This is a genomic window from Acidovorax sp. 93, from assembly GCF_003633835.1.
In the GTDB taxonomy this organism is placed as follows: domain Bacteria; phylum Pseudomonadota; class Gammaproteobacteria; order Burkholderiales; family Burkholderiaceae_C; genus Acidovorax; species Acidovorax facilis.
Genome location: NZ_RBIT01000001.1, coordinates 4002990 through 4114815, shown reverse-complemented (window position 1 = coordinate 4114815; position 111826 = coordinate 4002990). Strand labels below are relative to the sequence as shown.

Here is a 111826-nt window from a genome sequence, read left to right as displayed (position 1 = left end):
CCACCCGCCCTGCACGCTGCAGCACGGCCAGAAGCTGCGGGGCGGGGTGGAGATGCACCTGAACCAGCTGGGCTTCAAGCTGCGCGCGGCGCGCAACGATGCCCACCTGTGCTGCGGCTCGGCGGGGACCTACTCCGTGCTCAACCCCGAGCTGTCGTACCAGCTGCGCGACCGCAAGCTCGGCGTGCTCGGCGAGGCCTTTGGCGACCAGCCACCGGACATGATCCTGTCGGCCAACATCGGCTGCATCACGCACCTGCAAAGTGGCACGGGCACACCCGTGCGGCACTGGGTGGAGGTGCTGGACGAGGCGCTGCGCGCAGGCTGACCCTCCCTGCCCTGCTACACAGGCACAGGCACAGGGTAATTCAGGCCTCTGTCAGAGGCTGTTTTGCGCCCGCCGACCCAACGCTGGCATGATCGAGGGTTTGTCGCCCCCATTTTTGCCCCGGAACTGCACCGCCATGACCGACTCCGTGTCCGCACAAGAACAACCCCACACAGCCCCTGTCGAACCCTTGGCAGCGCCTGTGGCAGCCGCGCCCACGGAGGCTGGGGCTCCCCCCCTGCGTACAGGGGGCTCGCGCCGTGGTGGCCGCAACCGCCGCAATGCTGACGGGCGCCAGGCGCCCCGGAGCGCGGAGGGAGCAGAGGGCGCCACCGTGCCAGCTGGCGCCCCGGGCCCGCGTGCGCCCCAGCGTGTTCACCCCGCGCTGGAACAACTGGCGGGGCTCTATCCCCATCTGTTTGGCGCCGTGTTCCGCCCGCTCAAGCGCGGCATCTTCCAGGACCTGCTGGCTGCGCACCCCGAGCTGTTTGAGCGCGAGGCGCTCAAGGTGGCGCTGGGCATCCACACCCGCTCCACACGGTATCTGCAAAGCGTGGCGGCGGGCGACAAGCGCCACGACCTGCAAGGCCAGCCTGTGGAAGACATGGCGCCCGAGCATGTGCACCACGCGCTCCTGGAGGTCTACCGCCGCAAGAAGGCCCGCGCCACCGAAGACCTGCTGCCCAAGCTGCGCAACCGCATGATCGCCGCGTTCGAGGCCTCGGGCCTCACGCGCGAGGCGTATACCGAGCTGGTGCAGAGCCGCGACGACGCTGCCAACGCCATCCTCGAAGAAGCCTTTGCCGAATGGGCAGCCCGCAATGCCAAGGACGAAGCCCTGCTGCGCGCCTTTGAAGCCAGCGGCCAGATGCTGGAGGCCTTTGCCGACATGTACGGCATGGTGCCTCGCACTGCGGCCCAGCAGGTCGAACGCGCGCGCCGCTTGGCCGCCGCGCGGGCCCAGGCCACCGTGGCTGCGGCGCCTGCGGGCCAAAGCAGCTAAGGCCAGCGCGGCCCGGGCCGACGGGGCCTAGAATCTCCCCGCGACCCGGTTCATGGGTTGCCGTAAGCGTCTAGAACGTGTTTGCGGTCTTTTCGGGGCCGCGCAAGTGCCTTGCCGGGATGGGCTGCCAGGCGCGGTGCGCAGTGGATAGCCCGGCTATCCACAAGCGCCGCAACGCCGCAGACCGCCCGGCAAGGCACTTGCCCGAAGGGTTGGGGCGAAATCGGGCGATTGGATGCCCCGGCTGCTTGCATGGGCATGGGCATCCGAAGCAGCCACTCATCCCGATTGCGCCCCAACGCGGCCCCGAAAAGATCGCAAACACGTTCTTGCGTCCATCAACGTGCCAACCAACACCGGCCCTGCCGGGGTTGTGGTCCCTGGCCTGCATCTGCTGCAGGGTGGGGGCGGCACCTTGCTTGACCGGTCTGCTTTCTGGAATTTCAATGAACCAACCTTCCTCGCTCCCGCCGTCGTCCCGCCAGACCTTCCTCGGGCTGCGCAGATTGCCCGCACGCTCGGCGGCCTGGGTCATGCCACTGCTGCTGTCGCTGCTCATGACCTTCATCGTGTCCCTGATCAGCACCGTGCGCGTGGCGGGCTTCTCGCTGGACCTCCCGCGCCTGTGGCTTAGTGCCTGGGCGCTGTCCTGGGTAGTGGCCTTCCCCACGCTGTTGCTGGTGCTGCCTGTGGTGCGCCGCATCACGGCGGCTATCGTCGAGCAGCCGCGCTGACCGATCGCGTGGCGGGCGATGGGCACCCTCACGCCGCCCATGTGCTGAGCCCACCCGGAGTCACCAGCGTGCGTGCACGCTACTGACATCAGGTTGTCAGTAGCGTGCACGCACCATGCCTCTCCTGCACGGCGCCCAGCGGCCCGCGCGTCAATTCCATCCATTGAAGACCAGAGAGGACCCGCCATGACAAACACCCCCGCAATCATCAAGATTCCTGCATTCAGCGTGGCCGGCATCGCCGTGCGCACCCGCAACAGCGAAGAGATGAACCCCGCTATCGCGCGCCTCGGAGGCCTGTGGAACCGTTTCTTCAGCCAGAGCCGGGAGCGCAAACTGCCCAGCCGGGGCGACGATGGACGCATCTTCGGCGTGTACAGCGGCTACGAGTCGAACGAGCACGGCGCCTTTGATGTGACCGCCGGTGTGGCCGTGGCCGACCCCGATGGGGCCCAGGCCGTACCCGGCGCCAGCCGCGTTGACATTCAGGCTGGCGACTACCTGGTCTTTACCGGCCAGGGCGATATGCCCCAAATGGTGATCGACACCTGGGTGCGCATCTGGCATTACTTTGCCGAGAACCCACAGGTGCAACGCCGCTTTGGAACCGACTTCGAGGCCTATGAGGGCCCGGACCAGGTGGCCATCCATATCGGAGTGCTGCTTCAAAATTGATAGCTTGTAGCGCTTGATGGATAAGCGCTAGGGCCTTAGAACTCTGAAAAAATAAACCACCATGCGCCGCGCCGACCGCCTGTTTCAGATCGTCCAGCTCATCCGGGGGCGGCGCTTGTCCACGGCCGCCTTCCTTGCCGAGCGGCTCGAAGTCTCGCAGCGCACCATCTACCGCGACGTGGCGGACCTCCAGCACCAGGGAGTGCCCATTGAGGGCGAAGCCGGTGTGGGCTACCGCCTGGGCGCGGGTTTCGAACTACCGCCGCTGATGTTCAGCCAGGGCGAGGCCAACGCCCTGGTGGCCGCCGCGCGCCTGGCCCAGGCCTGGCTCGACGCCGGGCTGGCGCGCGAGGTCGAAGGGGCGCTGGGCAAGATCCTGTCGGTGCTGCCCCCCGCTGCCCGCGTGGCGGCCGAGGCGCAGGCGCTGTATGCGCCATCGGTGGGGCTGGACCCCCGCGTGCAGGCCACCCTGCAGGCCCTGCGCGAGGCGGTGCACAGTCGCCACGTGGTGCAGATCAACTACGCCGACGTACGCGGCCGCCCCAGCCTGCGCCGCCTGCGCCCACTGGGTTGCTTCTACTGGGGCAAGGTCTGGACGCTGTCGGCCTGGTGCGAGCTGCGCAATGACTTCCGGGGTTTTCGCATCGACCGCATCGTGGATCTGGTGGTGCTCGACGAACAGTTCCGCCAGGAGCCCGGCAAGACCCTGGCCGACATGCTGCGCAAGGTGGAGGCGGAGATGGCCGCCTGCCCGCCAGAATGGGGGGCTGCGCAGACGCCGGGGCTCAATGCGTGAAGTGAAGCACCCCCTGAGTCGCTTCGCGCCTTCCCCCTCTCTCTCCTCGCTGCGCGAGTCGGGAGGGGGACGCCCCCAGCGCGGCGGGGCGGCCCTTGCGCGGGGGCACTGGCCTTGGCCGCGCCAGTTTTATGCGTGGAGGGTGGCGCGCAGAACAATGAATAACTGACATCGATTCGCGTTTGATCGCCGCAAGCCGTCCACGCTCAGCGTGAAGGGTTGTGTTTTGTGAACGCAGTCGGGTATGGGGCTTGAACAGCTCCCGAGGTATTTAGCCCGCGCGGGGTGCCAGCCCGTCCCGGTAGCGCCGACTGCAGGGCACGCTGCTGCCGTCCTTCATCACCAGGCGCGCGTCGCCGCTGTCCAGCGGTTCGATCACGGCGATGGCGTCCAGGTTGACCGCGTAGCTGCGGTGCACGCGCACGAAGCGTGACGGGTCCAGCTGGGTGAGGAAGTCGGTGAGCGTGGAGCGCAGCAGGTAGTCGTGCCCATTCACATGCAGGCCCACGTAGTTGGCCTGGGCCTGCAGCCAGGCGATGTCGCCTGCGGCGATCAGGAACTCGCGGCGCAGCTTGCGCACCAGGAAGCGTTCGGGGCGTTGTGCGGGCGGGGCGTGCGGGGTTTCGGGCGTTGATGCCGGGGCTTGCGCGGCGGGCGTTTCGGGCACGTCCTGCACTTGTGAAGCGGGCGGTTCGGGGGTATCCAGCACGCGCGCCTCGCCCTGCAGGCGCAGCAGCAAGAAGCGGTAGCTGACCAGCGCGCACACCGTGAGCGCGTAGCTGCGCACGTCTTTCAGGTATTCATACCCCCACTGCGCCCACCAGCTTGGCGGCTGGTAGCGCTCGCCCAGGGTCGCATAGCCCGCATGGCGCAGCGCCCACATGCCCGCCAGGTGCACGGTGCAGTAGGCCACGCTGGCCAGCACGTGCCAGGGCAGATGGCGCCGCAGCGTGCCCCAGCGCAGCACAAAGCGCCGCTCGAACGCCACCACGGCCGGGATCAGCGCCGCCACCACCAGCGCGCTCGTCAGCTCCCACAGCAGCGGCTCCCACGCGGCCACGGTCCGCCCGGCGCTGCGCAGTTCGATCCGGGTCACCACCGTGTTGAAGGTCGCCTGCACCAGCAGCACCACGGCCCAGAAGCTGACTTCCGCACGGCGCCGCAGGGCGCGGTCGTGGGGGTAGCGGTCGATCCAGGCGGGCGCGGGGGCGGTCATGGGTGGCAAGTGTAGGCAGGGCCGTGCGCCGCCGGGCGGGAGTTTCCCCGGGGCGGTTTCTTTTCGTCCCTCCTGCCCGCCGCTGGTCCCAGGGGCACCCCGGCCCGTCCCTCGGCGGTGCCGTGAGAAGGGGCGGGGCCGCAGCATCAGGCCCTGTGTCCACCCTGTCTGCGTTGTGCCATGTCTACACCCTCTTGTGCCCCCGTCCGCCGCCATGACATCGACGCGCTGCGGGCGCTGGCCTTTGCCCTGGTCATCCTGTACCACGTGGCCATGTATTACGTGGCTGACTGGCACTGGCACCTCAAAAGCCCGTACGTGGCGGAATGGCTGCAGGCGCCCATGCGCGCGCTCAACCTCTGGCGCATGGATCTGGTGTTCCTGGTCTCGGGCCTGGCCTTCGGGCTGGTCCGGCGGGGGCAGTCGGTGGCGGGGCTGGTGCGGCTGCGCAGCTTGCGCCTGCTGGTGCCGCTGGCCTTTGGCATGGCCGTCATCGTGCCCTACCAGCCCTACGCGCAGGGGGTGGCGAACGGGCTCATCGCGCCGGGCTTGGGGGCCTTTCTGCTGCGCTACTACAGCGGCAGCACCTGGCCGACGGGCGCATTTGACGGCTGGCACGCGGGCGTCACCTGGAACCACCTGTGGTACCTGGCCTACCTGTGGACCTACACCGTGGTGCTGGCGCTGCTGCTGCCCCTGGCCGAATCCGCCGCCGGGCAGCGCCTGCGCCGAGCCTTCACCGGGCTGCGGGGCGCTGCACTGATGGTGATGCCCGTGCTGCCGCTGGCGCTGTATTCGGTGCTGCTGTGGCCGCATTTGCCGCCCACGCACGACCTGGTCCATGACGGGTGGCTGCACGCCGTGTACTTCACGGTGTTTGTCTACGGCTACTGGATCGGGCTGGATACCGGTCTGTGGGCGGAACTCGTGCGGCTGCGCTGGCGCACCCTCGCCCTGGCGCTCGTGTTGCTGGCTTGTTACCTGGGGCTGCTGGCCGTGGCCCAGCAGCACGGCGTTCGCGCCGCGCGCTGGCCCCTGCGCGTGCTGGCAGACGTGTACCTGTGGGCGGCCCTGCTTACTATCCTGGGCTGGGCCCACCACCGCCTCAATCGGCCCTGGCCCTGGCTGCGCTGGGCCAGTGAGTCGGTCTACCCCTGGTACCTGCTGCACCAGACGGCCATCATCGTGCTGGTGGTGTGGCTGGCGCCTGCGCAGCTGGGGCCGGTGGTGGAGCCGCTGGCCCTGGTGGCCGGGACGGTGGGGCTTTGCTGGGGGCTGACGGCGGTGGTACGGCGTGTGCGGTGGCTGCGGCCGCTGTTCGGGTTGCCGGGCCAGGGCGAAAAGCCGTTGGTCAAACGGGCCCCAGCAAGTCTGGGATAGGACGCGCTACCACGACCGCTGGTGCGATGAACACCCTACATCGGCGGCTGCATCGGGATCAGGCGGCCAGCGCTGCCTCGATATCCCCCGCCAGCTTCTTCGGCGCATCCTGCGGCGCGTAGCGGCGGATCACCCGGCCGTCCTTGCCGACCAGGAACTTGGTGAAATTCCACTTGATGGCCTTGCTGCCCAGCAGCCCCGGGGCCTCGGCGGCCAGCCACTGGTACAGGGGCGAGGCATTGGCGCCGTTCACGTCGATCTTGGCCATCATCGGAAAGCTCACGCCGTAGTTGAGCTGGCAGAAGCTGGCGATCTCGTCGTTGCTGCCGGGGTCCTGGCTGCCGAACTGGTTGCAGGGAAAACCCAGCACGACGAGGCCTTTGTCTGCGTACTCCTTGTGCAATTCTTCCAGCCCGCCGAACTGGGGCGTGAAGCCGCAGGCGCTGGCGGTGTTCACGATGAGCAGCACCTTGTCCTTGTATTGCGACAAGGGCACGGTTTTGCCGTTCATCTGCTGGGCTTCAAAGTCGTAGATGCTGGTGGGCATGCGGAACCTCCGGGGTTGGGATGACGGGCCATGGTAGCCCCTGCCGCCCATCTGCGTGCGGCGCGTGGCCTGCTCAGTGGGCCGTGGCGCCGGGGCGGCGAAACTGCAGCGCCGCGAGCAAGGATGCCAGCAGGATCAGCGCCCCACCCAGCACGGTCCGCGTGCTCAGGGTGGAGGCGCCCAGCAGGGCCGACGACACGCTGGCAAACATCACCTCCGAGAGCATCACCAGCGCCGTGGTGCCCGCCGCAAGGCGCGCGGCGCCGAACTGCAGCGCCCAGTTGCCCAGCATGAGCACCCCCGCCAGCAGCAGGCCGGTGACGACCCAGGTGGTGTTGGGGGCAGGGAAGGGCTCCACCACCCCCACTTGCAGCCCGATGCAGGCCACCACCAGCGCCATGAGCATGCAGCCGCCGAACATGGTGACCATGCGCGCAGGCCCCGGCACGGCGTGCAGGCGGCGCAGCGTGACGTTGGTGAGCGCGAACATGAAGCCGCCCAGCAAGGCCAGGCCATCGGCCAGCGACAGGTTCTGCAGCAGGCGCGTGGCGGGTGCGCCCTCGGGCAGCAGCACCAGCACCACGCCTGCAAAGGCCAGCGCCAGGCGCAGCAGTGCCGAGGGCGTGGGGCGCTCGCCCAGAATGCGCCAGGCCAGCAGCACGGCCCAGGCGGGCATCAGGTAGAACAGTAGGATCACGCGCACCACGTCGCCAATGGTCACGGCCCAGTTGAAAGCCACGTTGTTCAGCCCCGATGCCAGCGCCAGCAGCCACAGCTGCGGGTGCGCCCGCACCTGCGCCAGGATCCCCGGCCGCCAGGCCAGCAGCGCCACCAGCACCACGGCGTACATCGACGCCGTGGCCCACAGCGGATGCAGCCCCGCCTGGTGCATGCGCTGAAACGGCCACCACGCCAGGCCCCAGACGAAAGCGTTGAACAGCAGGGCGGCAAAGGGCAGGGGAGATTGCATTGAGAGTAAAAATAGGCTCTAGCGCTTTATGGATAAGCGCTGGAAGCTATAAATTATGTAGCAATTTGCGCCAAGTCACACAGCGCTCAAAACGGGCACGCCCCAAGGCCAGTGCACCCGTGGAACTGGCTCTGCCAGGCCAGCGGGTGCGTCCCCCTCAGGGGGAAGGCGCCGAAGGCGACTCAGGGGGGATTCAGTGGTGCGTATCGTGCCGCGCAATGTCCAGCAAGTGGTTCACTTCGTCGCGGTAGTTGATGCAGTTGCGCTGGTGCCAGCGGCGGATGATCCACATGATTCCGGCCACCACGAGGCCAAAGGTGATGATCGCGCCAAACACCGACAGCCCCAGCTTGAGCGACAGGCTGTAGAACGCGCCCAGGCCCAGGATGCAGGCCTGTTCGTTGAAGTTCTGCACAGCAATCGACCGGCCCGCGCCCATCAGGTTGTGGCCCCGGTGCTGCAGCAGCGCGTTCATGGGCACCACCAGGTAGCCGCCCAGGCCGCCCAGCAGGATGAGGAAGGGGATCGCCAGCCAGATGTTGCTGATGAACACCATGAGGATCAGCAACAGTCCCATGCCAATACCCAGCGGGATCACCTTGGTGGCCATGTCCAGGCGCATGCGCATGGACGCCACCACCGCGCCGACGGCCGTGCCGATGGCCACCACACCGGTGAGGGCCGAGGCCTGCGTGGTGTTGTAGCCCAGTGCCACAGCCGCCCAGGCCAGCACGATGAACTTGAGGTTGCCGCCTGCGCCCCAGAACAGGGTGGTGGTGGCCAGCGAGATCTGGCCGAGCTTGTCGCGCCACAGGCGGCCGTTGCAGGCCCAGAAGTCGGGCAGCAGATTGAGTGCGTTGGCCAGCACGCTGCGCGAAGGGTCGGCGCGCAGGGGGCGCATCTCCACCCCGGTGTGCGGGATGCGGGTGTTGAACCAGGCCGCCAGCGCATACACCGCAATCAGTGCGGCGATGGCGGATTCGGCGGGCGTGTCCACGCCGGTGTCGATCATGGGGATGTCGATGCCCAGCAGCATGTGCGACAGGTGCTGCCCCACCAGCTGGCCGCCAAACAGCACGCCGAGGATGATGGACGCAATGGTGAGCCCCTCGATCCAGCCATTGGCCTTGACCAGTTGCGAGGCCGGTAGCAACTCGGTGAGGATGCCGTATTTGGCGGGCGAGTAAGCCGCCGCACCCAGCCCCACCACCGCATAAGCCATCAGCGGGTGCGAGCCAAACAGCATCATGAGGCAGCCCACCACCTTGATGGCGTTGCTGACAAACATGACCTTGCCTTTGGGCAGGGCGTCGGCAAAGGCGCCGACAAAAGGCGCCAGCACCACATAGAAGAGCGCAAACATGGGCACCAGGGCGGCGCGCTGCCACTCGGGGGCACCTTCTGTACGCAGAAGCTCCACGGCGGCCACGAAAAGTGCGTTGTCGGCCAGCGAGCTGAAAAACTGCGCCGACATGATGGTGTAAAAACCGCGCTTCATCGAATGGCTGGTGGCAGCATCAGTTCGGCTGATGCCCTGTTAAATGTGGGGACCCTGGCAAGTGACGGACGGTTATATCACGCGGATAAACGGCCACGGTGCCAGAATCCGGTGCTTCCCACCCGGTCAAACCCCATGCCCCGTCCCATTGCCGCCACCATCCACACCGCCGCCCTGCACCACAACCTGGAGCGTGTCCGACAGGCGGCCCCTGATGCCAAGGTCTGGGCCGTGGTCAAGGCCAATGCCTACGGGCACGGCATTGAGCGCGCGTACGAAGGCCTGCGCGGCGCCGACGGCTTCGCGCTGCTGGACCTGGCCGAGGCCGAGCGCGTGCGCCACCTGGGCTGGCGCGGGCCCATCCTGCTGCTCGAAGGCGTGTTCGAGCCGCGCGACCTGGAGCTGTGTTCGCGTCTGGGCCTGTGGCACGCAGTGCATTGCGACGAGCAGATCGACATGCTGGCCGCCCACAAGACGCAGGTGCCGCACCGTGTGTTCCTCAAGATGAACTCGGGCATGAACCGCCTGGGCTTTGCGCCCCAGCGCTTTCGCGCTGCCTGGGCGCGCCTCAATGCGCTGCCGCAGGTGGACGAGATTTCGTTCATGACCCACTTCAGCGACGCCGATGGCCCCCGGGGCGTGGCGCACCAGCTGGCCGTGTTCAACACCGCAGCGCAAGACCTGCCGGGTGAGCGCACGCTGAGCAACAGCGCCGCCACCCTGCGCCATGCGGCGGACGCACGCGTGCGTGCCGACTGGGTGCGGGCCGGCATCGCGCTGTATGGCAGCGCCCCCGACTACCCGGAGCACACCGCCACCCACTGGGGCATGCGCCCCACCATGACCCTCGCCACCCGCCTCATCGCTACGCAGCAGCTGCAGGCGGGCGACACCGTGGGCTATGGCTCGCGCTTCACGGCCGAGGGGCCGCTCTTGATTGGCGTGGCGGCCTGCGGCTATGCCGACGGCTATCCGCGCCACTGCGACACCGGCACACCCGTGCTGGTCAACGGCATCCGTACGCGGCTGGTGGGGCGGGTGAGCATGGACATGATCACGGTGGATCTCACGCCGCTGCAGCAGGCGGGCGTGGCCGCAGGGTTTGGCAGCGAGGTCACGCTGTGGGGCCAGGCCAGCAACGGCACGGTGCTGGGTGTGGACGAGGTGGCCGCCGCTGCGGGCACTGTGAGCTGGGAGCTGCTGACGGCGCTGGCCCAGCGGGTGCCGGTGTCGGTGGACGGCAACGCCTGATTCATCGACAAGTTCACGCACGGCCGTATGCAGGGCTGCAGCGGCGCGGCAAACTGGTGTGAAATGGCGCGGTTCTGGCCGAACATGCGGCCGGCGACCACCCACTTTTCACCGCAGGCGTTCCCTCCATGGCCACTTCCCGCAGCGACCGCAGCAGCAACAGCAAGAAGAAAACCTCCACTTGGCGCTCCGTTCGCATGCCGCACCACGGCACGGTGGCGCGCACCCTGCAGCAGCGCTACAGCCTGCGCTGGCATGGGCTGCTGATCGGCAGCTTCACGCTGCTGCTGATGTGGTGCACCTCCCATGTGCAGATGCTGCTCGGGGTGGAGTCGCTGGCGCTGCGGTATTTCGTGACCCTCTCGGTCGGCTACCTGGGCTACCTGCTGGTGCTGCGGGCCTGGGCGGCGCGGCTGGTACGGTCGGACCGGGACAAAGGGGGCGATGGCAGCAGCCTGGACGTGCCCGATGTGTCCTGGCCCAGCGGGTCGTCCGGCGGCGGCAGTGGCCAGGTGCCGCTGCCGCGCACCGGCGGCGGTGATTTTGGCGGCGGCGGCGCATCCGGTGACTTTGGCGGTGCGTGGACGCAGGGCCTGTCCAGCGGGGGCTCGGGCAGCGATTCCAGCGCGCTGGGCGACCTGGCCAGCGGCGCCGCCGACGCCATTGGCAGTGCCGACGAAGGCGCGGTGGTGGTGGTGCCCGTGGTGGCGATTTTTCTCATCGGCGCGGCGATCATCTTTGGCGCGGGCTCGCTGGCCATGCTGTTCTTTGGCTGGGACGTGCTGCTCACGGTGGCGGTAGAGATCGCCTTCTCGGTGGCCACCGCCCGTGCCGCTGTGGGCGTGGAGCGCGAGGGCTGGCTCACGGCTGCCGTGCGCCTGACCTGGAAGCCGCTGCTGGGCGCGCTGGTCTGCGCCGTGGTGCTGGGCGCCACCATCGACCATTTCATGCCCGGCGTGCAGTCGCTGCCCCAGGCCGTGCGGGTGATCCAGGGGCAGTAATGGAAAAGATGGAATGCTACTAAATTGAGAGCTATAAATGTAGATCCATCAAGCGCTAGGCCCCGGTTTTCACCATTTTTTCCCTCTTGGAGCGGGGGCGGGCCTCATGCGCCTCCCTTCCCGTCGCTAGCTGCGGCAGTCCCGGCCGCCCTGGCAGCCGGTGTCGATGGCGTCCAGGTTGCTGCGCACCTGTGCCAGCAGGGCGAGCAGCTGGGCCTGCGTGGCGTCGTCACACCCCTTGAGCAGCGACGCCGCCAGCCCCCGGCGGGCGTCGCGCAGCGCCTGGTGCAGGGCCGCACCCTGGGCGCTCAGGCGCAGGCAGCGGCTGCGCTTGTCCTCAGCATTCGGTGCGCTCTCCAGCCAGCCCTTGTCCTGCAGCATCCCCACCATGCGGGCCACCTGTGCCTTGTCGGCACCGCTGTGCGCCACCAGTTCGCGCTGCGTGGTGCCAGGGTGGCGCCCCACGAACATCAGCGCCCGCACTTCGTTGTGCGTCAGGTCGGGGTGGATGGCGGCCATCGTGCGCACCATGTGCGCCCGGTAGACATGCAGCAGGTCGTGCATGGCTTCAAAGACATCGGCGGGTGCGTGGGTGGTCATGGCGATATGTGGTTGACAAAATCAACCAATGCGAAGATCATTGGTTGACTAAATCAACATTTTAAGCCATGAACGCACCTCTGCCTACCGCCACTCCCCCGGTTGACTCCGCACACCTTGCCGTCGAACGCGTCCGCCACCCATTGCAAGCCCGCCACCTCCAGGTGGTGCGGCGCACCGCCGTCAGCCCCGGTTTCGTGCGGCTCACCCTGGCCGGGCCCGAACTGGCCGGGTTTGTGAGCGCGGGGTTTGACGACCATCTCAAGCTCATCCTGCCCCAGCCGGGCCAGGAGCGCCCCACGCTGCCGTCCCTGCAGGACGGGCGCCCGGTTTTCCCCGATCCGCGCCCCGTGCTGCGCGACTACACCCCTGCACGTTATGACGCCGCCACGGGCGAGCTGGACATCGAAGTCGCCCTGCACGACGCAGGCCCCGCCACTGACTGGGCCGCCAGTGCCGCCGTCGGCCAGTGGGTGGGCATTGCCGGGCCGCGCGGCAGCATGGTGGTACCCACCGGGTTTGACTGGCACTGGCTGCTGGGCGACGAAACCGCGCTGCCCGCCATCGCCCGCCGCCTGGCCGAGCTGCCCGCCCACACCCAGGCCACGGTGCGCATCCAGGTGCGCAACCCAGCCGACCAGCGCGTGCTGGCCAGTGCGGCACAGCTCGACCTGCAATGGGTGAGCGCGCTGCCCGCCGCCGTGGAAGCGCTGGCCCTGCCAACCGGCGCCGGGTTTGTCTGGGCAGCCGGCGAACACAGCGAGATGGCCGCCGTGCGCCGCGCCATGCTCGCCAAGCCGGGTGTGGATGCCAAGCGCATGCGCATCTCTGCCTACTGGAAGCGCGGCGCCGCCGACCACCACGAAGACTTAGTCCAGTGAACCTGAGAAATCGGCGGTACGTGAGTACCTAGCCGCCCCGCATGCTAGGCGGCGGGCGCAGCCGGGTTGTATACCCGGCGAGCATGGCAACGACGCATGCGGGGCGGCTAGGCACTCACCCAAAGGGCCGGGGCCCCACGAGTCGCAGTGCAGCGTTGCAGTCCTTGTCAAGGCGGCCAGCCTTGACTGCGGCCTGCGCCCAGCCCCGCACCCCTTGGAGCACCGGCGTACCGTCGATTTTTCAGATTCACTGGACTACTCAGCGCAGCAGGGTAAGCCCCGCCGCCCGCTGCACTGCTTCGGTCATGTGGTGCAGCGCCTGCACGTTCAGGCGCCAGGATTGCCAGTACAGCGGCACGTCCACCGGCTTGCCCGGAAGCAACTCGACCAGCGTGCCGGCCTCCAGGTCGTGCTGCACCATCGGGTCGGGCGTCATGCCCCAGCCCAGCCCGGCCCGGGTGGCCATGACAAACGCGTTTGCCTCGGGCAGCCAGTGCACGGGCGGCGTGAGTTTGCGGCGCGTGATGCGCCCCACAAACCGGGCCTGCAGCGCATCCTTGCGGTTGAACACCAGCATGGGCGCCGTAGCCAGCGCAGCAGCGGTCACCCCCTGGGAAAAGTAGCGCTGCATGAACGCGGGGCTGGCCAGCGCCCGGTAGCGCAGCGTGCCCAGCGGGAGCACCTTGCAGCCCTGCACGGGTTGCGGGTCGGCCGTCACGGCGGCCATCACGCGGCCTTCGCGCAGCAGGTTGGCTGAATGGTCCTGGTCCTCCACATGGATGTCGAAGGTGATGCTCTGGCCCTCGGCTGCCTGGGCCATGGCGTGCGGGAACCAGGTGGCCAGCGAGTCGGCATTGACGCCAATGGCCAGGCGCGTGGACGTGTGCTGCCCACCGCCAATGGTGGCCAGCGCGTCGGTCTCGCTCAGTGCCACTTCGCGTGCATGCCGGTACAGCGCCTGCCCGGCTTCGGTGGGTGTGCAGGGCGTGGCGCGGCGCACCAGCACCTGGCCCACGCGTTCTTCGAGCAGCTTCACACGCTGCGAAACCGCCGAGCGGGTGACGTGCAGCACGGCGGCGGCCCGCTCGAAGCTGCCCTCGTCGATCACGGTGGCAAAGGCGTTGAGCTGGGCAGAGTCGAGGCGCATGGTGCGTTAGCCATTTTGACGGATCGTTAAAAAGTATAGCTGGCGTGACGAGAATGCGATCCCCACAATCCACGCCCATGAGCACCACTGCCTTTCTTCACGGATTCACTTCGACAGCCCTTCTGATCATGGCCATTGGCGCACAAAACGCCTTTGTGCTGCGCCAGGGCCTGCGGCGCGAGCATGTGATGCCGGTGGTGCTGGTGTGCGCGCTGTCCGATGCGGTGCTGTTGCAGGCGGGCGTGTGGGGCATGGGCGGGGTGCTGCTGGCGCGGCCCGAGTGGGCGCAGTTCATGCGCTGGGCGGGCGCGCTCTTCCTGGCCGCCTACGCCGTGCAGGCCGCCAGCCGGGCCTTCAAGCCTGCCCAGCTGGTGGTGTCCGCCAACGGGCCGGGCGCCAGCCTGCGCACTACCGTGCTCACGGTGCTGGCGCTGACCTGGCTGAACCCGCATGTGTACCTGGACACCGTGCTGCTGCTGGGCACCATGGCCACCCCGTACCCCACCTGGGGCCGTGCCACCTTTGCCGCCGGGGGCTCGCTGGCCAGCGCCTTGTGGTTCCTGACCCTCGGGTTTGGCTCGCGCTGGCTGGCGCCTTTGTTCGCATCGCCCGGTGCGTGGCGGGTGCTGGACGCTGGCACGGCCGTCACGATGATGGGTTTGGCCATGGTGATGGTTCTAAGCTAACAAATACAAGTTCGTTACACGGAGAAGCGACTTGCGCCATAGTGGAGGACTGACTGATCTGGAGTGATTCCCCCATGCGTTTCAAGACCCTCTTGCTCGCGGCCGCGCTGGCCACGGCGCTTCCGATGGCTGTGCAGGCCAAGACCTTCCGCTGGTCCCGCTCGGTGGATATTTCCACCTGGGACATCCACACCCAGAACGTGGGCGTGAACAACACCATGCACGGCGCGGTGTACGACACGCTGGTCGAATACAACAGCAAGACCTTCAAGCCCGAGCCGTCGCTCGCCACCGAGTGGAAGCTGGTCAAGCCCACGCAGCTGCGCCTGACATTGCGCAAGGGCGTGAAGTTCAGCGACGGCAGCGAGTTCACGGCCGACGACGCCAAGTTCTCGCTGGAACGGGCCAAGGCCAAGACCTCCAACTTCGCCGTCTACACCCAGGGCATTGACCGCGTGGAAAAGGTTGATGCCTACACCATCGACATCCACTCCGACCTGCCCAACCCGGTGCTGGTGAACCAGCTGACCGAGCTGCGCATCATGAGCCGCGCCTGGGCCGAAAAGAACAAGTCGGTCGAGCCCAAGGACATCAAGACCAAGGATGAAACGTACGCCCACCGCAATGCGCTGGGCACCGGCCCGTACCAGCTCAAGCAGTGGGCACCCGACCAGCGCGTGGTGCTGGAGCCCAACCCGAACTGGTGGGGCAAGGGCAAGTACCCCACCAACCTGACCGAGATCGTCTACACCCCCATCAAGGCCGACGCCACGCGCACGGCGGCGCTGCTGTCGGGTGAGGTGGATTTTGTGATCGACCCCAGCCTGCAAGACCTGGCGCGCATCAAGCAGACGCCCACCCTGCAGGTGCTCGAAGGGCCGGAGTACCGCACCATCTTCCTGGGCCTGGACCAGTTCCGTGACGAGCTGCCCGGCTCGGATGTGAAGGGCAAGAACCCGCTGAAAGACCTGCGCGTGCGCAAGGCGCTGTACCAGGCGATCGACATCCAGTCCATCCAGCGCGTGGTGCTGCGCGGCCTGGCCCAGCCCACGGGCACGCTGATCGCCAACCAGGTCAACGGCTGGACCAAGAAGGCCGATGTGCGCTACCCCTTCGACCCCAAGGCCGCGCAAAAGCTGCTGGCCGATGCGGGCTACCCCAACGGGTTTGAGGTGGACTTTGCCTGCAGCGCGGGCCGCTACATCAACGACGAGCAGCTGTGCCAGGCCATCACGTCACATTGGGCCAAGGTGGGAGTCAAGGCCAAGCTGCGCTCGCTGCCGTTTGCCACCTACTTCCCGATGATCCAGCGCAACGAAGCCAGCATCTACCTGCTGGGCTGGGGCGTGCCCACGTTTGACGCGTTCTACAGCCTGCAGTCGCTGGTGCGCTCGCCCGGTGCTGGTGGGGATGGCAACTTCAACCTGGGCCGGTTCTCCGACCCGCAAATGGACGCGCTGATCGAGCGTGTGAAGAAGGAAACGGACACCGCCACGCGCAACGGCCTGATCGAGCAGGCGCTGATCAAGGAGCATGAACTGGTGTCGCACATCCCGCTGTACAACCAGGTGATCCCGTGGGCGGGGACGAAGAAGGTGGAGATCATCCACCGGGCGGACAACCGGATTGATTGGCGGTATTTGAAGGTGAATTGAGAGTGACAACCCCCTGAGGCGCTTCGCGCCTTCCCCCTTCTCTCGAATTGCTGTGCAATTCGTGAAGGGGACGCCGCCAGCGCGGCGGGGCGGCCCTTGCGCGGCGGCCCTGGCCTGGGCCGCGCCAGTCTCAAAAGCCGCGCACTCTAGCGGCGGTGATGTTTGGTGCCTGGGAAATTCAGGCCAGCGCGCGCTGCACTGCCGGGCGCTCCAGCATGCGCTGGGTGTGTGCAAACACCTTCGGGAACGAGGCGATGTCCACGCCGTCGCTTTTTAGCCAGGTGCCAATGGTGAACAGGTAACCGTCTGCCACGGTGTACTGCTCGCCCATGACCCAGGGGCCCTGGTCCGCTTTGGGCAGATAGTGGCTTTCGATAAGGTTGAAGCACTCGGTCATGTTCTGCGGCACCTTTCGCTGCATCGCCGCCTGGGCTTCGGGCTCATCGGCCCAGCGGCTGGCGCGGGGGCGGTGGGCGTGGGCGATATGCACGGTGGAGGCGAGGTAGCTGTGGAACTCCTGCATGCGTGCAAAGCCATGGGCATCGGTGGGGGCCAGGCGTGCCTCGGGAAAGCTCTGCGCCACGTAGGCCAGCAGTGCGGCTGTTTCGGTCAAGGTGCCGTGCGGCGTGACCAGCGCAGGCACACGGCCCTTGGGGTTGACGGCCAGGTACTCGGGCGTGCGTTGCTGGGCAGCGGCAAAGTCCACCCGCACCAGCTGGTGCGGGGCGCTGGCCTCTTCCAAGGCAATGCGAACGGCCTGCGCGCAGGTGCCGGGGGTGTAATAGAGCGTGAGAGTGGTCATAGGTAGTTTGCTATATATGTGATAGCTTTTGGAGCTTTACAGATAAGCGCTGGAGGCTACTTGGTTTTGAAATTTCTCAGTACAGTCCCCGCGTGCGAGCCATCAGCCGCGTGAGGCCCAGCAGTGCGTCGGTGTGGGGCGTGGGCGTGCCGGTGATCTGCCCCAGCTCGCGCACCGCGCCCACCAGGGCGTCGATCTCCATGGGCTTGTTCGCTTCCACATCCTGCAGCATCGAGGTCTTGAACGCGCCCAGCTTGCGCGTGACGGCGTGGCGGTCCTCGGGCTGCTGGTCAATCGGCAGGCCCAGCTTGTCGCCGATGGCCTTGGCTTCCAGCATCACGGCGCTCACAAAACCGCGCACCAGCTCGTCGTCCAGGATGCGGTCGGTAGTGGCGCCGGTGAGCGCGCTGATGGGGTTCATCGTGAGGTTGCCCCACAGCTTGAACCAGATGTCCTTCTGGATGCAGCTGCTCACCTCCACATCGATGCCACCGCGCTGCAGCGTGTCGGCCAGCGCTTGCAGGCGCGCGCTCTGGCTGCCGTCCGGCTCGCCCACGATGAGGCGGTTGCCAAAGTGTTGTTTGACGAAGCCCGGAGCCTCCAGCGAGCAGCTGGTGTGCACCACGCTGCCCACCACGTTGCGCGCCGGGATGGCCTGGGCAATCACGCCCCCCGCGTCCACGGATTCGAGGGCACGCCCCTGCGCGGCGCCGCCGAAGCCGTCGAGAAACCACCACGGCACGCCGTTCATGGCGGTGAGCACGACGGTGTCGGGCCCGAGCAAGGGCGCCATGGCGCGCGCCACGTCGGGCAGGCCCGGGGCCTTGACGGCGACCACGACCAGGTCTTGCACGCCCAGCGCTGTCGGGTCGCTGTGGGCCGTGACGGGCACCTGCGCCAGCGTGCCGTCCGCGCGCCGCATGCGCAGCCCTTCGGCCTGCAGGGCGCGCAGCGTGTCGCCGCGCGCCACCATGCTGACCGGGTGGCCCGCTTGCGCCAGGGCCACGCCCAGCCAACCTCCGATGGCGCCAGCGCCGTAAATACAAACTTTCATGGTGGTCGTGCCTTTGTCTTCCGGTGAGTGTCGTGGTGAATCGGTGTGTGGTGTCTTGTGGGCTTCAGTAGCCCGCAGGGCGTGCTGGTGTGCCCCCAGCGTCGGCGCGAAAGCGCGCCAGCAGATTCTGCGCAGCGCTGGCCAGCAGCATGGTGTCCACGCCAACGGCCACAAACAGTGCGCCCGCCGCCAGCCACTGGCGCGCCTGGGATTCGGTGGTGGCCAGAATGCCTGGCGCCTTGCCCGCACGCAGGATGCGGGTGATGCCGTCGTGGATGGCTGCCTGGACGTCAGGGTGCCCTGGGTTGCCGGGGTGGCCCATGGAAGCCGACAGGTCGGCCGGGCCGATGAACACGCCGTCCACGCCGGGCGTGGCGGCAATGGCATCGAGGTGGGCCATGGCTTCGACCGTCTCGGCCTGCACCAGCAGGCAGATTTGCTGGTTGGCCTCGTGCACATACTGGGGGTAGGCCTGCCAGCGCGACGAGCGGGCCAGCGCGCTGCCCATGCCGCGCACGCCCTCGGGCGCGTAGCGCGTGGCGCGCACCAGCTGCTGGGCCTGCTCCGGCGTATCGACCATGGGCACGAGCAGGGTCTGTGCGCCAATGTCCAGATACTGCTTGATCAGTGCCGTGTCACCCACCGGCACCCGGGCGATGGGGTGGGGCGCCTGCACGCCTGGCGGCAGGGCGCTGGTGGCGCTGGCGATGGCCTGCAGCTGGTGCAGGATGGAGCGCAGGTCGTTGGGCGCATGTTCGCCATCGACCAGCAGCCAGTCGTAGCCGGTGCCCGCTAGGATTTCGGCGCTGTAGGCATCGGCCAGCCCGAGCCACAGGCCGATCTGCGCCTGGCCCTGGGCCATGGCCTGTTTGAAGCGGTTGGTGGGTGTCTGCAATCTGAACTCCGTGCGGCAGTGCCAAGCCCGCCATCGTACGGGCTGTTGCTATTCCAGTGGGCATGGCCGCTATAGTCGGCTGCCCCCACTTCGGGGCAGCCTCAACGACACCTGCCATGGCCAAAGAAAAAACCACGTTCACCTGCACCGAATGCGGCGGTACCAGCCCGCGCTGGCTGGGCAAATGCCCGGCCTGCGGTGCCTGGAACACGCTGATTGAGCAGGTGGCCGAGGCCGGGCCGGGCAAGAACCGCTACAGCGGCTCGCAATTTGCCGGTTTGAACCAGGCCCAGGCCGTGATGCCGCTGTCGGCCATCGAGGCCAGCGATGTGGAGCGCACACCGAGCGGCATCGACGAGCTGGACCGGGTGCTGGGCGGCGGCATTGTCGAAGGTGGTGTGGTACTGATCGGTGGCGACCCGGGCATCGGAAAATCCACCCTGCTGTTGCAGGCGCTGGATGCGCTTCAGCGCGCAGGGCTGCCCACCTTGTATGTGACGGGTGAGGAAAGCGGTGCCCAGGTGGCCCTGCGCTCGCGCCGCCTGGGGCTGGACCACAGCCAGGTCAACGTGCTGGCCGAGATCCAGCTCGAGAAGATCCTGGCGACCATCGAGTCCATGCAGCCTGCGGTGGCCGTGATCGACTCGATCCAGACCGTGTACTCCGACCAGCTCACGTCCGCGCCCGGCTCCGTGGCGCAGGTGCGCGAATGTGCGGCGCACCTCACGCGTTGTGCCAAGGCCTCGGGCGTGGCCATCGTGCTGGTGGGCCATGTGACCAAGGAAGGTGCGCTGGCTGGGCCGCGCGTGCTGGAGCACATGGTGGACACGGTGCTGTACTTCGAAGGCGACACGCACAGCCAGTTCCGCCTGGTGCGGGCCATCAAGAACCGCTTCGGCGCGGTCAACGAAATCGGCGTGTTTGCGATGACCGAGAAGGGCCTCAAGGGCGTGAGCAACCCCAGCGCCATCTTTTTGAGCCAGCATTCCGAGCCTGTGCCCGGCAGCTGCGTGATGGTGACGCTGGAGGGCACACGCCCGCTGCTGGTGGAGATCCAGGCCCTGGTGGACAGCGGTGGCCCCAGCCCGCGGCGTCTGTCCGTGGGCCTGGACAAGGACCGGCTGGCCATGCTGCTCGCCGTGCTGCACCGCCACGCGGGGGTTGCGTGCATGGACCAGGACGTGTTCGTGAATGCCGTGGGCGGCGTGCGCATCAGCGAGCCAGCGGCCGACCTGGCGGTGATGCTGTCCATCACCTCCAGCCTGCGCGGCAAGGCGCTGCCGCGCGGCTTTCTGGCGTTTGGCGAGGTGGGGCTGGCGGGCGAGGTGCGGCCCGCGCCCCGCGGCCAGGAGCGCCTGAAGGAAGCTGCCAAGCTCGGTTTCAGTGTGGCCGTGGTGCCCAAGGCCAATGCGCCCAAGAAACCCATTGAGGGGCTGACCATCCACGCGGTGGAGCGGGTGGAAGAGGCCATGAACGTGGTGCGGGGCTTGTAAGCAATGCCCACAGCCACACACGGTTGAGGCCGTAAGACAATCCCAGCCTATGAATCTGCGCAATATCCTGGTGCCCCTGGGGGCGGTGGCCCTGGTCGGGTTTGGTTTTACAGCCTACGGCTGGGCCGGTGTGGCGGCCGTGGTGGGCGGGCTGGTCATGTGGGCCCTGCTGCATTTCACGCGGCTGGTGAATGTGATGAAGAAGGCCGCCAAGCGCCCCATCGGCTATGTGGGCAGTGCGGTCATGCTCAATGCCCGGCTGGCTGAGGGCGTGAACCTGATGCATGTGGTGGCCATGACGCAGGCGCTGGGGGAACTGCTGTCGCCCGAGGGCGCTGACCCCGAGGTGTACCGCTGGACAGACGGCACCCAGTCGCATGTGACCTGCGAGTTTCGCCATGGCAAATTGGTGAAATGGATGCTGGTGCGGCCGGAGGGCGAAGCGGCCGCCACTCCCCCCCAAGGCTGACCGCTGCCCAGGCCCTTGCCCTTGGCGGGGCACCATTTGCTGCACTGCACCCTGGTGCCCCGGTTCCTGGCCCGCTGCGGCCCCGTAAAATCCCGGTTTTGCGACCCACAGCAACCAAAGGATTCCCATGAGCCCCGTAGTTCCCTCGATGGCCGACCGTGACGGCAAGATCTGGATGGACGGCCAGATGGTCGATTGGCGCGACGCCAAGATCCATGTGCTGACCCACACCCTGCACTACGGCTGCGGCGCCTTCGAAGGCGTGCGCGCGTACAACACCGCCAACGGCACGGCGATCTTCCGCCTGGAAGAGCACACCGACCGCCTCTTCAACAGCGCCAAGATCCTGCGCATGAAGATCCCGTTCACCAAGGAAGAAGTGAACGAAGCCCAGAAGGCTGTGGTGCGTGAAAACAAGCTCGAATCCTGCTATCTGCGTCCATTGACCTGGATCGGCTCGCAAAAGCTGGGTGTTTCGCCCAAGGGCAACCAGATCCACCTCATGGTGGCCGCCTGGGCCTGGGGCGCCTACCTGGGCGAAGAAGGCATGAAGCGCGGCATCCGCGTCAAGACCAGCAGCTACACCCGCCACCACGTCAACATCACCATGACGCAGGCCAAGGCGGTGAGCAACTACACCAATTCCATCCTCGCCAACATGGAAGCGCTGGACGACGGCTACGACGAAGCACTGCTGCTCGACAGCTCGGGTTTTGTGTCCGAAGGTGCGGGTGAAAACATCTTTGTCATCAAGAACGGCGTGATCTACACGCCCGACCTGTCGGCCGGTGCCCTCAACGGCATCACCCGCAACACCGTGTTCCACATCGCCAAGGACCTGGGCCTGGAGATCGTGCAAAAGCGCATCACGCGCGACGAGGTGTACATCGCCGACGAAGCGTTCTTCACCGGCACGGCGGCTGAAGTGACCCCCATCCGCGAACTCGACCGGATCGAGCTGGGCAGCGGATCACGCGGCCCGATCACCGAAAAAATCCAGAGCGCCTTCTTTGACATCGTCAACGGCCGCAACTCCAACTACGCCCACTGGCTCGCGAAAGTCTGAACACCATGTCCCAAGCCGCCATCGAACTCCTGGCCAAGGACCTCAATGCCCAGGGTGGGGTTTTCTGCCCCAGCCCCAAGGCCGATATGAAAATCTGGAACAGCCACCCCAAGGTGTACCTGGACGTGGCCCGCACCGGCGAGGCCAAGTGCCCGTACTGTGGCACGGTGTACCGCCTGAAGGCGGGCGAGCACGTACACGCTGGCCACTGATTGATGCCCGTGGGAACCGGCGGCGCATCGGCGCCGCCCACGTTGACCGTGGCGGTGCTAACCCACAACGAGGCGCACCGTATTGCGGCCTGCCTGAAAAGCGCCGCGTTCGCCGACCAGCTGCTGGTGGTGGACAGCGGCAGCACGGACAACACCGTGGCCATCGCCCAAAGCCTGGGCGCCGAAGTCCACAGCTATCCCGACTGGCAGGGCTTTGCCGTGCAGCGCAACCGGCTGCTGGCGCATTCGCGCGGCGACTATGTGTTTTTCCTCGACGCTGACGAGGTGATGACACCCGCGTTTGCGCAGGAACTGCAGGCCATCGTCCGTTCGGGCGAGCAGGCCGTGTGGACCATCCGCTGGCGCATGGTGGCCTATGGGCACGAGCTCAAGTATTTCCGGTCGCAGTCGCAGATCGAGCGCCTGTTTGTGCGTGCGCTGGTGAAGGAATACACCGGGGTGGTGCACGAGCAGGCCCAGCTCCATGCCCTGCCCGGTGGCGCAGCGGTGCCGCGTCGCCTCATCAAGGCGCGGCTGCTGCACTACTCACGCACCACGGTGCGCGGCAGCCTGGAGAAGCTTACCCAGTACGTGATGCTCGGTGCCGCCAAGCGGGCGGAGGCGGGCAAACGCGGCGGGGTCTTGCGGGGCCTGGCGTCGGGCGGGTCGATGTTCTTGCGTCTGTATGTGTTCCGGCTGGGATTTTTGTGTGGCGGCGCGGGCTTTCTGTACTGCCTGTTTGTGGCGCTGGAGGGCTTTTTCCGGTACGCCGCCCTGCACTACGACCGCGACAGCCTGACGGGGCGGGTGATTCGCTGATGACGTCTCCGCAGGATACCCACCGCTGGTTTTCCCGTTGCGCCAGCATTGGCGCGTTCATGGTCCCGGGGCTGGCGCTGTGGCTGCCCTCGGGCTATTCCTACGGCGCCGTGCTGCTGCTGCTGGCCACGCTGGCCAGCGCGCACCTGTGGTGGCGCCGCCCTGCGCCGCGTGCCGCCTGGTGGCTGACGGCGGCTTTTTCGTGCATGGCTGCGCTGTGGATGCTGGATGTGGGCGCCACCTGGGGCTGGGGCAGCATGGATCGGCCGGTCAAATACCTCCTGGCCTTGCCCTGCATCTTTTTCCTGATGACGTTCGAGCCCCGTGCCGCCTGGCTGTGGATGGGGGTGGCGGTCGGCGCAGTGGGCAGCGGGCTGGTGGCGCTGTACCAGACCTTCGTGATGGAGCTCCCGCGTGCCAATGGATTTACCAACGCCATCCAGTACGGCAACCTGAGCATGCTGCTGGCCGTGATGAGCGGCCTGCTGCTCGTCGTGCAATGGAAGCGCTGGTGCCTGTGGCAGCGGTTGCTGCTGGCCAGCGCCATCGGGCTGGGTGCCGCCGGCTCGGTGCTCTCCCAGTCGCGCGGCGGCTGGCTGGCGCTGGTGCTGTTGCTGCCCGTGTGTGCCTGGCTGCTGGTGCGCACCACCGGGCAGCGGCGCGTGTACTGGGGCCTGTGTGCGCTGGCGCTGGCGGCGGCTGCGCTGTCGCAGGTGCCTGCGGTGGAGCAGCGGGTGGACGAGGCGCGCCAGGAAGTGCAGGTCTACAAGGACCACGGTGACGGCCGCAGCTCGGTTGGCCAGCGGCTGGCGCATTGGCGCCTGGCGTGGCAGATGGGCTGGGACCGGCCCTTCACCGGCTGGGGCCGGGCCGGGTACACCGACGAGAAGGCCCGGCGCGTGGCCGCCGGGCTGGCGCATCCCGTGGTGCTCGAATTTGGGCACGCGCACAACGAAATCCTGGACCTGTTTGCCAAACGCGGGCTGCCTGGCGTGCTGTTGCTCATGGCGTTCTACGGCATTCCGCTCGCGATGTTCTGGCCCACGGCGCGGCGCATTCGCGACGGTGCCGGCAAGATGGACAAGGAGTCGCTCTCGCTGTGCCTGGTGGGTGTGATGGTGCCCCTGTCGTACATCGGGTTTGGGCTCACGCAAGTGTTTCTGGCTCACAACAGCGGCAACATGTTCTACCTCTTCATGTGCCCCCTGGTGCTGGCGGCCCTGCACGAGCGGCGCACGCGCATGGGCTGCCCAAGACCGCTTTAGATGAAGCACCCCCTGAGTCGCTTCGCGCCTTCCCCCTCTCTCGCTGCGCGGGAGGGGGACGCCACCCGTGGCCTGGCAAAGCCAGTTCCACGGTGGCACTGGCTTGGGCCGCGCCAGTTTCATGGTCTGCGGGTGTCGCGTAGCGCCATGGAAAACTGAGACGAAAGATTTCCCTATGCACATCCTGCTCATCAACAACTCCCCCATCCCTGTCTACGGCTACGGCGGTACCGAGCGTGTGATCTGGGATCTGGGCAAGACGCTGGTGCAGCTCGGTCACCGCGTGAGCTATCTGGTGCCCGACGGGTCCAGCTGCGACTTCGGCCATGTGCTGCCCATCCGCCCCGACGCACCTTGGGAGGGCCAGATCCCGGCCGATGTGGACATTGCGCATTTCCAGTTCAACCCCCGCACCGAGCTGAGCCGGCCCTATCTGGTCACCGAGCACGGCAACGCGCGCAAGCCCAAGCCGCTGCCGCTGAACACCGTGTTCCTCTCGCGTGACCACGCCGCGCGTTACGGTTCCACCGAGTTTGTCTACAACGGACTCGATTGGAGCGGCTATGGCCCTGTGGACTTTGACCGCCCACGGCCCCACTACCACTTTCTGGGCAAGGCGGCCTGGGGCGTGAAGAACGTGCGCGGCGCGATCAAGGTGGCCAAGATGGCTGGCGTGGAGCTGGACGTGCTGGGCGGAGACCGCATCAACTTCAAGCGCGGCTTTCGCTGGACGCTGTCGCGCAAGATCCACTTTCACGGCATGGTGGGCGGCACGCAGAAGACCAGCCTGCTCAATGCCTCGCGCGGGCTGATCTTTCCGGTGCGCTGGCACGAGCCCTTTGGCCTGGCCGTGATCGAAAGCCTGTACTTCGGCTGCCCGGTGTTTTCCACGCCCTACGGCGCATTGCCCGAGCTGGTGCCGGTGCACTGCGGCGTGCTGTCGGCCGAAGCCTCCGTGCTGGCCGAGGCGGTGCGCAACAACCGCTTTGACGCCCGCGCCTGTCACCAGCATGTGGTCGATCACTTCGGCGCCGAGCGCATGGCCCGCAACTACCTGCGCATGTACGAGCGCGTGCTGGCGGGTGAGAAGATCAACGCCCAGCCGCCTGTCATCCAGGGGCCTGCGCGCGAACTGCCCTGGAGGCAGTGAATCACCCCCTGAGACGCTGCGCGCCTTCCCCCTCTCTCTACGCGCTTCGCGCTATGGGAGGGGGACGCCACCGGTGGCCCGGCGAAGCCGGTTCCACGGTGGCACTGGCTTTTGCGGCGCGCCGGTACCGAAGGGCGTGAGCATCGCGGGCTGGTTGCTTGGCGGTGCAGGACCGTCTACCAGCGTGCAGATATCGTCCTACCCGTGCCCGCTCGGACTGGGCCGGTCGAAGCCAGGGCGCGTTCCGCGCGGCGGAGGCGTGTGAAAAACTGATCGAATTGGCCGCTAGCGCTTATTCATCAAGCGCAATATGCTATTTAATCAATAGCAAAATCACCTCTACCCCGCGCCCTGCGCTCCCACGGCTGCCAGCGCAGCCCGCCATTCCGCTTCCAGCACGGCCACGAGCGCCGCCGCTGGCATGGGGCGCACCGCCGCCACGCCCTGGCCGGCCCACAGTGAGAGGTAGTCCGCCCGCCCCGCCTCGGCAGACGCCCGGCGCAGCGCGCCGGTGAGGGCGTTCTGCACCGGGTAGGCTGGCACATCGGCCTCGTGCGCGTGCAGCCGCTGCAGCATCGTGTTGACGATGCCACGCGCCGGGCGGCCCGAGAAGACGCGGGTGGTGCGCGTGTCCGTGCCGGTGGCGTGGGCCAGCGCATCACGGTAGGCCGGGCCGATGCCCGACTCGTCGCAGGCCAGGAAGGCCGTGCCCATCTGCACCGCCTCGGCGCCCAGGGCCTGGGCCGCGGCGATGCCTCGCCCGTCCATGATCCCGCCGGCCGCGATCACCGCCACGCCCCGGGGGCGCAGCGCATCCACGCACTGCGGGATGAGGGCCATGGTGCCCACCATGGACGCCGCAAAGTCGGCCTGCGAGGGGCCCTTGGCGGCAGGGGCCTTTTCTGCGGGCGCAAGGCCCTCGGCCTGCAGACGGCCCGTGGGCAAAAAAGTGCCCCGGTGGCCGCCCGCCTCCATGCCCGATGCGACCACCGCGTCCACGCCCACATCGGCCCAGGCCACGGCCTCGGCCACGGATGTGGCCGTGCCGATGACGGTGCAGCCCGCGCTGTGCAGCCGCTCGACCTGCGCGGCGTTCAGGATGCCAAAGGTAAAACTCGCCACGGCCGGGCGCGCTTCGACCAGGGCGTCGAACTGGGCCGCAAAGTCCTCGCACCAGCGCGCGGGCTCGGCGGGCGTGAGGCCGAACTCCGCATACAGCGGCGCCAGACGGGCCACGGCCTTTTCCACCGTGGCCGCATCGGGCGCGGGCGTTTCCTGCACGAAGAGATTGAGCCCGAAGGGCCGGTCGGTGCGCCGCCGCACCTCGGCCGCCGCCTCGGCCATGGCTGCGGGGGAGCGCATGCCGCAGCCCAGGGTGCCCAGCCCGCCCGCTGCGGACACGGAGGCAGCCAGCGCCGGGGTGTCGGAACCCGTCATGGGCCCCTGGATGATGGGCAGACGCAGGGAGAGGGCGGTGCGCAGGCTGCGGTGGGGCATGGTGGCGTTCCGTTCGCTAAAAAAGGGAAGAAGAGAAGGGTTGTCAGTCGCGCAGCACTTGCTGCAGCGCATCCAGCGCCGCGGACCGGTAGCCGTGGCGCGACACCAGCAGCGTCTGCAGGGTGGTCAGGGGGTGCTGGGCCAGCAGCGCGGCGTGGGGCGAGAGCTGGAGCACCGAGCGTGGCACGATGCCCACGCTGCCACCCCCCGCCACGCTGGCCAGGATGGCGTGGTACGAGCCCAGTTCCAGCGTCTGCATGGGCGGGGTGCGGGTTGCGAACCAGTCCTGCGCCACCCCCCGGTAGGTGCAGCCAGGCTCGAACACCGCCAGCGTGCCGGGCACCACATCCTGCGGGCCGGACACGGGCGGATGCCCCGTGGGCAGCACCAGGATCAGTTCCTCGGCGAACACGGGGCTGGCATCCAGCGCAGGGTCGGGCGACTGCCCTGGCGGCCAGGCCACCAGCACGGCGTCGAGCGCATGGGCGCGCAGCCGCTCCAGCAGTTCGCGCGTGGGGGCGGTCGACAGCTCCAGCGCCACCCCGGGCCACTGGCGGTGCAGTTGCGCCAGCGGGGCGGGCAGGCGGCTGGCGGCGGTGCTTTCCATCGAGCCCAGGCGCAGGCGTCCCGTGGGCTGGCCTGGCCGCACGGCCTGCCGAGCCTCCTCGGCCAGCGCCAGCAGCCGGTCAGCGTAGCCCCGCAGCACTTCGCCCTCGGGCGTGAGCGCCATGCGCTTGCCCTCGCGCAGGAACAGCGGGGTGCCCAGGTCGGCCTCCAGCTGGCGCACCCGCGTGGTCACATTGGACTGCACGCGCTGCAGCCGCTCGGCCGCGCGCGTGACGCTACCCTCTGCCGCCACGGTGCGGAAGATGTCGAGGGCGGCCAGATCGAGTGGGGGGGATGCTTTATCCATCTTGAAAAAGTATGAATGTCAAAAATTCAATCTCTTGCTAAGATCATAAGACCCCGCATCCGACGCCGCAACTCCCCCACCGTCCCACCCTCCCACAGCGCAACCGCCCCCATGCCGTGACCCAGGCCACTTCTTCTTCCACGCTTGCAGCCACCCGCCGTGGCGACACCGGCTCCTCCGCGCTCCAGGTCGCACTGGCGGGCATGGCCGCGCTGGCTGCCGCCATGGGCATCGGCCGCTTTGCCTTCACACCGCTGTTGCCCATGATGCTGCACGACGGCGTGGTGGACATCGCCACCGGCAGCTGGCTGGCCACGGCCAACTACGCGGGCTACCTGGGGGGTGCGCTGCTGTACATGGCCTTGCCCTGGCTGGGTCGGCGCCTGGGCGCGGTGCCCGGCAACGCGGCCCTGGTACGGGGCGGGCTGGTGGCCACGGTGCTGCTCACAGCCGCGCTGGCCCTGCCATGGCCCGTGCTGTGGCCGCTGATGCGGTTGCTGGCCGGTGTGGCCAGCGCCATGGTGTTCCTGGGCACGGCCAACTGGTGCATGGGCCGGCTGGCCCACCTGGGGCATCCGGCCCTGGGCGGGTTGATCTTTTGCGGTCCGGGCCTGGGCATCGTCGCCACCGGCCTGCCCACCAGCGCCATGGTGGCAGCGGGCTGGAGCGCCGCCACGGGCTGGGCGGTGTTCGCCGTGCTTGCCGCCTTGCTGTGCGCGCTGGTGTGGCCGGTGGTGCGGGGCAGCGAAGCCTCCTCGGTGGGGCCAAGCGCCGCAAGCATGGCGGCCACGGCGCCACCTCCGCCCGCGCCGAACCCGGCAGCCGAGCGCGCCCTGCTGGCGCTGGCCTATGGCCTGGCCGGCCTGGGCTACATCGTCACGGCCACCTTCCTGCCCGTGATCGCGCGGGCCGCGCTGCCTGCGGGCTCGGCCTGGCCCGACCTGTTCTGGCCCATCTTCGGCGCGGGTGTGGCGCTGGGGGCGCTGCTGTCCACGCGCATTCACCCTGCGCGGGACCGGCGCCTGCTGCTGGCGGGGGCCTACCTGTTGCAGGCGGCGGCCATCGGCCTGGGCCTGCTCTGGCCCGGCCCGGCAGGCTTTGCATTCGGTAGCCTGCTGCTGGGCCTGCCCTTCACGGCCATCACGTTCTTTGCGTTGCAGGAGGCGCGACACCAGTGGCCCCAGGCGGGCGCAGGCTTCACCGGCCTGATGACCGCGCTTTACGGCATCGGCCAGATCGCGGGGCCGCCCATGGCGGCGGTGCTCCTGGCGCGCGCGGGCTCGCAGGCGCAGGGGTTTGACTGGGCGCTGGGTGTGGCGGGGGCTGCGCTGGGGTTGGGGGCGGCGCTTTACGGCTTTATGGCGTGGCACTGGCGGGAAGTGCATCAAAAAAAGTAGCTGCTAGCGCTTGCTGTATAAGGCTTGGCTGCCCATCTGACCCAAAAATACCGTGAAGCGCCTCGACCTGACCCTGGCCGCGCAGCCTTTGGCGCAAACCCTTTCCACGTTGGCGGGCCGCGTCCCCGCGCGGCAGGCGCAGGCCCTGGCGCTGCTGGCTGACCATCAACGCTGGGACGCCCTGCTCGCGCTAGCCCGGCTGTGGGGGCGGCCGGGTGCCAGTGAACTGCTTCGGCCCAAGGGGTTCACTCCGTTTCTGTACCGCGCCAGCGCCTGCGCCGCCGCGTCCGTGGCAACGCTCGATGGCCTTCGCCGCCTGGGCGGCCTTCCAGGCAGCGACGCCCAGGTGGCCGCGCAGGCCCGCGAGTTGGCCGAGTGGGAGCGCGGCAAGTGGCCTGCTGCGCCCTCCACTTTGCATGCCTGGCTCAATGAAGGGTTGCGCTGGGCGGTGTCCGGCGGCGATGTGGCGCGTGTGGAGTGGTGGGTGGCAGTGGGGGCTGACCTGCACCACCACGATGCCAAAGGCGACAACGCCATCCAACGGGCCCGCACACCGCAAATGCTGGACTGGCTGCTGGTTCAGGGCGTGTCCACGGATGGGACATGCCGCCACGGGGGCCGCGTCGCCTGCAGCCTGGTGCGCTGGGGCCGTTATGAGGCGCTGCGCTGCCTGCAAACGCATGGCCTGGACATGGAAAAGCTGGATTGGCCGCCGTTGCACCGGTTGGTGGCGCTGGGCACGGCGCAGGAGGTGGGCTCTGCGCTGCAGGGGCCGGATGGTGCGGCTCTGCGCATGCAGCTTGAAGTCCGCGACGGCTGGAACCGCACGCCCGCCATCCACGCGGCGGCACAAGGTGCGGTGGACAAGCTCGCACTGCTGCGCGACGCAGGCGCCGACTTGCAGGTGAAGTGGCGCGATTTACCGCTGCTTCAGTGGATCATCGACTCCCGCCAGCCCGATGCGCTGCGCTGGTGGCTGGCCCAGCCGGGAGCGGATGTGGAAACGCCGCTGGGCGGCCTACGCGACACTCCCTTGCTCGCTGCGGTCGAGAACGACGACCTGCCCATGGCCAGTGCGCTGCTGCAAGCTGGCGCCGACCCTCAACGTTACAACGACAACAACGGCTGTCCCATCAACAGCGCCCGCAGTCGCGCCATGCTGGAGCTGCTGGTCGCCCACGGCGGCCAGATCCAGCACCTGGGCCGCGATGGCACGCGCCTCTGGCTGGGCCAGCCGCTGTGGGACGAGCGCGAGCCAGGCTGGCTCGTCACCTGCACGCCCGAAGAGTTCAAGCAGCACCACACGCCCCGCCCAGGGCGGCACAACGGCGAGGACGTCACCACCGCCTTTCACCTTGCCATGCTGGAGTCGGGTGAAAGCGCATATGGCGCGGGCGAGGCGTTCGGATTGAACCGCAGCTTCAGCGATACACCCTGGCAGCACATCTGGAACGCCGACCGCTTCGGCCAAAGCCTGACCGGCCTGCCCGATGGTCGCTGGGTGCAGATCGGCGGAGAGCATGAGGACGGCTACGACCCCGACTTCTTCATCTACGCGGATGTGATCGTCCACACCCCGCCCAGCGAGCCGGGTGGCGCCTGGGACCGGCGCGTGTTCGCCTACCCGGAGGATGTGTTCCCGCCCACCGACTCCCACACCGCCACCCCGGTGGATGGCCGCATCATCGTCATCGGCTGCCTGGGCTACCCCGCGCAGCGCCGTCCTGGCGAGACGCCTGTCTACGCATTGGATGCGCACACCTTTCAGATGCAGAGGCTCGATGTCACGGGCACCGGGCCGGGCTGGCTGCACAAGCACCAGGCGCAGCGGGTGGCGCCGGGCGTGGTGGAGGTGTGGGGTGGAGAGCGCTGCACTGGCGCCAACCAATGGCAGGCCGTGCCGGGGCGTTGGCGGCTCGACCTGGCGCAGCTTCAATGGCAGGCCGTTGCTGGATCGTAAAAATTCAGGTCGATTTGGTTGCTAGCGCTTATCTGTAAGCCGCTAGCAGCTATTATTTTTGTAGCGGTAGCCGCAGCACAAAGCAGGCCCCAGGGGCGCCATCCGGCCGATCCTCGCAATGCACTGTGCCGTTGTGCCGCCCAGCAATTGACCGCACCAGCGCCAGCCCCAGGCCCACGCCGCCTGCGCGTTCGCTGGCGCCGGGCAGGCGGTAGAAGGGCTCGAAGATGCGTTCACGGTGGGTCACGGGCACGCCCGGACCCCGGTCGCACACGCGCACCTCGGCGTGACCCTGGCGGCGTTCGACCACCAGGGTGATCTCGCCGGTGCTGTAGCGCCGGGCGTTTTCCAACAGGTTGCGGATGGCGCGGCGCAGAAGCTTTGGGATGCCGCGCACATCCACGGAGTCCGAACTCACGTCCAGATCGGCGTCCACGCGTGCACACTCTTCGGCGGCCAGACCGATCAGATCCACCAGCTCCACGGTACCCACATCGGCTTCGCGTGCATCCAGGCGACTGGCCAGCAGGATCTCGTCCACCAGCTGGTCCAGCTCGGCAATGTTGCGCAGGATTTCCTCACGGAACGCGGGCGAGGGCTGCTGACCGCCCATCAGCTCCAGCCCCATGCGGATGCGGGTGAGCGGAGAGCGCAGCTCGTGCGAGGCGTTGGCCAGCAGCGACTTGTGCGATTTGACCAGCGTTTCGACGCGCGCAGCGGCGGCGTTGAACTGGCGCGCGAGGTCGGCCACTTCGTCCTGCCCTTGCTCGGGCACACGCACCGACAGGTCGCCCTCGCCAAACTTTTGCACACTGCGTTGCAGGGCTTCGAGCCGCAGCGTGAGGCGCCGGATGATGGGGTACACACCCACGGCCACGGCCAGGCCCACGATGCCCAGCAGCCACAAAAAGCCGAACGGTGGCCGGGTCCAGAACGCGGCGTCGCCCTGGTTCGGACCTCCGGGTCGGCCGCCCCGATCGCCGCGTGGCTGGCGAGGCGCCATCTGCAGCAGAAAGACCTGCCCGGTGTCCGATTGGATCTGGAATTCAATGCCTTCGCCCGGCTCGCTGGGCTGGCGCGTGGCCAGGCCCTTGAGCACCTGCGTGCCGTTGGGATCGCGCAGCACCATCTCGCGCGAGGGCGGCACGAACGGCTGGGCGTTCTGCGCCTTTTGTTCCTCGGCCATGCGCCAGGCCCAGCCCACGGTCAGCGTCAGCACCGCGATGCCGCCGACCACGGCCAGCCAGATGCGCAGGTACAGACGGCGGGAGAAGGGGGTGGAAAGGGACATTCAGCAAAAGTGGAGGTGCGCGCCGCAGCGGGGCCGCGCCCTACCGGTCAGTCTTGTTGTTTCGCAAAAACGTAGCCCACGCCACGCACCGTGAGGATGCGGCGCGGGTTCTTGGCGTCGGCCTCGATGGCGGCACGGATGCGGCCCATGTGCACGTCGATGGAGCGGTCAAACGCCTCCAGCTCGCGGCCGCGCACGGCCTCCATGATCTGGTCGCGCGTGAGCACCCGGCCCGCGCGCTCGGCCAGCGCCACGAGCAGGTCGAACTGGTAGGAGGTGAGGTCGGCCAGCTCGCCTGCCACGGTCACGGTGCGGGCGTCGCGGTCGATCTCCAGCGTGCCAAAACGCAGGACCTGCGTGGCCGCCGTTGCATTGCCGCCATCGGTGCGGCGGCGCAGGATGGCGCGGATGCGGGCCAGCAGCTCGCGCGGCTCAAACGGCTTGGGCAGGTAATCGTCGGCACCCAGCTCCAGGCCGATGATGCGGTCCATGGGGTCGCCCTTGGCGGTGAGCATGAGCACCGGCACCTGGGCCGCATGGCCTTGCAACGAGCGGATGCGCCGGCACACTTCCAGGCCGTCCATGTCGGGCAGCATGAGGTCCAGGATCACGAGGTCGGGCAGCGGCCCGGCGTCGGGCCCCTGCAGCTGCGCCAGGCCACTCTTGCCGTCCGCGCGGTGCGTGACCTGCAGGCCCGACTGGCCCAGGTACTCGCCCACCATCTGTGCGAGGCGGGCGTCGTCTTCGATCATCAGCAGTTGGGAACTCATGGGGGCAGTGTAGTAGCGGGTGGCTTCATGGTCGCCAAGGGCTGTCTCGGTGCGTTGTCGGCCATGTAAACCTCCCGTAAAGCCACCAAGCCCGTGCAGCCGTACGACCGCGGCCAGACTTGCCCTGCCGCGCGGTCCCGCCCGGGCCGCTTGTGTTGCACGCATGCCATGCGCAGGAGGCGCAGCTTCTTCTTGTGCGGGCACTGCTTTGCCCCTACGCTCGGAGCATGAATTCCCCCTTCCTTACGCCGGGATGCCACGGCGCCAGCCCGCCGTCCGCATGACGCTCCCGGAGCCTCGCCTTGCCCCGTCCGGGCGCGACGTCTCCGTGGCGATCGTGGAGGACGATCCGCGCACGCGGCGGCGGTTCGAGCACGCGCTGGCGCGGGCCGACCGCCTGTGGCTGGCCTACTCTGCGGGCACGGTGGGCGAGATGGTGGCTTGGCTGCGCGACAACCGTGTGGACGTGCTCCTCGTGGACCTCGGGTTGCCCGACGGCTCCGGCCTTCAGGTCATCAGCCATTGCCGCAAGCTTTCGCCCGGAACCGAGATCATGGTCATCAGCATGTTCGGTGACGAGGCCAACATGATGCGCGCTTTCGAAGCCGGCGCACGCGGCTACCTCCTCAAGGACGGGACCGAAGACGATCTCGCCGACCACGTCCTGAGCCTGAATGCCGGCGGATCGCCCATGACCCCCATCATCGCGCGCCAGTTGCTGACACGTCTGTCGCCCGCGCCAGCGACGACCAGTGCGCTTCCCGTCGATGCGACCTTGACGGCGCGGGAGCGGGATATCCTCGCCAAGCTTGCGCGCGGCTACACCTACGCCGAAACCGCAGAGATCCTGGGCATCTCGCCTTCCACGGTCCAATCGCATGTCAAGAACATCTACAGCAAGCTGGCGGTTCATTCAAAGACGGAGGCGATTCACGAGGCGCGGCAGCTGGGGCTTCTGTAGCAGGCTACCGGGCATGCCGCGGGAGGCACCGCTGCGCGTGCTCTGGATTGCGGTGCTGTGGGTGCTTCTCGGCGGCACGGTGCATGCCCAACCGGAGGTAGGGACGATTGCGCAGGCCCATGCGTACCTCGAACCCGATGGCGCCGAACCCTGGTCGGGGCTGGTGGCGCTTCCACATCTCTGGGACAAGGCCTACCCCGGCAAGTCCGGGCGCGCGCGCTACCTGCTGGCGCTTCCTCCCGTGCCGTCCGATGGGGTCCTCAGGGGGGTCTATTTTCCCCGGGTGGGCAATCAGGTCGAAGTCTTCGTCGGCGGCGATCTGATTGCACACCGCGGCGTGCTGGGCGACGGCCGCACCGATGCGACCAAGGCGCCGCTGTGGGTGCCCGTGCCTGCGCGCCTGTTGTCCCAAAGCGTCCCCACCGTGTTGGAGGTTCGTGTAGCCGTGCAAGCGGTGCGCTGGGGTGGACTGGCCGCACCGCGCTTCGGGCCTGAGGCCGTGCTTCAGCCGCAGTACCGCGAGCGCTATGTCTGGCGGCAGTGGGGCGCAGTGGCCGTGGTGTTTGCACTGGCCCTCACGGGCGTGATTGCCGCAGGGCTGTGGCACCTCAACCGGGAGCCGGTGTACGGCTATTTCGCGCTGTGCGCGCCGTTTGGGATGCTGCGCTTCGGCGACCGTCTGTGGAGCACCTCGCCCCTGGGATGGCCGGTGTGGGGCGGCATCGTGGCGCTCTCGCTGGCGGTGCACGTCCTGCTGCTGGTGCGCTTCTCGCTGGCTTTGATCGGCCGCGACGGGCCTGGGGCCCGGCGGGCGTTCTGGGTGCTGCTGCTCGCTGAAACCCTCCTGGTGTCAGCAGCTTTTGGCCTGTTCCAGCCCGAGTACTGGACCGCCGCCCTGGGATTGCTGTTCGTGCCTGCGGTTGGGGCCTATGTCATCGCTGCACGGGAAGCGATCGTGGCCCGCAAGCCCGAGGCCATCGCCTTCTGTATTGCCAGCTTCGTTCCCATAGGCGCAGGCCTGTACGACTTCCTGGAGATCCGCATCGCGACAGAAAGCGTGGGCCGCTCTTCGTACCTTCCGCTGGCGACCATGCTCTTCGTGCTCCTGATGGGCTGGCTCATCCTGGATCGTTATGCCCGCCAGGTGCGTGCTTACCAGGCCCTGAGCAACTCCCTGGACGAGAAGGTGCGCCAGCGCGAGCGTGAGCTGGAGGTCAGCTACGCGCTCCTGCAGCAGGAGCATGAACAGCACGCGGCCCTGCAGGAGCGCCAGCGCATCATGCGCGACATCCACGACGGCGTGGGATCGCAACTGGTGGGGCTGCTCAGCCTCATTGGCAAAGGCCGGTCCAGCCGGGCCGCGCTGCGTGAGCATGCCCACGCGGCGCTCGATGAACTGCGCATGGCCGTGGACGCCATGCAGCCGGTGGACGGTGACCTGGCCACGGTGCTGGCCACGCTGCGCTACCGGCTACAACCGCGGCTGGCCGCCTCGGGCATCTCGGTCGATTGGCAGGTGGACGAAGAACTGCCCACGCTGGACAGCCTCACGCCGCACAGGGTGCTTCAGATCCAGCGCATCCTGCTGGAGGCATTCACCAACGTGCTGCGGCATGCGCAGGCCACCCGCGTACGGGTCAGCGCGCGCCAGCAGCCGGGGCCGGTACGCCAGCCCGATGATGAGTCGCCGTGTCTGGTGCTGGAGATCGCCGACAACGGCATCGGCATGCCCGGCCCGGCTGCAGCCGGGGGCCAGGGCCTGGCCAACATGCGCGCACGCGCGCAGGCTATCGGCGCGAAGCTGGATGTCACGTCTGTGCCGGGCCAGGGGACGTGTGTGCGGATTACGTTGCTGGGGGAGCCTGCACCCGCGATGCCAGCCACACCAGCACCAGCACCGGCAGCCCCAGCAGCGCCGTCGATGTGAAGAACTGCGCATAGCCAAACGCATTCACGTAATCGCCCGAGAAACCCGCCACGAATTTCGGCAGCAGCAACATCATCGAGCTGAACAGTGCGTACTGCGTGGCCGAGTAACTCACGTTCGTCAGGCTCGACAGATAGGCAATGAATGCGGCCGACGCAATGCCGCTGGCCAGGTTGTCGGCCGACACCACGGCAATCAGCGCCGTCACGTCGTGTCCGTGGCCCGCCAGCCAAGCGAACAGCAGGTTGCTGGCCGCGCTCAGGATGGCGCCCAGCATCAGGATGCGCATCACGCCAAACCGCATCGACAACACGCCGCCCACAAAGGCGCCGGCCAGCGTCATGATCACGCCGTAGATCTTGGTCACGGCGGCGACCTCGTCCTTGGTGAAGCCCATGTCCACATAAAACGGGTTGGCCATGATGCCCATCACCACATCGCTGATGCGGTACACGGCGATGAGCGCCAGGATCAGCGCCGCGTGCCAGCCATAGCGGCGCAGAAAATCGGCAAAAGGCTCCACCATGGCGCTCTGGATCCACTCCGCCGCGTTGCGCGCAGGGGGCAGTTGCACCGGCGCGGGCTCGCGTGAGAACAGCACGGTGACCACGCCCACGGCCATCGAGGCCGCCATCACCAGGTACGCCACTTGCCACGCGCTGTTCTGGTAGGCCGCAACGCCTTGTGCGATGGCCTGGCCCACGGCGGGCGCCACCTCGGAGCGCGCTGCAATCCACAACACGCCCGCTCCGGCCCAGATCATGGCCAGGCGGTAGCCCGTCTGGTACGACGCTGCCAGCGCCGCCTGGTGGTTGGCGTCGGCGGATTCGATGCGAAACGCATCGAGCGCGATGTCCTGCGTGGCCGAGCCAAATGCCACGGCCAACGCGCACCACACGATGGGCCCCAGGGTCTGGCGCGGGTCGGCCAACGCCATGCCGATGAGCCCGCCCACGATCAGCGCCTGCGACAGCAGCAGCCAGCTGCGCCTGCGCCCCAGCGCGTTTGTGAGCAGCGGAATCGGCAGCCGGTCTACCAGTGGCGCCCACACCCACTTGAAGCCGTAGGCCAGGCCCACCCAGCTCAGATACCCGATGGTGCTGCGGTCAATACCCGCCTCGCGCAGGCGAAAGCTCAGCGTGCCCAGCACCAGCAGCAGTGGCAGCCCGGCCGAGAACCCGAGCGTGAGCATGCGCAGGCTGGCGGGCTCCAGGTACACGCGCAGGGTCTGCAGCCAGGGCGTGCGGTGCGGCTTTTCCGGGGTGAGGTTGGGGGCGGATGAAGTGGAGGTGTCTGACATGGGCGCGCGGAGGTTTTGTCTATCATCGCCGACACACCCTTGTAGCCAGCCTGCCGGCCTCCATCTGCGCGGCAGACTCTGGTGTGTTGTGTGCCAGCTCTGCTCATTATTCCTTCTGGGATCGCCTTGTATGTGTCTTTTCTGCCCCGCTCCCTCTGTTGCGCCCTCGTCCCCGTGGTCGGCGCGCCGCGCCTTCCTGCTGGCGGCAGGCGCCAGCGCTGCGGCGCCAGTGCTCGCGCAGGTCGAGGTGGGCTCGGCATCCAGCCTGCGCAAGCTGGTGCCCGCTGAAACGCTGGAAAACTCCGCCGCCCAGCAGTACCAGCAGATGCTGCAGCAGGCCAAGGCCAAGCGCGCGCTGGCACCCAGCGACCACCCGCAGCTGCAGCGCCTGCACGCCATCGCCAAGCGGCTGATTCCGCACACCATGCCGTGGAACGACCGCGCCAAACAATGGCGCTGGGAGGTCAACCTCATCGGCAGTTCGCAGATCAACGCCTTCTGCATGCCCGGCGGCAAGATTGCGTTCTACACCGGCATCCTGGACCAGCTCAAGCTCACCGACGATGAGACCGCCATGATCATGGGCCACGAAATGGCCCACGCCCTGCGTGAACACGCGCGCGAGCGCATCGCCAAGACGCAGGGCACCAACCTGGCACTGCGCCTGGGCTCGCAGCTGCTGGGGCTTGGCGACCTGGGCCAGGCGGCGGCGGGGCTGGGTGGGCAGCTGCTCACGCTGCAGTTCAGCCGCTCGGACGAGACGGATGCCGACCTTGTGGGGCTGGAGCTGGCCGCCCGCGCAGGCTACCAGCCCTCGGCCGCCGTAAGCCTGTGGCAGAAGATGGGCAACGCCAGCGGCAGCAAGCAGGGCGGGCTGGCGTTTTTGTCCACACACCCTTCAGGCCCCGCGCGCATCCGTGAGCTGGAGGTGAATGTGCCCAAAGTGCAGGGCCTGTACGAGGCGGCGCGGCGCAACGGGTAGTCGTGGACGGCGGGTGGGTGGCAGAGGCGCGCCATCGAAAGGTGCCTGGGAATCCTGATGCTACCGTTTTAATAGCTGTTAGCGCTTGATGAGTAAGCGATAGAGGCCAATTTGACTAAGAATTTGGCTGCCGTGGAGCTATGCCACGCTCACCCGGTTGCGGCCCGCGTTCTTGCTTTGGTACAGCGCCTTGTCGGCGCGTGCAATGGCAGCTTGCAGGTCTTCGGCGCTGTGCACCTGGGCCACGCCAAACGACATGGTCAGCGCAATGGGCGCCTGGCCCACGTCCAGTGGCGTTTGCTCGATGGCGGTGCGGATGCGTTCGGCGGTGGCGCTGGCGGCGTCCAGCGGGCTGGCGGGCATCAGCGCCAAAAACTCCTCGCCGCCCCAACGCGCCAGCACGTCCCCTTCGCGCAGGTTGGCGGCCAGCACTTTGGCCATGGCCACCAGTACCTCGTCACCCACGGCGTGGCCGTATTGGTCGTTGATCCGTTTGAATAAGTCCACATCACACAGCAGCAGGGTGACTGGCGCGCCGTCGCGCTGGCTGCGCGCCAGCGCGTTGGTAGACAGGGCTTCGAAGTGGCTGCGGTTGGCTAGGCCGGTCAGCGGGTCGAGCGTGGCCTGCTTGCGCAAGCGGGCCTCCGCGATCAGGATCGTGCGGCGGTAAAAGGCCGACAGCGCGGCCGACATGGCGAACACTAGACAGATGTGTACCCAGTTCACGATGTTGACGCTGCGGGCGGGCAGGGGGTCGAGCGGACCCAGGTGGCTGCTCAGTGCATGCAGGCCCAGGTAGTACGCCAGCAACGCCAGCACCATCGGTGCGGCATACCCCCGCGTATTGGCAATCACGATGGCAGGAATGAACATCAGCAGGTAGTAGTGAAACCCGCTGTCCCAGCCGATGAGCAGCGAACCCAATGCCGAATGCCCCACCACCTCCAGCCAGATCAGCAACAGCCCGGCCACGTTGTAGCGTTTCTGTATGAGCCGGTATGCGCCCAGGTACATGCCGATGCTGATCACGTTGATGGCCGCCAGGGGCTGCGAGCCCAACCACAGAAACAGCGCGATGTAGCCGACATCGATGGCCGCAGCGGTCAGCGCCACCCGCTGCACCATGGCCCAGTAAGCCTTGCCCGCCAGGCTGGAGCCGCGCTGCGGTGCTAGGGGAGGGCGTGGCTTGAAGGTGGGGTTCATGGCGCGAAAGCGGGGCGGGGCGGATGGAGCCTGGGCAAGGGTGCCACAAGCTGCTTACAACACGATACATCGTAAGCATGCAGACCATCGGCGGTCCGCAGAACTGGCCGCTTTTGCAACGCATATCCGCCCCGGGCGGGCGCCTGGGTGGGGCGGGGCGACCTCCTAAAAGGAGAAAGTAGTAGTCAGATTGGCCGCTAGCGCTTGTCCATCAAGCGCTGGCAGCTATCAAAAATATACTAACGAGGCGATGTGCAGCGAAGCGCTGCGGGAATTTTCTGAGGCTCTTCAGGCACGTCTCAGGTCCCGCCCACGTAGGGATTGCTCTGGCGCTCACGCCCGAAAGTGCTCTCGGGCCCATGCCCCGGGATGAACACCGTCTGGTTGCCCATGGGCCACAAGCGCTGGGTGATGCTGTCGATGAGCTGCTGGTGGTTGCCCTGCGGGAAATCCGTGCGGCCCATGCTGCCCGCAAACAGCACATCGCCCACAAACGCCCGGTCGATCTGCGGCGCGTGGAACACCACATGCCCTGGCGTGTGTCCGGGGCAGTGGCGCACGTTCAGGGTCTCGTTGCCGATCTGCACCGTGTCGCCATCGTGCAGCCAGCGCGTGGGCGTGAAGTGCTGCGCGGGCGGAAACCCAAACATCGCACTTTGCTGCGGCAGGCCGTCAATCCAGAACTGGTCGCCCGGGTGGGGGCCAATGATGGGCAGCGAAAGCCGCTCTGCCAGCTCGCCCGTGCCGCCCGCGTGGTCGATGTGGGCGTGGGTGAGCCAGATCTGTTCGAGCGTGAGGCCTAGGCGCTGGATCTCTGCCAGCAGCACCTCCAGGTCGCCGCCGGGGTCGATCACGGCGGCTTTGTGGGTGGCGTCGCACCAGACGAGGGAGCAGTTTTGCTGGAACGCGGTGACGGGGATGGTGAGGTAGTGGAGCATGGTGGGTGAGGTGGTGGTGTGTATTTTTGCAGGCCTGGCGCACGGCGGCCGGGAGAGGCTCAAGCCTGTGCCAGCCGATCGACGAGGAAATCCACCAGCACGCGCACGCGCAGCGGCATGTGCCGGTTGGCGGGGTACAGCAGCGAAAACGGGCGGGAGGCACCGGCATGGGCGGGCAGCACCTCCTGCAAGGCGCCGCCGTGCAGATCGGCTTCCACAATGAAACGGTAGGTCTGCAGCAGCCCTGCGCCTGCACGCGCCAGGGTCACGGGGCCCAGGATGTCGTCGGCGCAGCGCAGGTGGCCTTGGGTGGGCACCTCCACATCGCGCCCGGCGGCGTCGCGCAGTATCCATGGCACCGCCTGGCCGCTGCTGGGCAGCACAAACTGGATGCATTCGTGCGCCGCCAGGTCGGCGATGGCATGCGGCGTGCCGCAACGCGCCAGGTACGCCGGGGCGGCGACCACCACCAGGGCGGCGTCCTCCAGCTTGCGCGCCACCAGCCCCGAGTCGATGGGGGCTCGACCGCGCACGGCCAGGTCAAAGCCTTCTTCGGTGAAGTCCACGTTGCGGTTGCTCAACTGCAGCTCCAGCTCCACGTCGGGGTAGGCCTGCGCAAATGCGGGCAGGAGGGGCAGGATGCGGCAGTGCCCGTAGGAGGTGGGCAGGCTGAAGCGCACGAGGCCTGCCGGGCTTTGCTGTTGGCCCGACAGCTCGCGTTCTGCCTCGGCCAGCTGGCCCAGCGCCTGGCGGCATTGCTCGTAGTAGCGCTTGCCTGCGTCGGTCAGCCGCACCTGGCGCGTGGTGCGCTGGAACAGCCGCACGCCCAGGCGCGCCTCCATGCGCGCCACCGATCGGCTCACGGCCGCCGCCGTCAGCCCGGCCGCCTGGGCGGCGGCCGTGAAGCTTTGCCACTGCGCGGTCAGGCAGAACAGTTCGATGCTGCCCAGCTTCAGGTCGTCAAATTGGCGCGCCATGTTCTGTTTATTACTTCATGTAATCAGTGAAATTCCTGAAGCCTAGTTTATTGCTGTTTGCATCCTCAATACCATCGCTTCATCTTTCCACCACCCTCCAAAGGCAACCCCATGAAGCTGTACTTTTCTCCCGCCGCCTGCTCCCTGTCGCCCCACATCCTGTTGCGCGAATGTGGCCTCACTTTCGAATTGGAGAAGGTCGATACCGAGCGTCACCGCACGGCAGACGGGCGCGATTTTTATGCCATCAACCCCAAAGGTCAGGTGCCCGTGCTGGAGCTGGCGGACGGCTCCCGCCTCACCGAAGGCCCGGTCATTGCGCAGTACATCGCCGACCAGGCCCAGGCCACGCAGCTCATGCCCGCAGCCGGTACGCTGGCGCGCTACCGGGTGATGGAGTGGCAGAACTACGTGAGCACCGAGCTGCACAAGTCCTTCACGCCCTTGTTCCACGCCGGGCTGGACGACAACGCCAGGGCCACGCTGGCCGCTCTGCTGCGCAAGAAGATGGACTGGCTGGACGCGCAGCTGCAGCACGGCCCCTACCTGACGGGCGAGCACTTCACGGCGGCCGATGCCTACCTTTTTGTGGTGCTGGGCTGGGCCAAGTTCGTGAAGCTGGATATCAGCGACCTGGCCCATCTGCAGGCTTTCCTGCGCCGTGTGGCCGCGCGCCCCGCCGTGCAGGCCGCGATGCGGGCCGAAGGGTTGCTGGGCTGAGAGGCCATTGCTTCATCCCAAGGAAAATAGCCATGCCTTACATCAACATCAAAGTGACCCGTGAAGGCGTCAGCAGTGCGCAAAAAGCGGCGCTGATCCAAGGCGCAACCGATTTGCTGGTGCGCGTTCTGAACAAGGAGCCCGCCACCACCTTTGTGGTAATCGACGAGGTCGAGACCGACAACTGGGGCGTGGCGGGTGAAACGGTGACCGTGCGCCGCCAGCGCGCTCGCGCCGCCGCCGACGGGAGCGCGCCATGAGTGACCCGCGCTTTGACGCAGTCGCCGCCGTGCTGCAGGAATATTTCGACGGCCTGTGCCACAGCGATACACAGCGCCTGCGCCGCGTGTTCCACCCGCAGGCGGTCTATGCCTGCGCCACGGCCGAGCCTGCGGTGATCCTGCGCATGGAGGAATATTTCCCCATCGTGGACCAGCGCCCCTCGCCCGCCAGCCGGGGCGAGACGGTGCAGGAGCGCATTCTGTCCATCGAGTTTGCCGGGCCGGTGACGGCCCTGGCCAAGGTGGAATGCGCCATCCTGCCCAAGCACTTCACCGACCTGCTGACCCTGATCCATGTGGACGGGCGCTGGCAGATCATTGCCAAGGTGTTTCACTACGAGCTGGATCGCTGAGGCGGCGGTGCGCGCAAGCCGGTGGGCGAGTTCTTCCTTTCGGAAGGACTCATTGATTGATAGCTGCTAACGCTTGCCAGATAAGTGCTAGAGCCCAATTTGGCTAAAAAACCGGCGGCAGGCATCACCTGCGGTGGGCCCGCCTCAGAGGTTGGTCGCCGCGACCACTTCCGACATGTCGGTCAACCCCTGCAGCACCTTCTCGATGCCGTCCTGGCGCAGGGTCAGCATGCCGGCGGCCAGTGCCGAATGGCGGATGTCCGAGGCGGGGGCGCGGTGGCGGATGTGCTGGCGAATGGTCTCGTCGCTCATCATCAGCTCATGGATGCCCAGCCGGCCGTGGTAGCCATGGCCGTCGCACTTCGTGCAGCCCACATGGCGCCACAGGCGCAGCTCGCCCTGTGCGCCGCCGTGCTGTTGGCGCCAGCGCGCCACCTGTGCCTCGCGGGCCTCGGGGGAGTTGTTGGTGCCGCTGTCCAGGTACTGCGATGCCAGGCCCAGCAGCGTGTCGTGGTCGGCCACACGCGGCTCGCGGCAGGCTGTGCACAGACGGCGCACCAGGCGCTGGGCCAGGATGGCGAGCAGCGAATCGGAGAAGTTGAACGGGTCCAGGCCAATCTCCAGCAGCCGCGCAATGCTCTCGGGCGCCGAGTTGGTGTGCAGGGTGGACAGCACCAGGTGCCCCGTCAGCGAGGCCTCGATGGCGATGCGCGCGGTTTCCTCGTCGCGCATCTCGCCGATCATGATCACGTCGGGGTCGGCCCGCAAAAAAGTGCGCATGGCGGCGGCAAAGGTCCAGCCGATGCGCGGGTTCACCTGCACCTGGCGCAGGCCCTCCTGCGTGATCTCGATGGGGTCTTCGGCCGTCCAGATCTTGCGGCCTGCGGTGTTGATGTCGCGCACCACCGAATGCAGCGTGGTCGTCTTGCCGCAGCCCGTAGGGCCGCACACCAGCACCAGGCCATAACTTTTTTGCACCACGGAGCGCAGCGCCAGCAGGTTGGGCTGGCTCAGGCCGATGTTCTCCAGCGGCAGGGGCTTGGCACCCGCCAGCAGGCGCAGCACCACGTCTTCCAGCCCGCGCGAGGTGGGCACGGTAACCACACGCAGCTCCACCGGTGGGCCTCCGAAGCGCGCGAAGTCGATCTTGCCGTCCTGGGGCTTGCGGTGCTCGGAGATGTCCATGCCCGCCATGATCTTGATGCGCGCCACCATCGCAAAGCGGTAGCGCGCGGGCAGCTCCAGGTAGGGCGTGAGGTCGCCGTCGATGCGCAGGCGGATGCGCACGTTCTGCGGCGCGGGCTCGGTCTCGATGTGGATGTCGGACGCGCGGTGGTGAATGGCTTCGTCGATCACCGAGTTGATGAGCCGCACCAGGGTGTTGTCCGACTCGCTGATCACGTCGGCCTGCTCGGAGTCTGCGTCCGGGACGGTGCTGCCCAGGTTGGCGGCCAGCTCGCGCGAGGTGGCGCGGGCAGCGGTGGTGGCGTCGGCGCCGCCAGACTGGGTGCGGTAGGCGCGGTGGATGGCGGGCATCAGCGTGCCTGGCGCGGCCTGCAGCGGAATGAGCCGCCGCTGCGTGAGAAACCGCAGCTCGTCCAGCAGCACGCGATCGAGCGGGTCGGCCATCAGCAGCACCAGCGCGTCATCGCGGGCAATCAGCGGCAATACCGATTCACGCTCTGCCATCGCCCGCGGCACCAGGGCCAGGGCCGCCGCATCGGGCGTGATGTCACCGGGGTGCACGGTGTAGTCGCCCAGCCACGCGGCAATGACCTGGCGCAACTGCTCCTGGGTCAAGATACCGTCATCCACCAGGATCTGCCCGATCAGCCGGTTCTGCCCGGCGCTGCGCTCCTGCTGCTGGGCCTGCAGGCCGTCTTGCAGGGCCGACGGGGACAACATGCCGGCGTGGATCAGCGCTTCACCCAGGTGCCGTGCCTTGCCGACGGTGGGATGGGGGGCGGAGAGCTGTTTCCACAAGGATTCCGCATTGGGCGGGCGGAAACCGTGGGCGGGGAGGGCGGTGGAAACAGCGGTGTCGTTCATCGAGGGTCAGGAGCGGGCATCGTTAAAGGCTGAAGTCATAGTCCACCGTGATGGGAGCGTGGTCTGAGAACTTTTCACCTTTGTAGATGGATTCAGCACGTGCCAGCGCCGCGAGCGCGGGGGTGGCCAGGTGGTAATCCAGCCGCCAACCCACGTTGTTGGCATACGCCTGCCCCCGGTTGCTCCACCATGTGTAGGCGGTGTCTGTGGCGGTAGGTTGTAACTGACGGTAAACGTCTATGATGCCGCCGCCTTCATCAGTTGTGTGCAACAGTTTTGTCATCCAGGCCCGTTCTTCGGGTAAAAAACCACTGTTTTTCTGGTTGCTGCGCCAGTTTTTCAGGTCGATTTGCTGGTGCGCAATGTTGATGTCGCCGCACAGAATGAAGTCACGTTCGCGCTTGACTTTCATCAGGTGGGGATGGATCTCGGCCAGGAACCGGAACTTCGCCTGCTGGCGTTCTTCGCCCGAGGAACCACTCGGAAAGTAAGCGCTGATGATCGACAGCTTGCGGGCCGGTGTGTCAAAACGCAGCTCCACATATCGACCTTCTGTATCGAACTCTGCTGACCCATAGCCAATGACTACATCAGAGGGTTCGTGCCGGGTATAGATGCCCACGCCGGAATAGCCCTTTTTTTGGGCATAGTGGAAGTGGCCCTGCAGGCCCGCCATGCGCTCGAACCGGTTGGCCATGTCGGCCGCCTGGGCCTTCACTTCCTGCACACAAATACAATCCGGCCGCGTGGCTGCCACCCAGCTTTCCACGCCTTTGCTGGTGGCCGAGCGGATGCCATTGAGATTGAGGCTGGTTAACTTGAACAAGGAATTCCCCATGGTGGATGTTGGCGCGCAAACCTCTGAACAGGGCCAGCTGGCGCAGGATTTTGTACGTTTTGCCGTCGAATCGGGCGTGCTGCGGTTTGGCGAATTCAAGACCAAGGCGGGGCGCCTGAGCCCGTATTTCTTCAACGCAGGGCTGTTCGACGATGGCCGCAAGATCGGGCGGCTCGCGGAATTCTATGCAAAAGCCCTGCTGGCCAGCGGCATCGAATTCGACATGGTGTTTGGCCCTGCCTACAAGGGCATTCCGCTGGCCGCTACCGTGGCCGTGGAGCTGGCGCGCCTGGGCCGCAACGTGCCCTTTGCCTACAACCGCAAGGAGGCCAAGGACCACGGCGAGGGCGGCACGCTGGTGGGCGCACCCCTCAAAGGCCGGGTGCTGATCGTGGACGACGTGATGTCGGCTGGCACCGCCGCCCGCGAGTCCATCGCCATCATCCGCGCTGCGGGTGCCACGCCGCATGCGGTTGCAATTGCGCTGGACCGCCAGGAAAAAGCCACGGAGAATGGCCAGGACGTGGACCACAGCGCCGTGCAGTACGTGCGCGAGCAACTGGGCATGCAGGTGTGTGCCATTGCCCGGTTGGCAGACTTATTGCTGTATCTCTCCCAAAACGGGGAAGAGGGGATGCGCTCGCATCACGAAAAGGTGCTGGCCTATCGCCAGCGGTACGGTGTTAACGAAGGGTAGACCATTTGAGCAAGTCGGCGTGGATCATGGGCGGGGTGATGCTGCTCACCTTGGGCGCAGAGCTGGCCTCGGCACAGTCCCAGGGTGCGACGGGCGGTATTTACACGTGCGTGGACCGCAACGGCCGTCGGCTGACGGCCGACCGGCCCATCCCGGAATGCCTGGACCGCGAGCAGCGCGAACTCAGCCCTTCGGGCATCACGCGCCGCCAGATTGGCCCCTCGCTCACCGAGCTGGAGCGCGCAGCCCAGGATGCCCAGAACCGCAAGGATGCCGAAGAGCGCGCCCGTGTGGTGGAAGAGCGCCGCCGCGAACGCGTGCTGGTGGCTCGCTACCCCGACAAGGCCGCCCACGATGTGGAGCGCGCTGCGGCCATCCAGATGGTGGATGACGTGACGGCCACCGCAGAAAAGCGAACGCTGGAGCTGAAGGCGGAGCGCAAGAAGCTCGATGTGGAGATGGAGTTCTACAAGAAGGACCCCAACAAGGCCCCCATGACGCTGCGCCGCAAGATCGCTGAGATTGACGACAGCCTGGCCGAGCAGCAGCGCTTCATCGCGGGGCAAGACCAGGAAAAGCGCCGCGTGCATGCGCGGTTTGACACCGAGCTGGCGCAGTTGCGCAAGCTGTGGGATGCGCAGCGTGTGCCCCCCTCCGCAGCGTCTGCTGTTGCGGCGCCCGCTGCCAGCGCGGTGCCTGCGGGCGGCAGCCGATAACCCACCAAGGTAGGGTCGCAGCGGACCAGAGAACGCGCCGCATCGCTGCCTCGGATGGACAGCATAAAAGCAAAGGGGCCGAAAGGCCCCTTTGCTTTTGCGGCAGCTTCAACAGCCTTGCGCTCAGTCCGCCAGTTTGGCGCGCAGCAGTTCGTTGACCTGCGTCGGATTGGCCTTGCCCTTGCTGGCTTTCATGATCTGGCCGACCAGCGCGTTGAAGGCCTTGTCCTTGCCCGCGCGGAACTGCGCCACGTTGTCGGGGTTGGCGGCAATCACTTCGTCGATGATCTTCTCCAGCGCGCCGGAGTCGTTCATCTGCTTGAGTCCCTTGGATTCGATGACGGCATCCACGTCGTTCGACTCTCCGGTCCACAGCGCATCAAACACCTGCTTGGCGGCGTTGTTGGAGATCGTGCCGTCGGCAATGCGGCCGATCAATGCGGCCAGCTGAGTTGCCGTGACAGGGGCCTGCTCGATACCGGTCTCCGCCATGTTCATGCGGCGCGACACCTCTCCCATGATCCAGTTGCTGGCCAGCTTGGGCTGGCTGCAGGCTTTGGCGGCCGCTTCAAAGTACGCCGCCATGGCCTTGCTCTGCGTGAGCGTGGTGGCGTCGTACTCGGGCAGGCCATAGTCCGCCACAAAACGTGCGGCCATGGTACGAGGCAATTCGGCCATTTGCGCCCGTTCCTCCTGCACCCACTGCTCTGAAATGTGTAGTGGAGGCAGGTCGGGGTCTGGGAAGTAGCGGTAGTCCGCCGCGTCTTCCTTGGTCCGCATCGCGCGCGTTTCGCCCGTGTCCGGGTCGAACAGCACGGTGGCCTGCTGGATCGCGTGGCCGTCCTCGATCTGCTCGATCTGCCAGCGGATTTCGTAGTCGATGGCCTGCTGCATGAACTTGAACGAGTTCAGGTTCTTGATCTCGCGTCGCGTGCCCAATTCGGCGCCGGGCTTGCGCACCGACACGTTGGCGTCGCAGCGGAAGCTGCCTTCCTGCATGTTGCCGTCGCAGATGCCGATCCAGGTGACGATCTTGTGCAGCTCCTTCGCGTAGGCCACGGCCTCTTCGGACGAGCGCATGTCGGGCTCCGTCACGATCTCCAGGAGCGGTGTGCCCGCGCGGTTCAGGTCGATACCACTCTGGCCGATGAAGTCTTCATGCAAGGACTTGCCTGCGTCTTCTTCGAGGTGGGCGCGCACCAGGCGCACGGTCTTTTTCTCATCGCCCAGAAAGAATTCCACCTCACCGCCTTGCACCACCGGAATCTCGAACTGGCTGATCTGGTAGCCCTTGGGCAGGTCGGGGTAGAAGTAATTCTTGCGCGCAAAAATGCTCACTGGCGCAATGTGGGAGCCCAGAGCCAGTCCCAATTTGATAGCGCAGGCTACGGCCTCGCGGTTCATCACGGGCAGGGTGCCCGGCAGGGCCAGGTCCACCGCGCAGGCTTGCGTGTTGGGCTCGGCGCCAAAGGCGGTGGGCGCGCGGCTGAAAATTTTGCTCTGGGTTGCGAGCTGGGTGTGGGTTTCGAAGCCGATGACAACTTCGTAGCCATGGATCAGTTTGGCGGTCATGTCAGAAGCCCTCCGGACGGCGGAGGTGGAAGTCGGTGGCTTGCTGCAGGCGATGCGCAGCGTTCAGAAGGCGGGCTTCCTGGAAGTAGTTGCCCAGCAACTGCAGGCCCACTGGCATGCCGCCCTCGCCAAAACCGGCGGGCACGCTCATGCCGGGCAGGCCAGCCAGCGAGCCGGGCAGGGTGAAGATGTCGGCCAGGTAGTCGGCCAGCGGGTCGTTGCCGTGGTCGCCCAGCTTCCAGGCCACCGTGGGGGCCACGGGGCCGGCGATCAGGTCGCAGTCCTTGAAGGCATTCTGGAAGTCGTCGGCGATCATGCGGCGGATCTTCTGTGCCTGCAGGTAATAGGCGTCGTAGTAGCCGTGCGAGAGCACATAGGCGCCGATCATGATGCGGCGCTTGACCTCGTCGCCAAAACCTTCGGCGCGGGTCTTCTTGTACATGTCCACCAGATCGGTGTAGTCCTTGGCGCGGTGGCCGAACTTCACGCCGTCAAAGCGAGAGAGGTTGGACGACGCCTCGGCCGGGGCAATGATGTAGTAGACCGGGATGGACAGCTGCGTGCGCGGCAGGCTGATGGGTACGAGCTTGGCGCCGAGCTTCTCGTATTCCTTCAGGGCACCATCTACGGCGGCGCGCACATCGGGCGCCAGGCCTTCTCCAAAGAACTCGGCGGGGATGCCGATGCGCAGGCCGTCGATGCTGTCGTTGAGCTTGGCGCTGAAGTTTTCTGCAGGCACATCGAGCGACGTGGAGTCGCGGTCCGGGTCGGGGCCGCACATGGCGGACAGCAGCAGCGCGCAGTCTTCGGCCGAGCGGGCCATGGGGCCGGCCTGGTCGAGGCTGGAGGCAAACGCGATCATGCCGTAGCGGCTGGCGCGCCCATAGGTGGGCTTGATGCCGGTAATGCCGCAGAACGAGGCGGGCTGGCGGATGGAGCCGCCGGTGTCGGTGCCGGTGACGGCCGGGGCCAGGCGTGCGGCCACGGCCACGGCGCTGCCGCCGGACGAGCCGCCCGGGATGCGGTCGGTGGCCCAGGGGTTGCGCACGGGGGCGGGGGCGTCAAAGCCCACGGGGGCGACGGCCGAGTTTTCGTTGGCCGAGCCCATGGCGAACTCATCGCAGTTGAGCTTGCCCAGCGTCACGGCGCCAGCATTGGCCAGCTTGGTGACCACGGTGGCGTCAAAGGGCGACTGGTAGCCCGCGAGCATCTTGGAGCCGGCGGTGCTGGGGAAATCCTTGGTGACAAAGATGTCCTTGTGCGCAATCGGCACGCCCGCCAGCGGGCCGGCGGTGCCTGCGGCGATGGCTGCGTCTTGCGCGCGGGCCTGGGCCAGGGTGATGTCCGGGTTCACGGCCACGTAGGCGCCCAGGTTCTGGTGGGCCTGTGCGCGGGCGAGGAAATGCTGGGCGGCCTCGACGGCCGAGACGCGGCGCTCGCGCAGCTCGGTGGCCAGCTGGGCCACGCCCAGGTCATGCAATGCGGTGGAAGTCATGCGGCGGGGCTCTTACTCGATCACTTTGGGCACGAGGAACAGGCCTCGTTCGACAGCGGGGGCGCTTTGCTGGTTGGCTTCGCGCTGGTTGGGCTCGCTGGCCAGGTCTTCGCGCAGGCGCAGCTGCACGTCCTGGATGGCGGCCACGGGGTGGGCCAGGGGCGTGACGCCCGAGGTATCCACAGCCCGCATCTGTTCCACGATGTCAAAGAAACCATTGAGCTGCGTGAGCATGCGCTCACTTTCGGAAGGTGTCAGCTCAAGCCGCGCCAAGTTGGCAATGCGGCCGATGTCCTGGGGGGTCAGTGCCATAGGGAGGAGAATCTAGAGAAACCAGAAGTAAAGCTGTGATCCGGTGCTCGCCGGAGGGAGTTATTCACAGGGGATGGGGTATTATCCCGGCTTTGCCGCAAAGCTCCCGGAATGGGAGTCAATTGCGTGAAAAAAGCCAATAAACACCCCTGAAATACCTGGCGATGGCAGGCCGACGTGCATGCCGTGCCCGAGAGGACTTTTGAATGTTCGGAGCTTTCCGTCGGTACTTCTCCACCGACCTTGCCATTGACCTTGGCACAGCCAACACCCTCATCTTCGCCCGCGACAAAGGTATCGTTCTGGACGAACCTTCCGTCGTCGCCATCCGCCACGAAGGTGGCCCCCACGGCAAGAAAGTCATCCAGGCAGTAGGTCGTGAAGCCAAGGCCATGTTGGGCAAGGTGCCCGGCAACATCGAAGCCATCCGGCCCATGAAGGATGGCGTGATCGCCGACTTCGTGATCACCGAGCAGATGATCAAGCAGTTCATCAAGATGGTGCACCCGCGCACGCTGTTCACCCCCAGTCCGCGCATCATCATCTGTGTGCCCTGCGGCTCCACCCAGGTCGAGCGCCGCGCCATCAAGGACGCGGCCGAGGCTGCGGGCGCCACGGCGGTGTACCTGATCGAAGAACCCATGGCTGCTGGCATCGGCGCTGGTCTGCCCGTCTCGGAAGCCTCGGGCTCCATGGTCGTGGACATCGGTGGCGGCACCACCGAAGTGGGCGTGATCTCGCTGGGCGGCATGGTCTACAAGGGCAGCGTCCGCGTGGGCGGTGACAAGTTTGACGAGGCCATCATCAGCTACATCCGCCGCAACTACGGCATGTTGATTGGCGAGCCCACCGCCGAAGCCATCAAGAAGAACATCGGCTCGGCTTTCCCGGGCTCCGAAGTGCGCGAGATGGAAGTCAAGGGCCGCAACCTCAGCGAGGGCGTGCCACGCAGCTTCACCATTTCGTCCAACGAAGTGCTGGAAGCCCTGACCGACCCGCTCAACCAGATCGTCTCGGCCGTGAAGAACGCGCTGGAACAAACCCCCCCTGAGCTGGGCGCCGACATTGCCGACCGGGGCATGATGCTGACCGGCGGTGGCGCTCTGCTGCGCGACCTGGACCGCCTGCTGGCCGAGGAAACCGGCCTGCCCGTGCTGGTGGCCGAAGACCCGCTGACCTGCGTGGTGCGCGGCTGCGGCATCGCCCTGGAGCGCATGGACCGTCTGGGCAGCATTTTCACGAGCGAGTAAGCCAGCGGGCCTGTATGCTGCAGGCACTTTTTTCGCTCTGAATTGCATGACTGCACCTGCTCCAATGCTTGTTTCTGAGCACCCGCCCGTGGATGTGTCTCCGCGGTGCCGACCCTGACCGCTGCGCACCATGCCCCTGGGTACTCTGGAGCGCAGCGCTCCCCCTTTCTTCAAACAGGGCCCTTCGGCCCTGTCGCGTTTGGCCGTGTTCAGCGCGCTGGCGCTGTTCCTCATGGTGGCCGATGCACGCTTTCAGATCACCGGCCCCTTCCGTCAGGCCGTGGCCACGGTGCTGTACCCCGTGCAGTGGCTCATGCTGCAGCCCGTGGAATTCGCCAGCCACGGGCGCAGCTATTTCCAGTCGCTGCAAACCGCGCAGGATGACCTGGATGCCGCCCGCAAGAAAATGACCGTGATGGGCCAGCGGGCCAACCAGGCAGATCAGCTGGCGATGGAAAACCAGCGGCTGCGCAAACTGCTGGAGCTGCGCGACCGGCTGCAGACACCCGCCCAGGCGGCCGAGGTGATCTACGACACGGCCGACCCCTACACGCGCCGCGTGGTGCTGGACCGGGGCCAGATGGGTGGCGTGGAACTGGGCGCCCCCGTGATGGATGAAGCCGGTGTGCTGGGTCAGGTCACCCGCGTGTTCCCGCTGGTCAGCGAAGTCACCTTGCTGGTAGACCGCGATCAGGCGATTCCGGTGCTGAACATCCGTACCGGTGTGCGCGGCGTGGCCTATGGCGACCCGGTGGCGGGCCATGGCGGTGGCATGGAGCTGCGCTTCATGCCCGCCAATGCAGACATTCGCGAGGACGACCTGCTGACCACCAGCGGTGTGGACGGTCTGTACCCGCCCGGCCTGCCTGTGGCGCGCGTGGTGCGGGTGGAGCGCCGTGCCGACTCTGCGTTTGCGCGCATCTATTGCATACCGCTCGCCCAGGTGCAGGGCGCGCGCCATGTGGTGGTGCTCAAGCCGCTGGCCGACAATGAACTGGCGCGTCCCGAACCCGCCCCGGCTGTCCCCGCCAACAAGCGCGGAGGCCGCAAGTGAGCCACCGCTTGACCCCACAAGGAGGCCCACGATGATCATGCCGCGTGGTGAGCCCCTGCTGATGCCGGTGAACCCGGTCTTCATCTGGGCCAGCTTGGCTGTGGGCCTGGCCATCAACATGCTGCCGCTGGGCCGCATCGTCTGGACGCCCGATGTGCTCATGGTGTTGTTGGTCTTCTGGGGTGTGCACCAGCCGCTGCGTATCGGCATGGGGGTGGCGTTCCTGCTGGGCCTGTGCATGGACGTGAGCCAGTCGGCGCTGCTGGGCCAGCATGCGCTGTCCTATACCGTGCTGTCGTTTGGCGCGATTGCCATCCACCGCCGCCTGCTGTGGTTCAGCGTGCCGTCGCAGGCCTTGCAGGTGTTGCCCCTGTTTGCCCTCGCCCACGCGATCGAGCTCTTGCTGCGGATGGCGTCCGGGGGCATATTCCCGGGGCTGTGGAGTTTTCTCGCACCGGTGCTGGAGGCCTTGCTGTGGCCCCTGGCCAGCTGGGTGCTTCTGGCTCCGCAGCGCCGCCCGCCCGACCGCGACCAGAACCGGCCTCTGTAGCCCATGCCTTTCTTGATGCCCGCGCATTTCGCCAGCGTTCCGCCTTGGCCCCTGGGGGTTGAGCCTGGGCTTGCGCGCGCCCGAATGGGAGGGTGGGCGTGACTGAGGTGCGCAGCAGCGAAGCCGATGCTTCGCGCTTTCGAGTGCGGGCACTGGTCATCGGCGCCCTGGTGTTTTTTGCGTTCTGCCTCATTGCTGCCCGGCTGGTGTATCTGCAGGTGGTCCGGCACGAAGACCTGGCGGCGCAGGCCGAGAGCAACCGCACGGCGGTGGTGCCCATCGTGCCCAACCGGGGGCTCATCCTGGACCGCAACGGCGTGGTGCTGGCCACCAACTATTCGGCCTACACACTGGAGATCACGCCGTCGCGCGCCGGCGTGCTGGACGACACCATTGACGAGTTGTCCAAGGTGGTGGAGATCCAGACCCGCGACCGCCGCCGATTCAAGCGGCTGATGGAAGAATCCCGCAACTTCGAATCCCTGCCCATCCGCACGCGCCTGTCCGACGAAGAGGTGGCGCGCTTCACCGCGCAGCGCTACCGGTTTCCGGGCGTGGACATCAAGGCGCGCCTGTTTCGCAACTACCCGCTGGGCGATGTGGCGAGTCACGCCATCGGCTACATCGGTCGCATCAACCAGACGGAGAAGGCGCGCATCCAGGACTCCGAAGACGAGGCCAACTACCGGGGCACCGAATACATCGGCAAGCTGGGCATCGAGCAGAGCTTCGAGTCGGCCCTGCACGGCGCCACCGGGGTCGAGCAGATGGAAACTTCGGCCGGGGGGCGGGCGGTGCGCAAGCTCTCCAGCCACGCGGCCACGCCCGGCGACAGCGTGATGCTGTCGATCGACATCAAGCTGCAAAAGCTCATTGAAGACATGTACGGCAACCGCCGGGGCGCGTTGGTGGCCATCGACCCGCGCAACGGCGAGATCCTGGCGCTGGTGAGCAAGCCCACGTTCGATCCCAATCTGTTCGTCGAAGGCATCGACGTGGAGAACTGGACCGCGCTCAACGAATCCATCGACAAGCCCCTGCTCAACCGCGCCATGCGCGGCACCTACCCGCCGGGCTCCACCTACAAGCCTTTCATGGCGCTGGCCGCGCTGCAGCTGGGCAAGCGCTCGCCCAGCATGGTGGTCAACGACCCGGGCTTTTATACCTTCGGCGGCCACACCTTCCGCAGCCACGAGGGCGGGCTGGGCGGGGTGGACATGCACCGCGCCATCCAGCAGTCGAGCAACACGTATTTCTATTCGCTGGCGGTGGAGATGGGTGTCGATGCCATCCATGACTTCATGAAGCCGCTGGGCTTTGGACAGTCCACGGGCATCGACCTCAATGGCGAAGTGCGCGGCACCTTGCCCAGCACCGAGTGGAAGCGCAATGCCTACAAGCGCCCCGAGATGAAGCGCTGGTTCCCCGGCGAAACCGTGTCGCTGGGCATTGGCCAGGGCTACAACAACTTCACGATGCTGCAGCTGGCGCTGGCGCAGGCCACGCTGGCCAATGGCGGTATTCGCTACCGGCCGCACATGGCCAAGGCGGTGAAAAACGCGGTCACGGGCGCCGTCACCGAGATCAGCCAGCCGCCGGGAGTGGATCTGGGTTTTTTGCCGAAGAACGTGGACATCGTGCGCAACGCGATGGTGGCGGTGAACAAGGGCGGCACCGGCACGCGCGTGTTTGCCGGGGCGCCCTACACCTCGGGCGGCAAGACCGGCACAGCCCAGGCGGTGACGATGGGCCAGAACGTCAAATACAACGCCAAGGCGCTGGAAGAACACCAGCGTGACCACTCGCTGTTTGCCGCCTTTGCTCCTGCCGAAAACCCCACCATCGTGATTGCGGCCATCGTGGAAAACGCCGGTTTCGGCGCTGCGCACGCCGCCCCCATCGCGCGCCGGGTGTTTGACTACTGGCTGCTGGGCGACTATCCCAACGAGGAAGACATGGCGGCTGTGCAAAAAGGCCTGGCCTCGGCCCCGATCGGCAAGCCCCGCAAAGCGGTTGATGTGCCGCTGATTGCGCCATAGTTTGCTATATAAATAATAGCTGTTTGCGCTTTGTGAATAAGCGCTGGAGCCCGTTTTGGCTTGAAATGGCCGCGCCCGTGGTGCCCGTGCCACCTGTGGAACAGGCTCCGCCAGACCATGGGTGGCGTTCCCCTGAGAGGAAGGCGCGGAGCGGCTCGGAGGGCGTACCGCGCCTCTCAGGCCCGTTGCGTCCGGCCTGCGCGCGCAGCAGGCTGGATCTGGCTGAACACCAGCGCTGCCACGATGAGCGCGGCGCCACCGAGTCCCGCCCAGCCCAGCCTTTCCCCTAGCAGCACCCAGGCTGTGAGGGCCGCAAACACCGGCTCCAGCCCGAACACGATGGCGCTGCGCATGGCGTCCACGCGCTGCTGGCCCCAGGCCTGCAGCGTCACCACCACGACGCTGGCCAGCAGGCCCAGGTACAGCAGCGCCAGCAACGCATCCAGAGGCAGGTCGGCCACGGACCGTAGCCAGCCCATGCCCTCGCCCTGCGCAAGCAGCAGCGCGGTGGACGCCAGCGCCATCACCGTGGCCTGCGCGGCGGCCATGCGGGTGGCCCGCAGCGGCTGCGCGGCCGTGCGGCGTGCGCATTCTTCCAGCGCCAGGATGTACAGCGCGTAGAACACGGTGCTGGCCAGCGTCAGCGTATCGCCCAGGTTCCAGGGCTCGTTTTCGTGGAACATCAGCGCCATGCCCGCCAGCGCCATCACGCAGGCACCCCAGAGTCGCCAGCCATAGCGCCGTCCCAGGAAGGCCATGGCGATCAGCGGCACCACCAGCACGTTCAGGCCGGTGACAAACGCATTGCGGTTGCTGCTGGTGCGCGCGAGGCCCTCGATCTGCAGCCAGAACGCCAGGAACAGCAGCAACCCCAGCGCGCAGCCCCAGCGCCGCTCGTGGCGCAGCATGCCGCGCCACAACGGCGCCAGCACCAGCAGCGCGATCACGAACCGCAGCCAGATGATCTGCAGCGCGTCCAGGTGCGCCGAGAGCAGTTTCATCGCCGGGAAGGTGGTGCCCCACACCACAGTCACAGCCAACAGGGCCATCAGGCCCCAGCGTTCAGTACGCATCGACAAATTCCTAAATACCCAAAAGAAAAAAGGGCCGCCGGTTGCCCGGGCGGCCTTTGCAGTGCGGCGCGGCGCGGATTTGATCAGTGGCTGACCTGCCCCAGGAACGCGCGGATGCGGTCATTGGCCGGGTTGCTGAAGAACTCCTGCGGCGGCGCATCGTGCGCAATGCGGCCTTGATCGAAGAACATCACGCGGTCGGCCACCTCGCGCGCAAAGCCCATTTCGTGGGTGACCACAATCATGGTCATGCCACCACGCGCGAGGCCTCGCATCACGTCCAGCACTTCCTTGACCATCTCGGGGTCGAGTGCCGATGTGGGCTCGTCAAACAGCATCACCTTGGGTTGCATGGCCAGCGCCCGCGCAATGGCCACCCGCTGCTGCTGCCCGCCCGACAGCTGCCACGGGTACTTGTGTGCGTGGTCCTGCATGCCCACGCGGCGCAGCAGCTGCATGGCTTCGTCGTTGGCCTGGGTGCGCGGGGTGCGGCGAATGCGGCGGGGCGCCAGCGTCACGTTGTCCAGCACGCTCATGTGGCCGAACAGGTTGAACTGCTGGAACACCATGCCCACCTCGCAGCGCTGGCGCTGCAGGGTGGCGAGGTCGTCGCAGACGTCCACGCCGTCGATGGTGATGCGCCCGCTGTCGTGGGGTTCCAGCCGGTTGATGGCACGCAGCAGCGTGCTCTTGCCCGAGCCGGAGGCGCCGATGATCACCGTCACCTCGCCGGTGTGGAACACGGTGGAGACGTCCTTGAGCACCTGGTGTGCACCAAACGACTTGCACACCCGCTCGGCCACGATGTAGGGCTTGGGCTGGTTGGTCGTTGCGGTCATCGGTTGCGCCCTTCCACGTCAAAGCGGTATTCGACGGCGTTGGAGACTTGCGTGACCAGCGTGGTCAGCAGCAGGTAGGTGATGGCCACCGTGGTCAGCGTGGCAATGGGCTGGAACGTGGCCGACTGGATGCGGTTGCCCACATTGGTCAGCTCCACCACGCCAATCGCATAGGCCAGCGATGAGTCCTTGAGCAGTGCCACAAAGTTGCTCACCAGCGGCGGCAGCGAGATCTTGAACGCCTGCGGAAACACCACGTCCAGGAACACGTGCATGCGGCCCAGGCCCAGCGCCTTGGCGGCCTCGGTCTGCCCGCGCGGCACGGCCAGCAGGCCAGCGCGCAGGGCTTCGGCGTTGTAGGCGCCCACGTTCAGCCCCAGGGCCACGACGGCGGCGGCAAAGTCGGGCAGGTTCAGCCCCGGCACCAGCACGGGCAGCGCAAAGTACACAAACAGGATCTGCACCAAGAGCGGCGTGCCGCGAATAGCCCAGATGTACACGCCGGCAATCCAGCGCACGGCCGTCCAGCGGGCGGTGCGGGCCAGCGCCGCCGCCGTGCCCAGCACCAGGCCCACGGCACCACTGACCAGCGTGAGCCACAGCGTGGTGCGCGCGCCTTCGGAAAACGCCTGGGCATTGGGGCCGATAGGGTCAGGAAAGAACGAAAGCAGCTGGCCCAGCAACGAGAGGGCCAGAACCATCAGCACCAGTGCAGCGACCAGCGTGGCATTGCTGCGCTGCTGTCGGGACCAGCCTTGTGGCCAAAGAGCGAGAAGCATGGATCGGACGACCGGAAGGTCTTGGTTGGAAATCGGGCCGGCGGCAGGACCATGGTGACGCCGTCAAAAACAGCAAAGGGTGCGCAACGGGCCAGGCCCAGCGCACCCCGTAGCGTGTTTTTATATCAGTTGCAGCGCACGTCTTCGTTGAAATACTTCTTGGAGACGGCGGCGTAGCTGCCATCGGCTAGCACTTCGGCAAACGCCTTGTTCCAGGCATCGGCCAGGCCGGTGTTGCCCTTGGCCATGGCGGGGGCGATGCGTTCGATGAACAGCATGTCGCCGAGCTTGAACCCGGCCTTGGCGTTCTTGGCGGCGGCTTCCTTGGCCACGAACTTGTCGCTCACCCAGGCGTCGACGCGCTTGGAGATCAGGGCGCGCTGGGCGTCGGTGTCCTGCGGGAAGTTCTTCACCTCCTTCACCCCGGTGAGCTTCTGCACGTTTTCCAGGTAGCTGGTGCCGGTCTGCACTGCCACCACCTTGCCGGTCAGGTCCTTGGCGTTGCGGATTTTTGCGTCCATGGCCACGATGATGCCGCCCGAGCAGTAGTGGGGGTTGGCAAACGTGACAGCCTTGGAGCGTTCTTCGGTCACGCCGTGCGAGGCGATGACAGCGTCCCAGCGGCTTTGGCCCAGGCCGGTCAGCAGCGCGTCAAAGCCCAGCGTCTTCCATTCGAGCTTCAGGCCCATCTTCTTGACCACCAGCTCTGCCACTTCCACCTCGAAACCCGTCAGCTTGGTGCCTTCGAAGAAGTTGAACGGGGCAAACTGGCCTTCGGTGGCCACGATGATCTTGCCGTCCTTCTTGATTTCGTCCAGCGTGCGGGCCTGGACGGCGAGGGCAGCGCACAGCGCCACGGCGGTGACAACGGCAGACTTGAAAAACTTCATGGCAGGTTCCTGTGGGGGTGGTTCAGGTACAAAAAATCCGGCATGCGGGTAGGCAAGCCGGAGCGGGTGAATGCAGGCATCGCCAACAGCGATGGGCCTCGTCATCAAACGGAAATGCGCAGAAATTATAGGACGGGCGTTCACATTCGGGCCATGCAGGGCAACCCCGATGACCTCGGGGCGCCCTGGTGGTAGGCCAGCTCAGCTTAGCAAGCATGATGCCATCCGGGGGCATGAGCCCCTTCGGGCCTCGGCTAGCGCAGGAACGCGTCGTAACCCGTCTTGAGGATCAGCGTGCTCACCACCACGATGAAGATGCCACGCACAAAACCCGTGCCGTGCTTGAGCGCCAGGTGCGTGCCCAGCAGGCTGCCCACCACATTGGCGATGGCCAGCGTCACCGCAAAGTGCCACCACACGTGGCCCTTGGCGGCAAACAGCGCGATGGCGGCGATGTTGGTGGCGCAATTGAGCAGCTTGGCCGAGGCCGAGGCGTTCAGGAAGTCATAGCCCAGCAGCCGCACAAACAGAAAAACGAAGAAACTGCCGGTGCCCGGGCCGAAGAAACCGTCATAAAAGCCGATGACCACGCCGATCAGGCACGCCGCCAGCACTTCGGCCCTGCCCGCAAAGCGGGGTGTGTGGTGCCGCCCCAACTCTTTCTTGGCCAGCGTGTAGACCAGCACCCCCAGCAGCACCAGGGGCAGCAGCTTGCGCAGGAAGTCGGCCGACATCACGGTCACGGCCCAGGCGCCTGCAAACGACCCCGCAAAACCGGCCGCTGCCGCGGGCAGCATGGCCGACCAGCGAACCTGCACCTTGCGGCTGTACTGCCAGGTGGCCATGGCCGTGCCCCACACCGAGGCCGCCTTGTTGGTGCCCAGCAGCGTGGCAGGGGGCGCCCCGGGGAAAGCCGCAAACAGGGCCGGCACCATCACCAGCCCGCCACCCCCACGATGGCATCCACGAAGCCTGCGAGCAGCGAGGCAAAGGTAATAAAAATCCATTCCATCGCAGGATTTTCGCAGCTTGCCTGCTATGGATTCAGGACTCCTCGGGGCACTGGCGAAAGGGAGGCCAGCGTAGAACAGGCAAGAAAAAGGCGCTGGGATCGCCAGCGCCTGGAAAAAAACGCACCTCGTTGGGTGCTTGAAATTTGTTTATTGGTAGAAAGAGTGTCTCCTCGGGCCCCTCGCTTGGCACACCGAAGCGCGCTTTCGAGTGCCGCAACTGTAGCGACTGCACTCCGCTGGTGCATTGGGGGTTTCCCGCCCCCGTTGTGGGGCAGTGATCGGGTTTCCAGGGGCGGAATCGGGGGGTTGGGGTTGGCACGGCTCGTGCAATCGCGCTTGTAACAATTTGCGAAAGGGAGCCGCCATGCGGGGAGTCAACCACCGGTTCGTTGGGGTAGGGTCGCTGTGTCTGGGCCTGTGCGCGAGTGCGCTGGCGCAGACGGCGCCAGAGGTGGCGGCGGGAGCGGTGCCTTCCTTGTCCCTCACACGTCCCGGGCTGGTGGCGCAGTCCACGATCAGCGCGGCAGATACCGCGTGGATGATGACCTCCACAGCGCTGGTGCTGCTGATGACGCTGCCGGGCATTGCCCTGTTCTACGCAGGCATGGTGCGCAAGAAGAACGTGCTCAACACCATGGCCAGCGTGGTGGCCATTGCCGCGCTGGTCAGCCTGCTGTGGTTTGGGGCGGGTTACTCGCTGGCCTTCACCCCGGGCAGCCCCTGGCTGGGGGGATGGGACCGCATCGGCTTTGCGGGCCTGGACTTTCAGCTCGCTGGCGGCAAGCTGGCCGTAAGCCATGTGGCGCCGCACATCCCCGAGTCGGTGTACGCCATGTTCCAGCTCACGTTTGCCATCATCACCGCCGCGCTGCTGGTGGGGGCGTTTGTCGAGCGCATGCGGTTTTCCGCCATGCTGATCTTCATCAGCCTGTGGACCCTGCTGGTCTACGCCCCGGTGGCGCACTGGGTGTGGGAGCCAGGGGGCTGGCTGGCCCAGATGGGTGCGCTGGACTTTGCCGGAGGCTCGGTGGTGCACGTGAATGCGGGTGTGGCCGGGCTGGTGTGCGCGTGGTTCCTGGGGCGGCGCACGGGCTATGGGCGCGAGGCGTTCGAGCCCTACAACCTGGGGCTGACCATGGCGGGCGCGGGCTTGTTGTGGGTGGGCTGGTTCGGCTTCAACGCAGGCTCTGCCGTGGCCGCCGACGGCCGTGCGGGGCTGGCGATGGCGGTGACGCACCTGGCCGCAGCGGCGGGTGCCTTGTCGTGGATGCTGGGCGAGTGGGTGGTGCGCGGGCGGCCATCCCTGCTGGGACTTTGCTCTGGCTTGGTGGCGGGGCTGGTGGCCATCACGCCTGCTGCGGGTTTTGTCACGCTGCGCTCGGCAGTGGTGATTGGCGTGGTGGCGGGTTTGGCCTGCTACTGGGGCGCCACGGGGCTCAAGCGCCTGCTGCGCGCCGACGATTCCCTGGACGTGTTTGGGGTGCATGGCATCGGCGGCATCGTGGGCTCGCTGCTCACCGGCATGCTGGCCAGCCGCACCGTGGGGGGTGTGCCAGGCAGCTTGCTCACCCAGGCCATTGGCGTGGGCGCTGTGATGGCCTACAGCCTCGTCGCAACCGCCGTGCTGTTGTGGATCACCAACCTGGCTGTGGGCCTGCGGGTGGATGAGCAGAGCGAGCAGACCGGGCTCGACATTGCCCAGCACCGTGAGCGCCTGGGGAGTTAATGAAGTCCACCTCCCTGATGCCCTGCGGGCCTTCCCCCTGCCCGCATTGCGCAGCAATGCGGGCAGGGGGACGCAGCCAGCGCGGCGGGGCGGCCCTTGCGCGGCTGCCCGCGCTTGGGCCGCGCCGGTTTCATACGCTGCGGGTGGTGCGCAGCGCCATGGATGACTGAAATGCCATAAGGAGCCGACCATGCCCGATTCCGACAAGCTTGCCATTGCCGCCCATTTGCATGTGCTGCTGCGCCGCAAGACGGGGCGCGTGACCGACACTGAATGGATGGCTTCCAACGTTGAATATGCGCTGGAGATCGTGCGGTTCGCACGCCAACGTGCCCAGGAGGACAACGTTCCGGAGCTGGTCGAGTGGGCCGACCGCCTCGATCTCGCCATCCATGCCGCCCCACCTGCTGCGCCGCGGCGACCCTTGCTGGATGTGGCCACGCAGGCGGTGCGCCAGCGCATGGCGCCGCCGCCGCCAGAGCCTGCGCCGGAGGTTCCCCGTTATGTGGGAGGGATTCGCTGACCACGCTGCGGCCGGGTGGCCGTTGCGCGGGCGGTGTCAGTGCGCTGCCGTGCCTTGCACGAACAGGCCCGCCGTGGGCAGCAGCCCGGCCAGCTTGTCATCGCCATAGGTGCGCAGCACCTGCGCAATCACGACCTGGTAGCCGTTGAGCCACTGCGCTTGCGCCGCCTTGGCCTTCAGGTGGGCGGGGTGCTGCATCAATGCCTGCAGCGCTTCGAGCGACTGCCAGTAGTAGACGTTGGACACGAGGCCCTTGCCCGTGTCCTCCCACGATTCCTCGCCCAGGTAGCCGTCGATGGAGCGGGCGGCGGTCGCAATCGCCTCGTCCAGGCGGTGGAAGGCGTCGTCGAATTGTTTGGTGGCAAAGATGAAGGTGGAGGAGTACATGGGCGCGATGGTATCCGCGCTCATGCCGCGCGCCGCGCCTGGATGATCCACTCCGCCGCCTTCTCGGCCAGCATCAGTGTGGGAGAGTTGGTGTTGCCGCTGGTGATGGTGGGCATGGCCCCCGCATCCACCACGCGCAGGCCTGCAATGCCGCGCACGCGCAGTTGGGAGTCCAGCACCGCCATCGGGTCGTCATCCCGCCCCATCTTCGTCGTGCCCACAGGGTGGAAGATCGTGGTGGCAATGTCACCGGCCAGGCGCGCGAGGTCCTCGTCGCTTTCAAACTGCACGCCGGGCTTCCACTCCTCGGGCTGGTACCTGGCCAGCGCGGGCTGGGCCACGATGCGGCGCGTGACACGCAGGCTGTCGGCGGCCACCTGGCGGTCTTCGGTGGTGCTGAGGTAGTTGGGGGCGATGGCCGGTGCGGCCTTGAAGTCGGCGTTCTTGATGTTCACCGTGCCCCGGCTTGTGGGGTTGAGGTTGCACACGCTGGCCGTGAAGGCCGGAAAGCTGTGCAGCGGCTCGCCAAAAGCGTCGAGCGATAGCGGCTGCACGTGGTACTCGATGTTGGGCCAGGGCTGGTCGGCGCTGCTGCGCGTGAAGGCCCCCAGCTGCGAGGGCGCCATGCTCATGGGGCCACTGCGTTTGGTCGCGTATTCGAGCCCGATCTTGGCCTTGCCCCAGAGCGAGCTGGCCATGGTGTTGAGCGTGGCCACGCCGTTGACCTTGAACACCGCGCGGATCTGCAGATGGTCCTGCAAATTGGCGCCCACGCCGGGCAGGTCGTGCACCACGTCGATGCCGTGCTGGCGCAGCAGCGCGGCCGGGCCGATGCCCGAGAGCTGCAGCAACTGCGGTGAGTTGACCGCGCCTGCGCTCAGGATGACCTCGCCCGTTGCGCGGGCCGTGACCATCTCGGTGCCGTCCCACACCTGTACGCCGGTGCAGCGCTTGCTGCCGTCGGGCTGCGTCTCGACGATGAGTTTGGCGGCCTGGGCGCTGGTCCACATCTCGAAGTTGGGGCGGCCGTAGCAGGTGGGCCGCAGGAAGGCCTTGGCGGTGTTCCAGCGCCAGCCGCTTTTCTGGTTGACCTCAAAGTAGCCCACGCCTTCGTTGCTGCCGCCGTTGAAGTCGTCGGTGGCCGGGATGCCAGCCTGCTGCGCGGCCTGGGCAAAGGCATCGAGGACATCCCATCGCAGGCGCTGCTTTTCCACGCGCCACTCGCCGGTGCTGCCGGTAGCCTTGTTGCCATGCAGGCGCTTGAAGTTTTCATTCACGGCGCCGGGCTGGTCCAGGCGCCAGTGGTCCTCGTGGCGGCGGAAGTAGGGCAGGGCGTTGTCCCAGCACCAGCTGGCGTCGCCCGTCAGTTCGGCCCACTGGTCGTAGTCGCGCGCCTGGCCGCGCATGTAGATCATGCCGTTGATGCTGCTGCAGCCGCCCAGCGTCTTGCCGCGCGGGTAGCGCAGGGTGCGGCCGTTCAGGCCCGCATCGGGTTCGGTGTTGTAGAGCCAGTCGGTGCGCGGGTTGCCGATGCAGTACAGGTAGCCCACGGGGATGTGGATCCAGTGGTAGTCGTCCTTGCGGCCGGCCTCGATGAGGAGCACGCGGTGGCGGCCGTCGGCGCTCAGGCGGTTGCTCAGCAGGGCGCCGGCGGTGCCGCCGCCGATGATGATGGTGTCAAACGTGGTGTGGTCGCTCATGGGCAGGGGCGGTGGCAATGTGTGGAAGGAGACGGAGGGCCATTGTGCGGACGGCGCCGGGTGTGTCGAGAGGGTCAGTGCCTATTGCTATTAAATATATAGCTATCAGCGCACGATGGTAAAGCGCTGGCGGCCTGTTTGATATTAATTTCACGCATTCCTGGCCCGCCTGTGCTTGGCGCACGGTCCTGGGGTTCCTCTGCACGAATCGCCGCGCCGTGTGCATCTGCGGTCTCGGGCGGTCTGCGGCGTTGCAAAACCTCGCAATAGCTGCGGCTATTGCTGCGTTTTGCGCATTGCAGTCCATCCCGATCCGCAGTGCACACTTTCCGCTCGATTCGTGCAGAGGATCCCTGGCGGGCATCAATCCTACGTGCCGCCTGCGTCCGGCTCCGCTACCATGCACGCTCCCTTTCATTCTTGGCAGCCCGCGCTGCCCAGTTCATGACCGACCCCGCTCCTCGCATTGTTCGCGCCGACACGCCCCAGGGGCCTTGTGCGCAGCTGCACGGGCGCTGGGGCGCGGCCGAGCTGGGAACCGGGGCACAGTGGCAGGCCGTGTCGGGTCAGCTGCGCAGCCACCCGGCCGCACCCACGCTGGGCTGGGACCTGATGCAGCTGCAGTGGCTGGACCACGTGGGCGCACAGTTGCTGTGGAACCACTGGCAGCATGCCTGGCCCGAGCGCCTGGCTTGCACCGACGCCCAGCGCGACATGCTGGCGCGCGTGGCGCAGTTCACCTGCACCGCTCCGCCGCCCGAGCCCTGGCGGCTGAGTGAGCAGGTGGACCACCTGGGGGTGCTGGTGCTGCACGGCGTGGACCATGCCCGCCACATGCTCGAAATGGTGGGCCGGCTGGTGCTGGACCTGGGCCGCCTAGCGCGCGCGCCGCGCAAGGGGCCGTGGCGCGACGTATCGGGCCACCTGTACCGCATGGGGGCCACGGCCCTGCCCATCACGGCGCTGGTGGGCTTTCTCATCGGCGTGGTGCTGGCCTACCTGATGAGCCTGCAGCTGCGGCAGTTCGGGGCCGAGTCGTTCATCGTCAACATCCTGGGTATCTCGCTCATCCGCGAGCTGGGGCCGATGCTGGCCGCCATCCTGGTGGCGGGGCGCTCCGGCTCGTCGATCACGGCGCAGATCGGCGTGATGCGCGTGACCGAGGAACTCGATGCCATGCGCGTCATGGGCATTCCCCACGGCTTTAGGCTGGTGATGCCGCGCACCATTGCGCTGGCACTGGCCATGCCGCTCATCAGCGTGTGGACCACGCTGGCAGCGCTGGCGGGCGGCATGCTGGCGGCCGACGTGGCCATGGACATCTCGCCCGGCTACTTCGTGCAGGCCCTGCCCGCCGCCGTCAAGATCGGCAACCTGGGCCTGGCCATGGCCAAGTCGGTGGTGTTTGGCGCGTTCATCGCGCTCATCGGCTGCCACTGGGGACTGCGCGTGAAGCCAAACACCCAGAGCCTAGGCGAGGGCACCACCGCTTCGGTGGTCACGTCCATCACCATGGTGATCATCGTGGATGCGTTGTTCGCTGTGGCATTTAAAAACATAGGCATATGAGCAGCCACGCACGCACACCATTGCCCGAGCACATCGCCGTGGTGCCCGGCGAGCCGCCCATCGTGGACGTTCAGGGCCTGTGGACGCAGTTTGGCAAGGGCGATGAAACCTTCACCGTGCACCAGGACCTGAACTTCACCGTGCAGCGCGGCGAGATGCTGTCGCTGGTGGGGGGCTCGGGCACGGGCAAGACGGTGCTGCTGCGCCAGATCCTGGGCCTGGCCCGGCCTGCGCGGGGGCAGGTCACGGTGCTGGGGCGCCCGGCGTCCGAGATGGGGCGCGAGGGCGCGGCCAGCCGCGTGGGCATGCTGTTCCAGCACGGCGCGCTGTTCTCGGCCTTCAATGTGCTCGACAACGTGGCCTTTGCGCTGCGCGAGCAGGGCACGCTGCCCGACGACCTGGTGCGCGACGCCGCGCTGGTCAAGCTGCAGATGGTGGGCCTTCAGCCCGAGCACGCCACGCGCATGCCGGCGGATCTGTCGGGTGGCATGGTCAAGCGCGTGGCGCTGGCGCGTGCGCTCATCATGGACCCGCCGCTTCTGCTGCTCGACGAACCCACGGCGGGGCTGGACCCCAGCAGCTCCGACGACTTCTGTGCGCTGCTGCGCGAGCTGCGGGCCGCGCTGGGGCTCACGGTGGTCATGGTCACGCACGATCTCGATACGCTGTTTGCGCTGAGCACCCGGGTGGCCGTGCTGGCTGATAAGAAGGTCATCGTCACCGGTCCGCCGCACGAGGTGGCGCATTTCAAGCACCCGTTCATCGAACATTTCTTCCTGGGAGAACGTGGCCAGCGCGCCATGGCCCCGGTGCAATCCGTGGAGCACGCCCTGGCAGCACAGACCGCCGCCGCCGTGCCCACGCCCGACAAGGAACCCAGCTGATGGAAAACAAATCCCACGCCCTCGCCGCAGGCATCTTCGTGCTGGTGGTGGCCGCCATGCTGGCGGGCCTGGCCATCTGGCTCACGCGCGACAGCGCCAACTACGAGCAGTACGAGCTGTCCACCAAGGACGGCGTGAGCGGCCTGCAGCCCCAGGCCGCCGTGCGCTACAAGGGTGTGGCCGTGGGCAAGGTCACGCGCATCGGCTTCGACCCGCAGGTGACGGGCAACGTGCTCATCCGCATTGCCGTCAACGAGCAGGCCCCCATCAGCCCCACCACCTTCGCCGTGCTGGGCTACCAGGGCGTGACGGGCCTGGCCCACGTTCTGCTGGACGATGCCGACCAACCTTACCCCGAGCTGCCACCGGGCCCCAGCGGCCTGCCGCGCCTGCCCATCAAGCCGTCGCCGTTTGGCAAGCTCGCCGAGCAGGCCCCCGCCATCCTCACCCAGGTGGACGAAGCCACGCGGCGCATCAACCAACTGCTGGGCGACACCAACCAGCAAAAACTCACCGAAGCCCTGGGCAACATTGCCCAGGCCGCAGGCAGCGTGAACACCTTGACCCAGCGGCTCGATGCCACCGTGGCCCAGCGCCTGGACCCGGCCCTGGCCGCGCTGCCCCCGCTGGCCAGCGATGCGCGCAAGACCCTGCAGTCCCTGCAGCAGGCCGGTGCCAGCGTGTCGGTGCTGGCGGCCGACGTCAGCAAGACCACGCAGCGCCTGGGGGCCGAGGGCGGCCCCATCGACCAGATCACCATCGGCACGCAATCCCTCGCCCGGGCGGCCGATCAGTTCAGCACCACCACGCTGCCGCGCCTGAACCGCGCGGCCGACGACACCTCGCGCGCGGCACGCACGCTCAGCCGCACGGCGGGTGGTGTGGCGGACAACCCCCAACTGTTCATCTACGGCTCGGGCCGCATTCCGCCCGGCCCGGGCGAACCTGGTTTCGCGCCCTGAGAAGGTGTGAACGAACCCACCATGCCCGCTCATTCCCCCAAAACACACCCGCTCGTCGTTGCAAATGCTCGCCATAGCCCGCGCTATGGCTGCGCTTTGCGCCTGGACCGGCCGCGTTTCGGCGGCCTGCTCGGGCACGCCGGATTCATTCACACCTTCTGAGGAGAAGCGTTGATGGAAAATACTATTAAAAAAATAGCTGCTAGCGATTTACCATCAAGCGCTAGAGGTCTATTTGTTTCAGTTTTTGCAGTGGGACTGCTGGGTATCGCCGGCTGCTCGGCGCTGCCCAGCCCGCCCTCGCGCCCCGTGCTCTACGACTTTGGCCCCGGTCCGGTCGCCACGGCCCCCAGCGATCGCCGCGCCCCCCTGCCCCCGTTGGCGCTGGCCGATGTAGAGGCCCCGGGCCTGCCCGAGGGCAGCAACGCCGTGCTCTACCGCCTGGCCTACGCCGACGCCCAGCAGCTGCGCCCCTACAGCCAGGCCCGCTGGAGCCAGCCACCCGCCCAGTTGCTGCAGCAGCGCCTGCGCGAGCAGCTCGGCCAGCGCCGCGCCATCCTCAAGGCCGACGACGGCGCGGCCCAGGCGCGCGACGCCGCCCAGGGCGGCCGCTTGCCAGCCGTGCTGCGCGTGGAGCTGGAAGAGTTCAGCCACCTGTTTGCCAGCGCCTCGGACAGCGCGGGCGTGGTGCGACTGCGTGCCACGGTGGTGGATCTGACCCCGGGCGGTGAAGCGCTGCGCGGCCAGCGCGTGTTCACCGTGCGCACCCCGGCGCGCAGTGCGGATGCAGCAGGCGGCGTGGCTGCATTGGCCGATGCATCGACTCAGGTGGCGCAGGAAGTGGCGGAGTGGGTGGAGCAGGTGGGGCGGTAGACCGACGCTGCGGTGGGTGTAGCCCGGTGGGTGCCTGTCGTCTGTCGAGGCCTCGCCTTGTGGCGATCAGCGGCGCCCACCGGTTATGAACGTGTCGGCGCGGCGGTTTCTGCCTGTTTTGCGCCGTTGGATTTAGCGCTTCCCTCGATCCCCGTTACAACCCGCGCATAGCGCGCAAAGCTCCAGTACGCCCAGGCCCAGTCCAGCAGCACGACCAGGCGGTTGCGAAAGCCGATCAGGAAGTAGACGTGCGCGAACAGCCAGAACAGCCACGCAAAGTAGCCTGAAAAGCGCACCGGCCCAGCGGGCGAGGTGAGGTCCACCACGGCGGAGTTGCGGCCGATCGTGGCCAGGTTGCCGTAGTCGCGGTAGCGAAACGGCTGCGTGGCCTGGCCGGCCAGGCGGCGCAGGATGTTGGCGGCCGTGGCGCGCCCCATCTGCTTGGCGCCGGGTGATACACCGGGAACGGGGGTGGGCTCCTGGCCGGGCGCGTGGCTCTTGGCAGCAGCCAGGTCGCCAATGACGCTGATCTCGGGGTGGCCGGGCAGGCTGAGATCCGGCGCTACCACCACGCGGCCCGCCCGGTCGGTGTCGCAACCCGTGGCCCCGGCCAGCTGGCGCCCCAGCACCGAGGCCGCCACACCGGCCGCCCAGACAATGCATTTGCTCTTGATTTGATAGCTGTTTGCGCTTGTTGGTTGAGCGCTGGATGGCGATTCGACCATCAACCCGTCGCTGTCGATGGCGGTGACGCGGGCGTTCAGGCGCACTTCCACGCCCAGCTTTTCGAGCTGCTCCCTGGCGCGCTGGCTCAGTGCCTCGGGCATGGACTGGAGCACGCGGGGGCCGCCTTCGAGCAGGATGATTTTTGCGCTGGCCGGGTCGATGTGCCGGAACTCGCCGGGCAGTGTGTGGCGTGCGATCTCGGCCAGCGTGCCCGCCATCTCCACGCCCGTGGGGCCTGCGCCCACGACCACAAAGTTGAGCCAGTCGGCGCGGCGGGTGGGGTCCGCTTCCTTTTCTGCCGCCTCGAAGGCCAGCAGGATGCGGCGGCGGATCTCAAACGCATCGTCCAATGTCTTGAGGCCTGGGGCATGGGGCGCCCAGTCGTCGCGGCCGAAGTAGCTGTGGGTGGCTCCTGCAGCGACGATCAGGTGGTCGTACGGCAAGGGCGCCGACGGGTGAGGCCCGTCCTTCAAATGCACGGTGCGCGCTGCCACGTCGATGTGCGTGACTTCGCCGAGCAAGGTCGTGACGTTGGGCTGCTGCCGAAACAGGTGCCGGATGGGCGCAGCGATGGCCGGCGCCGACAGCCCGGCCGTGGCCACCTGGTAAAGCAGGGGCTGGAAGAGGTGGTGGTTGGTCTTGTCGATGAGCGTCACGTCCAGCGCGGCACCACGCAGCGCACGGGCGGCTTCGAGGCCGCCAAAGCCGCAGCCGATGATGACAACACGGGGGCGGGGCGAGGGAGCGGAAGAAGTGGTCATGCCCCCATTATTGGGGCTCGCAGCTTCCGGGCAGCCTGTGAAACGGGCGCTCCCCCGGAGAAAGGCTGCCAAGCAAGGGCCGCCCCGCAGCGAGGGCTGCGTCCCCCCGCCCGCAGCGCGCAGCGCTACGAGAGCGGGGGGAAGCGGCGCAGCCGCTAGGGGGGGCTCACATCACGCCATGAAACCCAGGTTGGTCGGGTAGTCGGCCCCGCCAAAGTGGCTCAGGTTGGGCAGCACGCCCGCCAGTTCGCTGTTGCTCACGCCAAACCAGCTGGCCAGCGTGGCCGCGTACTGGTCCACCGAGGTGCTGGGCAGCAGGCGGCCCTGGCCCACATGCCACTGGTCGTTGGCATCGGCAGTGTTGGTGATGCTGACCGGCGGCGCCTTGCCATAGAAGGCCTTGCCCTTGACTGCGCCACCCACCATGAGATGGTGGCTGCCCCAGCCGTGGTCCGAGCCGTCGCCGTTGGAGCTGAGCGTGCGGCCGAAGTCCGAGGCCGTGAACGCCGTCACCTTGTCGGCCACGCCCAGTTCGACCGTGGCGTTGTAGAACGCGGTCATGGCTTCGCTCACGCGCTGCATGAGCGTGGGCTGCTGCGAGATCAGGTTGTCATGCAGGTCGAACCCGCCCAGCGACACCATGAACACCTGCCGTTTGCTGCCCAATGCGGTGCGTGCACCAATAAGGCGGGCGACCATCTTGAGCTGGTCGGCCAGCGAATTGCTGGTGGGGAAGGCCGTGGCCAGCGTGACACCGGCCAGCCCGGAGGTGATGGAAGCCTCGGCGCCCACAGCCCGCGCGGTGACGCGGTTGTATTCGTTCTCCAGCGTCTGGCCGCTGGTTTGCTGGATCAGCGAGGTCAGCGCTGCGCGCACGGCCGTGGAGCCGTAGACATTGCTTTTGACGCCGTTGATCGGGATCGCACCGTTGGTGCTGACCTGGTACTGCAGCGCGGAGTCGCCCGAGAGGAACACCGCATTGCCCGTGACGGAGATGCAGGTGAACAGCGAACTGCCGTTGGAGGACAGCGCCAGGTCGCCGATGTTGCCGCCCCAGCCCACGGTGGAGCCTTCGGGCGAGGACGACTGCCAGACCGATTGCTGGTCGTTGTGCGAGAACAGCTTGGGGGGCAGCGGGTACAGCGCACGGTTGCTGCCGCTGTATTGCGCACGCGTGAGTGGAACCACCAGGGGGCCCACGTTCAGCTGCACGGCTGCCTTGCCGGTGTTGAACAGGTTGGTCAGCCCGGTCATGGCAGGGTGCAGCGCGTACTGGCGCCCACCGGCCAGTGGCGTGGTGGGCGCGAGCAGGGTGGGGGTCAGGGCGGACTTGGCCAGGGCAATGCCCCCCGCCGTCTGTCCGGCACCGCCTCCGCGCGCGGCGCTGTATTTGTTGTAGCTGTCGTCGTCATAGGTAATGACGGTGTTGGCGTAGTCGTTGCCGCCGTACAGGAAGACGCAGACCAGCGCCTTGTAGTCGGTGGCCGTGAAAGCTGCGGCTTCGCCCACGGCGGCGAGATTGAGCGCAAAGGGCAGGGCGGTGCCTGCCATGCCCAGCTGGGCCGAGCGGCGCAGGAAGGCGCGGCGGGAATGGAGGTCGGGTTGGAGGAGATGCATGGCGGCGCGCCTTATTTCTGGATCAGGTATTCGGCCGAGGCCATGACGAGGAAAATCGCGGCCGCCACGCGGTCACGTTTGGCGTTGTCCGTGCTTGCCGCCGTGACGGGGGTCGTCTTGAGGGCGTCTGCGATGAGCTTGACGGTGGCTGCAGACAGCTGGCCAGCCGTCATGAGCAGGTTGATCCGGTCCACGAGCGCATCGGCATCGGCCACGATGGCCAGTTCGTTGGTATAGGCCGCCTTGATGTCGAAGCCGTTGTTGCCGTTGCTGCCGTTGTTGGGCAGGTCTGGCGCGTTTACGAAGATACCGTTGCGGATCACGCCCTGCATGTAGTTGAGGTAACCGCCCACGCTGCTCTCGTTGACCAGCTGGAACTCGGGCGCCACGGCACCGGCCGTGGCCAATGCCGTTGAAGGCGGCACATAGCCCGGCCGGAAGAAGTTGAACACCGACGGTGAGCGCAGCGGGCTCTGCGCCAGGCGCGAGCCGGCCGAGCTGAGGTCGCCGATCTTCCAGCTGCCGTATTGCGACGCGATGCCAAAGGTGCGGCCCCACTGCACAAAGCGCAGCATGGGCTCGCGCAGGCGGCCGAACATGGGGTCCGTGAGCCCGGCGGGCGCGCGGGCTTCGTCGTCGAGCAACACAGCCTTGACCACGGCCCGCAGGTCGCCCCGCACGCCGAGGCCGTTGTTGTTGAAAGCGGCCGCCACACGGCTGATGTAGCCGGGTGACGGGTTGCTGGTGACCAGGCGCTGGATCAGCTGCTTGCCGATGAACGGCCCAACGTTGGGGTGGTTGAAGATGGTGTCCAGCGCCGTTTTGAGCGCCGCCGCACCGGGTGTGCCAGCGGCAACCGTGGTGCCCAGGAAGGTGGCGGCCAGCGTGGAGTGCCGCGACTCGTTGAGTGCCATGGGCAGCCGCGTGAAATGGGTGCTGGGCACGGTGCGCGTGGTACCCGGCACGGTGGTCTGCACGTTTTGCGACTGGTCGTAGTCGTAGCCCGTGAACACGCGTGCCAGGTTGGTGATGTCGCTTTGGGTATAGCTGTCGACCACTTGGCCCGAGCCATCGCGCTTGGCTGTGCCATCCTGGTTCAGCTCTACGAGCCCGATGGACATCAGCTGCAGGATCTCACGGGCATAGTTCTCATCGGGCTGGCGGCCGGTGGAGGGGTTTTCCTTCTGGTTGCCGCGCGTGTTGAGGTAGTAGCCCATCGCGGGGTTGAGGGTCACGTCCTCCAGCAGCTTGCGGAAGTTGCCGAAGGCATTGGCAACCAGCTGGTCCCAGTAGTGGGCGATGGCATGGCTGCGCCAGCTGAAGTCCAGGCCCGAGAGCGATACCACGCAGATCTCGGACAGCGCGAGTGCCACGCGCTTGCGCAAGCCGTCGCTGGATGTCATGAGCTGTTGCCAGATCATGTAGTCGCCCGGGTAGGTGTTGTCGTAGTACGACGTGGCGTTGTCCACCGTGTTGTACCCGCGCTGGTTCAGCCAGTCCCACCCCTTGGTGCCGACGGGCAGGCTGAACTGGTTGTTGATCCAGCTGTCGTAGGTGCTGGCGCGCAGGGTGGCGATTTCGCCGGTGGATGCCGAGAACTGCGCTTGCAGGAGAAACCGCGCCGCTTCCTGGTCGGTGTCGGCCCGTGTGTAGGTGTAGCTTCCAGCTCCCGGGGCTGGCGGTGGGGGCGGCGGCGTCGCAGGCCCTGGAGCGGGTGTGGGGCCGGGTGCTGGTGCAGGCCCTGGGGCGGGCGGCGTGGCGGGTCCTGGTGCGGGGGCTGGGCCAGGCGCAGGTGCCGCTCCAGGGGGGGGCGCGGAGCCCGGTGTTGGCGTCGTGGGCGGGCTCACGGTTTCATCAGCCGCATCACCACCACCACAGGCCGCCAACGCCACGCTGGCCATCAGGGCGGCGAGCGTGGCCTCCCTGGGCAACGGGGCCGGGCGCGGAGCCGGCTTTGTGGTGTCGATTCCCTCTGCGACCTCGGCAGGCGCTGCTGCGCAAGGCTCCTCTTTCAACAGTGTCATGGTGGTTCTGCTAGTTGTTTGTCACGCGAGCAACACCCTGCGTAGAGCCTTCCAACGCATTGCTTGCACGGGCCGTCTGCGTGGGTAGCTCTGCCCTGGGTGCCAAGGCCGGTGAATCAAGTGTATGGATTTGCAACTGGGAGGCACTCGGGCTAAATCGTTATGAATGACTACAAAAGTCACCAAATGCAACTTTTTACCCAATGAGGCTGGTTTCGACTATGGCGTATTCACCCACGGTTTTCTGAGCGGCTTGTCTGGCATCGGTGTAGTCCACAGGCCGACGTTCTCTGCCTCTGACTGCCTACGTGTGGCGCGCCGCGGGGTTTCTACAGTGGGCTCATCGCTGACCGGCACCGTTTACCGCCATATCGGTGGCATGGCCGCAGCGAAACAACCGCAAGGAAGAAGACCATGAACGAAGACACCGTCAAGGGCAACTGGAAGCAGTTCAAAGGCAAGATGATTGAACAGTGGGGCAAGCTCACGAACGATGACTTTGACGTCATTGATGGCAAGCGTGAACAGTTCCTGGGCAAGCTGCAGGAGCGCCAGGGCATTGCCCGCGACGCAGCCGAAAAGCAGCTCAAGGAATGGCAAGAACGCCACCCGGACTTCCGCTTCAACGACTGACCGGTTGCCCGGCGCAGGGGCCCGGCCCCTGCCCTGCAGCAACACGGGAAACGACGGCTCCCGCACCCTGGTGCAGACAGCTGGACACCCCTGAATCACCCAATCCCGAGGAGAAACCCATGAAATTCGCACGTACTCTGATCGCATCCGTGGCTGCCGGCCTGCTGGCAACCTCTGCCTTCGCCATGACCGAACCCGAGCACAAGGCCGCCAAGGAGCGCATCTCGGCCGACTACAAGGCCGACAAACAAAAGTGTGATGCCCTGAAGGCGAACGCCAAGGACATCTGTGTGAAGGAAGCCAAGGGCAAGGAAGATGTGGCCAAGGCAGAACTGGAAGCCCAGTACAAGCCGAGCCCCAAGGCCACCCAGAAGGTGGCAGAAGCCCGCGCTGACGCTGCCTACTCTGTCGCCAAGGAAAAATGCGATGACCTGAAGGGCAATGAAAAGGATGTCTGTGAAAAGGACGCCAAGGCTGCCCAGGTGAAGGCCAAGGAAGATGCCAAGGTTGCCGCAGCGCAGGCCAAGCCTGCTGACAACGCCGCCGAAAAGGGCGCCGCCGTGGCAGAGGCCCGCAAGGATGCCAACGCTGAAAAGAACGACGCCAACTACAAGGCCGCCAAGGAGCGCTGCGATGCGCTGTCGGGTGATGCCAAGTCCAAGTGTGTGGACGACATGAAGCGCATGTACGGCAAGAGCTGATCCGCTGGGGACCTCTCAGTGGCCGGTACTCCCAGCCGCTGGCAGTCTTCACAATGCCCCGCCCCGTGCGGGGCATTTTTTGTTGTGGGGTCCGGATGGTGCTGAGCGGTTGATGCCGAACTGACCTGCATCAACACGCCCTGGTGGCTGGCGGCCTAAGCTCGTGCCCTGTTTTTGTCTCGCTGCAAAGGGATTCCCATGGCACAACTCGAATGGTCGGACGCGCTGGCCCTGGACCTGCCCCTGATGGACGACACCCACCGCGAATTCGTGGACCTGCTGGCCGCCGTGGACCGGGCCGACGATGCGCAGCTGCTCTCGACCTGGCATGCGCTCGTGGAGCACACCGATCACCATTTTGCGCAGGAGGACGCCTGGATGGAGTCCACCCGTTTTGCCTCGGGCAACTGCCACAGCATGCAGCACCGGGTGGTGCTGCAGGTCATGCGCGAAGGGGTGGTGAGGGCCCAGCAAGGCGACCTGCAAGTGCTGCGTGTGATGGCCAGCGAACTGGCGCTGTGGTTTCCGCAGCACGCCCAGAGCATGGACGCTGCGCTGGCCCTGCACTTGCGCCGTGTGGGCTTTGACCCGGTCTCGGGCGTGGTGCACGCGCCGCACGCGTTGCCGGGCGAACTGATCCAGGGCTGTGGTGGATCGACCTGCTCCGACACCTCGGCCGGTGTTGCCGCCACCGAGCCAGCGGCAATGGCCTGAGAGCGTCAACAGGCTCTTACCCCCGTGCGTAGGCCGCGCCGGTGTGGCATGCTGCCAAGTCTCTAGGCAAGTGGGCGGCATGACCGCTGTGCTTCATGGCCGAAACCTCTTCCCCTGTGGCTCTGTACGACGAGGCCGCAAGTCTCCAAGCCCTGCAGCGCTATGGCATTCTCGACACGCCGATGGAGCCCGCCTACGACGACCTGGCAGGGATTGCGGCCCATGTGTGTGAAGCCCCAGTCGCCCTGATCAGCCTGCTCGACAGCCACCGCCAGTGGTTCAAGGCCTCAGTGGGGCTCCCGCTGCGGGAAACCCCGCTGGACCAGTCCGTGTGCCGCTACGCCGTGCGGCAGCCCGGCGTGTTCATCGTGCCCGACCTGGCGAAGGATGCGCGTTTTGCGCACTTCAGCATCGTGACCCAAGAAAATCCGCTCCGCTTCTATGCCGGGGCGCCCCTGGTCACGCCCGATGGTTATGCCCTGGGCACGCTCTGCGTGCTGGACCACCGGCCGCGCCATCTGTCCCAAAAGGCCCAGGACATGTTGTGTGCGCTGGCGCGCCAGGTGATCCGCCTGCTGGAGCTCAAGCGCGCCAACGACCGCCAGGGCCAGATGCTGGTGGAGCTGGAAGAAGCGCGCCGCCAGATGGCCGTGCTGGCCCATACCGATGTGTTGACCGGCCTGGCCAACCGGCGCTCGTTCACCGCGCGTCTTTTGCAGGAGCAGGCCCTTTTGCGGCGCGACGGTGAACCCGCCTGCCTGCTGATGATGGACATCGACCACTTCAAGCGCGTCAACGACGTGCATGGCCACCATGTGGGCGACCAGGCCCTGCAGCTTTTTGCCACGCTCTGCCGCGATGTGTTCCGCGCGGCAGACATGGTGAGCCGCTGGGGCGGCGAGGAGTTTCTGGCCCTGTTGCCTGCTACCCGGGTGGAGCAGGCCCAGGCGGTGGCGCAGCGTGTGCATGACGCGCTGACCACCCACCCGGTGCCGGGGGTGACGCCGCCCTTGGCGCTGACCGTGAGCATGGGACTGTCCAACTTCGATCCCCTGCGCCCTCTCGACATCACCCTTCGCGCGCTGGATTCAGCGCTCTACACAGCCAAGCGCGAAGGCCGCAACCGCACCGTGGTGGTGTAGATGCAGCTGAGTTGCTTTAATTTTGATAGCTGCTAGCGATTGTCAGTAAAGCGCTAGGGCCATATTCTTTCGATATTTCGACGCTGCGTCAGTGCCCTGCGGTGCGGGGCAGTATCAGCGCAGCCATGCGCCATGACAGATCCCGCAGGGCCCGGCGCACGGCGGGCGAATCCTGCGCACCCACGGGGTTGGCATCGCTGCGCGGGCAGAACGCAGCCTCCAGGACCTGCTGCTTGGCGCAGACCAGCGCCACCCGGTCTTGCGCCCGCAGGGCCGCCATCAGCTGGTCGCGGTGGCGCTGCACGCGCTCCGCTTCGGCCAGCGTCAGGGTGGGCGGCTGCGCGGCAGCGCCTGCGGCCGGGCCGGTGAGGTGCTGTGCCCAGGACAGTGGCGTGGTGCGCGTTGTCATACAGCGCTCACCGGCGGTGTAGGGGGCGTGGCGGGGCGCGCAGCCGGTGGGGTGGGAGGGCGCACCTCCGGTGGCGCCATCGGGCGGCGGGGCGGCGTGTTGCCCTGCGACAGGCCGTACCAGTTCACCTTGCGCGTCAGCACCATCACAGCCGCCAGCACCAGGAACAGCGCAATGGCACCCACCACCAGGGCCGTCTGCTCCAGCTGCAGCAGCACATATAGCAGGCCATACAGCACCGCGATGCCCCCGCCGAGCGGGATGCCCCGCGCCAGCCCACCCAGCATGTGGCTGGCGTAGTAGGCGAGCAGCAGCACACAGGCGCTGGCGGCCACGGCGTACGAGACGCCGAACGGCAGGTGCTCCGACAGGCTCACCAGCAGCAGAAAAAAGCTGCACAGCGCGCTGCCCACCAGCAGGTACTGCACCGGGTGCACGCGCAGCTTCTTCATCAGCTCGAACAGGCCCACGGCGACGAAGGTGAGGGCAATGAACAGCACGCCATATTTGGTGGCGCGGTCCGACAGGGAATAGGGGTTCACCGGGTCGATGAAGGCCACGCTGAAGCTGTCGGCGCAGTCGCCGGGGGTTGCGCCTCCGGGCACATAGTCGCTGTGGCCGCTATCGTCTGTGCCGCCCAGGCAGATGCGTTTGCCGTTGGCAATGTCGGCCTGCGCCGTGGTGGCCAGCGACGACAGGCGCCACTGGGCCGCGAAACCGGTCTTCTTGACCTCGCGCTCCGACGGCAGAAAGCGGCCACCGAACGATGGGTGGGGCCAGCTGCTGGTCATCTGCACCTCGGTGTTGCCACCCAGCGGCACAAAGGCCAGGCGTTCGGTGCCCACCAGTTCCAGGTCCAGCGTGGCGGTCAGTCCGTCGGCCTTGCCGCGCACCGATTCTGGCAGTGCTGCATGCAGGCCCCGGCTGTAGGTGGGGTGGAAGGTGCCGGGCTTGAGGGCCAGGGTCTGCGAATCCAGGGTGAACTGCGCGGTGCGGATGCCACGCGCGTCGCCCACGGCCATCATGACGATGGGTGCACCGCAGTGCATGCGCGAGTTTTTCATGCTGCTTTGCGGCACCAGGCTCGCCAGCGAACCCCACTGGGCCGTCACGTGGGCCTTGAGGTTGAAGGTGTTCACCTTGTGCAGGCCGCGCGCACGTTCTTCCATCGCGGCGCCGGTGCTGAGCTTGAGCTGCTCGGGCATGGCGGTCAGCAGGAACTCGCGGCGCTGCTCCACCATGCGGCGCTCGTCGCCCTTGCCGGTCTCTACCTCCCAGCTCTCCACACAGGCGCTGTGGATCATCGGGCCCATCAGCGTCTGCGGTCCGGCCAGGCTTTCGGCCACGCTCTGGGCGGTGATGCTGCGGTAACGCAACCGGTCGCGCACCACGTCTTCGATCATGCCGAGGCCAAAGAGAAGCAGCACGGTGATGGCGGCCAGCGCGGCCAGTTTGGTGAACAAGGGGTGTTTGAGCAAGAGATCCTCCACAAATGATGTTGTGGAGGCAGTGTTGGGGCCCGGTGTGAGGGCGCTATGAAGTTTGTGAGGCCAGTGTGAAGTCGGGCGTTGTGTCGGCATGACCTGTCAGGTCATCGACGGCCGGACTCCTTGCACCTACAAACGGCACAGGGCAATTGGAAACACGTTTTAGGGGGCGGCATGCGCTATGGGGTTCCGTTGATTCTGGTCTTGGTGGCAGTGGTCCATGCCCTGCCGCTGGTGGGCGTGCTCGGGGCGGGCAAGCTGGCGCAGCTGTACGGCACCCCGGTGCAGGATGCAGGCGTGGAGCTGCTGTTGCGGCACCGGGCCGTGCTTTTCGGGCTGCTGGCCGCCTTCATGGGCTATGCAGCCCTGCGCCCCGAACTGCATCGGCTGGGCCTGGTGGTGAGCGTGGTGTCGTTTCTGCTGCTGTCGTGGCTGCAGCGGGGCAGCGCGCTCAGCGCCCCGCTGGTGACGGCCGTGCGGGTGGATGGGGTTGCACTGGCCTTGCTGGTGGTGGGGCTCGCTCTACACCTGCGCCGCTCGCATTAACTGGCGGGAAACTCCAGCGCCACGCGCAACCCAGGCCCGGTATTGCGCACCACCATCTGCCCCCCGTGCAGCGCCATCACGCGCTTGACGATGGCCAGCCCCAGGCCCGATCCGCTGCGCTCGCCGCCTGGCCGCGCGGTGGTGAAGAAGCGTTCGCCCAGGCGGGGCAGGGCGTAGTCGGGCACGCCGGGGCCGCTGTCCCGCACGGCCACGGTGGCGCCGTCCAGCTCCACCTGCACCGTGCTGCCTGCGGGCGCAAAGTCGATGGCGTTGTCCAGCAGATTGGTCAGTGCCATGGTCACCAGCTCGGCCTCCCAGGGGCCGTTGCTGCCCGTACCGGACAGGGCCAGCATGATGCCGCGTTGCGCAGCACGGGCGCGTGTCTGGCCGATGGCAGCCTCGGCGCAGGCCTGCAGGGCCACAGGCGCGCGGCCCTCGGCGTGGTGGCGCTGCTCCAGTTTGGACAGCTCCAGCAGCCGGTCGATGATGCGCTGCAGGCGTTCGCTTTGCTGCACCACCTGGGTCGCAAATTCGGCACGGTCGGCGGCGGGCAGCTCGTCCTGCAGCAGCTCGCCCGCGCCCCGGATGGCCGCCACGGGGCTTTTGAGTTCGTGTGTCAGTGCGCGCACGTAGCCCTCGATGTAATCGCGCCCCTCCAGCCGGGCACGCATGCGGTCCATGGCGCGGGCCAGGTCGCCCAGCTCGCCCGGTACCTCGGGCACGGCCAGCGCCGTGGTGGGCGTAGCGCCGGGGTCATGGCGCTCGCCATCGGCGGGGCCCTGCACGCTCAAGGCGTAGTCGCGCAGACGGCGCACGTTCCACACCATCCACAGCGTCACGGCCACGCCGACGGCGGCCGAGAGCGCCAGTAGCAAAAGGCCGCCCATGAACACCTTGCGCTCGGCGCGGTCGATGAAGCGCTGCACGGTGCGGGTGGGTTTGGCCACCGTCAGCACGCCTGCAATCTGTTCTTTCACGTAGATGGGCGCCGCCACATGCATCACGCCGCTGGTATCGTCGTCTTCCACATCGCGCGTAGAGCGTGCGCCGTACTCGCCCCGCAGCGTGCGGGCCACGTCGCGCCACTGCGAGTAGTCGGCGCCGATGGCGCGGTTCTCCGAGTCGAACAGCACGCGGCCCGTGGTGTCGGTCACATAGATGCGGTAGTCCAGTGACTGCTTAGAGAAGCCCCAGATCGCCGCATCGATGGGCCGCGTGGCATAGCGTCGCACATGCTGCGCAAACGGGCTGGTGCTGCTGTTGTCAGCCCCCGCCGCCAACCGCCCGGCGGCCAGGTCTTCGCTGGCCAGCTCGGCCAGGATGTTGGCCGTGTCCACCATCATGTCCTCCATCACCTCGCGCACGCTGGGCTTGATCTCGGCCATGAACACGCGCAGCACAAAAAACGCGGCGATGCCGTTGATCAGGAAGAAGGCGAACAGCAGGCGGATGCCCAGGCGCATGGGGCAGTTCTCTTAAAAAATCTTGACCGGCAAAGCGTCTCAGAAGCGCTGAGTATCGGTATGGAGCAAGACGATGTGGGGGACGGGCAGTGCGTAGCACGCCTGGCGGACATGCTGGTCAGATCGTACAGGCGGTTGAATCGCAAGGTGAATTTGGCCAGGAAGCGCGATGCGGGCTTCCTGTGCGTGATGCTGCGACCCAGTCCTTGCGATCTGGCACGAGATGCACCGTGGGGACGCAAAGCCTGTTGCGTGGCCTAACTAAGTTGCAAGCGCACAACGTTTTCGCTCGAAACCAGGTCGGTACGACCGGGCTGCTCCAGCGATCCCGTGCTACCCGCTGTTACCGCTTGAGACATGTCACCTAGGCTGAACCCGGAGCTGCCCACGGTGTGGCGTGGGCTTGTGCCAATTTCATGCAGCAACAGGAGACAAATTATGAACAAAATGCGTGCCCTATCAGCGGCCGTGCTCGGGTGCTTTTCGTCGTTTGGCATGGCGCAAACCGCGGCGGACGGGAGCAGTGTGACGATGTACGGCATCGTCGACGTTGGCATCCACCATGTCACCGGAGCACCCGGCGGCTCTAAGACCAGCCTTACCAGTGGGAACATGCAAGGTTCGCGCCTCGGATTCAAGGGAAATGAAGACCTGGGCGGTGGATACCGCGCCGTCTTCACGCTCGAATCGCGGCTCGAAGCTGACACCGGCGCACTGGGCAACCGCCCCATTTCCCAAGGGCGGCTGCCGGACCGACTCAGCAACGCTGGATCGTTGGGCCTGCCCGCTGCGCTTCAGCCTGCTGTGTCCGCAGTGGCCGCCCAGATCGGTAATTCCGTGGGCGTCAACTTGGGCAACAACTTCTTTGATCGGCAAGTATTCACCGGCCTGATCACCCCGTTCGGTGCCTTCACATTCGGGCGACAGTACACACCGGGCTACTTGGCCAACGCCAACTTTGACGCGATGAAGACCGAGTCCAGCCTGTCACTGGGACAGTTGGTGGCGATTCCGGCTTCGTTCGATATCCGCGTGAGCAACTCACTCCAGTACGGTCTGCAATGGAACGGATTCACCGCCACCGCGATGTACGCAGCCGGGGAAGTCGCTGGTCGGTCGAGCGCGGGGCGGCTGTGGGGTGCCATGGCCATTTACAACGGCAACGGCTATTCGTTCGGCGGCGGTTACAACACACGCAACAACGAACTGGGTGAAAAGTCGCTGACGACCGCTGTCCTCGGCGCGACGCTGGATGTCGGGCCGGGCACCCTGTCGGGCCAATTCAGCGTCATCAAGGACGACCATCCCACCAACCTGTCCGGCATTTCCGCAGTCCTGTCTGCCAACCCTGCCACGGCACCAGTGGCCGGTCTGGTGCAAAACGCCTTCATTCAGGGTTTCCGGCAAGACGCACGCCTGTTCCAGGTTGGCTACCGCATCACCAGCGGCGTGCACGCCGTGACCGTGGCCTACAACAACATGAACGACAAACGCCCGTTCAATGCGGATCGCGCGTCGTATGGGGTGGCTTACACCTATGCACTGTCCAAGCGCACCGACCTGAATGCCGTACTCACACACCTGAACAACAAAAACACGTCGCAAGACATGTTGGGCGGCAACGGATTTCTGGGTGGCGTTGCGGCAGCGCCCGGAAAAGACGTCAATAGCCTGGCACTGTCGATTCGCCATCGTTTCTGAGGGCTTGCAGAGCGGAGGGCATCCGTGTGCTGCGCCGCTCAGGCCCTACACGCTACCCCGCCAGATAGTCCGCCTGTCCAGCCCTCCGGCCCGAGCATTTCTCAGTTTTCGGTGGTATGCGGCCGTGGCCTGCATGCCAGTGCTCGTGCCTGCTGGGGGCGGGCCGCCTTGCAAGGGCCCGCTCTACCTATGAGTACGTGCAATGTCATTGGCTCCATCGACGGGGGCCAATGGGGTTTTAAATATCGATGCAATACCCCATGCCCCGGTGTGTGCTGATGTACTCGCGCCCCGGGTCCACCTCGCGCAGCTTGGCGCGCAGGGTCTTGATATGGGTGTCCACCGTGCGGTCAGTGCTCTCGCTGTCGTCGCCCCAGGCAGCGGCCAGCAGCGCGTCGCGCGAATGAATGCGGCCTGCGCCTCGCAACAGGTGGGACAGCAGGCGGTATTCGCGCCGGGTCAGCGGCAGGGCCTGGCCGCGCAGGCTGATGCGCTGGCCCGTCTCGTCGTCGTGGAACAGCGCGGTGGCCGTAGCGGCGGGCGTTGCCGGGTGGCCGTTGCCGTTCCCGTTGCCCGCGCGGCGCAGCAGCGCCTTCACGCGCGCCGCCAACTCGCGCGGGCTGAAGGGCTTGGTCAGGTAGTCATCGGCGCCCAGCTCCAGGCCCAGCACGCGGTCGATTTCTTCGCCGTGGGCGCTGAGCATCAGCACGGGCAGGGCGGCCGTGGACGCCGCGTTGCGCACATCGCGCAGCAGGTCCAGGCCGCTGCTGTCTGGCAGGCCCACGTCCAGCACCAGCAGGTCAAAACGGGCGCGCTGCAGTTGCTGGCGCGCATCGTGTACCAGCAGGCTGTGCGTGACGGTCAGGCCATCGCGCTCCAGCGCATAGGCCACGGTGCGGGCGATGGCGGGGTCGTCTTCGAGCAAAAGGAGTTTGGCAGACATGCCTCAATCATCCCCGGTGCTGCGCACCCCGCGCAGACAACGCAACTGGCGCGGCGCAGGCCAGGGACGCCGAGCAAGGGCCGCCCCGCAGTGAGGGCGTCGGCCCCCTTGGGGGAAGGCGCCGCAGGCGACTCAGGGGGTATTCCATGTCAGCGTGCAACGAGGATGGGGAACAATTTACCCAACCCGTCGGCCATCACCTCTACGGCCAGGGCGGCCAGGATCAGGCCCATCAGCCGGGTCATCACGTTGATGCCGGTCTTGCCCAGCACGCGTGCAATCGGGTCGGCCAGCGCAAAACACACGGCCGTGGCCAGCGCGATGACCACGCCGTAGCCCACCAGCGCCGCGTGCTGCCAGAAGGTCTGTGCGCGGTCGGCGTAAATCACCACGGTAGACATGCTGGCCGGGCCGGTGAGCAGCGGGATGGTGAGCGGCACCACGGCAATGCTGCTGCCGGCGGCGGCCTTCTCGGCCCCTTCTTCGTACTCATTGGTGCTGGGCTTGGCCTCAGCGGGCTGGGCGTTGAGCATGTTCATCGCGCTGATGAGCAGCAGCATTCCGCCGCCCACCTGAAAGCTCTGCAGCGAGATATTGAAGAAGTCCAGGATCTGCAGGCCCAGCAGCGCACAGGCCGCAATCACGCAGAACACGCTGAAGCTGGCCACCTGAATGGTGCGTCGCCGCTGCGGGTACGAAAAGCCCTGCGTGTAGTGGATGAAAAACGGCACGATGGCCAGCGGGTTCACGATTGCGAGCAGGGTGATGAGCGGTTTGAGATCCATACTAGTTTTCCGTTTTGAAGCTTGTCGCCCATAGATTTTCGACTTGGCGCTGTCGAGGCCAGTGCCCCGCGCAAGGGCCGCCGAAGCCGCGTATGCGGCGCTTTGCTTGTGTGCGCTGGGGGCGTTCCCCTCCCGCTTCGCGCAGCGAAGCGGGAGAGGGGGAAGGCGCGAAGCGACTCAGGGGGTGCTTCATTACCTTCCTCCAGAGACTTCAAGCAATGACATGGTGGTGTAGGGCGACGCATCCGACATCAGCCATACGATGGCCTCGGCCACTTCTTCGGCCGTGCCGCCGCGTTGCATGGGCACCTGGTGGGCCAGGTCGCGCACGCGGTCGGGCAGGCCGCCGCTGGCGTGGATGTCGGTCTCGATCAGGCCCGGGCGCACGGCGTTCACGCGGATGCCTTCGGCGGCCACCTCGCGCGCCAGGCCCATGGTGAAGGTGTCGATGGCGCCCTTGGCCGCCGCGTAGTCCACATACTGGTGGGCCGCGCCCAGCCGCGCGGCGGCGCTGGAGACGTTGACGATGCTGCCCCCCGCGCCGCCATGGCGCGTGCTCATGCGGCGCACAGCCTCGCGGGCGCAGACAAAGCTGCCGATCACGTTGATATCGAACATGCGGCGCAGGCGCGCCACGCTCATTTCGTCCACCCGCTGGGTGGTGTCTACCACGCCCGCGTTGTTCACCAGGGCGGTGATGCGCCCGAGTTGTGTATCCACGGTGGCAAACATGGCCAGCACCTGGGCCTCGTCGGCGACATCGGCCTGCACGGCCAGCGCGGTGCCGCCTGCGGCGCGGATCTGCTGCACCACTGCATCGGCGGCGGCCTGGTTGCCTTGGTAGTTCACCGCCACCGCCCAGCCCTGGCGCGCGGCCAGTTGGGCCGTGGCGGCGCCAATGCCTCGGCTGGCGCCGGTGATTAAGACGATCTTGTCCATGAAATCGGGGTCTCCTGCAAGAATGGCGCATTGGAACAGGTTCTGGGTGCTGCGGGCAGCGGTTTGCAGCAGGCACACCTCCACTCCGGCGCATTTTTATCAAGGAGATTGCAGCATGGGACAGTTTGTCGATCTGACTTCGGGTGACGGTTTTGTATTTCCGGCCTGGGTGGCCCAGCCCGATGCCGCACCGCGTGGCGCCGTGGTGGTGCTGCAGGAAATTTTTGGCGTGAACTCCCACATCCGCGCCGTGGCCGACCGCTTTGCGGCGCGTGGCTACCTGGCGGTGGCGCCTTCGACCTTCCACCGCGTGAAACCCGGCGTGGACCTGGGCTACACCGGCGACGACATGCAGGCTGGCATGGGCCTGAAAGCGGCGGTGGAGGCGCTGCCCGCCCCTGGCGTGATGCCCGACATCCAGGCCGCCATCGACTACGCCGCTGCGCAAAGCGGCCGCAAGGTGGGCATCGTGGGCTTTTGCTGGGGTGGGCTGCTCACCTGGCGCGCGGCCTGCACGCTTACCGGCCTGTCGGCCGCCGTGCCCTACTACGGCGGCGGCATGACCAGCCCCGACGAAGCCGCGCGTCAGCCCCGCGTGCCCGTGCTGGCTCACTTTGGCGAGCGCGACCACTGGATCCCGGTGGACAGCGTGCAGGCCTTTGCCCGCGCACAGCCGGGTGCCGAGGTGCACATCTACGCCGCCGACCATGGCTTCAACTGCGACCAGCGCGGCAGCTACGACGAGCCTGCGGCCATGACGGCACGCGACCGCACCCTGGCGTTCTTCGACAAGCACCTTGCATGAATTGAAATCCCCCCTGAGTCGCTGCGCGCCTTCCCCCAGGGGGGACGACGCCGTCGCTGCGGGGCGGCCCTTGCTTGGCGTCTCTGGCGGGGGCGCGCCCATTGCAGGCGCCAGGGCGCAGCGATGAACTGCTCAATGTTTGGAGGCCGCCATGGCGAGTTCGACGTATATCCAGGTTTTGAGTCAAATTTGGCCGCTACCGCTTGCCTGTAAATCGATAGCAGCTATTGTTTTAATAGCATTTGGATTTCAGGCCCACGCGGCCGACTACACCGGCCCCCTGTTCGATGCGCACCTGCACTACAACGAGGAAGCGTGGGACGGCAAAACCGGCCCCCACCCGCCCGCTGATGTGCTCGCGCGCATGAAGGCCAGCGGCGTGCGCGCCATCGTTGCCAATTCGCGGCCCAACGCGGGTTCGCTCACGCTGGCGGGCCTGCCGCAGACGCGCGAGGCGGGCGTCACCGTCGTGCCCTTTGTGCGGCTGTACCGCAACCGGGCGGACTACACCGGCTGGTTTGCCGACGAGAGCATCTACACCATGGTGCAGACCGAGCTGGCGCGCGGCACGGCGGCCGGGCCCTACCGGGGCATTGGCGAGTTCCACCTGTACGACAGCGCCAATGCCGACGGCCCGGTCGCCAAAAAGCTCATGGTCCTGGCCGAAGAGCGTGACCTGGTGGTGCTGGCCCATGTGGACGATGTGGCCATCGACCTGCTGATGGCCCACACGCCGTCGAAGGGCCAGAAAGCGCGCCTGATCTGGGCCCACACCGGCATCGGCGGTGCGCCCGTGGAGCGGGTGGATGCGCTGATGGCGCGCTACCCCGGCCTGGTGGGCGAACTCTCGTACCGCCCGGGCCTGGTCTGCGACGACAACCAGCTGTGCCCCGCCTGGCGTGCGCTGCTGCTCAAGTACCCCACGCGCTTCGTGATCGGCTCGGACACCTGGGTCAACCAGCGCTGGCAGCACTACGAAAGCCTGATGCAGGGCTACCGCCAGTGGCTGGGCGGCTTGCCTGCCGATGTGGCGCGCAAGGTGGCGTGGGACAACGGGGCGGGGTTGTTCGGCGTCACGGCGCTGCGCTGACGTTGCCTGAGGTTGCGACTGGAGGTTCCAGTCAGATCGCCCCCGGTGCTATCGGCTGATTCGCTCGCGCGACGGCCCCGCCTCGGGCGTGCGCGGTGGAGGTGGCGGGAACCACAGAGTAAACACCGTCGGATAGCCTGGGGCGCTGCGCACGCGGACCAGGCCTCCATGCAGTTCCATCGTGCTTTTGACGATGGCCAGTCCCAGGCCCACCCCGGGTGTTTCCTTCACGCCCGGGTTCTCGACCCGGTATGCGCGTTCAAAAATCCTGGTTTGGTGCTCGGGGGCGATGGGCGCGCCCTCGTTGGAGACCGAAATATGGCAGCCGCCGTTCGGCGCCACCGACCCTGAGAGCACGACCCGGCTGCCCGGGCGGGCGTGGCGAATGGCATTGGTCAGCAAGTTGCCGGTGGCGCGGGTGAGCAAGGTGTCATCGGCCCAGACCTGGGCGTTCTTTGCGACCTCCAGTGCCAGTTCCAGACCCCGCTCCTGCGCGAGCAGTTCGAAGAAGGTTGCGGTGGCCCCCAGCCGTTGCTCCAGCGGGATGAGGGTGGCATGAACGGCGGTTTGCTGGCTCTCGGCGCGCGCCAGGAAGAGGATGTTCTCGATCATCCGCCCCATGCGCTCATACGTTGGCACGGCCGACTCGATCACCGCACGGTATTCCTCCGCACTGCGGGGGCGGTCCAGCGTCACCTGGGCAACCATCAGTAGGCGGTGGATGGGAGTGCGCAGATCGTGCGCAATGTCGGACGACACACCCGACAGGCGGGTGAAGGAATCCTGCAGCCGGTCGAGCATGTGGTTGAACGCCCGGGCCACAGGTTCCAGCTCGGCAATGTTGTTCTCGGGGGCCAGCCGTTCGTGCAAGGCATGGGCGCTGATGCGGTTGGCCGTGTTGGCCAGGCGGTGGGCCGAGGACAGGATGAGCTTGGCGGTGCACCATGCGAAGAGGCTCGCGGCCAGCGCGCCGACACCCAGCGTGATGGCAAACACACGCCATGAGCGCAGGGCAAAGGCATGGCCCCGCGCGTGCAAATCCTCTGCCGGGATATGGACCATGCCTCCGTTGCTGGCGAGCAGCGGCAGGAGGTCGTTGAAATCCTGGCCCAGCAGGTAGATCACCATCCAGAAGCTGGCCGTGATCAACAGCAGGGTGATCAAAGAAATCGCCAGCGCGATCTTCAGGGGCAGAGAGCGCCGCAGAACGGACCGCGCCTTAGGCGTTGTGCCGGGGCTCAAGGACATAGCCGACACCCCTCACGGTGTGAATGAGTTTTTCGGCGAAGGGCTCGTCGATCTTGGCCCGCAGTCGGCGCACCGCCACATCGACCACATTGGTGTCGCTGTCAAAGTGCATGTCCCACACGTTCTGCGCGATCAGGGTGCGCGATACGACCTGGCCGGCATGGCGGGCCAGATAGTCCAGGAGAACAAACTCCTGGGTGGTGAGATCAATGCGCAGCGCGCCCCGTTTGACGCGTCGGCGGGCGGTATCGACTTCCAGCTCGCCCACGCGCAGCACGCCCTCTGGTGCGGACATGGGGGCACGGCGGCGCGCGACCACCTGGATGCGTGCCAGCAGTTCAGAAAACGCAAAGGGCTTGACCATGTAGTCGTCGGCACCCAGCAGCAGCCCCTTGACGCGGTCTTCGACCTCATCGCGGCCCGATATGAAAAACACCGGTGTCTGTTGCTGTGTGCGAATGCCCTGCAGCACATCCCAGCCACTGGCGCCCGGCAGCCCCACATCGAGCAGGATGAGGTCGTAATGCCCTGAGGTGGCCAGGTGCAGGCCTTCCACGCCGTCGAACGCCGTGTCTACAACATGGCCATGCTCGGTCAGGCCTTTTTGCAGGTAAGCGGCGGTTGATCGTTCGTCTTCAATGGAGAGCAAGCGCATGTGACGCGATCCGGCGGTTTCTCAATGGGTGGAAGACGGTGGGCTGCAGACGGATTGAGGGAATCTGCGGATTGACTTGGCTGGATTGTTCAGGAGGTGCGCAAGCTTGAGAAGCTTGCTGGATTGAAATGCACTGTTGCGAATTCACGAACAGTCGCAAGGGACTGTTTGCGATCTCGCAGGGGATCGCGCCGGAGCATCTGCGGGATGCACATGGGTGCTTGCAATGCAAAGTGTGGGCCCGTGGCGCTTGTTGGTGAAGGCCTGGGCCCGTCTGACACCACACACATCCTGCAAAGACCGCTGCGCAGCATCAACGAGATCGAAGTCCGGATCTCCGTTCGCAGGGGATGTGGCGCCTTTGAAACGGCGTGGTCCTGAACCGAGGGGGGGGCACATGCACGTCCCCCGCCGTTGAGCTCTGCGGCCTGTGGGAGCGAGGGTGCAATGCCTACGCTTGCACCATGTCCTGCCAATAAGGCGTGGGACATGACTCCGATTGAACCCACTTAACAAGGATGACCATGAAAAAACTCGCCACACTGGCTGTGCTTGCAGCCGTCAGCGCAACCTCTTACGCACAATCGTCTGTCACGCTGTTTGGCGTGGCCGACGCGACGGTTCAGGTGGGCCGCGGCAGTGAGACGAACCGGACCAGCCTGGGCAGCGGCGGTCTGGCTTCCAACCGCCTCGGTTTCCGCGGTGTTGAAGATCTTGGTGGTGGCATGAAGGCCGGTTTCTGGCTGGAAGCCGGTTACAACCTGGACGACGGCACAGGCGTCTCCAACACCTTCAACTTCAACCGCCGCTCGACCATCAGCCTGATGGATGACCGCTGGGGCGAAATTCGCCTGGGCCGGGACTTCACCGCAACCTACAACAACATCTACGACGCATTCGGCGACAACGGCGTGGGCGCTCTGCTGAAGACGACTTCGCTGGGCAGCAACTACGGCTACGCCATGCAGACGCGCACCAGCAATGCCGTGTCGTACTTCACCCCCAGGAATCTGGGTGGGTTCTTTGGCCAGGTGCAGTACTACCGTGGCGAGGCCGCCAACGGCTCCAATGACGGCAACGGCTATGGCCTGCGCGCTGGCTATGAAAACGGCCCCCTCAATGTGGGCGTGAGCTATGGCTCGGTGTCCAACCTGGGTGCTTATGGCGACGTGACGAACGCCAACATTGGCGGTTCCTACGATTTTGGTGTGGCCAAGCTGCTGGTTGAAGCGGGTCAGGATGAGTCCAAGGCCCGCGACGAGAAGGCTCGCCACTACATGATCGGCGCAACGGCTCCCGTGGGCAGCGTTGGTCTGGTCCGCGCTTCGTGGTCCCGCGTCAGCGTTCAGGACACCAATGTGCAGGCGAACAAGTTTGCCGTGGGGTACGTGCACAACCTGTCCAAGCGCACTGCCCTGTACACCACCTTCGCGTACCTGAAGAACAAGAACGGTTCTGCGCTTGCACTGAACGGTGCCAAGACCAGTGCAGGTGACAACTCCAAGGGTCTGGACTTCGGCCTGCGCCACACGTTCTAAGACCCCAGGCGGTCTTCCTCTTGCCCATTGCGATGGGCAATTGTCTCCAAGGTAAACGATTGGCCCGCATCCCCCAGGGGATGCGGGCTTTTTTGCATGGGTCGCGGGCAGGCCAGGCGGTTCATTACAGAGATGTCATGTGCGCGCAATCCTGTTGTCAGGCGTGCGTTTCTATTCTTCAAACCTGTCCAAAGCAGGGGGTGTTTGCCAGTTTGCGTGCTAAGAACCTGTTCAAGATCTTTTCAGGGTCGCACAAGTCCCTTGCCGGGATGGGATACAAGGCGCGGTGCGCAGTGGATAGCTTGGCTATCCACAAGCGCCGCAACGCCGCAGACCGCCCGGCAAGGGACTTGCCCGAAGGGTTGGAGTGAAATCGGGCGATTGGACGCCTCGGCTGCTTGCATGGGCATGCGCCCATGCGGCGCATCCGAGGCATCCACTCATCCCGATTGCACTCCAATGCGATCCCCGAAAAGATATTGAACAGGTTCTAAAGGCCGCTTCAGTGTGCCGCCCCCGCAACACGTTGAAGAGAGCCAAGCATGCGCCGACAAGACATTCAATTGCTGACCCTGGCCCGCCAGGGCGATCCCGCCGCCCGCAGCAAAGCGGGCCGGCGCTACCTGGTGGGGGGCGACGGGTTTCCGCGCCATGTGGCCACGGGGATTGAGTACCTATCACACCCCAGCGTCCGTGAGCTGCCCGAAACCGCGTGTGCCATTGCAGAAAGTTTGCCGCTGCAGGATTTGCTGGACCTGAAGCAGGAAGATGCATTGCACAAGGCTGCCGCTGCGGGAAGCCCCTTGGCGCAGTTCAAGCTGGGCGTGTGGATGGCGTTGACGCGCAGCTCCGTCACGGCGGGGCAGTCGTGGCTGGAGACCGCCGCCGCAGCCGGGCACGTCGAGGCCTGCCAGGTCATGGCGGCCGTGGAGGGTGCACGCTCGGACCGCGCCCTCGAGGCGATGGTGGAATCGATCCAATCCAGCGCCGCAGTGGACGTGGTGCAGGTCGCGGTGATCGCTGCGCGCCAGGCGCGTGAAGAAGGGGGACTGGACCAGCTGGTCGATTGCCTGCGGGTGGCGCTGATGGTGGCGCCGCGCTTGACACACGCCCTGTCGGACCTGGTCGTGGCGGCGGTCTTGTGGGCCGAGCGCGAGAAACACTCCTTGCGCGGGCTGGCTCCTGACCAGATTGAGGCCAGTCTGGAGCTGGCTGTCGTACGCGGGGATCGGGACGCTGCGTGCCTGCTGGGCCGTGCGCGTTGCGGAATTGACAGCGGCACGCTGGCGCCAGCGCGGCTGGCCACGTCGCTGAACCTGCGCAAAGGCGTGGCCTTGTTGTTGCGCGCTGCGGACGCGGGCCGGGACGACGCATGGCTTGCCCTGTACGCGACGCATGCAGACCACCGCTCGTCGGTATCCAACCCGCAGATGGCCCGCTTCTTCCTGGAGAAAGCGGCAATGGCCGGGCAGTCCGAGGCGCAGCGCAAGCTGGGGGCTTTGATACTGCGCGCGTCGAACTCGGTGGTGGAGTCGGAGCAGGCCATTGCGTGGCTGCATGCCGCTGCCAACCAGGGTGATGCGCACGCGCAGCGCCTGTTGGGCTCACTGGTGCTTCCGCTGCCGGGGAGTGAATCCGTGGCGCGCGAGGCGATTGAGCAAGTGCGTCAAGCCGATCCCTGGCTGGCCGTGCGGCTGACGCTGGCGCGCGACTTCGGTTTGACCAAGCTGGAGGCCTTGAGTGTCGACCCTGTCGAGGGCCGTCGGCCCTGGGGGTTGCTGGTGGGGCAAAACCCGTTTATCGCGCAGGCCCGTTTGTCCGCACCGCGTGCCGTGCCGGCATTGACGCCCCTTGCGCTGCAGAACCTGGCGCGCGCGGCAGCATTGTTCGAACAATCGCGCGGTGACGGCAATGCCTTTGAGGGGGATCTGCGCCGCCGCTCGGTGCGCCAGCGGCGGGTATTTGAACGCCTCCATTTGTCCGAAGACCTCTTTTTTGCTACCGCTTCCTCGCGCAGGCTGGAGGCCTTCCGTCTGGGGCCGAAATGGGCTTTTCGCGCACGGCAACCACTGGCCCTGGCATTGGCGGGTTGACGGCTGCGTGGACTCTGGTGCGAAGAATGTCTGACTGGGAGAGCTTCGTCAGCTGAGTGCCTTCGCGAGCACGGTCACCTCGTCCTCGCCAGATACCGCTTGCGCCAGAACAGCATCACCAGCGACAGTGCGATGAAGACCATCGAGCCCAACGCCCACCAGAACCCATCGGCCTTGTGGATGAGCGGCAAGAACTCGAAGTTCATGCCGAAGATGCCCGCTATCAGATTGAGCGGCAGGAACACGGCGGTGAGCGCCGTGAGCGTGCGCATGATGTCGTTGGTGCGGTTGCTCTGCACGCTGAAATGCATCTGCACGGCAGTTTCGGTGCTCTGCTCCAGCCGCCGCACGTGGTGCACCACGCGCTCGATGTGCTCCAGCACGTCGCGGCTGCGCACCTTGAGCAGGTCCAGCTCGCGCAGGCCAGCCGGGGTGTCGGGCAAGGCCCAGGTTTCCAGCGCATCGATCCAGTCCTGCACGGCGGTGCGCTGGTCTTCGCAGATCTCGTCGAGCTTGTGCAGTGCCAGCCGTGCTTCCAGCAGCGAACTCCAGTTCACATACCGCGCGCGGGGCTTGAGCAGCTCGTTTTGCCAGTGGTCGAGCTGGCGCGTGAGTTCGCGGCGCAGGTCCAGATAGCGGTCCACCATCATGTTCACCACGCGCAGCATCAGGTCGGCCGGGCTGGCGGGAACGCGGGCGCCGGGCACGGGGCTGCTGCGGCCTTCGGTGCCGTTGCTGGTGGGTAGCGATGCCAGCAGACGGGCCGCATAGGCGTCGCGCACTGCGCAGTCTGCGGGGTGTACGGTCAGCAGCAGCTGGTCGAACACCGCAAACCCCACCGGGCTGGTGTCGATGCGGCGCAGCACCGGTGGGCCGCTGCGTTTGAGTGGGCTGGCGGGGCTATCACCTTCCACGGGCGAGTCGACGGTGTCGCCCTGCGCGGTGGCCAGGCGGCGAAACACCAGCAGGTCATATTGCGAGGTGTAGTCGTAGTGCGAGGGCAGCTGCGCGTTGAGCAGGTCGGACACGTGCAGGTCCACCAGCTGCAGCCCCACCAGGGTTTGCAGGCGTGCCTGGATCTCGGCCAGCCGCGCCTGGAAGGCGGGGCGCCCGCAGGCGATCCAGACAAAACCCTGGGCGGGCATCTGAGCGGGCAACGCGGTCAGCTCCTGCACGCCGCCGTTGTGGATGTGGAAGATGCGCATGAACCCGGTTTTGAATGAAAAGTGCCTCTAGCGCTTGTCCATAAAGCGCTAGTAGCTATTATTTTGTTAGCAAGCGAGCCGCGTCGCGCGCAAAGTAGGTCAGCACGCCATCGGCACCGGCGCGCTTGAAGGCCAGCAGGCTTTCCATCATCACGGCGTCGTGGTCCAGCCAGCCATTGGCGGCAGCGGCCTTGATCATGGCGTACTCGCCGCTGACCTGGTAGGCGAAGGTGGGCACCTTGAACTCGTCCTTCACGCGGCGCACGATGTCCAGGTACGGCATGCCGGGCTTGACCATCACCATGTCCGCGCCTTCGGCGATGTCGATGGCCACCTCGCGCAGGGCTTCGTCGCTGTTGCCGGGGTCCATCTGGTACACATTCTTGTCGGCCTTGCCCAGGGCGCCACGCGTGCCCACGGCGTCGCGAAAGGGGCCGTAGAAGGCGCTGGCGTACTTGGCGCTGTAGGCCATGATGCGGGTGTGGATATGGCCCTGCACCTCCAGCGCCTCGCGGATGGCGCCGATGCGCCCGTCCATCATGTCGCTGGGCGCGACGATGTCCACACCCGCCTCGGCGTGCGTGAGCGCCTGGCCGGTGAGGATCTCCACCGTCTCGTCATTGATGATGTAGCCGGTCTCGTCCAGCACGCCGTCCTGGCCGTGGCTGGTGTACGGGTCCAGTGCCACGTCGGTCATCACGCCCAGGCCGGGGAATTCTTTCTTCAGCGCCCGCACCACGCGCGGGATCAGGCCGTCGGGGTTCAGGGCCTCTTTGCCATCGGGCGTCTTGAGCGACGGGTCGATCGCCGGGAACAGCGCCAGCACCGGAATGCCCAGCTTCACGCAGTCTTCGGCCACGGGCAGCAGCAGGTCCAGGCTCAGGCGGTCCACACCGGGCATGGAGGTCACGGCCTCGCGGCGCTGGCTGCCTTCATGCACAAACACGGGGTAGATGAGGTCGTGCGGCGTCACAGCGTTTTCGCGCACCAGGTTGCGGGTAAAAGCATCGCGGCGCAGGCGGCGCGGGCGGTTCTGGGGGAAGGGGGCGGGGCTTTGGAGGTGCATCGCGAGATTATCTCCCTGAGCCGCTGCGCGGCTCCCTCGGGGGACGCACCCCCTGGACCGGCGAAGCTGGATCCACGGGTGCACTGGCATGGGGCGCGCCGGTTTCAAACATCATGGCGACGCCTTCTCACCTTGGAAAAGCCGCTTGTAACACCCGATGCCCGGTGCTAAATTGGCGCCGGGCGGCTTGCCGCCCCCCGCTTTCCCTCCCTGAGCGGGGCCTCGGGTTGCAGCGATGCAAAACAGGCTTTCCCGGCCCGGCGGATTTGCCGGGCTTTTTTTTGGTGCGGCCTCGGGTGGCCCGCACAGGCCCTTAAACTGCCCCCATGCTCTGGGTCAAAGCCTTTCACATCGTCTTCGTGGCCAGCTGGTTTGCTGGCCTTTTCTATCTGCCGCGCATCTTCGTCAATCTGGCGATGGTGGCGCCGGGCTCAGCCGCCGAGCGCGACCGCCTGCTGCTCATGGCACGCAAGCTTTTGCGCTTTACCACGCTGCTGGCCGTGCCTGCGCTGGCGCTGGGCCTGTGGCTGTGGATGGGTTACGGCATCGGCTGGGGCCCCGGCAATGGCTGGATGCACGCCAAGCTTGCGGTGGTGCTGCTGGTGATCGGCTACCACCACGCCTGCAGCGTGGTGCTGCGCAAGCTGGCCGACGGCACCAGCCGCAGGAGTCATGTGTGGTTCCGCTGGTTCAACGAGGCTCCCGTGCTGATGCTGGTGGCCGCAGTGGTGCTGGTGGTGGTCAAGCCGTTCTAGGCCCGCACGCAGGTGCCCAAGACCTCCGCCTGGCCTCTTGCGCTGATCTATACAGCGCTCGTCGTCTTTGCCAGCCTGTTCCCGTTTGACGGCTGGCGCGCCCAGGGCATTGACCCCCTGGTCTTCCTGCTGGCGCCGCTGCCCCCGCCGTACTGGACGGGTTTTGACATTGCCACCAATGTGGTGGGGTATGCCCCGCTGGGCTTTCTGCTGGTGCTGGCCATGCTGCGCTCGGGCTGGGGGCGGGGCGCGGTGCTGCTGGCCACGCTGGTGGGCATGCTGCTGTCACTGGCCATGGAGTTCCTGCAGATCTACCTGCCCCGTCGTGTGCCCTCCAATCTGGACTTGCTGCTCAACGCGGCGGGCACCCTGGCGGGGGCGCTGAGCGCCGCGCTGCTGGAGCGCCTGGGCGCCATCGACCGCTGGAGCGATTTCAAGGGCCGCTGGTTTGTGCAAGACGCCAGCGGCGCCATCGTGCTGCTGGCGCTGTGGCCGCTGGCGCTGCTGTTCCCGGCGGCGGTGCCGTTCGGGCTGGGGCAGGTGCTGGAGCGGCTGGAAGCGGCGCTCATCGAGGTGCTGGCCGACACCCCGTTTCTGGACTGGCTGCCGCTGCGCGAGGCTGCGCTCGACCCGCTCTCGCCCAGTGGGGAGCTGCTGTGTGTGACGCTGGGCCTGCTGGCCCCGTGCCTGCTGGGCTACTGCGTGATCCGCCATGTGGGGCGGCGGGCGCTGTTTGCCCTGGGTGTGGTGGCCGTGGGCGTCACGCTCACCGCGCTGTCGGCCGCCCTGAGCTGGGGCCCCGTGCATGCCTGGGAATGGATGGGCCTGCCCACGCGCGTGGGCGTGTGGGGCGCGCTGGCGCTGGCGGTGATGCTGCTGGCCTTGCCCCGGCGTGCCTGCGCTGCCGTGCTGCTGGTGGCCCTGGTCTGGCACCTGGCGCTGCTCAACCAGGCGCCCACCAGCGCCTACTTTGCGCAGACGCTGCAGATCTGGGAGCAGGGCCGGTTCATCCGCTTTTACGGCCTGGGCCAGTGGCTGGGGTGGCTGTGGCCCTACGCCACGCTGATCTACGTGGTGTTTCGGGTGTCGCGCAAGGAAGGCTCCTCCTGAGTCGCATTCAGCGCCGCGACGGCGTCACGGACGCGTGGGTTCGTAAAATGCAGCCATGAGCGACACCACCCCCGCACCGGCCGCAGTGCCCGGCTACTACCAGCGCCACATCTTTTTCTGCCTCAACGAACGCACCAACGGCGAGGACAGTTGCGCCCACCACAACGCCCAGGCGGGTTTTGACCGCTGCAAGGCCCAGGTGAAGGCGGCAGGCCTGGCGGGGGCCGGCAAGGTGCGCGTGAACAAGGCCGGCTGCCTGGACCGCTGCGCGGCGGGCCCCGTCGCGGTGGTCTACCCCGAGGGCACTTGGTACACCTATGTGGACGCGGCCGACATCGACGAGATCGTCGAATCGCACCTGAAAAACGGCCAGGTGGTGGAGCGCCTGGTCACACCGGCGGAACTTGGCCGCTGAATACGCCTCCATCCGTCTCGTTGTTTTTTCTTGAATGATTTTGGCTGCTAGCGCTTGTCCATCAGGCGCTAGCAGCTATTAAATTGGTAGTAAACCCGTGAATGCCCAGACCGAACGCCTGACCCTGTCCGGCCCCGCAGGCGCCATCGAGGCCGTGCGTGACGCTGCCGCGCTGGCCGACGGTGCTGCTGCGCCCCGTGGCGTGGCCATCATTGCCCACCCCCATCCGCTGTTTGGCGGCACCATGGACAACAAGGTGGTGCAGACGCTGGCGCGCGCCTTTGTGCAGTGTGGCTGGACAGCCGTGCGTTTCAATTTTCGCGGCGTGGGCGGCACCGAAGGCGTGTACGACGAAGGCCAGGGCGAGCTGCAGGACCTGCTGGCAGTGGTGGAGCAGGTGGCGCCCGTTGCCGCTGGTCAGCGGATTGCGCTGGCGGGATTCTCGTTTGGCGCATTTGTCACCAGCCATGCGCTGGCCGCCCTCTGGCCGCAGGGTCGCGTGGACCAGGCAGTGCTGGTGGGCACGGCAGCCAGCCGTTTTGCCGTTGCCCCGGTGCCGCCCGATGCCCATCTGCGCACCCTGGTCGTGCACGGCGAGCACGACGACACTGTGCCGCTGGCCGCTGTGATGGACTGGGCGCGGCCCCAGATACTGCCTGTCACAGTCATTCCCGCAGGGGGGCATTTCTTTCACGGACAATTGCCGCTTCTGAAAAATCTGGTGGTGCGCCACCTGCAATCGCGAGGCTGAGCCACTCAAGCCTGCGTCTGACTTTGGGTTGGCTTCAACCCGCCCCTCCTGGTCGCCTCCCAGCAGTTTCTGCTGTTTCTTTTTCCTCTTTTCCGAGCCTTTCCAGCCCCTTATTGCCCATGAAACGAATCCTGTCCGCGCTGCGATCCCTGGCCGTCTTTGCTGCCGTGGCCCCTGCCGCTTTCGGCGCCTATGCCCAGGCGCCCCAGCCTCCTGAAATTGCTGCGCGCACTTATATGCTGGTGGACGTCACGGCCAACCAGGTGCTGGCCGCCAAGGACATTGACGCGCCGGTGGAGCAGGCTTCGCTCACCAAACTCATGACGGGCTACCTGGTGTTTGACGCGCTGCGCGCCAAGAAGATAACGCTGGACCAGAAGTTGCCCGTGAGCGTGCGTGCCTGGAAGATGCCCGGCTCGCGCATGTTCATCGACCCCAAGATGCAGGTGCCGGTGGAAGACCTCATCAAGGGCATGATCGTCCAGTCCGGCAACGATGCCACGGTAGCGCTGGCCGAGGGCGTTGGCGGCACGTACGAAAACTTCGTCAAGCTCATGAACGACCAGGCCAAGGCCCTGGGCATGAGCGGCACCAGCTACAAGAACCCCGAAGGCCTGACCGAGCCCGGCCACCTCACCACGGCGCGCGACCTGTCCGTTCTCGCCACGCGCCTGATGAAGGATTTCCCGGAGTACATGCACTACTACTCCACCAAGCAGTACAGCTACCCCGGCACGCCTGCATCGAACGGCAGCAATCGCAATTCCCTGCTGTTCCGCGATCCGACCGTGGACGGCCTCAAGACCGGCCACACCGCAGCCGCAGGCTACTGCCTCGTGGCAACGTCCAAGCGTGAATTCCCCGGCGTGGGCCAGCGCCGCCTGCTGTCTATTGTGCTCGGTGCCGCCAGCGAAAATGCGCGCGCCAACGAAAGCCAGAAGTTGCTGAACTGGGGCTATACCGCGTTTGAAGCCGTCAAGCTGTTTGACGCCGGCAAGCCCGTCGCTACGCCCGCTGTCTGGAAGGGCACGGAAAACACCCTCAAGATCGGCCGCGATGAGGCCATCGTGGTGACCGTGCCCGCAGGCAGTGCAGGCAAGATCACCACCCAGATTGCGCGCCCCGACCCGCTGGTTGCTCCGTTCACCAAGGGGCAGTCTGTGGGCGCCCTGAAGGTACTCCTGGGCGAACAGGCTGTGGCGGAAGTGCCGCTGGTCGCGCTGGAAGGCGTGGAACAGGCAGGCATCCTGGGCCGTGCATGGGATGCCATCCGGCTCTGGATAAAGTAGCAGGAACATCCTCCTCAGGCGCTGCCGCGTTTTCACCCCTTTCCGAATGGCTGCGCCATTCAGAAAGGGGGGCACCGCCAGCGCGGCGGTTCTGGCTTGGCCGCGCGCTTTCGGCAGCTGTTGGTCTCCATCTTGAGCCTGGGTTTCCGAGGAAAACCGCGTAGCGCTTGCCCGTTCAGGGCCTTGCTGCTACATTAGAAGGCTTTTCGGAAATTCCGAAGGGTTTCACGTTTTCGTTTTTTACGTTTAGGGACGTATTCATGCCAACCATCAATCAACTAGTCCGTCAGGGGCGCGAGGTCGAAAAGATCAAGTCCAAGAGCCCTGCGATGGAAAACTCTCCCCAGCGCCGCGGCGTGTGCACCCGTGTGTACACCACGACGCCTAAGAAGCCTAACTCCGCTCTGCGTAAGGTTGCCAAGGTGCGCCTGACCAACGGTTTTGAGGTCATTTCCTACATCGGCGGTGAAGGCCACAACCTGCAAGAACACAGCGTGGTGCTGGTTCGTGGCGGTCGTGTCAAGGACTTGCCCGGTGTGCGTTACCACATCGTGCGTGGTTCGCTCGACTTGCAAGGCGTGAAAGACCGCAAGCAGTCGCGCTCCAAGTACGGTGCCAAGAAGCCCAAGGCCAAGTAAGCCCTGCGCTTTTGCACAAAAGAATTTTCGGTGCTGTCTCCCGCGTGGCGCGGTGAAGCAGCGTAGTGGCCCCAAACGCAGGTGTTCTGCGCGGGTCGAGTAAGTGGGAGTCCTTGATTGGCTCTCGCGGTGTCTGAAAAGATGCCAACTGAAGCAAAGATAGAGGTAAAAAATGCCACGTCGTCGCGAAGTCCCCAAACGTGAAATCCTGCCGGATCCCAAGTTCGGCAATGTAGAGCTGTCCAAATTCATGAACGTGATCATGGAAGGCGGCAAAAAGGCGGTTGCAGAGCGCATCATTTATGGCGCCCTGGAACTGATCGAGAAGAAGCACCCTGACAAGGACCCGCTGGAAGCCTTCACTGTTGCCATCAACAACGTGAAGCCCATGGTCGAAGTGAAGTCCCGCCGCGTGGGCGGTGCCAACTACCAGGTGCCTGTGGAAGTGCGCCCTGTCCGTCGTCTGGCTCTGTCCATGCGCTGGATTAAGGAGGCCGCCCGCAAGCGCGGTGAGAAGTCGATGGCCCAACGCCTGGCCAACGAACTGCTGGAAGCCACCGAAGGCCGTGGCGGCGCCATGAAGAAGCGTGACGAAGTGCACCGCATGGCCGAAGCCAACAAGGCATTCAGCCACTTCCGCTTCTAAATCGACGAACTGCCCTCGTCGCCAAGCGCAAGGCTGCCGGCAATTTTGCCTGCAGCCTTGTGGCGATTGAGGTGGTCACAAAATTGACGGGTCGCAGCGCCACAATGCTGGGCCCTTCCCCTGAATAACACGACCCATCCAAGGATCCACCATGGCTCGCAAGACTCCCATCGAGCGCTACCGCAATATCGGTATCTCGGCCCACATTGACGCTGGCAAGACCACGACCACCGAACGTATCCTGTTCTACACGGGCGTGAGCCACAAGATTGGCGAAGTGCACGACGGCGCTGCCACCATGGACTGGATGGAGCAGGAACAAGAGCGCGGCATCACGATCACCTCGGCTGCCACGACCTGCTTCTGGAAGGGCATGGACAACTCCTACGAGGAGCACCGCTTCAACATCATCGACACCCCCGGTCACGTGGACTTCACGATCGAAGTGGAACGTTCGATGCGCGTGCTCGACGGTGCCTGCATGGTGTACTGCGCCGTGGGTGGCGTGCAGCCCCAGTCGGAAACCGTCTGGCGCCAAGCCAACAAGTACAAGGTGCCTCGCCTGGCCTTCGTGAACAAGATGGACCGTACCGGTGCCAACTTCTTCAAGGTCTACGAGCAGATGAAGCTGCGCCTGAAGGCCAACCCTGTGCCCGTGGTGATCCCAATCGGCGCCGAAGACAAGTTCACCGGCGTGGTCGATCTGCTGAAGATGAAGGCCATTCTGTGGGATGAAGCCTCGCAGGGCATGAAGTTCACCTACGAAGAAATTCCAGCCGACCTGGTCGCATCTGCCAAGGAATGGCGCGAGAAGATGGTGGAAGCCGCTGCCGAAGCCTCCGAAGAGCTGATGAACAAGTACCTGGAAGAGGGCGACCTCTCCGAAGCTGAAATCAAGTTCGGCCTGCGTACGCGCACCATCGCCACGGAAATCCACCCGATGCTTTGCGGCACCGCGTTCAAGAACAAGGGTGTGCAGCGCATGCTGGACGCCGTGATCGACTACCTGCCGGCACCGACGGACATCCCTGACGTGACGGGTACCGATGAAGACGAAAACCCCGTCACCCGCAAGGCGGACGACAGCGAGAAGTTCTCGGCTCTGGCATTCAAGCTGATGACCGACCCGTTCGTGGGCCAGCTGACCTTCGTGCGTGTGTACTCCGGCGTTCTGAGCAAGGGCGATACCGTCTACAACCCCATCAAGGGCAAGAAGGAACGTATCGGCCGTATCGTGCAGATGCACGCCAACGAGCGCCAGGAAGTCGAAGAAATCCGTGCCGGCGACATCGCTGCCTGCGTGGGCCTGAAGGACGTGACGACCGGTGAAACGCTGAGCGACATCGACTCCCAGATCATTCTGGAGCGCATGGTGTTCCCTGAGCCTGTGATCACCCAGGCCGTGGAACCCAAGACCAAGGCTGACCAGGAAAAGATGGGCATCGCACTGCAGCGCTTGGCTGCAGAAGATCCATCCTTCCGCGTGAAGACCGACGAAGAATCGGGCCAGACGCTGATCGCCGGTATGGGCGAGTTGCATCTGGAAATCATCGTGGACCGCATGAAGCGTGAATTCGGCGTGGAAGCCAACGTGGGCAAGCCCCAGGTTGCCTACCGCGAAACCATCCGCAAGACGGTGGAAGAAGCCGAAGGCAAGTTCGTGCGCCAGTCCGGCGGTAAGGGCCAGTACGGCCACGTCGTGCTCAAGATCGAACCTAACGAAGCCGGCAAGGGCATCGAGTTCGTCGACGCGATCAAGGGTGGTGTGGTTCCTCGCGAATTCATCCCGGCCGTGGAAAAGGGTATCAACGAAGCCGTGACGCAAGGCGTGCTGGCTGGCTACCCCGTGGTGGACGTCAAGGTCACGCTGCACTTCGGTTCGTACCACGATGTGGACTCGAACGAACTGGCGTTCAAGATGGCTGCCATCTTCGGCTTCAAGGAAGGCTGCCGCAAGGCCGGCCCGGTCATTCTGGAGCCCATGATGGCTGTGGAAGTGGAAACGCCGGAAGACTACGCTGGTACCGTGATGGGTGACCTGTCCTCCCGCCGTGGCATGGTCCAGGGCATGGACGACATCCCGGGCGGTGGCAAGGCCATCCGCGCTGAAGTGCCGCTGTCCGAAATGTTCGGCTACTCGACCTCGCTGCGCTCCGCGACGCAAGGCCGCGCTACGTACTCGATGGAATTCAAGCACTACAGCGAAGCACCGCGCAATGTGTCTGAAGCCATCATGGCTGCACGCGCCAAGTAAGCGCGTCGAGTGAAAGGTCTGTCCTGGGCAGGTCTTTCCTCTTTGTTTTTGAGTCAGATTGGCTGCTAGCGCTTGTCTATAAAGCGCTAGCAGCTATTAAAACAGTAGCAAAATTCTTGCAATCTGCGACCCGGTGCCGTCCTGTTGCCCTGTGCGGGACGAACCAGCAATCGGGTGCAGACGTTAAACCCCAACACAGGCATTGCTCTTTGGAGATTCAAAATGGCAAAAGGTAAATTCGAACGGACCAAGCCTCACGTCAACGTGGGCACAATCGGCCACGTGGACCATGGCAAGACGACGCTGACGGCAGCCATCGCTACCGTGCTGTCCGCCAAGTTCGGCGGTGAAGCCAAGGCATACGACCAGATCGATGCAGCGCCCGAAGAAAAGGCCCGCGGTATCACGATCAACACCGCCCACGTGGAATACGAAACGGCCAACCGCCACTACGCCCACGTGGACTGCCCTGGCCACGCCGACTATGTGAAGAACATGATCACCGGCGCAGCCCAGATGGACGGCGCTATCCTGGTGTGCTCGGCTGCTGACGGCCCCATGCCCCAGACCCGCGAGCACATCCTGCTGGCTCGCCAAGTGGGCGTGCCTTACATCATCGTGTTCCTGAACAAGTGCGACATGGTGGACGACGAAGAACTGCTCGAACTCGTCGAAATGGAAGTGCGCGAACTCCTGGACAAGTACGACTTCCCAGGCGACGACACCCCCATCATCCGTGGTTCTGCCAAGCTCGCCCTGGAAGGCGACAAGGGCAAGCTGGGTGAAGAAGCCATCATGAAGCTGGCTGAAGCGCTGGACACCTACATCCCCACGCCAGAGCGCGCTGTGGACGGTGCCTTCCTGATGCCCGTGGAAGACGTGTTCTCCATCTCCGGCCGTGGCACCGTGGTGACCGGTCGCGTTGAGCGCGGCATCATCAAGGTCGGCGAAGAAATCGAAATCGTCGGTATCCGCGACACGCAAAAGACCATCTGCACCGGCGTGGAAATGTTCCGCAAGCTGCTGGACCAAGGTCAAGCTGGCGACAACGTCGGCCTGCTGCTGCGCGGCACCAAGCGCGAAGACGTGGAGCGCGGCCAAGTGCTGTGCAAGCCCGGCTCGATCAAGCCCCACACCCACTTCACCGCTGAAGTGTATGTTCTGAGCAAGGACGAAGGCGGCCGTCACACGCCCTTCTTCAACAACTACCGTCCTCAGTTCTACTTCCGCACGACCGACGTGACCGGCGCCATCGAGCTGCCAGCCGACAAGGAAATGGTCATGCCTGGTGACAACGTGTCGATCACTGTGAAGCTGATCAACCCCATCGCCATGGAAGAAGGTCTGCGCTTCGCTATCCGCGAAGGCGGCCGTACCGTGGGCGCTGGCGTCGTGGCCAAGATCATTGCTTAATCCATAAGCAGAACAAGGAACTTGCCATGTCCAAGCAAAAAATCCGCATCCGCCTGAAGGCGTTTGACTACAAGCTGATCGACCAGTCCGCTGCCGAGATCGTTGACACCGCCAAGCGCACCGGCGCCATCGTCAAGGGCCCCGTGCCCCTGCCGACACGCATGAAGCGTTTCGACATCCTGCGCTCGCCGCACGTCAACAAGACCAGCCGCGACCAGCTCGAAATCCGCACGCACCAGCGTCTGATGGACATCGTGGACCCAACGGACAAGACCGTTGACGCCCTGATGAAGCTCGACCTGCCTGCTGGCGTGGACGTCGAAATCAAGCTGCAGTGATGTAGCGACGGCCGTTGTGAGGTGGGTCCGCCCGCCTTGCAGTGTCTGAAATAACGCGAACTTGCTTGAAAAAGCAGTTCGCGTTATACTTTAGGGCTTCGCTCAATTTGCGCCTGTTAAAAGGTGTGCATTGGCGGAGTTTTATTAACCTTCTTTCATATACGCGGGCGAGAGCTTGCGGAAACGCTGCAGCCAATTGAAGTTGTGGCGGTGAGAGTTTTGGAGAAAACCAATGAGTCTGAGCAACTCCCTCGGGTTGCTGGGTCGCAAAGTGGGCATGATGCGTCTGTTCACCGATGATGGGGACGCAGTGCCTGTCACGGTGGTGGATGTGTCCAACAACCGCGTTACCCAGGTCAAAACCCAAGAGAACGATGGCTACGTGGCCTTGCAGGTCACGTTTGGTTCGCGCAAAGCATCGCGCGTAACCAAGCCAGAAGCCGGCCACCTTGCCAAGGCAGGTGTGGAAGCCGGTGAAATCATCCAGGAATTCCGCGTCACTGCTGATACCGCTGGCAAATATGCCGCAGGTGCAGCTGTGCCCGTAACCGATGTGTTTGCCGTGGGCCAGAAGGTCGATGTGCAAGGCACTTCCATCGGTAAGGGTTACGCCGGTACCATCAAGCGTCACAACATGAGCTCGCAACGCGCGTCGCACGGTAACAGCCGTTCGCACAACGTGCCTGGCTCGATCGGTATGGCACAAGACCCCGGTCGCGTGTTCCCCGGCAAGCGCATGACGGGCCACCTCGGCGATGTCACCAAGACCACGCAAAACCTCGATGTCATCCGCATCGACGAAGCGCGTCAACTGCTCTTGATCAAGGGCGCTATTCCGGGCTCCAAGGGTGGGTTCGTGACGGTGCGTCCAGCGGTCAAGGCCAAATCTTCCAAAGGAGCGAACTAATGCAGCTCGAACTCCTGAATGACCAAGGCCAAGGCGCGTCCAAGCTGGATGTTCCTGAAACCGTGTTCGGTCGTGAATACAACGAAGATCTGGTGCACCAGATCGTCGTGGCCTACCAGGCCAATGCACGCCAAGGCACTCGCGCCCAGAAGGACCGCGAGCAAGTCCGTCACTCGACCAAGAAGCCTTTCAAGCAAAAGGGTACGGGTAACGCACGTGCAGGTATGACTTCCTCGCCACTGTGGCGTGGGGGCGGTCGGATTTTCCCGAACATGCCTGACGAAAATTTCACGCAGAAGATCAACAAGAAGATGTACCGCGCCGGTATGTCTGCCATCTTGTCGCAGCTGGCCCGCGAAGGCCGTCTGGCTGTGGTCGATTCGCTGAAGCTTGATTCCCCCAAGACCAAGGTCCTGGCCGACAAGTTCAAGGCGATGAACCTGCAATCGGTGATGGTGATTGCCGACGAAGTGGACGAAAACCTGTACCTGGCTTCGCGCAATCTGGTGAACGTGCTCGTCGTTGAGCCCCGTTACGCCGATCCCGTGTCGCTGGTGCGTTTCAAGAAAGTGCTCGTCACCAAGGGTGCAATCGACAAACTCAAGGAGATGTTCGCATGAGCACACTCAAGTTTGACGAAGGTCGTCTGATGCAAGTGCTGGTCGCTCCCATCGTGTCCGAAAAGGCCACCATGGTTGCTGAAAAGTCCAATGCTGTGACGTTCAAGGTGCTGCAGAACGCAACCAAGCCAGAAATCAAGGCCGCTGTGGAATTGATGTTCAAGGTCGAGGTCAAGGGCGTCTCTGTGGTGAACACCAAAGGCAAGACCAAGCGTTTTGGCAAGACCATCGGCCGCCGCGACAACGTTCGCAAGGCATACGTCACGCTGCAACCAGGTCAAGAGCTGAACCTCTCCGGGGAGGCCGCGTAATCATGGCTGTCATCAAGATGAAACCCACTTCGCCCGGCCAACGTGCCGTGGTGAAGGTCACGCGTGACCACCTGTACAAGGGTGAAGCGTACGCCCCCCTGCTGGAGCCACAATTCCAGAAGGCCGGTCGTAACAACAACGGTCACATCACCACCCGCCACAAGGGCGGTGGTCACAAGCACCACTACCGTGTAGTGGACTTCAAGCGCAACAAGGATGGCATTCCGGCCAAGGTTGAGCGCATTGAGTACGACCCCAACCGTACGGCCCACATCGCTCTGGTGTGCTATGCCGACGGCGAACGCCGCTACATCATCGCTCCCCGCAACCTGGAAGTGGGCGCAACCCTGCTGTCCGGTTCGGAAGCCCCGATCCGCGCTGGCAACACGCTGCCGATCCGCAACATCCCCGTGGGTTCGACCATCCACTGCATCGAGCTCAAGCCCGGTGCCGGTGCTCAGATCGCCCGCTCGGCTGGTGCTTCGGCAACGCTGCTGGCCCGTGAAGGCGTTTACGCTCAAGTGCGTATGCGCTCCGGCGAAGTGCGCAAGATCCACATCGAATGCCGCGCCACCATTGGTGAAGTGGCCAACGAAGAGCACAGCCTGCGCCAACTGGGCAAGGCCGGTGTGAAGCGCTGGATGGGTATTCGTCCTACGGTTCGCGGCGTGGCCATGAACCCTGTGGATCACCCTCACGGTGGTGGCGAAGGCCGCACCGGCGAAGGCCGCCATGCAGTCGATCCTTGGGGCAATCTGACCAAGGGTTATCGCACCCGTAACAACAAGCGCACACAGATCATGATCGTGTCGCGTCGCAAGAAGTAAGGGGTAACAGATGACTCGCTCTCTTAAAAAGGGTCCATTTGTTGACCATCACTTGCTGGCCAAGGTCGAAAAGGCCGTTGCCACCAAGGACAAGAAACCAGTCAAGACCTGGTCGCGTCGCTCCATGGTTCTGCCCGAGTTCATCGGTCTGACCATTGCCGTGCACAACGGCAAGCAGCACGTACCTGTCTATGTCACCGACCAGATGGTGGGCCACAAGCTGGGCGAATTCGCCCTGACGCGCACCTTCAAGGGTCACCCCGCTGACAAAAAAGCGAAGAAGTAAGGAACGACCATGTCTGAAACACGTGCAGTCCTCCGGGGCGTCCGTCTGTCGGTCGACAAGGGCCGTCTGGTCGCCGATCTGATCCGCGGCAAGAAGGTGGACCAGGCTCTGAACATCCTGAACTTCACGCAGAAAAAAGCTGCGGGAATCGTCAAGAAAGTTCTGGAGTCGGCTATCGCCAATGCCGAACACAACGATGGCGCTGACATCGACGAACTGAAGGTCAAGACCATCTACGTCGAACAAGGCACCACGCTCAAGCGCTTCACCGCGCGCGCCAAAGGCCGCGGCAACCGCATCAGCAAGCCCACGTGCCATGTGTACGTGACGGTTGGCAACTAAAGGCTCGGGAAGACTATGGGACAAAAAATCCATCCTACCGGCTTCCGCCTTGCGGTCAGCCGCAACTGGTCCAGCCGTTGGTACGCCAGCAACCGCGACTTCGCGGGCATGCTGGCCGAAGACATCAAGGTGCGCGAGTACCTGAAGGCCAAGCTCAAGAACGCGGCAGTGTCGCGCATCCTGATCGAGCGTCCTGCCAAGAACGCCCGTATTACCATTTACTCGGCACGTCCTGGTGTGGTGATCGGCAAGAAGGGCGAAGACATCGAGAACCTGAAGAAGGAACTCGCTCTGCGCCTGGGTGTGCCTGTGGCAGTCAACATCGAAGAAGTGCGCAAGCCCGAAATCGATGCCAAGCTGATCGCCGACAGCATCACGCAACAGCTCGAAAAGCGGATCATGTTCCGCCGCGCCATGAAGCGTGCCATGCAGAACGCCATGCGTCTGGGTGCCCAAGGCATCAAGATCATGTCGTCCGGTCGTCTGAACGGTATCGAAATCGCTCGTTGCGAGTGGTACCGTGAAGGCCGCGTGCCACTTCACACGCTGCGCGCCGACATCGACTACGGTACCTCTGAAGCCAAGACCACCTACGGTGTGATCGGCGTCAAGGTCTGGGTCTACAAGGGCGATACGCTGGGTCGTAACGACCTGCCTGCCGTGGAAACCCCACGTCCAGACGAAGAACGCCGCCCACGCGGTCCACGCCGTGACGGCCGCCCAGGTGGCGATCGTCCAGGCGCAGGCCGTGGCCCACGTCGTCCAGTCGGTGGTAACACCGCTCCGGCCGACGGCAGCGACAAGCCAGTGGAAGCTGGTGGCGCTGATAACACCGCCGTTAAGCGCGTACGCAAAGTCGCCGCGCCCGCTACAGCAGCGGACGGAAAAGGAGAATAAGTATGCTGCAACCTGCTCGCCGCAAGTACCGCAAGGAGCAAAAGGGCCGTAATACCGGTGTCGCAACGCGGGGTGCCTCCGTTGCGTTCGGTGATTTCGGTCTGAAGTGCACCGATCGTGGCCGTCTCACGGCCCGCCAGATCGAAGCTGCACGCCGTGCGATTTCCCGTCACGTCAAGCGTGGCGGCCGTATCTGGATCCGCGTGTTCCCGGACAAGCCAATCTCTACCAAGCCCGCAGAAGTGCGTATGGGTAACGGTAAGGGCAACCCCGAGTACTACGTGGCCGAAATCCAGCCCGGCAAGATCGTTTTCGAGATCGTCGGTGTGCCTGAAGAACTGGCCCGCGAAGCGTTCCGCCTGGCTGCAGCCAAGCTGCCGCTGCGCACCACGTTTGTCAGTCGTCACCTTGGCGCTTAATTCAGGAGAACAAGCAATGAAGACTACTGAACTTCGCCAAAAAGACGTCGCCGGTATCGAAGCCGAAATCAAGGCGCTGCAAAAGGCCCACTTCGGCCTGCGCATGCAAAAGGCTACGCAGCAATTGGCTAACACCAACACGCTGCGCACCACCCGCCGCGATATCGCCCGTGCAAAGACCATTCTTGCTGAAAAGCAAGCCGCCAAGTAAGGAGCCCACATGACGGAACCTAAAAAATCCCTCAAGCGCACCTTGGTTGGCAAGGTGGTCAGCGACAAGCGTCAAAAGACTGTGACCGTGCTGGTCGAGCGCCGTGTGAAGCACGAGCTCTACGGCAAGATCGTTGCGAAGTCGAGCAAGTACCACGCCCATGATGAAAATGGCGAGTACAAGCTGGGCGACGTGATCGAAATCACCGAAAGCCGTCCGCTCTCCAAGACCAAGAACTGGGTGGCTACCCGCTTGGTGCAAAAGGCCGGTCTGCTGTAAATCAGCATCCCATTGCCCCGGGGTCAAGACACCGGACGGCAAAGCCTTTCAAAACGACCCACAATGTGGGTCGTTTTGCTTTGTGGCCCACTTTTTTAGGACTCAGGCAAATCGGGATGCGGCATCAACTCGCTTTGGCGTGAGTCGCTTGTCTGAGCCTTGTTTTGCGCACGTCATGTTGTGTTGGCGGCGCGGGGCACTTCGCGTATCCAATCCCATTCATCCCGCTATCCATTCCACCATCCCAAGGAGATAACAATGATCAAAGTCGGTGACACCCTGCCTGCCAGCACGCTCATGGAATATTCGGAAGTCGAGGGCGAAGGCTGCAGCATCGGCCCGAACCCTGTGCCTGTAGACAAGGCTACGGCTGGCAAGACGATTGCCCTGTTTGCATTGCCCGGAGCGTTTACGCCCACCTGCTCGGCCAAGCATGTGCCAGGCTATGTGGAAAAGGCCGCCGAGTTCAAGGCCGCAGGTGTGGATGAGATCTGGTGCGTGAGCGTGAACGACGCCTTCGTCATGGGCGCATGGGCGCGTGACCAGAAGACCGATGGCAAGGTCCGCATGTTGGGCGATGGCGATGCCACTTTCGCCAAGGCCACCGGTCTGACGCTGGATCTGACGGGCAAGGGCCTGGGTCTGCGCAGCAACCGTTATTCGATGCTGGTGCGCGACGGCAAAGTGCTCACCCTCAACGTGGAAGCCCCGGGCAAATTTGAAGTGAGCGACGCTGACACGCTGCTCCAGCAAGCCCAAAAGGCTTGAGTTCGGCGTTAACCGGCTGCGCCGAGTCGCTCCCTGCGATGTGAGGCGTTCTGGCTTGGGCCGGCTACCGGGGTCGCCATTGCTGTGGCGAGAACTGGCGAAGCCGGTCATAAACGTGATCCCGGGAAGGCCTTGAGCGGATCTAAATCTCGTTGGAAAACCGGATGGCTTGGAGCAGCTGCTGCAGCTTCGCACTGCGTGTCGGCGCCAGCCATTGACTGGCCCATTGGACCTCGCCGGTCAGCCGGGCCCGTTCGCTGATGTCCACCTGGGGCTGTTGGCCCAGCCGGTGCAGGCGGGCCTTGAGGATGTCGAACTGTGTGCGGCTGTAGTTGGCGCGCTCGTTGACCACCAGTCCCGTCACATACTGCCGCTGGTGGGCTGGCATCACGCGGGTCTTGTCCGCGCGCAGGGTGAATCCTTCGTCCTGGGCAATGGCGGTCACCCAGGCGCGAAAGTCCACCCACTGCTGGTGCAGCGCCTTTGAACCTGAAAACACCAGGTCGTCGGCATAGCGTGTGTAGCGCGCGCCAAAGCGCTCTGCCAGGGCGTTCAGCCGCAGGTCCAGCCCGAAGGCGCACAGATTTGCCAAGGCGGGCGACGTGGGCGCGCCCTGCGGCAAATGGGGCTGTTTCAGGCGCGTGCTGATGGCACGGCGCTGCGCGATGGCCTCCCGCGGCAGGGGGGCTGCTTCCAGCAATCGTTCCCGGATGGCCTGAGGGGTTCGCGTGGTGGTCAGCCGCGTGAGCAGCTCGGCGGCCGGGCGACCATGGCCCAGTGCCCGCCACAGCGCGCGCACGCGGGTGGCCGTGATGCACATGAAGAAATCGGCCAGGTCAAACCGTATCACCACAGCCTGCTGGGTGTGGACCTGTGCGTGAGTGCCCACGCCGTGGCCGCGCACAAAGCCATGCGCGGCCTCGTGCACGGGCACGCCAGCCAGCAGGCTGTCCAGAATGCGGCGCTGCGTGCTGGCCAGGCGCGGGCGGGGCGCCTCCAGCAGGCGCAGCCCACCGCTGGGCTTGGGCAGCAAGCGGTAGCGATAGTGCGAAAGGGGCAGGGCATGGCCCCCGTCCTGGCGTTCGCGCCAGTGCGCATGCTCGGGCGCGAGCCACAGGAGGTCATCCAGCGAAACGGCCAGGGCCTCGGTTACGTCGGTGGCGGCCAGCAGCACGGGCGTGGTGCGCTCACGGCCCATCCATGCGG

111 protein-coding genes and 1 pseudogene (1 of these 112 running past the window's edge) are annotated in these 111826 nt (G+C 65.8%); 69 read left to right on the top strand and 43 right to left on the bottom strand.

The features are described 5' to 3' along the window. From glcF to C8C93_RS18760, 5 genes are all read left to right on the top strand, one after another. A protein-coding gene (gene glcF, locus C8C93_RS18780; protein ID WP_121507880.1) for a glycolate oxidase subunit GlcF crosses the window boundary here: on the top strand, positions 1–328 show its 3' portion. It extends 923 nt beyond the left edge of the window; the window shows 328 of its 1251 coding nt (coding positions 924–1251); the start codon falls outside the window, past its left edge; it ends in the stop codon at positions 326–328. 136 nt (positions 329–464) lie between these two features. Then, positions 465–1331 carry a ProQ/FINO family protein gene (locus C8C93_RS18775; protein WP_199727049.1) on the top strand — a complete coding sequence of 289 codons (867 nt, stop codon included), beginning with the start codon at positions 465–467 and terminating at the stop codon, positions 1329–1331. A 446-nt stretch (positions 1332–1777) separates the two neighbouring features. After that, complete coding sequence (locus tag C8C93_RS18770) at positions 1778–2065, top strand: DUF2798 domain-containing protein (protein ID WP_121421932.1); 288 nt, start codon at positions 1778–1780, stop codon at positions 2063–2065. A gap of 186 nt (positions 2066–2251) precedes the next feature. Next, entirely contained in the window at positions 2252–2740 is a 489-nt protein-coding gene (locus C8C93_RS18765) for a GyrI-like domain-containing protein (protein WP_121507878.1), read from the top strand. A gap of 61 nt (positions 2741–2801) precedes the next feature. Next, a complete protein-coding gene (locus tag C8C93_RS18760; protein WP_121507877.1) occupies positions 2802–3536 on the top strand; it encodes a YafY family protein in 735 nt (244 codons plus the stop codon). Positions 3537–3807: 271 nt separating this feature from the next. Here C8C93_RS18760 and C8C93_RS18755 read toward each other — a convergent pair whose 3' ends face one another. Beyond that, positions 3808–4752 (bottom strand): LytTR family DNA-binding domain-containing protein, encoded by a 945-nt coding sequence (locus C8C93_RS18755; RefSeq protein ID WP_121507876.1) that lies wholly within the window; start codon positions 4750–4752, stop codon positions 3808–3810. Positions 4753–4932: 180 nt separating this feature from the next. Here C8C93_RS18755 and C8C93_RS18750 point away from each other — a divergent pair, with 180 nt between their 5' ends. After that, positions 4933–6132: an acyltransferase gene (locus tag C8C93_RS18750; protein ID WP_121507875.1), complete on the top strand. Its 1200-nt coding sequence runs from the start codon at positions 4933–4935 to the stop codon at positions 6130–6132. 58 nt (positions 6133–6190) lie between these two features. On the opposite strand, the gene C8C93_RS18745 is transcribed toward C8C93_RS18750, so the two are convergent. The 3 genes from C8C93_RS18745 to lplT all read right to left on the bottom strand — a co-directional run bounded on the left by C8C93_RS18745 (position 6191) and on the right by lplT (position 9147). Beyond that, positions 6191–6679 carry a glutathione peroxidase gene (locus tag C8C93_RS18745; RefSeq protein WP_121507874.1) on the bottom strand — a complete coding sequence of 163 codons (489 nt, stop codon included), beginning with the start codon at positions 6677–6679 and terminating at the stop codon, positions 6191–6193. 73 nt (positions 6680–6752) lie between these two features. Continuing rightward, complete coding sequence (locus C8C93_RS18740) at positions 6753–7649, bottom strand: DMT family transporter (protein WP_121421937.1); 897 nt, start codon at positions 7647–7649, stop codon at positions 6753–6755. Between the two features lie 193 nt (positions 7650–7842). Further along, entirely contained in the window at positions 7843–9147 is a 1305-nt protein-coding gene (gene lplT / locus C8C93_RS18735; RefSeq protein ID WP_055399829.1) for a lysophospholipid transporter LplT, read from the bottom strand. 135 nt (positions 9148–9282) lie between these two features. On the opposite strand from lplT, the gene alr reads away from it, so the two are divergent. Then, complete coding sequence (alr, locus tag C8C93_RS18730) at positions 9283–10398, top strand: alanine racemase (protein ID WP_121507873.1); 1116 nt, start codon at positions 9283–9285, stop codon at positions 10396–10398. 128 nt (positions 10399–10526) lie between these two features. Next, positions 10527–11399, top strand: a complete 873-nt coding sequence (locus C8C93_RS18725; protein ID WP_055399833.1) for a hypothetical protein — start codon at positions 10527–10529, stop codon at positions 11397–11399. A 126-nt stretch (positions 11400–11525) separates the two neighbouring features. Here C8C93_RS18725 and C8C93_RS18720 read toward each other — a convergent pair whose 3' ends face one another. Then, positions 11526–11999, bottom strand: a complete 474-nt coding sequence (locus C8C93_RS18720; RefSeq protein WP_121507872.1) for a MarR family winged helix-turn-helix transcriptional regulator — start codon at positions 11997–11999, stop codon at positions 11526–11528. A gap of 68 nt (positions 12000–12067) precedes the next feature. Between C8C93_RS18720 and C8C93_RS18715 the strand changes: the two genes are divergently transcribed. Continuing rightward, the gene (locus C8C93_RS18715; RefSeq protein ID WP_121507871.1) at positions 12068–12880 is read left to right on the top strand and encodes a siderophore-interacting protein; all 813 of its coding nucleotides are present in this window, start codon (positions 12068–12070) and stop codon (positions 12878–12880) included. Positions 12881–13139: 259 nt separating this feature from the next. Here C8C93_RS18715 and C8C93_RS18710 read toward each other — a convergent pair whose 3' ends face one another. Continuing rightward, positions 13140–14027 (bottom strand): LysR family transcriptional regulator ArgP, encoded by an 888-nt coding sequence (locus C8C93_RS18710; RefSeq protein WP_121507870.1) that lies wholly within the window; start codon positions 14025–14027, stop codon positions 13140–13142. Positions 14028–14104: 77 nt separating this feature from the next. Here C8C93_RS18710 and C8C93_RS18705 point away from each other — a divergent pair, with 77 nt between their 5' ends. Both C8C93_RS18705 and C8C93_RS18700 read left to right on the top strand, forming a co-directional pair. Then, positions 14105–14713 (top strand): LysE/ArgO family amino acid transporter, encoded by a 609-nt coding sequence (locus C8C93_RS18705; RefSeq protein WP_121507869.1) that lies wholly within the window; start codon positions 14105–14107, stop codon positions 14711–14713. A 74-nt stretch (positions 14714–14787) separates the two neighbouring features. Further along, positions 14788–16368: an ABC transporter substrate-binding protein gene (locus C8C93_RS18700; RefSeq protein WP_121507868.1), complete on the top strand. Its 1581-nt coding sequence runs from the start codon at positions 14788–14790 to the stop codon at positions 16366–16368. Between the two features lie 178 nt (positions 16369–16546). On the opposite strand, the gene C8C93_RS18695 is transcribed toward C8C93_RS18700, so the two are convergent. The 3 genes from C8C93_RS18695 to hpaI all read right to left on the bottom strand — a co-directional run bounded on the left by C8C93_RS18695 (position 16547) and on the right by hpaI (position 19119). Continuing rightward, on the bottom strand, positions 16547–17170 hold the full coding sequence (locus tag C8C93_RS18695) for a glutathione S-transferase family protein (RefSeq protein ID WP_121507867.1): 624 nt from the start codon (positions 17168–17170) through the stop codon (positions 16547–16549). A gap of 76 nt (positions 17171–17246) precedes the next feature. After that, positions 17247–18224 carry a 2-dehydropantoate 2-reductase gene (locus C8C93_RS18690; RefSeq protein ID WP_121507866.1) on the bottom strand — a complete coding sequence of 326 codons (978 nt, stop codon included), beginning with the start codon at positions 18222–18224 and terminating at the stop codon, positions 17247–17249. A gap of 64 nt (positions 18225–18288) precedes the next feature. After that, positions 18289–19119, bottom strand: coding sequence for a 4-hydroxy-2-oxoheptanedioate aldolase (hpaI, locus tag C8C93_RS18685; RefSeq protein WP_121507865.1), 831 nt, complete (start codon positions 19117–19119; stop codon positions 18289–18291). A gap of 116 nt (positions 19120–19235) precedes the next feature. Between hpaI and radA the strand changes: the two genes are divergently transcribed. The 7 genes from radA (at position 19236) to C8C93_RS18650 (ending at position 25593) form a co-directional block, all read left to right on the top strand. Next, positions 19236–20612 carry a DNA repair protein RadA gene (radA, locus tag C8C93_RS18680; protein WP_121507864.1) on the top strand — a complete coding sequence of 459 codons (1377 nt, stop codon included), beginning with the start codon at positions 19236–19238 and terminating at the stop codon, positions 20610–20612. Positions 20613–20661: 49 nt separating this feature from the next. Further along, on the top strand, positions 20662–21081 hold the full coding sequence (locus tag C8C93_RS18675; protein WP_121507863.1) for a glycerate kinase: 420 nt from the start codon (positions 20662–20664) through the stop codon (positions 21079–21081). Positions 21082–21208: 127 nt separating this feature from the next. After that, the gene (locus C8C93_RS18670; protein WP_121421947.1) at positions 21209–22147 is read left to right on the top strand and encodes a branched-chain amino acid transaminase; all 939 of its coding nucleotides are present in this window, start codon (positions 21209–21211) and stop codon (positions 22145–22147) included. 5 nt (positions 22148–22152) lie between these two features. Next, the gene (locus C8C93_RS18665) at positions 22153–22359 is read left to right on the top strand and encodes a zinc-finger domain-containing protein (RefSeq protein ID WP_055399857.1); all 207 of its coding nucleotides are present in this window, start codon (positions 22153–22155) and stop codon (positions 22357–22359) included. Positions 22360–22362: 3 nt separating this feature from the next. Continuing rightward, positions 22363–23178 (top strand): glycosyltransferase family 2 protein, encoded by an 816-nt coding sequence (locus C8C93_RS18660; RefSeq protein ID WP_121507862.1) that lies wholly within the window; start codon positions 22363–22365, stop codon positions 23176–23178. Next, complete coding sequence (locus tag C8C93_RS18655; protein WP_121507861.1) at positions 23178–24443, top strand: O-antigen ligase; 1266 nt, start codon at positions 23178–23180, stop codon at positions 24441–24443. The genes C8C93_RS18660 and C8C93_RS18655 overlap by 1 nt, the downstream gene beginning before the upstream one ends. Positions 24444–24618: 175 nt before the next feature. Further along, complete coding sequence (locus C8C93_RS18650; RefSeq protein WP_121507860.1) at positions 24619–25593, top strand: glycosyltransferase; 975 nt, start codon at positions 24619–24621, stop codon at positions 25591–25593. A gap of 339 nt (positions 25594–25932) precedes the next feature. Here the strand turns inward: C8C93_RS18650 and C8C93_RS18645 are convergent, their stop codons facing one another. Beyond that, on the bottom strand, positions 25933–27090 hold the full coding sequence (locus C8C93_RS18645) for a nitronate monooxygenase family protein (RefSeq protein WP_121507859.1): 1158 nt from the start codon (positions 27088–27090) through the stop codon (positions 25933–25935). A gap of 43 nt (positions 27091–27133) precedes the next feature. After that, entirely contained in the window at positions 27134–28003 is an 870-nt protein-coding gene (locus C8C93_RS18640; protein WP_121507858.1) for a LysR substrate-binding domain-containing protein, read from the bottom strand. A 203-nt stretch (positions 28004–28206) separates the two neighbouring features. Between C8C93_RS18640 and C8C93_RS18635 the strand changes: the two genes are divergently transcribed. Next, on the top strand, positions 28207–29400 hold the full coding sequence (locus C8C93_RS18635) for a YbfB/YjiJ family MFS transporter (RefSeq protein ID WP_121508869.1): 1194 nt from the start codon (positions 28207–28209) through the stop codon (positions 29398–29400). Between the two features lie 52 nt (positions 29401–29452). Then, entirely contained in the window at positions 29453–31360 is a 1908-nt protein-coding gene (locus C8C93_RS18630; protein ID WP_121507857.1) for an ankyrin repeat domain-containing protein, read from the top strand. Between the two features lie 52 nt (positions 31361–31412). Here the strand turns inward: C8C93_RS18630 and C8C93_RS18625 are convergent, their stop codons facing one another. Together C8C93_RS18625 and C8C93_RS18620 are read right to left on the bottom strand one after the other, a co-directional pair. Continuing rightward, positions 31413–32651, bottom strand: a complete 1239-nt coding sequence (locus tag C8C93_RS18625) for an ATP-binding protein (RefSeq protein WP_121421953.1) — start codon at positions 32649–32651, stop codon at positions 31413–31415. A gap of 47 nt (positions 32652–32698) precedes the next feature. After that, positions 32699–33421 (bottom strand): response regulator transcription factor, encoded by a 723-nt coding sequence (locus tag C8C93_RS18620; RefSeq protein WP_055401574.1) that lies wholly within the window; start codon positions 33419–33421, stop codon positions 32699–32701. 280 nt (positions 33422–33701) lie between these two features. Between C8C93_RS18620 and C8C93_RS18615 the strand changes: the two genes are divergently transcribed. Together C8C93_RS18615 and C8C93_RS18610 are read left to right on the top strand one after the other, a co-directional pair. Continuing rightward, positions 33702–34382, top strand: coding sequence for a response regulator transcription factor (locus C8C93_RS18615; RefSeq protein WP_121508868.1), 681 nt, complete (start codon positions 33702–33704; stop codon positions 34380–34382). A 13-nt stretch (positions 34383–34395) separates the two neighbouring features. Beyond that, on the top strand, positions 34396–36309 hold the full coding sequence (locus C8C93_RS18610) for a sensor histidine kinase (RefSeq protein WP_158603279.1): 1914 nt from the start codon (positions 34396–34398) through the stop codon (positions 36307–36309). On the opposite strand, the gene C8C93_RS18605 is transcribed toward C8C93_RS18610, so the two are convergent. Then, positions 36227–37609, bottom strand: a complete 1383-nt coding sequence (locus tag C8C93_RS18605) for an AmpG family muropeptide MFS transporter (RefSeq protein WP_121507855.1) — start codon at positions 37607–37609, stop codon at positions 36227–36229. The two genes, C8C93_RS18610 and C8C93_RS18605, sit on opposite strands and share 83 nt — an antisense overlap. Positions 37610–37739: 130 nt before the next feature. On the opposite strand from C8C93_RS18605, the gene C8C93_RS18600 reads away from it, so the two are divergent. Continuing rightward, positions 37740–38591, top strand: a complete 852-nt coding sequence (locus tag C8C93_RS18600; protein WP_055401567.1) for a M48 family metallopeptidase — start codon at positions 37740–37742, stop codon at positions 38589–38591. Positions 38592–38729: 138 nt separating this feature from the next. Here the strand turns inward: C8C93_RS18600 and C8C93_RS18595 are convergent, their stop codons facing one another. From C8C93_RS18595 to C8C93_RS18585, 3 genes are all read right to left on the bottom strand, one after another. Next, positions 38730–39794 (bottom strand): GGDEF domain-containing protein, encoded by a 1065-nt coding sequence (locus C8C93_RS18595; protein ID WP_121507854.1) that lies wholly within the window; start codon positions 39792–39794, stop codon positions 38730–38732. 299 nt (positions 39795–40093) lie between these two features. Next, positions 40094–40732, bottom strand: coding sequence for an MBL fold metallo-hydrolase (locus C8C93_RS18590; RefSeq protein ID WP_121507853.1), 639 nt, complete (start codon positions 40730–40732; stop codon positions 40094–40096). A 59-nt stretch (positions 40733–40791) separates the two neighbouring features. Beyond that, positions 40792–41709, bottom strand: coding sequence for a LysR family transcriptional regulator (locus tag C8C93_RS18585; protein ID WP_121507852.1), 918 nt, complete (start codon positions 41707–41709; stop codon positions 40792–40794). 111 nt (positions 41710–41820) lie between these two features. Here C8C93_RS18585 and gstA point away from each other — a divergent pair, with 111 nt between their 5' ends. The 3 genes from gstA to C8C93_RS18570 are packed head-to-tail and all read left to right on the top strand — an operon-like array spanning position 41821 to position 43063. Continuing rightward, positions 41821–42429: a glutathione transferase GstA gene (gene gstA / locus C8C93_RS18580; protein WP_121507851.1), complete on the top strand. Its 609-nt coding sequence runs from the start codon at positions 41821–41823 to the stop codon at positions 42427–42429. Positions 42430–42461: 32 nt separating this feature from the next. After that, the gene (locus tag C8C93_RS18575; RefSeq protein WP_121421962.1) at positions 42462–42689 is read left to right on the top strand and encodes a 4-oxalocrotonate tautomerase family protein; all 228 of its coding nucleotides are present in this window, start codon (positions 42462–42464) and stop codon (positions 42687–42689) included. Then, positions 42686–43063, top strand: coding sequence for a nuclear transport factor 2 family protein (locus tag C8C93_RS18570; protein WP_057271025.1), 378 nt, complete (start codon positions 42686–42688; stop codon positions 43061–43063). The genes C8C93_RS18575 and C8C93_RS18570 overlap by 4 nt, the downstream gene beginning before the upstream one ends. A 144-nt stretch (positions 43064–43207) precedes the next feature. Here C8C93_RS18570 and C8C93_RS18565 read toward each other — a convergent pair whose 3' ends face one another. Both C8C93_RS18565 and C8C93_RS18560 read right to left on the bottom strand, forming a co-directional pair. Further along, complete coding sequence (locus C8C93_RS18565; RefSeq protein WP_121507850.1) at positions 43208–45112, bottom strand: GspE/PulE family protein; 1905 nt, start codon at positions 45110–45112, stop codon at positions 43208–43210. Between the two features lie 22 nt (positions 45113–45134). Further along, positions 45135–45938, bottom strand: coding sequence for an exodeoxyribonuclease III (locus tag C8C93_RS18560; RefSeq protein ID WP_121508867.1), 804 nt, complete (start codon positions 45936–45938; stop codon positions 45135–45137). A gap of 10 nt (positions 45939–45948) precedes the next feature. Here C8C93_RS18560 and pyrE point away from each other — a divergent pair, with 10 nt between their 5' ends. Together pyrE and C8C93_RS18550 are read left to right on the top strand one after the other, a co-directional pair. Next, the gene (gene pyrE, locus C8C93_RS18555) at positions 45949–46647 is read left to right on the top strand and encodes an orotate phosphoribosyltransferase (RefSeq protein ID WP_055394401.1); all 699 of its coding nucleotides are present in this window, start codon (positions 45949–45951) and stop codon (positions 46645–46647) included. Positions 46648–46652: 5 nt separating this feature from the next. After that, positions 46653–47363 carry a DUF4124 domain-containing protein gene (locus C8C93_RS18550; RefSeq protein ID WP_121507849.1) on the top strand — a complete coding sequence of 237 codons (711 nt, stop codon included), beginning with the start codon at positions 46653–46655 and terminating at the stop codon, positions 47361–47363. A 123-nt stretch (positions 47364–47486) separates the two neighbouring features. Here C8C93_RS18550 and gatB read toward each other — a convergent pair whose 3' ends face one another. The 3 genes from gatB to gatC are packed head-to-tail and all read right to left on the bottom strand — an operon-like array spanning position 47487 to position 50742. Further along, positions 47487–48935 (bottom strand): Asp-tRNA(Asn)/Glu-tRNA(Gln) amidotransferase subunit GatB, encoded by a 1449-nt coding sequence (gatB, locus tag C8C93_RS18545; RefSeq protein ID WP_121507848.1) that lies wholly within the window; start codon positions 48933–48935, stop codon positions 47487–47489. Position 48936: 1 nt separating this feature from the next. Next, entirely contained in the window at positions 48937–50430 is a 1494-nt protein-coding gene (gene gatA, locus C8C93_RS18540) for an Asp-tRNA(Asn)/Glu-tRNA(Gln) amidotransferase subunit GatA (RefSeq protein ID WP_121507847.1), read from the bottom strand. Between the two features lie 12 nt (positions 50431–50442). Beyond that, on the bottom strand, positions 50443–50742 hold the full coding sequence (gene gatC, locus C8C93_RS18535) for an Asp-tRNA(Asn)/Glu-tRNA(Gln) amidotransferase subunit GatC (protein ID WP_055394393.1): 300 nt from the start codon (positions 50740–50742) through the stop codon (positions 50443–50445). Positions 50743–50948: 206 nt separating this feature from the next. On the opposite strand from gatC, the gene C8C93_RS18530 reads away from it, so the two are divergent. The 4 genes from C8C93_RS18530 (at position 50949) to mrdA (ending at position 55635) form a co-directional block, all read left to right on the top strand. Then, positions 50949–51992 (top strand): rod shape-determining protein, encoded by a 1044-nt coding sequence (locus C8C93_RS18530; protein WP_005798130.1) that lies wholly within the window; start codon positions 50949–50951, stop codon positions 51990–51992. A gap of 130 nt (positions 51993–52122) precedes the next feature. Then, a complete protein-coding gene (gene mreC / locus C8C93_RS18525) occupies positions 52123–53046 on the top strand; it encodes a rod shape-determining protein MreC (protein WP_055394389.1) in 924 nt (307 codons plus the stop codon). A 31-nt stretch (positions 53047–53077) separates the two neighbouring features. Continuing rightward, positions 53078–53596, top strand: a complete 519-nt coding sequence (gene mreD, locus C8C93_RS18520; RefSeq protein ID WP_055394387.1) for a rod shape-determining protein MreD — start codon at positions 53078–53080, stop codon at positions 53594–53596. A gap of 98 nt (positions 53597–53694) precedes the next feature. After that, on the top strand, positions 53695–55635 hold the full coding sequence (mrdA, locus tag C8C93_RS18515; RefSeq protein WP_121508866.1) for a penicillin-binding protein 2: 1941 nt from the start codon (positions 53695–53697) through the stop codon (positions 55633–55635). Positions 55636–55811: 176 nt separating this feature from the next. Here the strand turns inward: mrdA and C8C93_RS18510 are convergent, their stop codons facing one another. The 5 genes and pseudogenes from C8C93_RS18510 to C8C93_RS18490 all read right to left on the bottom strand — a co-directional run bounded on the left by C8C93_RS18510 (position 55812) and on the right by C8C93_RS18490 (position 60228). Next, positions 55812–56708: a DMT family transporter gene (locus C8C93_RS18510; RefSeq protein ID WP_055394385.1), complete on the bottom strand. Its 897-nt coding sequence runs from the start codon at positions 56706–56708 to the stop codon at positions 55812–55814. Between the two features lie 83 nt (positions 56709–56791). Further along, positions 56792–57547, bottom strand: coding sequence for an amino acid ABC transporter ATP-binding protein (locus C8C93_RS18505; protein WP_055394382.1), 756 nt, complete (start codon positions 57545–57547; stop codon positions 56792–56794). Further along, positions 57544–58326 (bottom strand): amino acid ABC transporter permease, encoded by a 783-nt coding sequence (locus tag C8C93_RS18500; RefSeq protein WP_121421972.1) that lies wholly within the window; start codon positions 58324–58326, stop codon positions 57544–57546. Before C8C93_RS18500 ends, C8C93_RS18505 begins: the two co-directional genes overlap by 4 nt. A gap of 125 nt (positions 58327–58451) precedes the next feature. Next, positions 58452–59216 (bottom strand): transporter substrate-binding domain-containing protein, encoded by a 765-nt coding sequence (locus tag C8C93_RS18495; RefSeq protein WP_121421973.1) that lies wholly within the window; start codon positions 59214–59216, stop codon positions 58452–58454. A 254-nt stretch (positions 59217–59470) separates the two neighbouring features. Further along, positions 59471–60228 (bottom strand): annotated as a pseudogene (locus C8C93_RS18490) (sulfite exporter TauE/SafE family protein). Between the two features lie 365 nt (positions 60229–60593). On the opposite strand from C8C93_RS18490, the gene C8C93_RS18485 reads away from it, so the two are divergent. Both C8C93_RS18485 and C8C93_RS18480 read left to right on the top strand, forming a co-directional pair. Further along, complete coding sequence (locus C8C93_RS18485) at positions 60594–61955, top strand: ammonium transporter (protein ID WP_055394373.1); 1362 nt, start codon at positions 60594–60596, stop codon at positions 61953–61955. 190 nt (positions 61956–62145) lie between these two features. Next, on the top strand, positions 62146–62478 hold the full coding sequence (locus C8C93_RS18480; RefSeq protein ID WP_121421975.1) for a hypothetical protein: 333 nt from the start codon (positions 62146–62148) through the stop codon (positions 62476–62478). 36 nt (positions 62479–62514) lie between these two features. Here C8C93_RS18480 and C8C93_RS18475 read toward each other — a convergent pair whose 3' ends face one another. Together C8C93_RS18475 and C8C93_RS18470 are read right to left on the bottom strand one after the other, a co-directional pair. Next, the gene (locus C8C93_RS18475) at positions 62515–62865 is read right to left on the bottom strand and encodes an antibiotic biosynthesis monooxygenase (RefSeq protein ID WP_121508865.1); all 351 of its coding nucleotides are present in this window, start codon (positions 62863–62865) and stop codon (positions 62515–62517) included. A gap of 20 nt (positions 62866–62885) precedes the next feature. Next, positions 62886–64565 (bottom strand): GMC family oxidoreductase, encoded by a 1680-nt coding sequence (locus C8C93_RS18470; protein WP_121507846.1) that lies wholly within the window; start codon positions 64563–64565, stop codon positions 62886–62888. A gap of 444 nt (positions 64566–65009) precedes the next feature. Between C8C93_RS18470 and C8C93_RS18465 the strand changes: the two genes are divergently transcribed. The 4 genes from C8C93_RS18465 to C8C93_RS18450 all read left to right on the top strand — a co-directional run bounded on the left by C8C93_RS18465 (position 65010) and on the right by C8C93_RS18450 (position 68853). Continuing rightward, positions 65010–66134 carry an ABC transporter permease gene (locus tag C8C93_RS18465; protein ID WP_121508864.1) on the top strand — a complete coding sequence of 375 codons (1125 nt, stop codon included), beginning with the start codon at positions 65010–65012 and terminating at the stop codon, positions 66132–66134. Further along, positions 66131–67018 carry an ABC transporter ATP-binding protein gene (locus C8C93_RS18460; protein WP_121507845.1) on the top strand — a complete coding sequence of 296 codons (888 nt, stop codon included), beginning with the start codon at positions 66131–66133 and terminating at the stop codon, positions 67016–67018. Before C8C93_RS18465 ends, C8C93_RS18460 begins: the two co-directional genes overlap by 4 nt. Continuing rightward, on the top strand, positions 67018–67980 hold the full coding sequence (locus C8C93_RS18455) for an MlaD family protein (RefSeq protein WP_055394368.1): 963 nt from the start codon (positions 67018–67020) through the stop codon (positions 67978–67980). Before C8C93_RS18460 ends, C8C93_RS18455 begins: the two co-directional genes overlap by 1 nt. A 252-nt stretch (positions 67981–68232) precedes the next feature. Continuing rightward, on the top strand, positions 68233–68853 hold the full coding sequence (locus C8C93_RS18450; RefSeq protein WP_233559498.1) for an ABC-type transport auxiliary lipoprotein family protein: 621 nt from the start codon (positions 68233–68235) through the stop codon (positions 68851–68853). An 83-nt stretch (positions 68854–68936) separates the two neighbouring features. Here C8C93_RS18450 and C8C93_RS18445 read toward each other — a convergent pair whose 3' ends face one another. The 3 genes from C8C93_RS18445 to C8C93_RS18435 all read right to left on the bottom strand — a co-directional run bounded on the left by C8C93_RS18445 (position 68937) and on the right by C8C93_RS18435 (position 73981). After that, positions 68937–70340 carry an NAD(P)/FAD-dependent oxidoreductase gene (locus tag C8C93_RS18445; RefSeq protein WP_121507843.1) on the bottom strand — a complete coding sequence of 468 codons (1404 nt, stop codon included), beginning with the start codon at positions 70338–70340 and terminating at the stop codon, positions 68937–68939. A 171-nt stretch (positions 70341–70511) separates the two neighbouring features. Beyond that, positions 70512–71957, bottom strand: a complete 1446-nt coding sequence (locus C8C93_RS18440) for a DUF1501 domain-containing protein (RefSeq protein WP_121421982.1) — start codon at positions 71955–71957, stop codon at positions 70512–70514. A gap of 11 nt (positions 71958–71968) precedes the next feature. Continuing rightward, positions 71969–73981 carry a DUF1800 family protein gene (locus C8C93_RS18435; protein ID WP_199727048.1) on the bottom strand — a complete coding sequence of 671 codons (2013 nt, stop codon included), beginning with the start codon at positions 73979–73981 and terminating at the stop codon, positions 71969–71971. Positions 73982–74395: 414 nt separating this feature from the next. Here C8C93_RS18435 and C8C93_RS18430 point away from each other — a divergent pair, with 414 nt between their 5' ends. From C8C93_RS18430 to C8C93_RS18415, 4 genes are all read left to right on the top strand, one after another. Further along, positions 74396–74614 (top strand): CsbD family protein, encoded by a 219-nt coding sequence (locus tag C8C93_RS18430; protein WP_121507842.1) that lies wholly within the window; start codon positions 74396–74398, stop codon positions 74612–74614. 119 nt (positions 74615–74733) lie between these two features. Next, the gene (locus C8C93_RS18425) at positions 74734–75315 is read left to right on the top strand and encodes a hypothetical protein (protein WP_121507841.1); all 582 of its coding nucleotides are present in this window, start codon (positions 74734–74736) and stop codon (positions 75313–75315) included. 198 nt (positions 75316–75513) lie between these two features. Continuing rightward, a complete protein-coding gene (locus tag C8C93_RS18420; RefSeq protein ID WP_121507840.1) occupies positions 75514–76029 on the top strand; it encodes a hemerythrin domain-containing protein in 516 nt (171 codons plus the stop codon). Between the two features lie 95 nt (positions 76030–76124). Then, positions 76125–77171, top strand: coding sequence for a sensor domain-containing diguanylate cyclase (locus C8C93_RS18415; protein WP_121507839.1), 1047 nt, complete (start codon positions 76125–76127; stop codon positions 77169–77171). 88 nt (positions 77172–77259) lie between these two features. On the opposite strand, the gene C8C93_RS18410 is transcribed toward C8C93_RS18415, so the two are convergent. Both C8C93_RS18410 and creD read right to left on the bottom strand, forming a co-directional pair. Beyond that, positions 77260–77580: a hypothetical protein gene (locus C8C93_RS18410; protein WP_233559496.1), complete on the bottom strand. Its 321-nt coding sequence runs from the start codon at positions 77578–77580 to the stop codon at positions 77260–77262. Further along, positions 77577–79058, bottom strand: coding sequence for a cell envelope integrity protein CreD (gene creD, locus C8C93_RS18405; RefSeq protein ID WP_121507838.1), 1482 nt, complete (start codon positions 79056–79058; stop codon positions 77577–77579). Before creD ends, C8C93_RS18410 begins: the two co-directional genes overlap by 4 nt. Before the next feature lie 201 nt (positions 79059–79259). Here creD and C8C93_RS18400 point away from each other — a divergent pair, with 201 nt between their 5' ends. After that, a complete protein-coding gene (locus tag C8C93_RS18400; protein ID WP_147433783.1) occupies positions 79260–79613 on the top strand; it encodes a phosphopantetheine adenylyltransferase in 354 nt (117 codons plus the stop codon). On the opposite strand, the gene creC is transcribed toward C8C93_RS18400, so the two are convergent. Continuing rightward, entirely contained in the window at positions 79610–81076 is a 1467-nt protein-coding gene (gene creC / locus C8C93_RS18395) for a two-component system sensor histidine kinase CreC (protein WP_121507836.1), read from the bottom strand. The genes C8C93_RS18400 and creC overlap by 4 nt on opposite strands. 438 nt (positions 81077–81514) lie before the next feature. Between creC and C8C93_RS18390 the strand changes: the two genes are divergently transcribed. Beyond that, positions 81515–82777, top strand: a complete 1263-nt coding sequence (locus C8C93_RS18390; RefSeq protein WP_121507835.1) for a porin — start codon at positions 81515–81517, stop codon at positions 82775–82777. A gap of 238 nt (positions 82778–83015) precedes the next feature. Here C8C93_RS18390 and C8C93_RS18385 read toward each other — a convergent pair whose 3' ends face one another. The 3 genes from C8C93_RS18385 to C8C93_RS18375 form a co-directional block, all read right to left on the bottom strand. Beyond that, positions 83016–83720, bottom strand: a complete 705-nt coding sequence (locus tag C8C93_RS18385; RefSeq protein ID WP_121507834.1) for a response regulator — start codon at positions 83718–83720, stop codon at positions 83016–83018. 149 nt (positions 83721–83869) lie between these two features. Continuing rightward, on the bottom strand, positions 83870–84505 hold the full coding sequence (locus tag C8C93_RS18380) for a MarC family protein (protein ID WP_055402029.1): 636 nt from the start codon (positions 84503–84505) through the stop codon (positions 83870–83872). A 192-nt stretch (positions 84506–84697) separates the two neighbouring features. Continuing rightward, positions 84698–85444: an SDR family oxidoreductase gene (locus tag C8C93_RS18375; RefSeq protein ID WP_121508861.1), complete on the bottom strand. Its 747-nt coding sequence runs from the start codon at positions 85442–85444 to the stop codon at positions 84698–84700. Between the two features lie 115 nt (positions 85445–85559). On the opposite strand from C8C93_RS18375, the gene C8C93_RS18370 reads away from it, so the two are divergent. Further along, positions 85560–86249, top strand: coding sequence for a dienelactone hydrolase family protein (locus C8C93_RS18370; RefSeq protein WP_055402028.1), 690 nt, complete (start codon positions 85560–85562; stop codon positions 86247–86249). A gap of 151 nt (positions 86250–86400) precedes the next feature. Next, the gene (locus C8C93_RS18365; RefSeq protein ID WP_233559495.1) at positions 86401–87339 is read left to right on the top strand and encodes an amidohydrolase; all 939 of its coding nucleotides are present in this window, start codon (positions 86401–86403) and stop codon (positions 87337–87339) included. A gap of 48 nt (positions 87340–87387) precedes the next feature. Here the strand turns inward: C8C93_RS18365 and C8C93_RS18360 are convergent, their stop codons facing one another. Together C8C93_RS18360 and C8C93_RS18355 are read right to left on the bottom strand one after the other, a co-directional pair. Beyond that, entirely contained in the window at positions 87388–88503 is a 1116-nt protein-coding gene (locus C8C93_RS18360) for a heavy metal sensor histidine kinase (protein ID WP_158603278.1), read from the bottom strand. A gap of 55 nt (positions 88504–88558) precedes the next feature. Next, complete coding sequence (locus C8C93_RS18355) at positions 88559–89242, bottom strand: heavy metal response regulator transcription factor (protein WP_121507832.1); 684 nt, start codon at positions 89240–89242, stop codon at positions 88559–88561. 524 nt (positions 89243–89766) lie between these two features. Between C8C93_RS18355 and C8C93_RS18350 the strand changes: the two genes are divergently transcribed. Together C8C93_RS18350 and C8C93_RS18340 are read left to right on the top strand one after the other, a co-directional pair. Further along, positions 89767–90780, top strand: coding sequence for a porin (locus C8C93_RS18350; RefSeq protein ID WP_121508859.1), 1014 nt, complete (start codon positions 89767–89769; stop codon positions 90778–90780). A 542-nt stretch (positions 90781–91322) separates the two neighbouring features. Next, a complete protein-coding gene (locus tag C8C93_RS18340) occupies positions 91323–92873 on the top strand; it encodes a tetratricopeptide repeat protein (RefSeq protein WP_121507831.1) in 1551 nt (516 codons plus the stop codon). A 74-nt stretch (positions 92874–92947) separates the two neighbouring features. On the opposite strand, the gene C8C93_RS18335 is transcribed toward C8C93_RS18340, so the two are convergent. Further along, positions 92948–94078 (bottom strand): magnesium transporter CorA family protein, encoded by a 1131-nt coding sequence (locus C8C93_RS18335; protein ID WP_121421994.1) that lies wholly within the window; start codon positions 94076–94078, stop codon positions 92948–92950. Between the two features lie 58 nt (positions 94079–94136). Next, positions 94137–95144: a porphobilinogen synthase gene (gene hemB, locus C8C93_RS18330; RefSeq protein WP_121421995.1), complete on the bottom strand. Its 1008-nt coding sequence runs from the start codon at positions 95142–95144 to the stop codon at positions 94137–94139. 326 nt (positions 95145–95470) lie between these two features. Here hemB and C8C93_RS18325 point away from each other — a divergent pair, with 326 nt between their 5' ends. The 21 genes from C8C93_RS18325 (at position 95471) to C8C93_RS18225 (ending at position 110620) form a co-directional block, all read left to right on the top strand. Beyond that, a complete protein-coding gene (locus C8C93_RS18325; protein ID WP_121507830.1) occupies positions 95471–95899 on the top strand; it encodes a CopD family protein in 429 nt (142 codons plus the stop codon). A gap of 12 nt (positions 95900–95911) precedes the next feature. Then, entirely contained in the window at positions 95912–97009 is a 1098-nt protein-coding gene (locus C8C93_RS18320) for a VanZ family protein (RefSeq protein WP_121507829.1), read from the top strand. 55 nt (positions 97010–97064) lie between these two features. Beyond that, positions 97065–97424: a ferredoxin gene (locus C8C93_RS18315; RefSeq protein WP_121507828.1), complete on the top strand. Its 360-nt coding sequence runs from the start codon at positions 97065–97067 to the stop codon at positions 97422–97424. Positions 97425–97521: 97 nt separating this feature from the next. Beyond that, positions 97522–98175 (top strand): alpha/beta hydrolase, encoded by a 654-nt coding sequence (locus tag C8C93_RS18310; RefSeq protein ID WP_121507827.1) that lies wholly within the window; start codon positions 97522–97524, stop codon positions 98173–98175. 119 nt (positions 98176–98294) lie between these two features. Beyond that, positions 98295–99464 (top strand): D-alanyl-D-alanine carboxypeptidase family protein, encoded by a 1170-nt coding sequence (locus C8C93_RS18305; protein WP_121507826.1) that lies wholly within the window; start codon positions 98295–98297, stop codon positions 99462–99464. A gap of 260 nt (positions 99465–99724) precedes the next feature. Next, positions 99725–100102, top strand: coding sequence for a 30S ribosomal protein S12 (gene rpsL / locus C8C93_RS18300; protein ID WP_007851137.1), 378 nt, complete (start codon positions 99725–99727; stop codon positions 100100–100102). A 172-nt stretch (positions 100103–100274) separates the two neighbouring features. Beyond that, positions 100275–100748 carry a 30S ribosomal protein S7 gene (gene rpsG / locus C8C93_RS18295; protein WP_005798541.1) on the top strand — a complete coding sequence of 158 codons (474 nt, stop codon included), beginning with the start codon at positions 100275–100277 and terminating at the stop codon, positions 100746–100748. A gap of 151 nt (positions 100749–100899) precedes the next feature. Beyond that, a complete protein-coding gene (gene fusA, locus C8C93_RS18290) occupies positions 100900–103002 on the top strand; it encodes an elongation factor G (RefSeq protein WP_055401687.1) in 2103 nt (700 codons plus the stop codon). A gap of 222 nt (positions 103003–103224) precedes the next feature. Continuing rightward, complete coding sequence (gene tuf / locus C8C93_RS18285; RefSeq protein WP_056642984.1) at positions 103225–104415, top strand: elongation factor Tu; 1191 nt, start codon at positions 103225–103227, stop codon at positions 104413–104415. A 26-nt stretch (positions 104416–104441) separates the two neighbouring features. Continuing rightward, positions 104442–104753: a 30S ribosomal protein S10 gene (gene rpsJ, locus C8C93_RS18280; protein WP_005796953.1), complete on the top strand. Its 312-nt coding sequence runs from the start codon at positions 104442–104444 to the stop codon at positions 104751–104753. 232 nt (positions 104754–104985) lie between these two features. Further along, on the top strand, positions 104986–105660 hold the full coding sequence (gene rplC, locus C8C93_RS18275; protein WP_055394981.1) for a 50S ribosomal protein L3: 675 nt from the start codon (positions 104986–104988) through the stop codon (positions 105658–105660). Next, complete coding sequence (rplD, locus tag C8C93_RS18270) at positions 105660–106280, top strand: 50S ribosomal protein L4 (RefSeq protein ID WP_008906425.1); 621 nt, start codon at positions 105660–105662, stop codon at positions 106278–106280. The genes rplC and rplD overlap by 1 nt, the downstream gene beginning before the upstream one ends. Then, complete coding sequence (rplW, locus tag C8C93_RS18265) at positions 106277–106591, top strand: 50S ribosomal protein L23 (protein ID WP_010467173.1); 315 nt, start codon at positions 106277–106279, stop codon at positions 106589–106591. Before rplD ends, rplW begins: the two co-directional genes overlap by 4 nt. Before the next feature lie 2 nt (positions 106592–106593). Further along, positions 106594–107418 (top strand): 50S ribosomal protein L2, encoded by an 825-nt coding sequence (rplB, locus tag C8C93_RS18260; RefSeq protein WP_010467175.1) that lies wholly within the window; start codon positions 106594–106596, stop codon positions 107416–107418. 10 nt (positions 107419–107428) lie between these two features. After that, a complete protein-coding gene (rpsS, locus tag C8C93_RS18255; protein ID WP_010467177.1) occupies positions 107429–107704 on the top strand; it encodes a 30S ribosomal protein S19 in 276 nt (91 codons plus the stop codon). A gap of 9 nt (positions 107705–107713) precedes the next feature. After that, entirely contained in the window at positions 107714–108046 is a 333-nt protein-coding gene (gene rplV / locus C8C93_RS18250; RefSeq protein ID WP_007847806.1) for a 50S ribosomal protein L22, read from the top strand. A 15-nt stretch (positions 108047–108061) separates the two neighbouring features. Continuing rightward, positions 108062–108943: a 30S ribosomal protein S3 gene (gene rpsC, locus C8C93_RS18245; RefSeq protein WP_055394983.1), complete on the top strand. Its 882-nt coding sequence runs from the start codon at positions 108062–108064 to the stop codon at positions 108941–108943. Positions 108944–108945: 2 nt separating this feature from the next. Further along, the gene (gene rplP / locus C8C93_RS18240; RefSeq protein ID WP_015012190.1) at positions 108946–109362 is read left to right on the top strand and encodes a 50S ribosomal protein L16; all 417 of its coding nucleotides are present in this window, start codon (positions 108946–108948) and stop codon (positions 109360–109362) included. A gap of 16 nt (positions 109363–109378) precedes the next feature. Beyond that, positions 109379–109573, top strand: coding sequence for a 50S ribosomal protein L29 (gene rpmC / locus C8C93_RS18235; protein ID WP_055394985.1), 195 nt, complete (start codon positions 109379–109381; stop codon positions 109571–109573). Between the two features lie 9 nt (positions 109574–109582). Further along, complete coding sequence (gene rpsQ, locus C8C93_RS18230) at positions 109583–109852, top strand: 30S ribosomal protein S17 (protein WP_055394987.1); 270 nt, start codon at positions 109583–109585, stop codon at positions 109850–109852. A gap of 258 nt (positions 109853–110110) precedes the next feature. Then, positions 110111–110620, top strand: coding sequence for a peroxiredoxin (locus C8C93_RS18225; RefSeq protein WP_121507825.1), 510 nt, complete (start codon positions 110111–110113; stop codon positions 110618–110620). A 142-nt stretch (positions 110621–110762) separates the two neighbouring features. Here the strand turns inward: C8C93_RS18225 and C8C93_RS25675 are convergent, their stop codons facing one another. Beyond that, a complete protein-coding gene (locus tag C8C93_RS25675) occupies positions 110763–111653 on the bottom strand; it encodes a reverse transcriptase family protein (protein WP_370110867.1) in 891 nt (296 codons plus the stop codon). Positions 111654–111826: the final 173 nt, after the last annotated feature.

Coding starts and splice junctions, on each gene's coding strand:
- C8C93_RS18775 (WP_199727049.1), top strand. CDS start 465: ATGACCGACTCCGTGTCCGCACAAGAACAACCCCACACAGCCCCTGTC.
- C8C93_RS18770 (WP_121421932.1), top strand. CDS start 1,778: ATGAACCAACCTTCCTCGCTCCCGCCGTCGTCCCGCCAGACCTTCCTC.
- C8C93_RS18765 (WP_121507878.1), top strand. CDS start 2,252: ATGACAAACACCCCCGCAATCATCAAGATTCCTGCATTCAGCGTGGCC.
- C8C93_RS18760 (WP_121507877.1), top strand. CDS start 2,802: ATGCGCCGCGCCGACCGCCTGTTTCAGATCGTCCAGCTCATCCGGGGG.
- C8C93_RS18755 (WP_121507876.1), bottom strand. CDS start 4,752: ATGACCGCCCCCGCGCCCGCCTGGATCGACCGCTACCCCCACGACCGC.
- C8C93_RS18750 (WP_121507875.1), top strand. CDS start 4,933: ATGTCTACACCCTCTTGTGCCCCCGTCCGCCGCCATGACATCGACGCG.
- C8C93_RS18745 (WP_121507874.1), bottom strand. CDS start 6,679: ATGCCCACCAGCATCTACGACTTTGAAGCCCAGCAGATGAACGGCAAA.
- C8C93_RS18740 (WP_121421937.1), bottom strand. CDS start 7,649: ATGCAATCTCCCCTGCCCTTTGCCGCCCTGCTGTTCAACGCTTTCGTC.
- lplT (WP_055399829.1), bottom strand. CDS start 9,147: ATGAAGCGCGGTTTTTACACCATCATGTCGGCGCAGTTTTTCAGCTCG.
- alr (WP_121507873.1), top strand. CDS start 9,283: ATGCCCCGTCCCATTGCCGCCACCATCCACACCGCCGCCCTGCACCAC.
- C8C93_RS18725 (WP_055399833.1), top strand. CDS start 10,527: ATGGCCACTTCCCGCAGCGACCGCAGCAGCAACAGCAAGAAGAAAACC.
- C8C93_RS18720 (WP_121507872.1), bottom strand. CDS start 11,999: ATGACCACCCACGCACCCGCCGATGTCTTTGAAGCCATGCACGACCTG.
- C8C93_RS18715 (WP_121507871.1), top strand. CDS start 12,068: ATGAACGCACCTCTGCCTACCGCCACTCCCCCGGTTGACTCCGCACAC.
- C8C93_RS18710 (WP_121507870.1), bottom strand. CDS start 14,027: ATGCGCCTCGACTCTGCCCAGCTCAACGCCTTTGCCACCGTGATCGAC.
- C8C93_RS18705 (WP_121507869.1), top strand. CDS start 14,105: ATGAGCACCACTGCCTTTCTTCACGGATTCACTTCGACAGCCCTTCTG.
- C8C93_RS18700 (WP_121507868.1), top strand. CDS start 14,788: ATGCGTTTCAAGACCCTCTTGCTCGCGGCCGCGCTGGCCACGGCGCTT.
- C8C93_RS18695 (WP_121507867.1), bottom strand. CDS start 17,170: ATGACCACTCTCACGCTCTATTACACCCCCGGCACCTGCGCGCAGGCC.
- C8C93_RS18690 (WP_121507866.1), bottom strand. CDS start 18,224: ATGAAAGTTTGTATTTACGGCGCTGGCGCCATCGGAGGTTGGCTGGGC.
- radA (WP_121507864.1), top strand. CDS start 19,236: ATGGCCAAAGAAAAAACCACGTTCACCTGCACCGAATGCGGCGGTACC.
- C8C93_RS18675 (WP_121507863.1), top strand. CDS start 20,662: ATGAATCTGCGCAATATCCTGGTGCCCCTGGGGGCGGTGGCCCTGGTC.
- C8C93_RS18670 (WP_121421947.1), top strand. CDS start 21,209: ATGAGCCCCGTAGTTCCCTCGATGGCCGACCGTGACGGCAAGATCTGG.
- C8C93_RS18665 (WP_055399857.1), top strand. CDS start 22,153: ATGTCCCAAGCCGCCATCGAACTCCTGGCCAAGGACCTCAATGCCCAG.
- C8C93_RS18660 (WP_121507862.1), top strand. CDS start 22,363: ATGCCCGTGGGAACCGGCGGCGCATCGGCGCCGCCCACGTTGACCGTG.
- C8C93_RS18655 (WP_121507861.1), top strand. CDS start 23,178: ATGACGTCTCCGCAGGATACCCACCGCTGGTTTTCCCGTTGCGCCAGC.
- C8C93_RS18650 (WP_121507860.1), top strand. CDS start 24,619: ATGCACATCCTGCTCATCAACAACTCCCCCATCCCTGTCTACGGCTAC.
- C8C93_RS18645 (WP_121507859.1), bottom strand. CDS start 27,090: ATGCCCCACCGCAGCCTGCGCACCGCCCTCTCCCTGCGTCTGCCCATC.
- C8C93_RS18640 (WP_121507858.1), bottom strand. CDS start 28,003: ATGGATAAAGCATCCCCCCCACTCGATCTGGCCGCCCTCGACATCTTC.
- C8C93_RS18635 (WP_121508869.1), top strand. CDS start 28,207: ATGGCCGCGCTGGCTGCCGCCATGGGCATCGGCCGCTTTGCCTTCACA.
- C8C93_RS18625 (WP_121421953.1), bottom strand. CDS start 32,651: ATGTCCCTTTCCACCCCCTTCTCCCGCCGTCTGTACCTGCGCATCTGG.
- C8C93_RS18620 (WP_055401574.1), bottom strand. CDS start 33,421: ATGAGTTCCCAACTGCTGATGATCGAAGACGACGCCCGCCTCGCACAG.
- C8C93_RS18615 (WP_121508868.1), top strand. CDS start 33,702: ATGACGCTCCCGGAGCCTCGCCTTGCCCCGTCCGGGCGCGACGTCTCC.
- C8C93_RS18610 (WP_158603279.1), top strand. CDS start 34,396: ATGCCGCGGGAGGCACCGCTGCGCGTGCTCTGGATTGCGGTGCTGTGG.
- C8C93_RS18605 (WP_121507855.1), bottom strand. CDS start 37,609: ATGTCAGACACCTCCACTTCATCCGCCCCCAACCTCACCCCGGAAAAG.
- C8C93_RS18600 (WP_055401567.1), top strand. CDS start 37,740: ATGTGTCTTTTCTGCCCCGCTCCCTCTGTTGCGCCCTCGTCCCCGTGG.
- C8C93_RS18595 (WP_121507854.1), bottom strand. CDS start 39,794: ATGAACCCCACCTTCAAGCCACGCCCTCCCCTAGCACCGCAGCGCGGC.
- C8C93_RS18590 (WP_121507853.1), bottom strand. CDS start 40,732: ATGCTCCACTACCTCACCATCCCCGTCACCGCGTTCCAGCAAAACTGC.
- C8C93_RS18585 (WP_121507852.1), bottom strand. CDS start 41,709: ATGGCGCGCCAATTTGACGACCTGAAGCTGGGCAGCATCGAACTGTTC.
- gstA (WP_121507851.1), top strand. CDS start 41,821: ATGAAGCTGTACTTTTCTCCCGCCGCCTGCTCCCTGTCGCCCCACATC.
- C8C93_RS18575 (WP_121421962.1), top strand. CDS start 42,462: ATGCCTTACATCAACATCAAAGTGACCCGTGAAGGCGTCAGCAGTGCG.
- C8C93_RS18570 (WP_057271025.1), top strand. CDS start 42,686: ATGAGTGACCCGCGCTTTGACGCAGTCGCCGCCGTGCTGCAGGAATAT.
- C8C93_RS18565 (WP_121507850.1), bottom strand. CDS start 45,112: ATGAACGACACCGCTGTTTCCACCGCCCTCCCCGCCCACGGTTTCCGC.
- pyrE (WP_055394401.1), top strand. CDS start 45,949: ATGGTGGATGTTGGCGCGCAAACCTCTGAACAGGGCCAGCTGGCGCAG.
- gatB (WP_121507848.1), bottom strand. CDS start 48,935: ATGACCGCCAAACTGATCCATGGCTACGAAGTTGTCATCGGCTTCGAA.
- gatA (WP_121507847.1), bottom strand. CDS start 50,430: ATGACTTCCACCGCATTGCATGACCTGGGCGTGGCCCAGCTGGCCACC.
- gatC (WP_055394393.1), bottom strand. CDS start 50,742: ATGGCACTGACCCCCCAGGACATCGGCCGCATTGCCAACTTGGCGCGG.
- C8C93_RS18530 (WP_005798130.1), top strand. CDS start 50,949: ATGTTCGGAGCTTTCCGTCGGTACTTCTCCACCGACCTTGCCATTGAC.
- mreC (WP_055394389.1), top strand. CDS start 52,123: ATGCCCCTGGGTACTCTGGAGCGCAGCGCTCCCCCTTTCTTCAAACAG.
- mreD (WP_055394387.1), top strand. CDS start 53,078: ATGATCATGCCGCGTGGTGAGCCCCTGCTGATGCCGGTGAACCCGGTC.
- C8C93_RS18510 (WP_055394385.1), bottom strand. CDS start 56,708: ATGCGTACTGAACGCTGGGGCCTGATGGCCCTGTTGGCTGTGACTGTG.
- C8C93_RS18505 (WP_055394382.1), bottom strand. CDS start 57,547: ATGACCGCAACGACCAACCAGCCCAAGCCCTACATCGTGGCCGAGCGG.
- C8C93_RS18500 (WP_121421972.1), bottom strand. CDS start 58,326: ATGCTTCTCGCTCTTTGGCCACAAGGCTGGTCCCGACAGCAGCGCAGC.
- C8C93_RS18495 (WP_121421973.1), bottom strand. CDS start 59,216: ATGAAGTTTTTCAAGTCTGCCGTTGTCACCGCCGTGGCGCTGTGCGCT.
- C8C93_RS18485 (WP_055394373.1), top strand. CDS start 60,594: ATGCGGGGAGTCAACCACCGGTTCGTTGGGGTAGGGTCGCTGTGTCTG.
- C8C93_RS18480 (WP_121421975.1), top strand. CDS start 62,146: ATGCCCGATTCCGACAAGCTTGCCATTGCCGCCCATTTGCATGTGCTG.
- C8C93_RS18475 (WP_121508865.1), bottom strand. CDS start 62,865: ATGTACTCCTCCACCTTCATCTTTGCCACCAAACAATTCGACGACGCC.
- C8C93_RS18470 (WP_121507846.1), bottom strand. CDS start 64,565: ATGAGCGACCACACCACGTTTGACACCATCATCATCGGCGGCGGCACC.
- C8C93_RS18465 (WP_121508864.1), top strand. CDS start 65,010: ATGACCGACCCCGCTCCTCGCATTGTTCGCGCCGACACGCCCCAGGGG.
- C8C93_RS18460 (WP_121507845.1), top strand. CDS start 66,131: ATGAGCAGCCACGCACGCACACCATTGCCCGAGCACATCGCCGTGGTG.
- C8C93_RS18455 (WP_055394368.1), top strand. CDS start 67,018: ATGGAAAACAAATCCCACGCCCTCGCCGCAGGCATCTTCGTGCTGGTG.
- C8C93_RS18445 (WP_121507843.1), bottom strand. CDS start 70,340: ATGACCACTTCTTCCGCTCCCTCGCCCCGCCCCCGTGTTGTCATCATC.
- C8C93_RS18440 (WP_121421982.1), bottom strand. CDS start 71,957: ATGCATCTCCTCCAACCCGACCTCCATTCCCGCCGCGCCTTCCTGCGC.
- C8C93_RS18435 (WP_199727048.1), bottom strand. CDS start 73,981: ATGACACTGTTGAAAGAGGAGCCTTGCGCAGCAGCGCCTGCCGAGGTC.
- C8C93_RS18430 (WP_121507842.1), top strand. CDS start 74,396: ATGAACGAAGACACCGTCAAGGGCAACTGGAAGCAGTTCAAAGGCAAG.
- C8C93_RS18425 (WP_121507841.1), top strand. CDS start 74,734: ATGAAATTCGCACGTACTCTGATCGCATCCGTGGCTGCCGGCCTGCTG.
- C8C93_RS18420 (WP_121507840.1), top strand. CDS start 75,514: ATGGCACAACTCGAATGGTCGGACGCGCTGGCCCTGGACCTGCCCCTG.
- C8C93_RS18415 (WP_121507839.1), top strand. CDS start 76,125: ATGGCCGAAACCTCTTCCCCTGTGGCTCTGTACGACGAGGCCGCAAGT.
- C8C93_RS18410 (WP_233559496.1), bottom strand. CDS start 77,580: ATGACAACGCGCACCACGCCACTGTCCTGGGCACAGCACCTCACCGGC.
- creC (WP_121507836.1), bottom strand. CDS start 81,076: ATGCGCCTGGGCATCCGCCTGCTGTTCGCCTTCTTCCTGATCAACGGC.
- C8C93_RS18390 (WP_121507835.1), top strand. CDS start 81,515: ATGAACAAAATGCGTGCCCTATCAGCGGCCGTGCTCGGGTGCTTTTCG.
- C8C93_RS18385 (WP_121507834.1), bottom strand. CDS start 83,720: ATGTCTGCCAAACTCCTTTTGCTCGAAGACGACCCCGCCATCGCCCGC.
- C8C93_RS18380 (WP_055402029.1), bottom strand. CDS start 84,505: ATGGATCTCAAACCGCTCATCACCCTGCTCGCAATCGTGAACCCGCTG.
- C8C93_RS18375 (WP_121508861.1), bottom strand. CDS start 85,444: ATGGACAAGATCGTCTTAATCACCGGCGCCAGCCGAGGCATTGGCGCC.
- C8C93_RS18370 (WP_055402028.1), top strand. CDS start 85,560: ATGGGACAGTTTGTCGATCTGACTTCGGGTGACGGTTTTGTATTTCCG.
- C8C93_RS18365 (WP_233559495.1), top strand. CDS start 86,401: ATGGCGAGTTCGACGTATATCCAGGTTTTGAGTCAAATTTGGCCGCTA.
- C8C93_RS18355 (WP_121507832.1), bottom strand. CDS start 89,242: ATGCGCTTGCTCTCCATTGAAGACGAACGATCAACCGCCGCTTACCTG.
- C8C93_RS18350 (WP_121508859.1), top strand. CDS start 89,767: ATGAAAAAACTCGCCACACTGGCTGTGCTTGCAGCCGTCAGCGCAACC.
- C8C93_RS18340 (WP_121507831.1), top strand. CDS start 91,323: ATGCGCCGACAAGACATTCAATTGCTGACCCTGGCCCGCCAGGGCGAT.
- C8C93_RS18335 (WP_121421994.1), bottom strand. CDS start 94,078: ATGCGCATCTTCCACATCCACAACGGCGGCGTGCAGGAGCTGACCGCG.
- hemB (WP_121421995.1), bottom strand. CDS start 95,144: ATGCACCTCCAAAGCCCCGCCCCCTTCCCCCAGAACCGCCCGCGCCGC.
- C8C93_RS18325 (WP_121507830.1), top strand. CDS start 95,471: ATGCTCTGGGTCAAAGCCTTTCACATCGTCTTCGTGGCCAGCTGGTTT.
- C8C93_RS18315 (WP_121507828.1), top strand. CDS start 97,065: ATGAGCGACACCACCCCCGCACCGGCCGCAGTGCCCGGCTACTACCAG.
- C8C93_RS18305 (WP_121507826.1), top strand. CDS start 98,295: ATGAAACGAATCCTGTCCGCGCTGCGATCCCTGGCCGTCTTTGCTGCC.
- rpsL (WP_007851137.1), top strand. CDS start 99,725: ATGCCAACCATCAATCAACTAGTCCGTCAGGGGCGCGAGGTCGAAAAG.
- rpsG (WP_005798541.1), top strand. CDS start 100,275: ATGCCACGTCGTCGCGAAGTCCCCAAACGTGAAATCCTGCCGGATCCC.
- fusA (WP_055401687.1), top strand. CDS start 100,900: ATGGCTCGCAAGACTCCCATCGAGCGCTACCGCAATATCGGTATCTCG.
- tuf (WP_056642984.1), top strand. CDS start 103,225: ATGGCAAAAGGTAAATTCGAACGGACCAAGCCTCACGTCAACGTGGGC.
- rpsJ (WP_005796953.1), top strand. CDS start 104,442: ATGTCCAAGCAAAAAATCCGCATCCGCCTGAAGGCGTTTGACTACAAG.
- rplC (WP_055394981.1), top strand. CDS start 104,986: ATGAGTCTGAGCAACTCCCTCGGGTTGCTGGGTCGCAAAGTGGGCATG.
- rplD (WP_008906425.1), top strand. CDS start 105,660: ATGCAGCTCGAACTCCTGAATGACCAAGGCCAAGGCGCGTCCAAGCTG.
- rplW (WP_010467173.1), top strand. CDS start 106,277: ATGAGCACACTCAAGTTTGACGAAGGTCGTCTGATGCAAGTGCTGGTC.
- rplB (WP_010467175.1), top strand. CDS start 106,594: ATGGCTGTCATCAAGATGAAACCCACTTCGCCCGGCCAACGTGCCGTG.
- rpsS (WP_010467177.1), top strand. CDS start 107,429: ATGACTCGCTCTCTTAAAAAGGGTCCATTTGTTGACCATCACTTGCTG.
- rplV (WP_007847806.1), top strand. CDS start 107,714: ATGTCTGAAACACGTGCAGTCCTCCGGGGCGTCCGTCTGTCGGTCGAC.
- rpsC (WP_055394983.1), top strand. CDS start 108,062: ATGGGACAAAAAATCCATCCTACCGGCTTCCGCCTTGCGGTCAGCCGC.
- rplP (WP_015012190.1), top strand. CDS start 108,946: ATGCTGCAACCTGCTCGCCGCAAGTACCGCAAGGAGCAAAAGGGCCGT.
- rpmC (WP_055394985.1), top strand. CDS start 109,379: ATGAAGACTACTGAACTTCGCCAAAAAGACGTCGCCGGTATCGAAGCC.
- rpsQ (WP_055394987.1), top strand. CDS start 109,583: ATGACGGAACCTAAAAAATCCCTCAAGCGCACCTTGGTTGGCAAGGTG.
- C8C93_RS18225 (WP_121507825.1), top strand. CDS start 110,111: ATGATCAAAGTCGGTGACACCCTGCCTGCCAGCACGCTCATGGAATAT.